This is a genomic window from Euzebya rosea (genome assembly GCF_003073135.1).
GTDB classification, from domain to species: Bacteria; Actinomycetota; Nitriliruptoria; order Euzebyales; family Euzebyaceae; genus Euzebya; species Euzebya rosea.
This window is the reverse complement of the sequence record NZ_PGDQ01000007.1, coordinates 114,714-230,056: the sequence shown is the minus strand read 5'-3', so window position 1 is coordinate 230,056 and position 115,343 is coordinate 114,714. Positions and strand designations below refer to the sequence as shown.

Annotated in this window: 105 protein-coding genes and 3 tRNA genes (2 of these 108 cut by a window edge); 62 read left to right on the top strand and 46 right to left on the bottom strand. The window is 71.3% G+C overall.

Going from position 1 to position 115,343, the window contains the following annotated elements:
* Positions 1-691, top strand: partial view of a response regulator gene (locus CUC05_RS12065; RefSeq protein WP_108666391.1) — the 3' portion only. 53 nt of this gene lie to the left of the window's left edge; only the last 691 of its 744 coding nucleotides appear in the window; its start codon lies beyond the left edge, outside the window; its stop codon occupies positions 689-691.
* Between the two features lies 1 nt (position 692).
* The gene (locus tag CUC05_RS12060) at positions 693-1,430 is read left to right on the top strand and encodes a glycosyltransferase family 2 protein (RefSeq protein ID WP_157965483.1); all 738 of its coding nucleotides are present in this window, start codon (positions 693-695) and stop codon (positions 1,428-1,430) included.
* Positions 1,431-1,440: 10 nt separating this feature from the next.
* Here the strand turns inward: CUC05_RS12060 and CUC05_RS12055 are convergent, their stop codons facing one another.
* The 4 genes from CUC05_RS12055 to CUC05_RS12045 form a co-directional block, all read right to left on the bottom strand.
* A complete protein-coding gene (locus CUC05_RS12055; protein ID WP_157965482.1) occupies positions 1,441-2,124 on the bottom strand; it encodes a TetR/AcrR family transcriptional regulator in 684 nt (227 codons plus the stop codon).
* A gap of 128 nt (positions 2,125-2,252) precedes the next feature.
* Positions 2,253-3,068, bottom strand: a complete 816-nt coding sequence (locus tag CUC05_RS12050; protein ID WP_108666351.1) for a sulfurtransferase — start codon at positions 3,066-3,068, stop codon at positions 2,253-2,255.
* A gap of 82 nt (positions 3,069-3,150) precedes the next feature.
* Positions 3,151-3,312: a hypothetical protein gene (locus CUC05_RS24705; protein ID WP_157965481.1), complete on the bottom strand. Its 162-nt coding sequence runs from the start codon at positions 3,310-3,312 to the stop codon at positions 3,151-3,153.
* Between the two features lie 132 nt (positions 3,313-3,444).
* Positions 3,445-4,128 carry a helix-turn-helix transcriptional regulator gene (locus tag CUC05_RS12045; protein ID WP_205712288.1) on the bottom strand — a complete coding sequence of 228 codons (684 nt, stop codon included), beginning with the start codon at positions 4,126-4,128 and terminating at the stop codon, positions 3,445-3,447.
* Between the two features lie 225 nt (positions 4,129-4,353).
* Here CUC05_RS12045 and CUC05_RS12040 point away from each other — a divergent pair, with 225 nt between their 5' ends.
* Positions 4,354-5,733, top strand: a complete 1,380-nt coding sequence (locus CUC05_RS12040; RefSeq protein WP_108666349.1) for a mycothione reductase — start codon at positions 4,354-4,356, stop codon at positions 5,731-5,733.
* A 15-nt stretch (positions 5,734-5,748) separates the two neighbouring features.
* Here the strand turns inward: CUC05_RS12040 and CUC05_RS12035 are convergent, their stop codons facing one another.
* Positions 5,749-6,474, bottom strand: coding sequence for an ArsR/SmtB family transcription factor (locus CUC05_RS12035; RefSeq protein WP_108666348.1), 726 nt, complete (start codon positions 6,472-6,474; stop codon positions 5,749-5,751).
* A gap of 186 nt (positions 6,475-6,660) precedes the next feature.
* On the opposite strand from CUC05_RS12035, the gene CUC05_RS12030 reads away from it, so the two are divergent.
* Together CUC05_RS12030 and CUC05_RS12025 are read left to right on the top strand one after the other, a co-directional pair.
* Positions 6,661-7,239: an MOSC domain-containing protein gene (locus CUC05_RS12030; protein WP_108666347.1), complete on the top strand. Its 579-nt coding sequence runs from the start codon at positions 6,661-6,663 to the stop codon at positions 7,237-7,239.
* A 479-nt stretch (positions 7,240-7,718) separates the two neighbouring features.
* The gene (locus tag CUC05_RS12025) at positions 7,719-8,972 is read left to right on the top strand and encodes a 13E12 repeat family protein (protein WP_170127997.1); all 1,254 of its coding nucleotides are present in this window, start codon (positions 7,719-7,721) and stop codon (positions 8,970-8,972) included.
* Positions 8,973-9,203: 231 nt separating this feature from the next.
* Here the strand turns inward: CUC05_RS12025 and CUC05_RS12020 are convergent.
* The 3 genes from CUC05_RS12020 to CUC05_RS12010 form a co-directional block, all read right to left on the bottom strand.
* A tRNA-Leu gene (locus CUC05_RS12020) sits at positions 9,204-9,286 on the bottom strand.
* A 54-nt stretch (positions 9,287-9,340) separates the two neighbouring features.
* Positions 9,341-10,714, bottom strand: a complete 1,374-nt coding sequence (locus CUC05_RS12015) for a M15 family metallopeptidase (RefSeq protein ID WP_108666345.1) — start codon at positions 10,712-10,714, stop codon at positions 9,341-9,343.
* An 83-nt stretch (positions 10,715-10,797) separates the two neighbouring features.
* Positions 10,798-11,391, bottom strand: a complete 594-nt coding sequence (locus tag CUC05_RS12010; RefSeq protein ID WP_108666344.1) for a DUF1802 family protein — start codon at positions 11,389-11,391, stop codon at positions 10,798-10,800.
* A gap of 56 nt (positions 11,392-11,447) precedes the next feature.
* On the opposite strand from CUC05_RS12010, the gene CUC05_RS12005 reads away from it, so the two are divergent.
* The 6 genes from CUC05_RS12005 to CUC05_RS11980 all read left to right on the top strand — a co-directional run bounded on the left by CUC05_RS12005 (position 11,448) and on the right by CUC05_RS11980 (position 18,917).
* Positions 11,448-11,651 (top strand): MoaD/ThiS family protein, encoded by a 204-nt coding sequence (locus CUC05_RS12005; RefSeq protein WP_108666343.1) that lies wholly within the window; start codon positions 11,448-11,450, stop codon positions 11,649-11,651.
* On the top strand, positions 11,644-12,687 hold the full coding sequence (locus CUC05_RS12000) for a PP-loop family protein (protein WP_157965480.1): 1,044 nt from the start codon (positions 11,644-11,646) through the stop codon (positions 12,685-12,687). Before CUC05_RS12005 ends, CUC05_RS12000 begins: the two co-directional genes overlap by 8 nt.
* Complete coding sequence (locus CUC05_RS11995) at positions 12,684-13,586, top strand: tRNA (adenine-N1)-methyltransferase (protein WP_240606250.1); 903 nt, start codon at positions 12,684-12,686, stop codon at positions 13,584-13,586. Before CUC05_RS12000 ends, CUC05_RS11995 begins: the two co-directional genes overlap by 4 nt.
* Positions 13,587-13,708: 122 nt before the next feature.
* Positions 13,709-16,198, top strand: coding sequence for a S8 family serine peptidase (locus tag CUC05_RS11990; protein ID WP_157965479.1), 2,490 nt, complete (start codon positions 13,709-13,711; stop codon positions 16,196-16,198).
* A gap of 84 nt (positions 16,199-16,282) precedes the next feature.
* Positions 16,283-18,028 carry a proteasome ATPase gene (gene arc / locus CUC05_RS11985; protein WP_108666340.1) on the top strand — a complete coding sequence of 582 codons (1,746 nt, stop codon included), beginning with the start codon at positions 16,283-16,285 and terminating at the stop codon, positions 18,026-18,028.
* Positions 18,012-18,917 (top strand): diacylglycerol/lipid kinase family protein, encoded by a 906-nt coding sequence (locus CUC05_RS11980; protein WP_108666339.1) that lies wholly within the window; start codon positions 18,012-18,014, stop codon positions 18,915-18,917. Before arc ends, CUC05_RS11980 begins: the two co-directional genes overlap by 17 nt.
* 13 nt (positions 18,918-18,930) lie before the next feature.
* On the opposite strand, the gene CUC05_RS11975 is transcribed toward CUC05_RS11980, so the two are convergent.
* A complete protein-coding gene (locus tag CUC05_RS11975) occupies positions 18,931-19,437 on the bottom strand; it encodes a hypothetical protein (protein ID WP_108666338.1) in 507 nt (168 codons plus the stop codon).
* A 153-nt stretch (positions 19,438-19,590) separates the two neighbouring features.
* Here CUC05_RS11975 and CUC05_RS11970 point away from each other — a divergent pair, with 153 nt between their 5' ends.
* From CUC05_RS11970 to CUC05_RS11930, 9 genes are all read left to right on the top strand, one after another.
* Complete coding sequence (locus CUC05_RS11970) at positions 19,591-20,322, top strand: hypothetical protein (RefSeq protein ID WP_157965478.1); 732 nt, start codon at positions 19,591-19,593, stop codon at positions 20,320-20,322.
* Between the two features lie 62 nt (positions 20,323-20,384).
* Entirely contained in the window at positions 20,385-21,884 is a 1,500-nt protein-coding gene (gene dop, locus CUC05_RS11965; RefSeq protein ID WP_108666336.1) for a depupylase/deamidase Dop, read from the top strand.
* A gap of 22 nt (positions 21,885-21,906) precedes the next feature.
* Positions 21,907-23,829, top strand: a complete 1,923-nt coding sequence (locus CUC05_RS11960; RefSeq protein ID WP_157965477.1) for an alpha-amylase family protein — start codon at positions 21,907-21,909, stop codon at positions 23,827-23,829.
* 52 nt (positions 23,830-23,881) lie between these two features.
* Complete coding sequence (locus CUC05_RS11955; RefSeq protein ID WP_108666334.1) at positions 23,882-24,070, top strand: ubiquitin-like protein Pup; 189 nt, start codon at positions 23,882-23,884, stop codon at positions 24,068-24,070.
* Positions 24,071-24,153: 83 nt separating this feature from the next.
* Positions 24,154-25,008 (top strand): proteasome subunit beta, encoded by an 855-nt coding sequence (gene prcB, locus CUC05_RS11950; protein WP_108666333.1) that lies wholly within the window; start codon positions 24,154-24,156, stop codon positions 25,006-25,008.
* 19 nt (positions 25,009-25,027) lie between these two features.
* Positions 25,028-25,702 carry a proteasome subunit alpha gene (gene prcA, locus CUC05_RS11945; RefSeq protein WP_205712287.1) on the top strand — a complete coding sequence of 225 codons (675 nt, stop codon included), beginning with the start codon at positions 25,028-25,030 and terminating at the stop codon, positions 25,700-25,702.
* A 68-nt stretch (positions 25,703-25,770) separates the two neighbouring features.
* A complete protein-coding gene (locus CUC05_RS11940; protein ID WP_108666332.1) occupies positions 25,771-27,633 on the top strand; it encodes a serine/threonine-protein kinase in 1,863 nt (620 codons plus the stop codon).
* Between the two features lie 90 nt (positions 27,634-27,723).
* Positions 27,724-29,079, top strand: coding sequence for a Pup--protein ligase (pafA, locus tag CUC05_RS11935; protein ID WP_108666331.1), 1,356 nt, complete (start codon positions 27,724-27,726; stop codon positions 29,077-29,079).
* A 33-nt stretch (positions 29,080-29,112) separates the two neighbouring features.
* The gene (locus CUC05_RS11930; RefSeq protein WP_108666330.1) at positions 29,113-29,976 is read left to right on the top strand and encodes an SCO6745 family protein; all 864 of its coding nucleotides are present in this window, start codon (positions 29,113-29,115) and stop codon (positions 29,974-29,976) included.
* Positions 29,977-29,996: 20 nt separating this feature from the next.
* Here CUC05_RS11930 and CUC05_RS11925 read toward each other — a convergent pair whose 3' ends face one another.
* The gene (locus CUC05_RS11925; protein ID WP_108666387.1) at positions 29,997-30,581 is read right to left on the bottom strand and encodes a helix-turn-helix domain-containing protein; all 585 of its coding nucleotides are present in this window, start codon (positions 30,579-30,581) and stop codon (positions 29,997-29,999) included.
* 47 nt (positions 30,582-30,628) lie between these two features.
* Here CUC05_RS11925 and CUC05_RS11920 point away from each other — a divergent pair, with 47 nt between their 5' ends.
* Positions 30,629-31,558: a class I SAM-dependent methyltransferase gene (locus CUC05_RS11920; RefSeq protein ID WP_108666329.1), complete on the top strand. Its 930-nt coding sequence runs from the start codon at positions 30,629-30,631 to the stop codon at positions 31,556-31,558.
* Between the two features lie 15 nt (positions 31,559-31,573).
* On the opposite strand, the gene CUC05_RS11915 is transcribed toward CUC05_RS11920, so the two are convergent.
* Entirely contained in the window at positions 31,574-34,117 is a 2,544-nt protein-coding gene (locus CUC05_RS11915; RefSeq protein ID WP_108666328.1) for a penicillin-binding protein, read from the bottom strand.
* A 142-nt stretch (positions 34,118-34,259) separates the two neighbouring features.
* Here CUC05_RS11915 and CUC05_RS11910 point away from each other — a divergent pair, with 142 nt between their 5' ends.
* The 8 genes from CUC05_RS11910 (at position 34,260) to CUC05_RS11875 (ending at position 42,553) form a co-directional block, all read left to right on the top strand.
* Complete coding sequence (locus CUC05_RS11910) at positions 34,260-35,210, top strand: helix-turn-helix transcriptional regulator (protein WP_108666327.1); 951 nt, start codon at positions 34,260-34,262, stop codon at positions 35,208-35,210.
* Positions 35,207-36,151, top strand: a complete 945-nt coding sequence (locus CUC05_RS11905) for a helix-turn-helix transcriptional regulator (protein WP_108666326.1) — start codon at positions 35,207-35,209, stop codon at positions 36,149-36,151. The genes CUC05_RS11910 and CUC05_RS11905 overlap by 4 nt, the downstream gene beginning before the upstream one ends.
* 144 nt (positions 36,152-36,295) lie before the next feature.
* The gene (locus CUC05_RS25330; RefSeq protein WP_205712286.1) at positions 36,296-36,634 is read left to right on the top strand and encodes a hypothetical protein; all 339 of its coding nucleotides are present in this window, start codon (positions 36,296-36,298) and stop codon (positions 36,632-36,634) included.
* Positions 36,635-36,870: 236 nt separating this feature from the next.
* The gene (locus tag CUC05_RS11895) at positions 36,871-37,074 is read left to right on the top strand and encodes a Sec-independent protein translocase subunit TatA/TatB (RefSeq protein ID WP_108666325.1); all 204 of its coding nucleotides are present in this window, start codon (positions 36,871-36,873) and stop codon (positions 37,072-37,074) included.
* A gap of 46 nt (positions 37,075-37,120) precedes the next feature.
* The gene (tatC, locus tag CUC05_RS25325) at positions 37,121-37,948 is read left to right on the top strand and encodes a twin-arginine translocase subunit TatC (RefSeq protein ID WP_108666324.1); all 828 of its coding nucleotides are present in this window, start codon (positions 37,121-37,123) and stop codon (positions 37,946-37,948) included.
* A complete protein-coding gene (locus CUC05_RS11885; protein WP_205712285.1) occupies positions 37,945-40,692 on the top strand; it encodes a DEAD/DEAH box helicase in 2,748 nt (915 codons plus the stop codon). The genes tatC and CUC05_RS11885 overlap by 4 nt, the downstream gene beginning before the upstream one ends.
* Positions 40,693-40,755: 63 nt before the next feature.
* A complete protein-coding gene (locus tag CUC05_RS11880; protein ID WP_108666322.1) occupies positions 40,756-41,877 on the top strand; it encodes a Na/Pi symporter in 1,122 nt (373 codons plus the stop codon).
* Between the two features lie 10 nt (positions 41,878-41,887).
* The gene (locus CUC05_RS11875; RefSeq protein WP_108666321.1) at positions 41,888-42,553 is read left to right on the top strand and encodes a PhoU domain-containing protein; all 666 of its coding nucleotides are present in this window, start codon (positions 41,888-41,890) and stop codon (positions 42,551-42,553) included.
* A 17-nt stretch (positions 42,554-42,570) separates the two neighbouring features.
* On the opposite strand, the gene CUC05_RS11870 is transcribed toward CUC05_RS11875, so the two are convergent.
* Entirely contained in the window at positions 42,571-44,469 is a 1,899-nt protein-coding gene (locus CUC05_RS11870; protein WP_157965476.1) for a bifunctional homocysteine S-methyltransferase/methylenetetrahydrofolate reductase, read from the bottom strand.
* 70 nt (positions 44,470-44,539) lie between these two features.
* Between CUC05_RS11870 and CUC05_RS11865 the strand changes: the two genes are divergently transcribed.
* A complete protein-coding gene (locus CUC05_RS11865) occupies positions 44,540-45,466 on the top strand; it encodes a diacylglycerol/lipid kinase family protein (RefSeq protein ID WP_108666319.1) in 927 nt (308 codons plus the stop codon).
* 2 nt (positions 45,467-45,468) lie between these two features.
* Positions 45,469-46,449: a cobalamin biosynthesis protein gene (locus CUC05_RS11860; protein WP_108666318.1), complete on the top strand. Its 981-nt coding sequence runs from the start codon at positions 45,469-45,471 to the stop codon at positions 46,447-46,449.
* Here CUC05_RS11860 and CUC05_RS11855 read toward each other — a convergent pair.
* From CUC05_RS11855 to CUC05_RS25870, 5 genes are all read right to left on the bottom strand, one after another.
* Positions 46,403-47,068: an isochorismatase family protein gene (locus CUC05_RS11855; protein WP_205712284.1), complete on the bottom strand. Its 666-nt coding sequence runs from the start codon at positions 47,066-47,068 to the stop codon at positions 46,403-46,405. The two genes, CUC05_RS11860 and CUC05_RS11855, sit on opposite strands and share 47 nt — an antisense overlap.
* The gene (locus tag CUC05_RS11850) at positions 47,065-48,939 is read right to left on the bottom strand and encodes a hydantoinase B/oxoprolinase family protein (protein WP_108666317.1); all 1,875 of its coding nucleotides are present in this window, start codon (positions 48,937-48,939) and stop codon (positions 47,065-47,067) included. Before CUC05_RS11850 ends, CUC05_RS11855 begins: the two co-directional genes overlap by 4 nt.
* A 2-nt stretch (positions 48,940-48,941) precedes the next feature.
* Entirely contained in the window at positions 48,942-51,011 is a 2,070-nt protein-coding gene (locus CUC05_RS11845; protein ID WP_108666316.1) for a hydantoinase/oxoprolinase family protein, read from the bottom strand.
* A gap of 71 nt (positions 51,012-51,082) precedes the next feature.
* The gene (locus CUC05_RS11840; protein WP_108666315.1) at positions 51,083-52,303 is read right to left on the bottom strand and encodes a CaiB/BaiF CoA transferase family protein; all 1,221 of its coding nucleotides are present in this window, start codon (positions 52,301-52,303) and stop codon (positions 51,083-51,085) included.
* On the bottom strand, positions 52,300-52,977 hold the full coding sequence (locus CUC05_RS25870) for a GntR family transcriptional regulator (protein ID WP_276308893.1): 678 nt from the start codon (positions 52,975-52,977) through the stop codon (positions 52,300-52,302). Before CUC05_RS25870 ends, CUC05_RS11840 begins: the two co-directional genes overlap by 4 nt.
* Before the next feature lie 79 nt (positions 52,978-53,056).
* Between CUC05_RS25870 and CUC05_RS11830 the strand changes: the two genes are divergently transcribed.
* On the top strand, positions 53,057-53,962 hold the full coding sequence (locus CUC05_RS11830; RefSeq protein WP_108666313.1) for a hydroxymethylglutaryl-CoA lyase: 906 nt from the start codon (positions 53,057-53,059) through the stop codon (positions 53,960-53,962).
* A 25-nt stretch (positions 53,963-53,987) separates the two neighbouring features.
* Here the strand turns inward: CUC05_RS11830 and CUC05_RS11825 are convergent, their stop codons facing one another.
* Entirely contained in the window at positions 53,988-55,481 is a 1,494-nt protein-coding gene (locus CUC05_RS11825; RefSeq protein ID WP_108666312.1) for an aminotransferase-like domain-containing protein, read from the bottom strand.
* A gap of 105 nt (positions 55,482-55,586) precedes the next feature.
* Here CUC05_RS11825 and CUC05_RS11820 point away from each other — a divergent pair, with 105 nt between their 5' ends.
* Both CUC05_RS11820 and CUC05_RS11815 read left to right on the top strand, forming a co-directional pair.
* Positions 55,587-56,204 carry a histidine phosphatase family protein gene (locus tag CUC05_RS11820; protein ID WP_157965475.1) on the top strand — a complete coding sequence of 206 codons (618 nt, stop codon included), beginning with the start codon at positions 55,587-55,589 and terminating at the stop codon, positions 56,202-56,204.
* On the top strand, positions 56,201-57,823 hold the full coding sequence (locus CUC05_RS11815) for a bifunctional adenosylcobinamide kinase/adenosylcobinamide-phosphate guanylyltransferase (protein ID WP_108666310.1): 1,623 nt from the start codon (positions 56,201-56,203) through the stop codon (positions 57,821-57,823). Before CUC05_RS11820 ends, CUC05_RS11815 begins: the two co-directional genes overlap by 4 nt.
* Before the next feature lie 12 nt (positions 57,824-57,835).
* On the opposite strand, the gene CUC05_RS11810 is transcribed toward CUC05_RS11815, so the two are convergent.
* The 3 genes from CUC05_RS11810 to rpsN form a co-directional block, all read right to left on the bottom strand.
* A complete protein-coding gene (locus CUC05_RS11810) occupies positions 57,836-61,270 on the bottom strand; it encodes a S41 family peptidase (protein ID WP_108666309.1) in 3,435 nt (1,144 codons plus the stop codon).
* A gap of 33 nt (positions 61,271-61,303) precedes the next feature.
* Positions 61,304-62,143: an SDR family NAD(P)-dependent oxidoreductase gene (locus CUC05_RS11805; RefSeq protein ID WP_108666308.1), complete on the bottom strand. Its 840-nt coding sequence runs from the start codon at positions 62,141-62,143 to the stop codon at positions 61,304-61,306.
* Between the two features lie 171 nt (positions 62,144-62,314).
* Positions 62,315-62,620 carry a 30S ribosomal protein S14 gene (gene rpsN, locus CUC05_RS11800; RefSeq protein ID WP_108666307.1) on the bottom strand — a complete coding sequence of 102 codons (306 nt, stop codon included), beginning with the start codon at positions 62,618-62,620 and terminating at the stop codon, positions 62,315-62,317.
* A gap of 157 nt (positions 62,621-62,777) precedes the next feature.
* Between rpsN and CUC05_RS11795 the strand changes: the two genes are divergently transcribed.
* From CUC05_RS11795 to lnt, 7 genes are all read left to right on the top strand, one after another.
* Positions 62,778-63,911: a M24 family metallopeptidase gene (locus CUC05_RS11795; protein ID WP_205712282.1), complete on the top strand. Its 1,134-nt coding sequence runs from the start codon at positions 62,778-62,780 to the stop codon at positions 63,909-63,911.
* Positions 63,908-64,303 carry a hypothetical protein gene (locus CUC05_RS11790; RefSeq protein ID WP_108666305.1) on the top strand — a complete coding sequence of 132 codons (396 nt, stop codon included), beginning with the start codon at positions 63,908-63,910 and terminating at the stop codon, positions 64,301-64,303. Before CUC05_RS11795 ends, CUC05_RS11790 begins: the two co-directional genes overlap by 4 nt.
* Positions 64,304-64,310: 7 nt before the next feature.
* Complete coding sequence (locus CUC05_RS11785) at positions 64,311-64,979, top strand: ribonuclease H family protein (RefSeq protein ID WP_108666304.1); 669 nt, start codon at positions 64,311-64,313, stop codon at positions 64,977-64,979.
* 64 nt (positions 64,980-65,043) lie between these two features.
* Complete coding sequence (locus CUC05_RS11780; protein WP_108666303.1) at positions 65,044-66,567, top strand: amidohydrolase; 1,524 nt, start codon at positions 65,044-65,046, stop codon at positions 66,565-66,567.
* Positions 66,560-67,117, top strand: a complete 558-nt coding sequence (locus CUC05_RS11775; RefSeq protein ID WP_108666302.1) for a hypothetical protein — start codon at positions 66,560-66,562, stop codon at positions 67,115-67,117. The genes CUC05_RS11780 and CUC05_RS11775 overlap by 8 nt, the downstream gene beginning before the upstream one ends.
* Positions 67,118-67,725: 608 nt before the next feature.
* Entirely contained in the window at positions 67,726-68,190 is a 465-nt protein-coding gene (locus CUC05_RS25320) for a hypothetical protein (RefSeq protein ID WP_157965474.1), read from the top strand.
* 37 nt (positions 68,191-68,227) lie between these two features.
* Positions 68,228-69,808, top strand: a complete 1,581-nt coding sequence (gene lnt / locus CUC05_RS11765) for an apolipoprotein N-acyltransferase (RefSeq protein ID WP_108666301.1) — start codon at positions 68,228-68,230, stop codon at positions 69,806-69,808.
* A gap of 96 nt (positions 69,809-69,904) precedes the next feature.
* Here the strand turns inward: lnt and CUC05_RS11760 are convergent, their stop codons facing one another.
* The 5 genes from CUC05_RS11760 to CUC05_RS11740 all read right to left on the bottom strand — a co-directional run bounded on the left by CUC05_RS11760 (position 69,905) and on the right by CUC05_RS11740 (position 71,773).
* Positions 69,905-70,150: a type B 50S ribosomal protein L31 gene (locus tag CUC05_RS11760; protein ID WP_108666300.1), complete on the bottom strand. Its 246-nt coding sequence runs from the start codon at positions 70,148-70,150 to the stop codon at positions 69,905-69,907.
* 2 nt (positions 70,151-70,152) lie between these two features.
* Positions 70,153-70,317, bottom strand: a complete 165-nt coding sequence (gene rpmG, locus CUC05_RS11755) for a 50S ribosomal protein L33 (protein ID WP_108666299.1) — start codon at positions 70,315-70,317, stop codon at positions 70,153-70,155.
* Entirely contained in the window at positions 70,317-70,553 is a 237-nt protein-coding gene (rpmB, locus tag CUC05_RS11750; protein WP_108666298.1) for a 50S ribosomal protein L28, read from the bottom strand. The genes rpmG and rpmB overlap by 1 nt, the downstream gene beginning before the upstream one ends.
* 225 nt (positions 70,554-70,778) lie before the next feature.
* The gene (locus tag CUC05_RS11745; RefSeq protein ID WP_108666297.1) at positions 70,779-71,471 is read right to left on the bottom strand and encodes a DUF4112 domain-containing protein; all 693 of its coding nucleotides are present in this window, start codon (positions 71,469-71,471) and stop codon (positions 70,779-70,781) included.
* A 23-nt stretch (positions 71,472-71,494) separates the two neighbouring features.
* Positions 71,495-71,773, bottom strand: a complete 279-nt coding sequence (locus CUC05_RS11740; RefSeq protein ID WP_108666296.1) for a hypothetical protein — start codon at positions 71,771-71,773, stop codon at positions 71,495-71,497.
* 151 nt (positions 71,774-71,924) lie between these two features.
* On the opposite strand from CUC05_RS11740, the gene CUC05_RS11735 reads away from it, so the two are divergent.
* Together CUC05_RS11735 and CUC05_RS11730 are read left to right on the top strand one after the other, a co-directional pair.
* A tRNA-Glu gene (locus CUC05_RS11735) sits at positions 71,925-72,001 on the top strand.
* A 183-nt stretch (positions 72,002-72,184) separates the two neighbouring features.
* A complete protein-coding gene (locus CUC05_RS11730; RefSeq protein WP_108666295.1) occupies positions 72,185-72,769 on the top strand; it encodes a hypothetical protein in 585 nt (194 codons plus the stop codon).
* Between the two features lie 841 nt (positions 72,770-73,610).
* Here CUC05_RS11730 and CUC05_RS11725 read toward each other — a convergent pair.
* The 8 genes from CUC05_RS11725 to CUC05_RS11685 form a co-directional block, all read right to left on the bottom strand.
* Entirely contained in the window at positions 73,611-74,879 is a 1,269-nt protein-coding gene (locus CUC05_RS11725) for a phage major capsid protein (protein WP_108666294.1), read from the bottom strand.
* Positions 74,880-75,053: 174 nt separating this feature from the next.
* Positions 75,054-75,302, bottom strand: coding sequence for a hypothetical protein (locus CUC05_RS11720; protein WP_108666293.1), 249 nt, complete (start codon positions 75,300-75,302; stop codon positions 75,054-75,056).
* 223 nt (positions 75,303-75,525) lie between these two features.
* Positions 75,526-76,731 carry a DUF3631 domain-containing protein gene (locus CUC05_RS11715; RefSeq protein ID WP_108666292.1) on the bottom strand — a complete coding sequence of 402 codons (1,206 nt, stop codon included), beginning with the start codon at positions 76,729-76,731 and terminating at the stop codon, positions 75,526-75,528.
* Complete coding sequence (locus tag CUC05_RS11710; protein ID WP_108666291.1) at positions 76,728-77,552, bottom strand: bifunctional DNA primase/polymerase; 825 nt, start codon at positions 77,550-77,552, stop codon at positions 76,728-76,730. The genes CUC05_RS11715 and CUC05_RS11710 overlap by 4 nt, the downstream gene beginning before the upstream one ends.
* A complete protein-coding gene (locus tag CUC05_RS11705; protein ID WP_108666290.1) occupies positions 77,549-77,935 on the bottom strand; it encodes a hypothetical protein in 387 nt (128 codons plus the stop codon). The genes CUC05_RS11710 and CUC05_RS11705 overlap by 4 nt, the downstream gene beginning before the upstream one ends.
* Positions 77,932-78,195: a hypothetical protein gene (locus tag CUC05_RS11700; protein ID WP_108666289.1), complete on the bottom strand. Its 264-nt coding sequence runs from the start codon at positions 78,193-78,195 to the stop codon at positions 77,932-77,934. The genes CUC05_RS11705 and CUC05_RS11700 overlap by 4 nt, the downstream gene beginning before the upstream one ends.
* A gap of 106 nt (positions 78,196-78,301) precedes the next feature.
* Positions 78,302-78,484, bottom strand: a complete 183-nt coding sequence (locus tag CUC05_RS11695) for a helix-turn-helix domain-containing protein (RefSeq protein ID WP_108666288.1) — start codon at positions 78,482-78,484, stop codon at positions 78,302-78,304.
* A 547-nt stretch (positions 78,485-79,031) separates the two neighbouring features.
* Positions 79,032-80,171: a tyrosine-type recombinase/integrase gene (locus CUC05_RS11685; RefSeq protein WP_108666286.1), complete on the bottom strand. Its 1,140-nt coding sequence runs from the start codon at positions 80,169-80,171 to the stop codon at positions 79,032-79,034.
* Positions 80,172-80,277: 106 nt separating this feature from the next.
* Here CUC05_RS11685 and CUC05_RS11680 point away from each other — a divergent pair.
* Positions 80,278-80,348: transfer RNA gene (locus CUC05_RS11680), tRNA-Glu, on the top strand.
* A gap of 91 nt (positions 80,349-80,439) precedes the next feature.
* Here CUC05_RS11680 and CUC05_RS11675 read toward each other — a convergent pair.
* Entirely contained in the window at positions 80,440-81,816 is a 1,377-nt protein-coding gene (locus tag CUC05_RS11675) for a DEAD/DEAH box helicase (RefSeq protein WP_108666285.1), read from the bottom strand.
* A gap of 361 nt (positions 81,817-82,177) precedes the next feature.
* On the opposite strand from CUC05_RS11675, the gene CUC05_RS24695 reads away from it, so the two are divergent.
* The gene (locus CUC05_RS24695) at positions 82,178-83,173 is read left to right on the top strand and encodes a CorA family divalent cation transporter (protein WP_157965473.1); all 996 of its coding nucleotides are present in this window, start codon (positions 82,178-82,180) and stop codon (positions 83,171-83,173) included.
* 53 nt (positions 83,174-83,226) lie between these two features.
* Positions 83,227-84,303 (top strand): quinone-dependent dihydroorotate dehydrogenase, encoded by a 1,077-nt coding sequence (locus CUC05_RS11665; RefSeq protein WP_420810904.1) that lies wholly within the window; start codon positions 83,227-83,229, stop codon positions 84,301-84,303.
* A gap of 6 nt (positions 84,304-84,309) precedes the next feature.
* Here CUC05_RS11665 and CUC05_RS11660 read toward each other — a convergent pair whose 3' ends face one another.
* Complete coding sequence (locus CUC05_RS11660; RefSeq protein ID WP_157965472.1) at positions 84,310-86,001, bottom strand: CocE/NonD family hydrolase; 1,692 nt, start codon at positions 85,999-86,001, stop codon at positions 84,310-84,312.
* Positions 86,002-86,182: 181 nt separating this feature from the next.
* On the opposite strand from CUC05_RS11660, the gene CUC05_RS11655 reads away from it, so the two are divergent.
* A complete protein-coding gene (locus CUC05_RS11655) occupies positions 86,183-87,652 on the top strand; it encodes an LVIVD repeat-containing protein (RefSeq protein WP_157965471.1) in 1,470 nt (489 codons plus the stop codon).
* Between the two features lie 45 nt (positions 87,653-87,697).
* Here CUC05_RS11655 and CUC05_RS11650 read toward each other — a convergent pair whose 3' ends face one another.
* The gene (locus CUC05_RS11650; RefSeq protein WP_157965470.1) at positions 87,698-88,627 is read right to left on the bottom strand and encodes a hypothetical protein; all 930 of its coding nucleotides are present in this window, start codon (positions 88,625-88,627) and stop codon (positions 87,698-87,700) included.
* Between the two features lie 218 nt (positions 88,628-88,845).
* On the opposite strand from CUC05_RS11650, the gene CUC05_RS11645 reads away from it, so the two are divergent.
* Together CUC05_RS11645 and CUC05_RS11640 are read left to right on the top strand one after the other, a co-directional pair.
* On the top strand, positions 88,846-89,283 hold the full coding sequence (locus CUC05_RS11645) for a hypothetical protein (protein ID WP_157965469.1): 438 nt from the start codon (positions 88,846-88,848) through the stop codon (positions 89,281-89,283).
* Positions 89,284-89,392: 109 nt separating this feature from the next.
* Positions 89,393-89,866: a hypothetical protein gene (locus CUC05_RS11640; protein WP_108666279.1), complete on the top strand. Its 474-nt coding sequence runs from the start codon at positions 89,393-89,395 to the stop codon at positions 89,864-89,866.
* 19 nt (positions 89,867-89,885) lie between these two features.
* Here CUC05_RS11640 and CUC05_RS11635 read toward each other — a convergent pair whose 3' ends face one another.
* Positions 89,886-90,212 (bottom strand): hypothetical protein, encoded by a 327-nt coding sequence (locus CUC05_RS11635; protein WP_108666278.1) that lies wholly within the window; start codon positions 90,210-90,212, stop codon positions 89,886-89,888.
* Between the two features lie 13 nt (positions 90,213-90,225).
* A complete protein-coding gene (locus tag CUC05_RS11630; protein WP_108666384.1) occupies positions 90,226-91,611 on the bottom strand; it encodes a M20/M25/M40 family metallo-hydrolase in 1,386 nt (461 codons plus the stop codon).
* A gap of 21 nt (positions 91,612-91,632) precedes the next feature.
* On the opposite strand from CUC05_RS11630, the gene CUC05_RS11625 reads away from it, so the two are divergent.
* The 10 genes from CUC05_RS11625 (at position 91,633) to aat (ending at position 99,862) form a co-directional block, all read left to right on the top strand.
* The gene (locus CUC05_RS11625) at positions 91,633-92,058 is read left to right on the top strand and encodes an acyl-CoA thioesterase (protein ID WP_205712281.1); all 426 of its coding nucleotides are present in this window, start codon (positions 91,633-91,635) and stop codon (positions 92,056-92,058) included.
* 90 nt (positions 92,059-92,148) lie between these two features.
* Positions 92,149-92,751 carry a thymidine kinase gene (locus tag CUC05_RS11620; RefSeq protein WP_205712280.1) on the top strand — a complete coding sequence of 201 codons (603 nt, stop codon included), beginning with the start codon at positions 92,149-92,151 and terminating at the stop codon, positions 92,749-92,751.
* A 240-nt stretch (positions 92,752-92,991) separates the two neighbouring features.
* On the top strand, positions 92,992-93,306 hold the full coding sequence (locus CUC05_RS11615; protein ID WP_108666277.1) for a hypothetical protein: 315 nt from the start codon (positions 92,992-92,994) through the stop codon (positions 93,304-93,306).
* 42 nt (positions 93,307-93,348) lie between these two features.
* Positions 93,349-94,365, top strand: a complete 1,017-nt coding sequence (locus CUC05_RS11610; protein ID WP_108666276.1) for a beta-ketoacyl-ACP synthase III — start codon at positions 93,349-93,351, stop codon at positions 94,363-94,365.
* A gap of 125 nt (positions 94,366-94,490) precedes the next feature.
* Positions 94,491-94,727 (top strand): acyl carrier protein, encoded by a 237-nt coding sequence (locus tag CUC05_RS11605; RefSeq protein ID WP_108666275.1) that lies wholly within the window; start codon positions 94,491-94,493, stop codon positions 94,725-94,727.
* Positions 94,728-94,797: 70 nt separating this feature from the next.
* Positions 94,798-96,012, top strand: a complete 1,215-nt coding sequence (gene fabF / locus CUC05_RS11600) for a beta-ketoacyl-ACP synthase II (protein WP_170127996.1) — start codon at positions 94,798-94,800, stop codon at positions 96,010-96,012.
* A gap of 46 nt (positions 96,013-96,058) precedes the next feature.
* Positions 96,059-97,504: an acyl-CoA carboxylase subunit beta gene (locus tag CUC05_RS11595; RefSeq protein ID WP_108666274.1), complete on the top strand. Its 1,446-nt coding sequence runs from the start codon at positions 96,059-96,061 to the stop codon at positions 97,502-97,504.
* A 60-nt stretch (positions 97,505-97,564) separates the two neighbouring features.
* Positions 97,565-98,341: an enoyl-ACP reductase FabI gene (gene fabI / locus CUC05_RS11590; protein ID WP_108666380.1), complete on the top strand. Its 777-nt coding sequence runs from the start codon at positions 97,565-97,567 to the stop codon at positions 98,339-98,341.
* A 40-nt stretch (positions 98,342-98,381) separates the two neighbouring features.
* Positions 98,382-99,227, top strand: a complete 846-nt coding sequence (locus CUC05_RS11585) for a patatin-like phospholipase family protein (RefSeq protein WP_108666273.1) — start codon at positions 98,382-98,384, stop codon at positions 99,225-99,227.
* A gap of 5 nt (positions 99,228-99,232) precedes the next feature.
* Entirely contained in the window at positions 99,233-99,862 is a 630-nt protein-coding gene (gene aat / locus CUC05_RS11580; protein ID WP_108666272.1) for a leucyl/phenylalanyl-tRNA--protein transferase, read from the top strand.
* Positions 99,863-99,873: 11 nt separating this feature from the next.
* Here the strand turns inward: aat and CUC05_RS11575 are convergent, their stop codons facing one another.
* From CUC05_RS11575 to CUC05_RS11555, 5 genes are all read right to left on the bottom strand, one after another.
* The gene (locus CUC05_RS11575; protein WP_108666271.1) at positions 99,874-101,232 is read right to left on the bottom strand and encodes an MXAN_6640 family putative metalloprotease; all 1,359 of its coding nucleotides are present in this window, start codon (positions 101,230-101,232) and stop codon (positions 99,874-99,876) included.
* Positions 101,233-101,329: 97 nt separating this feature from the next.
* Positions 101,330-102,868 carry a flavin-containing monooxygenase gene (locus tag CUC05_RS11570; RefSeq protein WP_157965468.1) on the bottom strand — a complete coding sequence of 513 codons (1,539 nt, stop codon included), beginning with the start codon at positions 102,866-102,868 and terminating at the stop codon, positions 101,330-101,332.
* A gap of 46 nt (positions 102,869-102,914) precedes the next feature.
* Positions 102,915-104,453 (bottom strand): amidohydrolase, encoded by a 1,539-nt coding sequence (locus CUC05_RS11565; RefSeq protein WP_157965467.1) that lies wholly within the window; start codon positions 104,451-104,453, stop codon positions 102,915-102,917.
* 7 nt (positions 104,454-104,460) lie between these two features.
* On the bottom strand, positions 104,461-106,104 hold the full coding sequence (locus CUC05_RS11560) for a peptide chain release factor 3 (RefSeq protein ID WP_108666268.1): 1,644 nt from the start codon (positions 106,102-106,104) through the stop codon (positions 104,461-104,463).
* Positions 106,105-106,386: 282 nt separating this feature from the next.
* Positions 106,387-107,757, bottom strand: coding sequence for an MFS transporter (locus tag CUC05_RS11555; RefSeq protein ID WP_157965466.1), 1,371 nt, complete (start codon positions 107,755-107,757; stop codon positions 106,387-106,389).
* Positions 107,758-107,822: 65 nt separating this feature from the next.
* Here CUC05_RS11555 and CUC05_RS11550 point away from each other — a divergent pair, with 65 nt between their 5' ends.
* Positions 107,823-108,728 (top strand): hypothetical protein, encoded by a 906-nt coding sequence (locus tag CUC05_RS11550; protein ID WP_157965465.1) that lies wholly within the window; start codon positions 107,823-107,825, stop codon positions 108,726-108,728.
* Positions 108,729-108,782: 54 nt separating this feature from the next.
* Here the strand turns inward: CUC05_RS11550 and CUC05_RS11545 are convergent, their stop codons facing one another.
* Both CUC05_RS11545 and hrpA read right to left on the bottom strand, forming a co-directional pair.
* The gene (locus tag CUC05_RS11545; RefSeq protein ID WP_170127995.1) at positions 108,783-109,280 is read right to left on the bottom strand and encodes an inorganic diphosphatase; all 498 of its coding nucleotides are present in this window, start codon (positions 109,278-109,280) and stop codon (positions 108,783-108,785) included.
* Positions 109,281-109,312: 32 nt separating this feature from the next.
* Positions 109,313-113,107 carry an ATP-dependent RNA helicase HrpA gene (gene hrpA / locus CUC05_RS11540; RefSeq protein WP_108666264.1) on the bottom strand — a complete coding sequence of 1,265 codons (3,795 nt, stop codon included), beginning with the start codon at positions 113,105-113,107 and terminating at the stop codon, positions 109,313-109,315.
* Between the two features lie 90 nt (positions 113,108-113,197).
* On the opposite strand from hrpA, the gene CUC05_RS11535 reads away from it, so the two are divergent.
* Positions 113,198-114,880 (top strand): EAL domain-containing protein, encoded by a 1,683-nt coding sequence (locus tag CUC05_RS11535; protein ID WP_108666263.1) that lies wholly within the window; start codon positions 113,198-113,200, stop codon positions 114,878-114,880.
* Positions 114,881-114,958: 78 nt separating this feature from the next.
* A protein-coding gene (locus tag CUC05_RS11530; protein WP_108666262.1) for a WS/DGAT/MGAT family O-acyltransferase crosses the window boundary here: on the top strand, positions 114,959-115,343 show its 5' portion. It continues 1,040 nt past the right edge of the window; only the first 385 of its 1,425 coding nucleotides appear in the window; the start codon lies at positions 114,959-114,961; its stop codon lies off the right edge, out of view.

The following is a 115,343-nucleotide window of genomic DNA, read 5'->3' as shown; positions in this document are numbered from 1 at the left end:
GCCCGCTGACGACGCCGTCCACGATGCGGCCGCTGACGGCCCCCTGCGGGTCTTCCTCGTCGACGACCACCGCCTGTTCCTCACCGGGGTCCGTACCGAGATCGGGGACCGGTTCGACGTCGTCGGCACCGCCGAGACCGTCGACACCGCCGTCGCCGACATCCTGGCCCTCCAGCCCGATGTGGTGCTGCTCGACGTGCACATGCCCGACGGTGGCGGCCTCGCGGTCATCACCCGAGTCCGCGACACAGCGCCCGACGTCCAGTTCCTCGCCCTCAGCGTGTCCGACGCCGCCGAGGACGTCATCGCCCTCGTGCGGGCAGGGGCACGTGGGTACCTGACCAAGACCGTGTCCGCCGACGAGCTGGCAGAGGGTGTCCGGCGCGTCCACGGCGGGGACGCGGTGTTCTCCCCGCGGCTGGCCGGGTTCGTCCTGGACGCCTTCTCCGGGGCACCGCCGACACGGCCGACGAACCCCTCGGCGGGCGAGGACGACCTGGACCAGCTGACACCCCGCGAACGGGAGGTGCTGCGCTACATCGCGCGTGGGTACGCCTACAAGCAGGTGGCCAGCCGGCTGCACATCTCCATCAAGACCGTGGAGTCCCACGTCTCGGCGGTCCTGCGCAAGCTCCAGCTGTCCAGCCGCTACGAGCTGACCCGCTGGGCGACTGACCGCAAGATCGTCTGACGTGCCGCTGCTGAGCATCATCACCCCCACACAGGTCCACAACGCCGATCACGTCGCCGCGGTCTGGGACGGACTGGTCGACCAGGACATGCCGGAGGGGTGGCAATGGGAATGGCTGGTCCAGGAGGACGGCACGAGCCCGGCCGTGGGGGAGCGGCTGCCGGACGACCCACGGGTTCGCTACGACGCGCTGGGGGTGCAGGTGGGCAGCGCCGCCACCCGCAACCACGCCCTGGCACGGGCCCGGGGTGACGTCGTCGCCGGCGTGGACCACGACGACTTCCACCTACCGGGTGCGTTGACGGCGTTGCTCGCCCCGCTGATCGACAGGCCCGACATCGCCTGGTCGTGCGGTCCCTGTCGGCTGGAGATGGCCGATGGCGGCACGTGGACCAAGCCGCCGGTGTTCTCGGCCGGGCGGGTTCCCGCGCGGGCCGTCACCGACCACTTCCTGGCCCACGACGACTTCCCGTTCCCGGCCGCGTTCACCGCGTTCAGGCGGGTGCCCCTGGTCGCCCACGGCGGCTGGCCGGCGGTCGCCCGGTCGACCGACGCGGTGCTGCTGGCGGCCTTCGGGGACGACCACGACGGGTGGTGGGTCGACCACCTCGTGGCGGTGTACCGCCGCTGGGACGCCCAGAAGACGGTCCAACCCGCCGACATCGCCATCCGCGACCTGCCTCACGTCCGCGGGATCATCCGTCAGCGGCGAGCAGCACGGGATGCGCTCGCACGGTAACCCTCGGGGTTCAGGACGTCGCAGGCCCCGGAAGGTCGGCGAGCGGGTCGGCGTCCCGATGGGGGCGCAGTCCGCTGCTGGTCGGGGTGTCCTCCCCGGCGGGTCCTGCCCCGCTCAGGAGGCCGAACGCCACGAGCAGCCCCGACGCGTCGTCGAGCGCGTCCAGCAGCCCCTCGGCGCGGCCGTACCGGTCGCCCAGGTGGGTCAGCAGCTCCAGGCCGAGGAACAGGCTGGTGATCCCCACGGCGAGGTCGGCGTTGGACAGCCCAGCGATTCCGTCCTTGCCGACGAGGCGATCGAGCGTCGTCTCGACCATGTCGATCCACGGGTCGAAGACCGACGCCAGCTCCTCGCGGATCTCGGGGTTGGTCGAGGTCAGCGCAAGCATCTGCACGAGGGCGGTCACGTGCCCGGCCTCGAGGTTCTCGCGATGCATCTGCCGTGAGAACGTCACCAACCCGGCAAGGTCGGTCAGGCCCTCGAGGTGCTCGCTGTACCGAGCGATCCGCGCATCGGTGTCGTGGTGGGCCGCGGCCAGCAGCGCACCCTCGACCGAACCGAAGTGGTAGAAGAGCAACGAGGTGTTGAAGCCCCCGGCCGTCGCGATCGCACGTGCTGACGTCCCGGCGGCGCCCTGCTCCCTGAGGGTCTGCAGCGTCGCCCGGATGATCCGTTGCTTGGTGTCCTCGCTCACGGGACCAGCATCGCAGCCCGCGGGCGGTCTGCCGTGGAGGCCGGCGGTGCGCGGTGGGTCAACGGCCGCATGCGCCCTCGCCGCAGTCCTCGAGGCCGAGGAGCGCCGATCGAATACGCCTTCTTCGGTCAGCCGTCCCCGGTCGCGACCGGCCGTTCGGCGTCCCGGCACCACTGGCTCCACGAGCCCACGTAGAGGCGGGGCAGCCCCAGTCCGGCGTGTTCGATCGCGAGCAGGTCGTGGCAGGCCGTGACTCCGGACCCGCAGTAGACGATGGTGTCCGGGCCGGCGCCCAGCGGGGCGTAGGTGTCGTGCAGCTTGGGCGGCGCACGGAACAGCCCAAGCCGATCGAGGTTGTTCTCGAACGGCGCGTTCACGGCCCCGGGGACGTGGCCGGCGACGGGGTCCAGCGGTTCGGTCACCCCGGCGTACCGTTCGGCGCTGCGGGCGTCGAGCACCAGCCCCCCCTCCCGGATGTGGCCGGCGACGTCGTCGGCCTCGACGAGGCGGTCGGTGGGCCACGGTCGCACGGGGACCGACACGGGGGTCACGTGCGGTGGTGGCCCGACCTCCAGCGGTTCGTCCCAGCCGTCCAACCCGCCGTCGAACAGGGCCGCGTCCTGGCCCAGGATGCGCAGGAGGTAGACCAGTCGCGCAGCCGACGCCCCTCCTTCACGGTCGTAGGCCACGATCGCGTCGTCCGGACCGATCCCGACCGCCCCGAGCTCGGCGGCGAACACCTCGGGGGTGGGCAGCGGGTGCCGGCCGTCGCCGGGTTCCATCGGGCGGGCCGTGACGCGATCGCGCATCACCAGGCGGGCACCCGGGAGGTGGCCCGAGGCGAAGGCTTCGGCTGCGGCGGCGACATCACCCGCTTCCACATGGACGAGGATGGCGTCACGAGGCAGGGCGGCAGCGGTGGCCGCGGTCACGATCGGTCCCATGGCCTCGCAGTATCACCCGTCACCGTCGCCCCGGCGACGTACGGCTGCGGTCAGCCGACGTCCGGAACGGGAACGGCCGTGGTCAGCCGAGGCCGGCGATGATGACCAGCGCGAGGACGGCGACGACCGTCATCACCATCGACGAGGGGTCGCTCGCGCGACGACGGCCCTGCCGCATGGACGACGACTGCCCGACCCAGTACATGGTGCTGCGGCGAGTACGGGGCGGGGTGCTGACGAGCATGGGGGCTCCTCCTGGTCACGTGTCGTCGTGTGGATGGTCGATCGGCAGGGAGGTCGTGGGCGTGACCCTTCGGTGACATTCGTCCGTTGGCCTGCGGTCGTGCCTCCGACCTCTACCCCCTTCCGGAGCGACTCATGCACCTCCTGATACCGCGTCGATGTAGTCGTCGAGGGTCACCGGCGGGTGGTGCTCGAACCCGTCCGGCAGCGAGACGGCGTTGACGATGCGGTCCACGCGGAACGTCCGGTGGTCCTCGCGCAGCTCGCACCACCCGGCCACCGTCCAGGTCCGACCCCAGAAGAACAGGCCGAGCGGCCGCACGACCCGTTCGGTGGTGGTCCCGGCCGCATCGGCGTAGGCCAGACGCAGCCGGCGACGGTTGTCGATGGCCCGGCGGACCTCGGGCATGTGGGCGGTCAGGTGGGCGGACTGGTCGACGCTGTGGGCGTAGAGGGGGGTCCCCTCGACGCGATGGCGCTCGCCCTCCGGCAGCACCGTCTCGACCTTGGCCATGGCCGACCGAGCGGCGGCCCGCAGGTCGTCGTCGGCGAAGGACTCGACCATCCGCATCCCGAGGACGATCGCCTGGACCTCCGACAGGGTGAACATCAGCGGGGGGAGGTCGAAGTTGCGGCCAAGGCGATAGCCGACGCCGGCCTCGCCCTCCACGGGGACGCCGGAGCCCACCAGGTCGGCGATGTCGCGGTAGATGGTGCGCTCGGACACGCCGAGGTGATCGGCGAGCTGGGCCGCGGTCGTGACCCCGCGTCGACGGAGCTCCAGGACGATCGAGAAGAGTCGATCAGCGCGTCGCACGGCACTGGGCCTTTCGGTCGGTCGGTCGTCCTGCGGGTGGGCGATGGGGGAATGCGGCGGCGGGTGGGCGTGTTCTGCGGCTGACCGCCGTCGTGCGGCCTGCCCGGTCCGACGGGTGCAACGTCCATCATGTGACACTGCCTCGTGGGTGGCGACCCGTCCGGGCGTCATGGCGCTGCTGGTGCCAGCATCCTGTCAGCAACCTTCGACCAGAGGAACCCCAACGTGTCGTCCCCCGAGCAGCCCCACTACGACCTGGCCATCCTGGGCACCGGTTCGGGCAACTCCATCCCCAACGAAGCGATGGAGGACTGGCGCATCGCGATCATCGAACCGGACGTGTTCGGCGGCACGTGCCTGAACCGGGGCTGCATCCCGTCGAAGATGTTCGTGCATGCCGCCGACGTGGGCCGCTCGATCCGGACGGCTGGCCGCTACGGCGTGCACGGCACGTTCGAGGGGGCGGACTGGCCGGCGATCCGCGACCGGGTGTTCGGTCGGATCGACCCGATCGCCGCTGGGGGAGAGGCGTACCGCCGTGGCCTGCCCAACGTCGACGTGTACGACGCGCCTGCGCGGTTCGTCGGCGAGCGGACGCTGCGGACGGGCGACACGACGCTCACCGCCGACCGGATCGTCCTGGCGGCGGGGACCCGGCCCTTCGTCCCGACCATCGACGGCATCGACGAGGTCGCGTTCCACACCTCCGACACGATCATGCGCCTCGACGCGCTCCCCGACCGTCTGGTGGTCATCGGCGGCGGGGCGGTCGCCGCGGAGATGGCCCACGTCTTCGACGGGCTCGGCTCGTCGGTGACGATGCTCGTCCGTGGTCCCAGGCTGCTGGGGGAGGAGGAGCCGGAGATCGGCGACGCCCTGACCGAGCGGTTCCGCGAACGGGGGATCGACGTGCGCACCGGGACGGTCGCCAAGGCGGCGTCGTCCTCCTCGGCGGGTGTGGTGTCCCTCGAGCTCGACACCGGGGAGTCCGTCGACACCGACGTCCTGCTCGTCGCGGCCGGCCGCCGCTCCAACGGCGATCGCATGGACCTCCCGGCCGGCGGCGTCACCGCCGACGCCCAGCACCGGCCGTTGGTCGACGAGTTCATGCGCACCGACGCCGAGGGGGTGTGGGCGCTGGGGGACCTCGCCGCGCCGCACCACGACCTGAAGCACGTCGCCAACGCCCACGCGAAGGCCATCCAGCACAACCTGCTGCACCCTGACGACCCGATCGCGCCGACGCTGCCGAACCAGCCTCGCGCGACGTTCACCGACCCGGAGGTTGCGTCGGTCGGGATGCTGGAGGAGGAGGCCCGACACACCGGCCGGCGCATCGTCGTGGGACGGCGTGACTACGCCGCCACCGCCTACGGGTGGGCCCTGGAGGACACCACGTCGTTCGCCAAGGTCGTCGCCGACGGGGACAGCCGCGAGATCCTCGGGGCACACATCATCGGCCCGATGGCCTCGATCCTCCTCCAGCCACTGGTGCAGGCCATGACGTTCGGGCAGACCGTCGAGCAGGTCGCCACCGGAGTGGTGTGGCCCCATCCTGCGCTGACCGAGGTCGTGGAGCAGGTGTTGCTGGAGGTCCCGGAGTAGGCGTGGCGGTGCGGATCAGGCGCTGACGCGTTCGCGAGCACCGTTGGTCGAGCCGAGCGCCGTGGCAAGCACGTGCATCCGGGTCGCCAGGTGCTGGACCATGTCCAGGTAGGCCTGCCGTTGCTCGTCTGCCGGTTCGGGTGTCGACCAGTGAAGCAGGGTCGTGTTCGGTCCCACCGGCAGGGTGGCGGTCTCCCTGACGACGTCGGAGAGGGTCACGAGCAGGTCGGGTGGGGTCCGCAGGTCCTGCCACGACGTCGGCGGCCGGTCGAGCGCGCCGAGGTTGGTCTCGGCAGCCACCCTCCGTGCCATGGGAGTCAGCGTCCGGTTCGCGGCCCGCCCTGCGGAGCTTGCCGGTATGTCGGAGATCGTGGCCCAGAGCCGCTCGGCGACCATGGAGCGCACGCCGTGGTCGGCGCAGACGAACATGACGTTGCGGGCGTGCAGCGGCGGCACGTGCACCGCTGGACGCGGGCTGTCGGTCCGCAGCCGGAGGTAGCGGCGGCGACCGTCCCCCGTGCTGCGGATGCGCTCGAGCAGGCCGGCGGACTGGAGGACGTTGAGGTGGTGGGCCAGCAGGTTGGAGCGGATGTCCATCGCCGTGACGATGTCCTGGGGGGTCAGGTCGCTGAGCAGCAGGGACTCGACGATGGCGAGGCGCACCGGCTCGCCGAGCGCGGCGAACACCGTGCTCCTGGCGTTGAGGGCCTCGTCCATCGGCGCGAGTTCAGGCTGGTTCATGCACCGGTCCCCGTCGGTCGTGTCCGCATCACGGCGCCATCCTGCCGGAGGTTCGTCACCGGGCGGTTACGGTCGACGCTGGTTGTGTTTCGCCCTCGTGAACATGTGCGCAGGGGTCCGCGCGGGGTTCCGTGCGGGGAACTGGCCTGCGGAGTGGCCGGTGCTCCGTCGGCAACACTCGGTGCCATGCTGCTGTACCCGACTGCACAGGACCTGGAGTCACGGCTGGCGCACATCGCCGGATCGCCGATTGACGAGGGGGTGCTGGAGATGATCGTCCGGCGCCCGGACGTGGACGAACGCGAGGTGCTCGAGGAGGGCGAGCTGGACCTGGCGCTCGGCCTCGTCGGGGACACCTGGCACGTCCGTGGCAGCCGCCGTACCGAGGACGGGTCGAGCCATCCCGACATGCAGCTCAACGTCATGAACGCCCGGGTCGTCGATGCGATCAGCGCCGGGGACCGGGAGCGGTGGCGGTGGGCAGGGGACCAGCTGCTGGTCGACCTGGACCTGAGCCCGGAGAACCTTCCTGTCGGGACGCGCCTGTCGCTGGGGACGGCGGTCATCGAGGTGACCGACCAGCCCCACACCGGCTGCGCCAAGTTCGCCGACCGCTACGGCGTGGATGCGCTGCGCTTCGTCAACACCGGCGAGGGCAAGCTGCGCCGGTTCCGCGGCGTGAACGCCAGGGTCGTGGTGCCGGGCACGATCCGTGCCGGTGACGTCGTGGCCAAGGTGCCGGCCGACGAGCCCGTGGCGGCGTAGCCGGCCCTGTCTCGATCCCGGGGCTGTTGGCCGGCCCCGGACGGGTGCCTTTGGTCGCACCTCACAGCGACAGGCATCCGGGCGAGGTCCGGACGGAGCGACGCCCCGAGCGGTGCTCGGGGCGTCGGATGGTCCGGGCCAAGAGGTGGCCGGTGATGTGGAGGTGTGTCCGCCGCCGAGCCTTGATCGGGCCGGTCGCGGCGTGATCCGAATCCTCACGACTCGTCGGCGCGCCCGCAAGGGGCATGTTGGTCATGCAGGAGACGAGTGTTGTCCGACGGCTGAGCAGGTGCATCGAACGTCGTGGGCCTTCCGTGTCGGATTCAGTCACCGCTTTCGAGGTGTTGAAAAGGGGCCTCCACCGATTGTGCACATCGCAGCCGACGGCCCCGACCGGGATGTCACACCCCGACCGTATGGTGAACACATCACGTCGATCGTGACGGTGTTGCAGAGGAGGGTGATCAATGGATCCGGGAGTGGATCAGATGCAGTTGGGTGGGCCGCCGAGCCTGGCCGAGGGGTCGGTGCTCGTGGCCGAGATGGTCGAGGCCATCGCCGTGCGCGAGAACGCGGTTCGTCGGCTGGTGTTCGTGCTGGCCGACGTGAACCGGGCGGGGGTGGTCGAGGCGCTCGAGGGACTGCCGCTGGACGTCCAGCTGGCCGTCCAGCACGGCTTCACCGGCGCCGAACAGGCGATGCTGCTGGACGCCGGGGACGTGCTGGCCTCGATGCCGGCCACGACCGCGCTCTGGCAGCAGGGTCGGTTGTCCTGGTCGATGGTGCGGGACGTGGTCGCTCGCTTGCGCCGGTTCGGCCGTGACCTCCGTGTGGCGGTCGACCAGCGCATCGGCGCATCCGAGGAGCTCGTCGGGGTCATGGACCCCGAGCGCTTCGCATGGGCGGTCGCCGAGGCCGTGGACGAGCTGCACGGCGCGACGGCCAAGGAACGAGCGGAGGATGCCGACGCCGCGTCGACGTTCCTCTGGGTCCAGATGGGCCTGGACGGCCGCTCCAGGCTGTACGGCGAGCTCGACGCCCCTGACACGGCGATCGTGCTCAACGGCCTGGACCGACAGGCAGCGCGTGACGACCGCACGGCTGATGACGACACACGGGTGAGGCAGCCGATGACGGCAAATGGGCGGCACGCGCGGCGGCGGACCCGTGCCAAGCGGCGTGGACGGGCGCTGGTGGGCCTGTGCGCGGATCGGCTGGCCGGCCGCACCGCCACCGGCCGGCGCGTCGACGCCAAACCGCTGATGGTCGTGCACGTCTCGCTGGACCGTGTCTCGACCACGGCGGCCGGTCGCCTCGAGGTCGCGGTCGACAACACCCTGCCGACGCTGTCGGCCAGGGCCGTCGAGGCGCTGGCCCGCGATGCCGACGTCCGGGCGGTGGTGATGGACGGGGCCCGACCCCTGACGGTCACCCGCCGGCTGCACGCCCGCGAGGTGCCCGAGGACACCCTGCTGGCGGTCCGGGCCCGAGACCTGGGTGCACGCGACCCGGCGGGCCGGACGAGCATCCCGCTGTCCGAGGTGCACCACCTGACCCCGGGACTGCACCACCCCGACCGCCTGGCGTGCGTCTCCCAGCGCGGTCACCTCCGGCTGATCCATCGCCACGGCTGGTCCGGCCACGTCGACACGACGAGCGGCTGGATGACCTGGACCCGCGGCAACCGCAGCATCGTCACCGTCCCGTGGGGGACGCAGCTGAACCGCACCTGAGACGGGAAGGACGGGCACCCGCGCCCGCACGCGGGCCTGTCGGCATGCCTCGGCCCTCGGTGGCCCGGCCAGATGACGTGGGCCCCCGTTCGACGGGCAACGTGTCGACGTCCTGTCGCTGCGAGGTGCGACCTCAGGCAGGTGTGGTGGAGTCGTTGCTGCCGATTCCGCAACGCCCGCAGGTCGAGGCGAAAACGACGAACGCCCCGGGAGTCCGGGGCGTTTCGTGAGTGTCGGCGAGAGGACTTGAACCTCCACGAGCAAAGCTCATACGGCCCTCAACCGTACGCGTCTACCAATTCCGCCACGCCGACGTGGGAGCGGGCAGTGTAGCGGCCGGATGGCCGCTCGGCCATTCACGGCAACGGTTACTGCTGTGTCCCGCCGGTCGGGCCCTGCAGGACCGCGCCCAGCTCGAAGTGCATGCCGTCCGGCCGGGACCAGCGCCCACCCCAGACGAAGCCCCAGCGGTCGAAGATCTCCACGATCCGCGGGTCCATGGTCGGCTGCGCGCCGAGCATGTTGGTCTGGACGTTGAAGTCGACGGCCAGGCCCCACCCGTGCATGGAGATGGGCCGGTCGGGACGCCAGTCGATGTGGCGTGCGACCCAGCAGCCGCCGTAGTCGCTGGTGTCGATCAGCGGCGCCAGCCCGGCGGCCTCGACCTCCGCCAGCGCCCCCTCCAGCTGGATCAGCATCTGGCGGTGGCAGGTCACGTTGCCGGTGAAGATCGGCAAGCGCCGGGTCTCGATGTTGCGGGCCACCCAGTCCGGGTCGATGGTGATCAGGCCGTCACCGTGGTCGATGTAGTTGAACGGCTCGAAGAAGTCGGCGGCGGCGCTCCCCGTCAGGAAGGCCTGCTGCTCGACCGGCTCCTCGATCTCCTCCACGACGCCACCGGCCGCGGCGACGGCCTCGCGCACCGCCGACCCGTCGGCCCCGGGGGCCAGCGCGACGTAGACGACCGGCTCGCCGGTGAATCCGAGCTGGCGGGCCCGGTCTGCCGACACGAGCGCGTCGGCCACGGGGGGAATGCCGTTGGAGGCGTAGGCGCCGATGCGCAGGGCACCGGCCGACGATCCCGTCTGCACGCTGCTGCCCAGCGGCACCGCAAGCCGGTTGCCGGCGTCGTGGTTGAACGCGGCGTCACCGGCGATGATCCGCTCCCACACCGCGGTCTCGTTGGCGGTGATCGGCGGGGTCAGCGGCCGGAACGTCTCCGGCTCGACCGCCGCGACGGTCACCGTTTGCTCGGCCCCCGGCACGGCCAGGGTCAGCTCACCGACCTCCACAACCGACGCGGCCTCCACACCCTCGAGTGCGGCGAGGGACGACGCGGTCGCCGGGTCGAGCCCGGTCACCGTCATCGTGGGGGCCACCGGTTGGACGGCCGCCAACGCGGGCGCGGCCGCGCCAGTGGCCACGGGCTGGGGCTGCGACTCGGGCTGGACCTCGGGGATGGACGGGGGAGCGGCCACCACCACGGTGCCCTGGCCCTCGCCGCCGACCTCGGGCGCGCGCATCTCGTCGAACAGCTGGGCGAACGTCTGGCCCCCCTGCCCGACGGCGCCGCTCTCCACCGTCATCGGGACCATCGGCGTCAACGCCAGGTCATCGCCGGCAGCGCTCGAGCCGGGCTGCGGTGCCGTGCCGAGGACCGTCAGGATCGCGAGGACGGCAACGCCCGCCGCGATGGCTCGGCGTGTGGCTGCGGGGAGGGGGGAGGAGGAGAGGTCAGTCACGTCGGTCGCACAGGCGTCACGGGCATCCGACCCGTCACCGCCGACTCCTGATCGTATCGCGGCTCACCCCGCCGCGAGGCCCATCAGCCGACCGTGGACCGCACCCGTTGCGACACCCGTTCGAGCTCGGCGTGGTCGCCGACGACCCGACCCGATCCGTCCCACTCCACGTGCACGTCGATCCAGGACCTGCAGCCGCCGTAGGCCTCCAGCCGCGGCAGGACGATGGCCTCGGGCAGCTCGACGGCCTGTACGACGAGGATCTGCAGCGGGTGCTTCGGCCGGAACTCCACCCGGTCGGTGCGGATCGACTCGGCCGTCCAGATGTGGAGGTCGTCGAGCTCGGGCAGCCGCTCGGGCCGGGTCACCTCGACGACATCGACGACGTGCACGCCGGCACGGACGACGAGGTGGTCGTCGGTGGCGTCGGCGTCGCCGGCGGGCAGCAGGTCGTGGTGCTCGGGACGGGTCCGCTCGGCGTGGGTGTGGGCCACGGTCGGGAACAGCAGGAACCCGCCGTCCTCCTCCGGCGTGGCGAAGGCCTTCTCGTGGATCCCGCCCTTGCGCAGCAGGATCTGCTGGCGGCCCTGCAGGAGGGCATGGATCGCGGCACCCCACTCCTTCAGCGACACGGTGGTCGTGGGGGCGGGCTCGGTCGGCGCGACGTCGGTGTCCACGAGTCCACGCTACGCCGTGACGATCCCGGCGCACCGCCGTTAGGATCGCGGGTCCGATGAAGGTACGACTGCGCAACCCCGACCGGACCGTCGAGGTCGACGGCCCAGCCCAGGTCAGCGAGATGCTGGCCCAGCTGGACATCAACCCCGAGACGGTCCTGGTGATCCACGACAACACCCTGGTGACGGCCAAGGCGGTGCTGCCCGCCGATGCCGAGGTCGAGATCCGGCCGGTCATCTCCGGCGGCTCGCATGGGTAGGCCCAGCGGCGGCCGCTGCCTCGGCTGCAAGGACGCCGACGCCGTCATCGACCTGGCGCGTCATCGCACCCGCTACTGCGGCGAGTGCTTCGTCGACCACATCCGCACCCAGGTCCGCGTCGCGATCGATGCCTACGGGATGCTGCGCTACGACGACGAGATCCTCGTCGCGGTCAGCGGCGGCAAGGACTCCCTCGCCCTGTGGGACATCCTCCTCGACATGGGCTACAACGCCTCGGGCCTGTACCTGGGCCTCGGGATCGGTGGGTACTCCACCCGGTCGGAGCGCATCGTGCGTGACTACGCCGAACGCCGCGGCGTGAAGCTGCACGTCGAGGACCTCGCCGAGGAGTACGGCTTCGACATCCCCGACTCGGTCAAGCACCCGCGCCGCAGCGACAAGAAGAAGAAGAACGGGGTCGGGCGTGCGGCCTGCGGCACCTGCGGCCTGTCCAAGCGCTACGTCTTCAACAAGACGGCCCTGCGGCACGGCTACGACGTCATGGCCACCGGGCACAACCTCGACGACGAGGCAGCGCAGCTGTTCGGCAACGTCCTGCGCTGGCAGACGGAGTTCATGGCGCGCCAGTCGCCGATGCTGCCGGCCAGCGAGGGGGGCCTGGCCCGCAAGGTCAAGCCGCTGTACCGCCTGACCGAACGCGAGATGGCCGCCTACTGCGTCATCAAGGGACTCGACTACGTCGTCGAGGAGTGCCCGCTGGTCGAGGGCAACACCGTCATGCGGTACAAGGACGCCCTCAACGAGCTCGAGCGCGCGGCCCCCGGGACCAAGGCCCACTTCCTCTTCGGCTTCCTCGACCGGGTCCGCGACGAACACTTCGACCAGGGCCAGCACTTCGACACCTCGCTGGTCCCGTGCGCCGACTGTGGTCTGCCCACACCGGCGCACCAACCCGGCCAGACGCCCGTCTGCGCCTTCTGCCGAACCCGTGGCCGGCTGCTGCAGCTGGTCGACCGCCCCGTCGGTGACGACGCGGCCGAGACATCACCCCCCGAACAGGACGTGAACGCGTGATCCGCCATGCAGGACATCCCGACCCCCTCTCGGTCGGGGACACCGTCATCCTGATGGACCGCAAGGGCCGCCGCTTCATGTTCGAGCTGGAGGAGGGCAAGGACTACCACTTCCATCGCGGCATCATCCGGCACGACCAGCTGATCGGGCAGCCGGAGGGCAGCACCGTCGTCTCCACGATGAGCGCCAAGCTCACGGCCGTCCGACCGACGACGGTGGACTGGACGCTGAAGGCCCCTCGTGGGGCGCAGGTCGTCTACCCCAAGGACCAGGCGATGATCGTCACGCTCGGCGATGTCGTGCCGGGCTCGACGGTCATCGAGGCCGGGGCGGGGTCGGGTGCGCTGACCTGCGCGTTGCTCCGTGCCGTCGGCCCCGAGGGTCGCGTCATCTCCTACGAGCTCCGCGAGGACCACGCCGAGGTCGCCCTCGCCAACGTCACCCGCCGCATGGGTGGGCATCCCGAGAACTGGTCGTTGACCGTGGCCGACCTCGCCGAGGCGTTGACCGAACACCGCTGTGACCGGCTCGTCCTGGACATGCTCGAGCCGTGGGCCCACGTCGACGCCGCGGCGAACGCGGTCCACCCCGGTGGGATGCTGATCGCCTACACCCCGACCGTCACGCAGGTCATGCGCCTTCGCGAGGTGCTGGATGCCGACCCCCGCTGGGGCCTGACCCAGACCAGCGAGACGATGCACCGCACCTGGCACGTCGACGGCCTCGCCGTCCGGCCGGACCACCGGATGGTCGCCCACACGGCGTTCCTGACGACGGCCCGCCGCATGGTGCCGCTGGAGGCACCCGAGGACACCACTGGCTCGCAGGGTGCTGCAGGGGCCGACGCCGAGCCGGCCGAAGATGCACCCGTGGGGCCCCGTCCGGGACAGCTCCCGTAGCACCCGTCACGGAGGGTGAGCCGCAACGTCGGTGACCGACCGACAACGTTTCGCGGCTCCCGGACGTCCCATGAGTACGGTGGCGGTCAGCCATCGTCCAGCCAGCCGAAAGCTCGCCCCCCTTGCCTCGCGTCAGCCGAACGCCGTCAGTCCTCCTCGTGGTCCTCGGGATGCTCGTCGCCACGCTCGGCGTCGTGCCCGTCGCGGCGGCCGAGGGCGCCCGTCCGGCACGATCCGACGACGTGGCCCTGCCCACCCAGCCGCTGACCCGCGACGCGTCGGTGCTCCCGGACCGCCTGCTGGTGACGCTGGACGAGGGGACCGCCAGGACGTCCTGGGCGGCGCCCCTACCCACCCGTGCCCTGGGGGCGCGCGACGCCGTTGCCCTCGCCGACCGGGTTCGGCTGGTCACCACCGCGCCGGGGACCGCCGACGTCGTGGCCGAGGCGCTCCGGTCCCGAGGTGACGTGCTCGCCGTGGAGCCCGACGTGCAGCGCGAGTTCCACGCGGTGCCCAACGACACCTCCTACGACCTGCAGTGGGCGCACCAGCAAACCAACATCGAGCAGGCGTGGGATCACGCCACCGGCGGCGGACGAGAGGGAGAGGGCCGCCCCTTGATCGCCGTCGTGGACTCCGGGGTCGACGCCACCCACCCGGAGCTCGCCGGCACCGTCGTGGCCAGCCTGCGGTCGGCCAGCGGCGTCATCGTGCAGGGGCAGCCCAACAACGACGAGTGCGGCATCGCCCACGGGACCGCGGTCGCCGGGGTCGTCGGCGCGGCCGGCAACAACGGCCAGGGCATCGCCGGGGTGCTGTGGAACCCCCGCATCATCGACATCTCCCTCACCTCGCCCCTCAACGACTGCCCGCGCGGACCGGCCGACTCCGACGCCATCACCGCCATGGCCTACCTGTCGCAGCTCGACGAGCCGCCCCTGGCCATGAACCTCAGCTTCGGCACCTCCGCCAACGAGTGCACGGCGGCCTACCAGGCGGCGATCGACCAGGCCCGTGCCGCCGGCATCGTGGTGGTGTCCTCGGCCGGCAACGCCCAGAGCAACGCCAACAGCATCCCCGCGTCCTGCAACGGGGCCATCTCCGTGGGGGCCACCGGACCCAGCGGCAGCCGAGCTGGGTACAGCCAGTTCAACCCCTACATCGACCTCAGCGCGCCCGGCGGCCAGGCCCGCAACTGCCCCAGCACCCTCGCGGACCTGGCCAGCGAGGCCGTCCTGACGACCAGCCTGGTCGAACCCAAGCAGTACGACCTCGGGACCGGCTGCACCCCCTCGCTGGCCGACCCCCACGGCGCCCGGCTGGAGGCCACCCAGGGCACGTCGTTCTCCACGCCCTACGTCGCGGCGGCCGCGGCGCTGCTGCGACAGCACGCCTCCGACACCGGACGGACCCTGTCAGTGGACGAGGTCGAGGCGTTGCTGGAGGGCACCGCCACCGATGCCGGCCCGACCGGCCGTGACGACGACTACGGCTGGGGGGTGCTCGACGTCGGTGCCGCCATGGCCCTCCTCGCCAGCGGCCAGCCGATCCCGCCGCTGGAGCCCGACCCCGACTTCGCCGTCGGCCCGCTGGCACCCGTCGCCGTCCGGGTGTCGGACCCGGGGGACCTCGACACGACCGACCCGATCAGCCAGGCGGTCGCCATCAGCCGCGGCAACCCGGCAGGCAGCCGGCCCTTCGCCGTGCTTGCCCGGGTCGACGACTTCGCCGACGCCCTGTCCGGTGCCGCGCTGGGCCTCGGGATCGGTTCGCTCCTCTACACCTCCCACACCGGTCCGCTGGACCCGCGCACCCGAGAGGAGCTGCTGCGCGTCCTCGACTTCGGGACCAGCCAGCCCGTCGTGTACGTCATGGGCGGCACCGCGGCCATCCCCGCCGTCGTCGACGACGAGCTGCGCAGCCTCGGCATCACCGTGCAGCGGATCGCCGGGATCGGCCGCGAGGACACCGCCGTGCGGGCGTCCGCCGTCGTCCAGCAGCTGAAGTCGCTGGCCGGGGACATCCCGACCCGCAGCTGGGCCTTCGTCACCTCGGGCCGGGACTACGCCGACGCCGTCACCGCCGGCCAGATGGCCGCGTACTACGGCATCCCCACGCTGGTGACCAACCCCGAGGCGCTGCACCCGACCACCGCCGAGGAGCTTCGCCGGCTCGATCCCGACCGGGTGGTCGTCGTGGGTGGAGAGGTCGCGGTCTCCGCCGCCACGATGCAGCAGATCGCCGATCTCGGGTTCCCGACGTCCCGTGCCGGCGGCGCCACACGGATCGACACCGCGCTCGCCGTCTTCGACCTCTACGCCGGCGAGATGGCCATCGACCGCGACGGGGCCATCGAGCGGGCCGCGACCGTCGCCGTGAACCTGCGCGACGGGTTCACCGATGTCCTCTCGGCATCCCTCATCGCCGGCCAGGGCAACTGGTACCTGCCGCTGGAGGGCATGGCCGGACAGCCCATCACCGCGGCGACCCGCAGCACCTTCTGCGACTTCGGCGGTCAGCTGTACGTCATCGGTGGCCGCGACCGGATCGACGACGACACCACCGAGGACCTGCTCGAGATCCTCGCCGGGCAGGGGTGCACACCCGGTTGATGCGGCTCGGCAGTCGTCACGACAGCGAGGCAGACCATGCCCGGCCTGCCATAATCCCCCTCACGATTGACAAGGAGGACCAGCATGTCCGAGGACCAGCCAGGTACCACCCCGACCGGTGAGTCGGAGGAGACCCTCCGCACCAGAGTGCAGTTCCTCGAGGAAGAGGCCACGATGCTCCGTCGTCGCCTCGACGACTCGCCGAGCCGGGTGCGCGCCCTGGAGGAACGGCTGCTGGAGTCCAAGTCGCAGCTGTCGGGGGCCATGGCCCAGAACGGCAAGCTGGCCGACACCCTGCGGGACGCGCGCGAGCAGATCATCGGGCTGAAGGAACAGGTCGAGAAGCTCGCCGCCCCGCCCAGCGGCTACGGCGTCTACCTCGGGCCGGGCCCGACGGAGGAAACCGTCGAGATCTTCACCCAGGGGCGCAAGCTGCGGGTGAACGTCAGCCCCGACGTCGAGGTCGGCGAGCTGCGGCAGGGCCAGGAGGTCGTCCTCAACGAGGCGCTCAACGTCGTGGAGGCCGCCGGCTACGAGATCATCGGTGAGGTCATGGCCGTCAAGGAGGTCATGGGCGACGGCCGGTTGCTCGTGATCGGCCACACCGACGACGAGCAGGTCGTGCGGATGTCCGACGCCCTGATGGACTCGCCGCTGCGCAGCGGCGACCACGTGATGGTCGAGTCGCGGTCGGGGTACGCCCTCGAGCGGTTGAACCGGCCCGAGGTCGAGGAGCTCGTCCTCGAGGAGGTGCCCGACATCGCCTACACCGACATCGGTGGGCTCGGACCCCAGATCGAGGCCATCCAGGACGCGGTCGAGCTGCCGTTCCTCCACGCCGACCTCTTCGTCGAGCACGAGCTGCGGCCGCCGAAGGGCATCCTGCTGTACGGCCCCCCCGGTTGCGGCAAGACGATGATCGCCAAGGCCGTCGCCAACTCCCTGGCCAAGCGGGTCGCGGAGAAGGAAGGCCGCGACGACGCCCGGTCGTACTTCCTCAACATCAAGGGCCCGGAGCTGCTGAACAAGTACGTCGGCGAGACCGAACGGCAGATCCGGCTGATCTTCCAGCGGGCCCGCGAGAAGGTCGCCGAGGGCCACCCCGTCATCGTGTTCTTCGACGAGATGGACTCGATCTTCCGCACCCGCGGGTCGGGCGTGTCCTCCGACGTGGAGACGACCATCGTCCCGCAGCTGCTCAGCGAGATCGACGGTGTGGAGACCCTCAAGGACGTCATCGTCATCGGTGCCTCCAACCGCGAGGACATGATCGACCCGGCGATCCTGCGTCCCGGACGCCTCGACGTGAAGATCAAGATCGAACGTCCCAACGCCGAGGCGGCCAAGGAGATCTTCGCGATCTACCTGCACGCGGGCCTGCCGCTGCACCCCGACCTGGTCAAGGAGTACGGATCGGAGGAGGACGCCTGCAGGGCGCTGGTCAGCCAGACCGTCGAGCGGATGTACGCCGACGACGACTCCAACCGGTTCCTCGAGGTCACCTACGCCAACGGGGACAAGGAGGTCCTGTACTTCAAGGACTTCAACTCCGGCGCCATGATCGAGAACGTGGTCGCACGGGCCAAGAAGCTGGCGATCAAGCGGTTCCTCGACGAGGGCCAGAAGGGCATCAAGGCCGAGGACCTGCAGATCGCCATCAGGGACGAGTTCAAGGAGAACGAGGACCTGCCCAACACCACCAACCCCGACGACTGGGCCCGCATCTCCGGCAAGAAGGGCGAGCGGATCGTGTACGTCCGCACGCTCATCGGGGACGGCAACGAGCCCGGCAAGTCGATCGAGAGCGTGCAGACTGGCCAGTACCTCTAGCAGCGGCGGGCGGGGGTACCTCCTCGTCCGCAACACCGCTGCCGGCACCGACGACCAGGCGTTCGTCGACGCGGTCTGCCGCGAGCTCGGCACCGCCGAGGTCGTTGCCACCGACGGTCCCGACGACGTCGACGACGCCCTGCGCGCCGCCGACGGCCGGACCGTCGTGGCCTGCGGCGGCGACGGATCACTGCACCTGCTGGTCGACCGCGCCCGGGCCCTCGGCCTGACCGACGAGCTGGAGCTCGGGCTGGTCCCGCTGGGCACCGGCAACGACTTCGCCGGGCACCTCGGCATCCCCACCGACCCCGACGGCGCCGCAGCGGTGCTGCGTGACGGGCCGGTCCGTCGCATGGACGTGCTCGTCGGCGACGACGACCAGGTCGTGGTCAACGCCGTGCACGTCGGCATCGGGGTCGAGGCCGCCCGTCGTGCCGACGACCTGAAGGCCTCCCTCGGCGCGTTGGCCTATCCCCTCGGTGCGATGGTCGCCGGCGTGGCCGCGGAGGGCCTGCAGGTGGAGGTGCGGGTCGACGGCGAGCGGATCGACCTGGGCGACCCGGCGCTGATGGTGATCGTCGGCAACGGCCCGACGATCGGCGGGGGAACCCCAGCCGTGCCGTCGGCACGCCCCGACGACGGCCTCCTCGACGTGGTGGTCAGCCATGCGGTCGGCCCGGCCGCCCGCACCGCCTTCGGCATGGCGCTGGCGCGTGGCACCCACGTCGACCGCGACGACGTCGTGTCTGCTCGCGGCAGCCGGGTGGAGATCCTCGGCCCCCGCCTGGCCCACAACGCCGACGGCGACCTCGCCGCCGCCACCGACACCCCTCGGAGCTACCGCATCGAACCGGCCAGCTACCGCCTCCGGATCCCGCCGCCCCAGTAGCCGCCCCGGCCGGTCAGTCGACAGTGCCGACCACGAGCAGGTCGGTCCAACCCTCGACGGCGACGTCGTCGATGGGGATCGCGTCCGGGATCGCGAGGGCGAGCAGGCGGGGCCGAGGCGCCGGCTGGCAGGACATCGGTTCGTCGGACCCGGCGCCGGTGACGACAACGGTCCCGTCGACCAGGTCAGCGGACTCGAACACGAACTCGCAACCGACCTCGTCGGCGAACCGGATCACGAGGACGTCGTCGGCGGCGTCGACGTCGGGGGGCGGGTCGGTGACCCCGAGGCCGTCCCAGGCCTCGACGAACGCGTCCCCACCGTCGAGCCGCAGGGCCGACGGGATGGGCCCCCGGTCGAGCATCGGGCCGTCGTGGACGACCGTTGCGACGAACGACTCCGGGCCGTCGGGGGCGGCTGTTGCCGGCGTCTCGGAGCCCGTGCAGCCAGCGATGGCGACTGCCCCCATCATCAGGCGGGCCAGCACCGACGGGATCCGCAGGCGAACGTCACTGGGCATGCCGTCGAGGTTGGCACGGCCAGTACCGGTTCGCCGAAGGTCAACGACCCGACCGGCAGCATGCCGAACACGATTCAGAACGGAACGAGGATTTCCGCAGGAGCATCGCGAACCGGGTCGACACGACCCGTTCATCCCTCCAGGAGGTTCACGATGCGTCCGTCCGCTGCAGTCCCCGCCCTTGCCCTCGTCCTTGCCGCAATGGTCCCGGGAGCGGTGGCCGCAGACGACGCCTGCAGGCTGCTGGAGGGCGGTGCGACCACCGACCCCAGCGACGACGTGGAGGTCTGCCGCACCCCCGTCTGGATCCACCAAGCCGACACCAAGGTCGGCAACCTCGCCGGCCAGGGCCACGGCGTGCCCGGCTGGGACGGCAACGCCCCGACCGCCTCGGTCACGAGCGGCGCAGGCGGCGGGTACGCGGGCACCAGCGCCTGGCAGGTCACCGACGCGTGGGACCCGACCTACACCCCCGCGTTCGAGGGCAGCCACGACGGCGCGATCGACAACCTGCTCATCGACCTCTACCTGTTCCCGCCGCAGGCCATGGTCGAGAACGCAGCCGGTCAGGGCGGCACCAGCTTCCGGGTGGACGCCAACCTGTACGTCGACGGTGACCTGGTCGCCCAGCACGGCGACCTGACCATGGATCTGGAGGACGCAGGCGACGCGGTCAAGAAGGTCCAGTTCGCCTTCGTCGACCTGTACGACGCCACGATCGGCGACGGGTCGCACGACCTTCGGCTGGAGGTCGTGGGGACGGGCCTGGCCTCCAACGGGGCCGTGTGGGTCTACGACACCACCGAGGTGCCGTCGGGGATCGTGTTCAACGCCACCGACGACGAGCTGGACGGCGTCGCCGGCAACCCCGACTGGCCGTTCTGATCCGCCACGACCGGCGGGACCGCCCCGAACCGGGGGCGTCCCGCCGGTAGGCTGGCGGCCACATGGCGATCACCAAGTACCTCGGCACCGAAACCGAGTTCGGCATCACCGTGGTGGGCCGACCCGAGTTCAACCCCGTGCTGGCCTCCTCGCTGGTGGTCAACGCCTACTCGGCGGACGGCCGCAACCGTGCCCGGTGGGACTACGAGGACGAGGATCCGCTGCGCGACGCCCGCGGGTTCGCCCAGCCGGGCGCCCACGAACCGGCGCCCGAGGACGACATCGGGCTGGCCAACTCGATCCTGACCAACGGCGCCCGCTTCTACGTCGACCACGCCCACCCCGAGTACTCCTCACCGGAGGTGTCCAACCCGCGTGACGCGGTGGTGTGGGACAAGGCGGGCGAACGGATCCTCGAGATCGCCGCCAGCCGTGCGGCGCCGCTGCTGCCCGGGCACGACGACCGCCAGCCGGGCCGCATCCTGATCACCAAGAACAACACCGACGGCAAGGGCGCCGCCTACGGCATGCACGAGAACTACATCGTCGACCGGGCCACCCCGTTCGGCGAGATCGTGCGCCAGCTGACGCCCTTCTTCGTCTCCCGCCAGCCGCTCGTCGGTGCCGGGCGCGTCGGCAGCGAGTTCCCCTCGGCCGAGGTGGACTACCAGGTCACCCAGCGCGCCGACTTCTTCGAGGTCGAGGTCGGCCTGGAGACCACGCTCAAGCGGCCGATCATCAACACCCGCGACGAACCGCACGCCGATCCCGACCGCTTCCGGCGCCTGCACGTCATCATCGGCGACGCCAACATGAGCGAGGTCTGCACCTACCTGAAGCTGGGGTCCACCGCGCTGGTCCTGTCGATGGTGGAGGACGGGTTCCTGCCCGATGCGCTCTCGGTCGCCAACCCGGTGAAGACCCTCCACGAGGTCAGCCACGACCTGACGTGCGCGAAGACCATCGCGCTCAAGGACGGCCGCCGGGTGCGCCCCATCGAGCTGCAGTGGCACTACCTCGAGTGGGCCCGGAAGTGGGCCGACCAGCGCGACGCCCCCGACTGGGCGGCCGACCTCATGGCCACGTGGGAGCGGCTCCTGACGCAGCTGGAGGCCGACCCCATGGGCCTCGACGGCGTCGTCGACTGGGTGACCAAGTACCGGATCATGCAGCGCTACGTCGACCGGGACGGCCTGGACTGGGACGACGAGAAGCTCAAGCTCATCGACATCCAGTACCACGACGTGCGTCGAGACAAGGGCCTGTACAACAAGCTCGTCGCCGGGGGCCGCATCGAGACGATGGTGGAGGAGCACGAGGTGCAGCGGGCGATGACGGCGCCGCCGTCGGACACCCGGGCGTACTTCCGCGGCCGCTGCCTGGAGAAGTTCCGCGACAGCGTCACGGCGGCCGGGTGGGACTCCATGATCTTCGACGTGGGCGGCGAGACCCTGCAGCGCGTGCCCATGATGGACCCCTCCCGCGGAACCGAAGCGGTCGTCGGCGCCCTGATCGATCGGTGCGACACCGCTCGGCAGCTGCTGGATGCCATCCGCAGCTGATCCACGAAGGACGATCACGGACATGGTTCGACCGTACCTCGCCCTCGCCCGCCGGCTGGAGCGGGACCCCCGCTTGCCCGACGCCGAACGCGCGGTCCTCGCCGCCCGGGCCGAACGGTGGCTCGAGCAGGTCCTGCCGGCGCTGGCCCTGGTGTATCCCGACAGCCCCGACCTGCCCGACCGCCTGCTCGACGTCCTCGTCGAGGGGGTCCTCGCCAGGTCCGACAGCCTGCGGATCCGCGACCGGGTGCGCGAGGCGGCGCCCGACTGGTTCCTGTCCGAACGCATGGTCGGCTACGTCACCTACGTCGACCGGTTCGACGGCACGATCGCGCGGCTGGGGGAGCGGCTGGAGCACCTCACCGACCTGGGGGTCACCTACCTGCACCTGATGCCCCTGCTGCATGCGCGTCCACGACCCAACGACGGCGGCTACGCCGTGCAGGACTTCCGGGCTGTCGACCCGGCCCTGGGGACGATGGACGACCTGCGCGCGCTGGCCGCGCGCCTCCACGGCGCCGGCATCAACCTGTGCGTCGACCTCGTGCTCAACCACACCGCCGCCGAGCACGAATGGGCCCAGCGGGCCAGGGCGGGGGAGCAGCGGTACCTCGACTACTACCGGACCTACCCCGACCGCACCGAGCCGGACCGATGGGAGCAGACCCTCCCCGAGGTGTTCCCCGACACCGCACCCGGCAACTTCACCTGGGACGAGGCGATGGGCCGGTGGGTCTGGACCACGTTCAACCAGTGGCAGTGGGACCTGAACTGGGCCAACCCCGACGTCTTCGTGGAGATGGTGCGGATCATCCTGGACCTCGCGGCCGTCGGCATCGACGTGCTGCGCCTGGACGCGGTGCCGTTCCTGTGGAAGCGCATGGGGACCGACAGCCAGAACCTGGCCGAGGTGCACTTGATCCTGCGGGCCATACGGGGGCTGGTCGGCATCGCCGCCCCGGCGACGATCCTCAAGGGCGAGGCCATCGTCGCCCCCCGCGACCTCGTGCCCTACCAGGGGGTCGGACCGCGACAGGCCGCCGAATGCGACCTGCTGTACCACAACCAGCTGATGGTCCAGGGCTGGTCGTCGCTGGCTGCACGCGACGGTCGGCTGGCCACCATCGCCCTGTCGACCATGGCCGAGACCCCTCCACACGCGTCATGGGTGACCTACGTCCGTTGCCACGACGACATCGGCTGGGCGATCGACGACGCCGACGCCGGGCAGCGGGGCTGGGACGGGTCCGCCCATCGTCGGTTCCTGTCCAGCTGGTACGCGGGCGAGCTGGAGGGCAGCCCCGCAGAGGGCGCCCACTTCCAGGAGGACTTCGTCTCCGGTGATCGGCGGACGTCGGGGACGACCGCGGCGCTGGTGGGCCTCAGCCGCGCCCGTGCCGACGGCGACCAGCACGCCATCGGCGAGGCGATCGACCGGTTCCTCCTGCTGTACGCGCTCGCCGCCAGCTACGGCGGCATCCCCTTGATCTGGATGGGCGACGAGGTCGCGCTGGACAACGACACCAGCTTCCTGGCCGATCCCGATCGTGCCCCGGACAACCGCTGGCTGCACCGTCCGTGCATGGACTGGTCGGTCGCCGCTCGGCGGGCCGATCGGTCGACGGTCGAGGGGAGGGTCCACTCGGGGCTCGTCCGCCTGATGCGTGCCCGTGCCGAGCTGCCCACGCTGCGGGCCGGTGGCAGCGTGACGCCGCTGTGGCACGACAACGACCACGTGCTGGCCTTCCGACGGCATCACCACCGTCACGGACGGCTGGTGGGTCTGGCCAACTTCCACCCCGATCCGCAGCGGATCGACCTGCGCGCGACCGAGGTGGCCGACCTGCACGAACCATTCGACGCGCTCGACGGCCACTGGACCCGCTCGGGGCCGGGCGCCGACGTCGTACCGGGCCTGTCGATGCGCTGGATCAGCGAGCCGTGACCCACGACCCCGGTAGACTCGGGACAACGACGAATCCCCCGAGGAGGCACCCATGAGCGACGGTGGACAGGTCCGCAAGCAGAAGGGCAAGCAGACCGAGGAGCAGGACGCCAAGGTCGAGACCGAGGCGACCGAGGTCGACACCTCCGACGTGGACGACCTGCTCGACGAGATCGACGGGGTGCTCGAGGAGAACGCCGAGGAGTTCGTCAAGAACTACGTCCAGAAGGGCGGCCAGTAGGGGAGGGCACCCCGGCCCGACGGCGTTGTCCCGGGCCGGGGTGCGCGGTCAGGCGACGGACCGTGGTGTAGCGTCGGCCGCCTATGACGGACCGCCATCCCCTGCGCCCCTTCATCGTGGACCCGTTCGACTACACCGCGCCGAGCTTCAGCGCACTGCTGCGCCAGGCCGTCCCGGAGGCGATGCCCCAGATGGGTGACGTGCACTCGATGCCCGCACATGTCGAGGGCACGACGATCGTGGCCACCACCTACGCCGGTGGGGTGATCATCGCCGGCGACCGGCGTGCCACCGCCGGCAACCTGATCTCCAAGCGCGACATGCGCAAGATCTTCCAGACCGACCGGCTGTCGGCCGTCGGCATCTCCGGCTCGGCAGGCCCCGCCATCGAGCTGGCGAAGATCTTCGCCACCGAGCTGGAGCACTACGAGAAGGTCGAGGGCAGCGAGCTCTCCCTGGAGGGCAAGGCCAACAAGCTGGCCAGCATGGTTCGCGGCAACCTGCCGCTGGCCATGCAGGGACTCGTCGTGGTTCCCCTGTTCGCCGGCTTCGACCCCCGGCAGGACGAGGGGCGGATCTTCGACTTCGACGTGGCCGGCGGCCGCTACGAGGAGAAGCGGTTCTCCGCGACCGGCTCCGGCAGCCTGCACGCCCGCGCGTCGCTGAAGGCGCGCTGGGAGGCCGGGTTGAGCGCCGACGCTGCGGTGGACCTGGCCGTCGCGTCGTTGTGGGACGCCGCGGACGAGGACTCGGCCACCGGGGGGCCCGACACCATCCGTGGGGTGTACCCCATCGTCGCCCAGATCGACGCCGCCGGGTACGTCGAGCGCGACGAGGACGACATCGCCGAGCGGGCCCGCGTGGTCGCGGAGTCGCGCAGCAGCCGGCTGTCCGGCGGCGGTGCCGAGACCAGCCCTCGCCCCAACGCCAACCCCTGATCCGCGGGAGCAACACCTCATGCCGATGATGCCCTACGTCTCGCCCGAGCAGGCGATGAAGGACAAGGCCGACTTCGCCCGCAAGGGCATCAGCCGCGGCCGGTCCGTCGTCGCCCTGACCACCGAGAACGGCCTGCTGTTCGTCGCCGAGAACCCTTCGGCCACCCTCCACAAGGTGTCGGAGATCTACGACCGCATCGCCTTCGCCGCGGTCGGCAAGTACAACGAGTTCGAGCAGCTCCGCGTCGCCGGCATTCGCCTGGCCGACGTCAAGGGCTACCAGTACAGCCGCGACGACGTCACCGGCCGTGCGCTGGCCAACGCCTACGCAAACGCCATGGGTGCGACGTTCACCGACTCGCCCAAGCCGCTGGAGGTCGAGCTGCTGGTCGCAGAGGTCGCCGAGGACGACGTCGAGCTGTACCACATCCTCTACGACGGCTCGATCACCGACGAGGAGAACTACGTCGCCATCGGGGGCAGCGCCGAGGCCATCAACGAGGCGCTCCGGACCCGCTTCGAGCCCGGCATGGACCGGGCCACGGCCCTGCGCACCACCGTCGCCGCGCTGCAGGAGGTCGAGGAGCGCGAGATGGTCGCCGACCGCCTGGAGGTGGCCGGCCTGGACCGCGCGCTCGGGCGCCGCAAGTTCTTCCGCCTCTCCGAGGACGACATCGCGGGGATGTTGTCCTGACGAGGGTCTGACGACTCGGGCGGGCACACCCCATCTCCGTCGTCTGCCCGCTACGCTGCGATCAACTCATGGCACCGGAACCCATCGACCTCGGAATCGAAGACCTCGCAGACGCCGTTGAGGTCGGCGCTGGCGGCTTCGGCACGGTCTACAAGGCACGGCAGGAATCCCTGCGTCGCGACGTCGCGGTCAAGATGGTCACCAGCACCGTCAAGGACCGCAAGGTACGGATCCGGTTCGAACGCGAGATCCAGGCCATGGGGATGCTCTCGGGCCACCCCAACATCGTCACCGTCTACGACTCGGGGTTCACCTCCAACGGGCAGCCCTACATCCTGATGGACTTCATGGACCAGGGGTCGCTGGCCGACCGCCTGGAGTCCGACACCACCCTGCCGTGGGCCGACGTGCTGGAGATCATGGTCAAGGTCTGCGGGGCGCTGGAGACCGCGCACCAGGCCGGCATCCTGCACCGGGACATCAAGCCCGAGAACGTTCTGGTCAGCGCCTACGGCGAGCCCAAGCTGGGTGACTTCGGCATCGCCCGGCTCAAGGGCGGGCCAGAGACGGGCACGTCCAGCCTGACCGCGTCGATCGAGCACGTGTCCCCCGAGCTGCTGGAGGCCAAGGCTCCGGGTGTCCCCAGCGACATCTACGCTCTCGGGTCGACGATGTACAAGCTGCTCGTCGGCCGGGCGGCGTTCCTCAAGCCGGAGGACGAGTCGATCGTCCCGGCCCTCACGCGCATCAGGGACGAACCCGTCCCCAACCTGCGCGAACGGGGTGTCCCCGACCCCGTGGCCGCCATCGTCGAGCGGTCCATGGCCAAGGACCCCGAGGCCCGCTTCGCCTCGGCAGCCGAGATGGGCCGCGCCCTGCGGACTGCCCAGCGTCAGCTCGGCCTGTCGGTGACCCCGTTGCCCATCCGGGAGGAGGAGGCCGCCGCTGCGCGTGACGCCACCCGGACGATCAACACCGATGACCTCGCGTCGTCCATCGACGACATCCGCGCGCAGGCAGCGCAGTCCTCGGGGCCGGTCACCCACAGCGGCCCCCAGGGTGTGCCGGGGCCCCCCACACAGTCCGGTCCGCACAACCTGCCGGTCGGGCCGCAGGGACCCCAGCCCGCCCCACCGCGTCAGCCGACCGGGCCCGTCGGCTACCCCCAGCAACCCCAGCACCCCACCGGCCCACAGCCCTTCCGTGGCCCCGGCCCGAGCCCCGCCTACCAGCAGCCCGCACCGCCCTCGTCGGGTGGCGGCCGCACCCTGGCGATCATCGGCGGCATCGTCGGGTTGGCCGTCGTCGTCGGCATCGTGGTCGCCGTGTCCGTGTCCGGTGGTGGCAGCCCCGATCCGGAGCCGACCCCTTCGGTCACCCCGACCGCACCGGTCACCGAACCCGAGCCCGGCCCGACCACGGAGGACGAACCGGCCGACTACGTCTTCGAGACGTTGATGGACGACACGGGCACGATCCAGATCAGCGCCCCCCGCCCGTGGACCGACATCGACGGCAGCGCGTGGGTGGAGGACGGCAGCCCGATCGGACGACAGATCGTCGCCGCGCCGGACCTTGCGGGCTTCCGTGGCAGCTGGAACGTGCCCGGGCTGATCTTCGGCGTCAGCGAGCAGCTGGCGACGTCGTTCACACCCGAGACGTTGCTGGACGCGTTCAGCTTCGCCACCCAGTGCGACTACCAGGGCCGGTCGCCCTACAGCGACCCGGCCTACACCGGGTTCCGGGACGACTACGTCGACTGCGGCGGCACCGACACCGACTACACCATCGTGGCGGCCTGGCCTCCGACCTCCGACGTGATGCTGCTGGTGCAGTTCCAGCACCTCGACGACCGCGACGAGGTGGCGCTGCAGATGGCGCTCGACACCTTCGTCATCATCCCGCCCCAGACGGAGAACCCCGGGCAGTAGCCGGCCGGGCTGACCCCGACGGCGAGTCGGCAGCACTACAGTGGGGACGATTCGGTCGGGACGGCCGGTACCGCGAGCCAGGAGGATCCCATGCATCGGCGCATCTTCGGACTGGAGGTCGAGTACGGGGTCACCTGCACCTTCCGCGGTCAGCGGCGGCTGTCACCGGACGAGGTCGCCCGCTACCTCTTCCGGCGTGTCGTCTCGTGGGGACGGTCCTCCAACGTGTTCTTGGAGAACGGCGCTCGCCTGTACCTCGACGTGGGCAGCCACCCCGAGTACGCCACCGCCGAGTGCGACTCGGTCAAGGCGGTCGTGGCGCACGACAAGTCGGGCGAGCGGATCCTCGAGGGGCTGGTCGAGCAGGCCGAGGAACGGCTGCACGAGGAGGGGATCGCCGGGACGATCTACCTGTTCAAGAACAACACCGACTCGGCCGGCAACTCCTACGGCAGCCACGAGAACTACCTGGTCGCCAGGTTCGGCGAGTTCCAGAAGCTCGCCGACACCCTGATCCCGTTCCTGGTGAGCCGGCAGATCTTCGCCGGGGCCGGGAAGGTGCTGCAGACCCCACGCGGGGCGGTCTACTCGATCTCCCAGCGAGCCGAGCACATCTGGGAGGGGCTGTCGTCGGCAACGACCCGGTCCCGGCCGATCATCAACTCGCGTGACGAACCGCACGCCGACGCCGAACGGTTCCGTCGGCTCCACGTGATCGTCGGCGACTCCAACATGGGGGAGTACACCACCTGGCTGAAGGTTGCGACCTGCGACCTGGTGCTGCGCATGATCGAGTCCGGGGCGGTCATGCGTGACCTGTCCCTGGACAACCCCATCCGCGCGATCCGCGAGATCAGCCACGACATGACCTGCACCCGGCGGGTCAAGCTGGTCGGCGGGCGCGAGCTGTCGGCGTTGGAGATCCAGCGGGAGTACCACGCCCGCGTCACCCAGTTCGTGCAGTCCACAGGGTCCGACCCGGACACCGACGAGGTGCTGGCGGAGTGGGGTCGTGTGCTCGACACCCTCGAGGACGACCCCCTCAAGCTGTCCCGCGAGATCGACTGGGTGACGAAGTACCAGCTGATCGACGACTACCGGCGCAAGCACGACCTGCCGCTGTCCCACCCACGCGTGGCGATGCTGGACCTGCAGTACCACGACGTGAACACCACGCGCGGCCTGTACTACGTCCTGCAGCGCAACGACAAGGTCGACCGGGTGACCGACGACCACACGATCCAGACCGCCATGTCGACGCCGCCCCAGACCACCCGGGCGAAGCTGCGCGGCGACTTCATCCGCGAGGCGAAGCGCAAGCGTCGTGACTTCACCGTCGACTGGGTCCACCTCAAGCTCAACGACCAGGCCCAGCGGACCGTGCTGTGCAAGGACCCGTTCACCCACGACGACGAACGAGTCGCCAAGCTCATCGCGTCCATGTGACCCCGGCACCTGCTGGGTTCTAGGATCGAACGCATGAGCCACCCTGCCTCCGCCATCCGGTCCGCCCACGCCCTCCACGGCGTCATCGAACCCCTGCACGCCATCATGTACTTCGCCAAGGAGGTGCACGACCGCCTCGAGGCGCTGGGCATGGAGCCGAGGGGGGAGGGGTACGTGGCCAGCAGGGCGGCGCCGATGGGTGCGGTCGGGCCGGGCGCGGCCACCGCGGCGTTCTACGGGTTCAACCCGGCGGTCCTGCACTACGCCCTTCCCGCCGCCTGGGACAAGGCCTCCCCGTCCGCGGTCCTGACCGCACGCGCAGAAGGGGTGCAGGAGGTCTTCGAGCGAGTCCAGGCCCCCTCCGACGGGGTCGCCGAGGCGATCGAGCTGGCCAGCCGTGCCACGACGGGCCTCGACTGCGCCGGCCGATCGCTCGCCGCGGCCAACGCCCAGGTCCCGCTCACCGGCATGCCGTTCGCCGACCTGTGGCAGGTCACCGCCGTCCTGCGGGAGCATCGGGGCGACGGCCACCTGGCGGTGCTGCTGACCCACGAGCTGGGGCCCGTGGACGCCATGGTGCTCTACGCGACGTGGCAGGACCGGGTTTCGCGACGGTTCCTCCAGCGAAGCCGCATGTGGGACGACGACGCCTGGGCGGCCGCCGAGACGCGCCTCCGGACGCGTGGGTGGATGGACACCGACGGCCAGCTGACCGAGGAGGGGATCGCCAACCGGGATGCGATCGAAGCGCACACCGACCGCTTGGCCGCCCCGCCGTACGCGGTCCTCGGCGAGGCGGACTCCAGACGACTGTTCGACCTGATCCGTCCGATCGCCGCGGCCCTCAACGACGGTGGCGCCTACCCCCGACCATGGGCGTTGCCCGAGACCTTCTAGGCGCCTTCGGCCGGCTGTCCCTACTCGTCCAGGTGGACTCGCTCCCCGTGCCGATCGAAGATCATGAGCATCTCCACCGGTCCACCTGCTCCGCCGAACGCATGTGGGGTCATCGTGTCGAAGGACGCCGCTTGACCCTCCCGCACGAGGATCTCGCGCTGCCCCAGGAGCAGCCGCGCCGTTCCCTCGAGCACCGTGAACCAGTCGTAGCCGGGGTGCACCCTCGGCTCCTGCGGACTGGTCACCTCGGGATAGCGGATCTTCACCACCTGCCGACCGCTGGGGTCGTCGGGGCGTGACAGGGGCCAGCGGATGATCCCGCGGTGCTCGTCCCGCTGGGGACGGATCACGACGTCCTCGAGGTCGGGGCCGGCGAGCAGGTCGTCGACGGAGGAGTCCAGGGCGTTGGCGAGCGCCACCAGATGGTCCAGGGCAAGCCGTCGGTGGCCCGTCTCGATGCGGCTGATCGTCGAGGCCCCCATGTGCGCGCGACGGCCGAGCTCGTCCAGCGACCACCCACGCGCCAGGCGCAGGCTGCGGAGTCGCTGACGGACCGCGTCCTCGACCCCGACGCCGCCGTTGTGGTGTCCCTCGTCTTGCGTCATCGGCAAGAGTCTATGCCGGTGGCGACTGGGATGCATACGGTCCATGCATGACCAACTCAACGCACCAGCACGCTGAGCACGCCCACGGGCACCACCACGACCACGAGGACATCGACTGGGACGCCATGGGCGAGACCCTGGAGGAGGAGGGGACCGTCGTCGCCCCGATGCTCGAGGACATCCTCGGCTGGGTCGACGGCCTGCTGCAGGACCGAGGGCGGCCCCCAGGACGGATCCTCGACGTCGGCTCGGGACCGGGGGTCGGCAGCATCGCCATGCTCCAGCGCTGGCCGGCGGCGTCAGCCGTGGCGGTTGATGCGGGCGCGGGCCTGCTCGCCCGAGCCGAACGGCGGGCAGCCGACCTCGGGCTGGCCGGTCGCCTGACCACCGTCGAACGACGCCTTCCAGCCGACCTGACGGACCTCGGCCGCTTCGACCTGGTGTGGGTCTCGATGGTGCTGCACCACCTGGGCGACGGCACCGAGGCCGTGCGAACCCTCGCCGACCTGCTGGAGCCCGGCGGATACCTCGTGGCGGTGGACTTCGGTGACCCGATGACGTTCCTGCCCGAGGACCTTCCCGAGGACCTTCAGGTGGGCCCTCCCGGGCTGGCCGAGCGGTTGGAGGCCGCCGTCACCGCGTGGCTGCGACACGGCCACGGGCACGAGGACGTTCCGGACGACGCCACGGTCAACGGTGACGTCGACGCCCTGGCCCGGGCTGCTGGGCTGGACGTCGTGGCGGTGCGTGACGTGCGCCTTCGCTTCGAGCGTCCGCTGGACGTCCCGTCCCGACGGCTGTTCGCCGGTCACCTGCGTCGGTTCCACGCCGTCCTCGGGGACCACCTCGACCCCGAGGACATGGCTGCCCTCGAGTCGTTGCTGGACGACGCGTCCGCCGAGGGGGTCACGCGCAGCGGCCTGCTGCACCTCGACACCTCCCGGCGGGTGCACGTCATCGCCGCGCCGACGAGCTGAGCGACCCGGACGCGGCTACCCGCCGCCGGGCCTGCCGACCGCGGGGTCCGGTGGTGGGGGAGGTTCCTCCTCCTCCGGCGGTGGCGCCGGTTCGGGCTCCGGTGCCGGCTCCGGCGGCGGAGGCGGTGGTGGTGGTGGTGGCGGCGGTGGTGGTGGCGGTGGCGGCGGTGGCGGGGCTGGATCCGTCGTCGGGCGCCCCTGGGGGTTGTCCGGAGGCAGCGGCTGCTGCGGGTTGGGGTTGTCCGTCGGACCGGTCGGCGGTTCGGGCTCGGGTTCGGGCTCGGGGACGGCGGTCGGCTGGTCGGTGGGTGCGGCCGGCGGCGGGGGCGGGGGGACCGACCCGGTGGAGATGCCGATGGTGATCTGCTCGCCCGCGGGCACGACGGTGCCGCCGCGCGGCTGCTGCCAGACCACCTGGCCGGCCGGACGTTCGCTGTCGACCTCGGTCGTGCGCGCGGACAGGCCGACGTCGGCCAGCTCGCGGTAGGCATCGAACTCCTGCAGGGTCCGCACGTCGGGGACCTCGACGTCGCCCTCCTCGACCTCGCGTTCGTACCCGCCCGGTGGTTCGGTCGGGAACTCGATCGGCTCGATGCCCTCCAGGGCCCGGGCCATGAAGTCGTGCCAGATCTGGGAGGGCTGGCGGCCGGACGACACGCCGGACATGGCGATCCGTCCCTCTGGATGACCGACCCAGACCGAGGTGGACAGCACGGGGGTGTAGCCGGTGAACCACGCATCGGCGTTGGACTGCGACGTTCCGGTCTTGCCACCCGCTCGCCAGCCCAGGTTGGCGATGTTGGCGCGGCCCGCGGTGCCACAGCAGACGACCTGCTGCATGGTGTCGACCATGATCTCGTTGACGACCGGGTCGAAGATCTGGGTCGGCACCGTCGGGCGGGCGTACAGGACGTTGCCCTGCTGGTCCTCGACGCGGTCGATGAGGCTCGGCTCGATCCATGCGCCGGCGTTGGCGAACGCGGCGAACGCGCCGGCCATCTCCAGCGTGGTCACCCCGTTGGTCAGACCGCCGAGCGCGATCGACGGGTTGATGATGACCTGGCCGGTGATCGGGTCCCGAAGCGCCGCGTTGGTGTCGATGCCCAGCTGGTTGGCCAGGTTCACGACGTTCTCCGGCCCGACGATGAGCATCAGCTGGGCGAACGCCGTGTTGACGGAGCTCACCAGCGCACGACGCATCGTGATCGGTCCGTAGCTGGCGTTGCCGAAGTTCTTGACGCCGCGGTCCTCCCACTCGTCGCCCGTCTCGAACCGGGTGGGGCTGGCACCCGGCAGCGTCATCGAGGGCGAGAACCCGATCTCCAGGGCCGTGGCCATGACCAGCGGCTTCCACCCCGACCCCGGCTGCCGCCGGCCCTGGGTCGCGAAGTTGTACTGCTCCCGGTCGAAGTCGCTGCCGCCGTAGATGGCCCGGATCTGCCCGGTGCGCGGGTCCACGCTGGACAGCGCTGCCGTGGGGGTCGGGTCGGGGAAGTAGGAGAGGACGACCTCCTCGGCGATCTGCTGCAGCCGCGGGTCGAAGGAGGTGTAGACGTTGAGGCCGCCGTTCAGCAGCACCTCGTTGCGCTCCAGGCGCGTGTCCCCGAACTCCTCGAGCGTGTAGAACTCCTGCTTGACCGCCTCGGCGATGAAGGGGTCCGAGGGCTGCTCGATCACGCGAGGGGCGATCTGCAGCGGGGCGTTCAGCTCGGTCTCGAGCTGCTCGGGGGCAAGCCATCCCTCCTCCACCATCGCGCGCAGCGTTGCGTCGCGGCGGCGGACGGCGATGTCGGGGAAGCGCCGCGGGTCGGTGGCGCCGGGGGAGCGGATCTGGCCGGCGAGCGTGGCGGCCTCACCGGGGGTCAGCTGGTCGACGGTCTTGTGGTAGTACTCCTCGGCCGCAGCGGCGATCCCGTAGGCGCCGCCACCGAAGTAGACCTGGTTGAGGTACCGCTCGAGGATCTCCTCCTTGGTCAGCTCGCGCTCGAGCGCCATGGCGAAGGCGACCTCCGTGAGCTTTCGCTGCAGGGAGATGTCGTCGCCGACCTCGGACTTGGCCAGCTGCTGGGTGATCGTCGAGCCACCCTGGGAGACGTCGCGGGTGCGCAGGTTCTCCAGCAGCGCACGGCCGAAGCCCTCCACGTCGAACCCGTCGTGCTCGTAGAACCGGCGGTCCTCGGCGGCCAGCACGGCGTTCTGCACGTGCGGTGGGATCTCGTCGAGGGTGACGATCGTGCGGTCCACCTCGTCGTGCAGGACCGCGATGACGCTGCCGTCGGCGGCGTAGACCGTCGAGGTCTGGTCCAGGCCGGCGAGCTCGACCTCGGCCGGGACCTGCACGCCGAAGCCGACGCTGTTCGCCAGGCCCTCACCTGCGGGGGCGAGCAGCATCGAGGCGATCCATCCGAGGATCAGGAAGCCCACCAGCAGCCCGGCGAACAGGCCGCCGGTGCGCAGGAGGATGAGGACGCCGCCCTTGGTGATCTGCAGGGCGCGGTCGGATGATTGAGTGTTTTCGGACATGACCGCTTGCCGGTGGACGACGGTGGACTCGGGCACAGTCTCGCACGGTGGACCACGGTTCTCCGCAGCTGTCACCGTCCGTTTGCATGGTTTGACCGCGCGTCCGAACGGGGACTGGCGCACACCGCGTGAAGGGGCAGCCGCGATCCCCCGCCGCGGCCGCTAGCCTGACCGCCCGGTGGTGGATCGACTCGAACGGCTGATCAACCTCGTCATCGCGCTGCGCGAGACGAGGCGTCCGCTGACGGTCGACGCCATCAACGAGCGCGTGGCCGGCTACGAAGGGGACCGGACCGACGCATGGCGTCGGATGTTCGAGCGCGACAAGGCCGACCTCCGCGACCTCGGGGTCCCCCTGCGGACCGAACGGGTCGACCGGTTCGACGAGACGCTCGGCTACCGGATCGACCCGGCGGACTACGACCTCCCCGACATCACCTTCGAACCCGCCGAGCTGACCGCCCTCGCGCTGGCCGTGCAGCTGACCGGCCTCGGTGACGAAGCCGCACCCGGCCTGGACAAGCTGGCCGTCGGCGCGGACCTGCCGGGCACGACCCGTGGGGTCGGGCGCCTGCCGCTGGAGCTGGGCCTGGACGCGCCCAACCGCGGCACCCTGACCGACGCCCTGCTGGAACGCCGGCGCGTCCGCTTCGCCTATCGACGGCCGGCGGACGTCGGCGAGGCCACGACCACCCGCAGGGTCGAACCCCACGCGCTGCTGCACCACCGTGGACGGTGGTACCTGCGGGGCCACGACCTGGACCGCGGGGCCCTCCGGACCTTCAGGCTCGACCGCATCGAGGGAACGGTGCGCCTGACCGGTGAGGCCGGGGCGTTCGTGATCCCCGACGAGGCCCCCGACCCCCGAGAGGTCGTGCCGGGCGCCGACCTCGACCCGGTGGACGCCGTCGTGCTGGCCGACGCCGAGATCGCCTGGACCGTCGCACGCCGTGCCCGCGGTGCCGGCGAGGCCGCGGACCGCCCGGGCTGGCGTCGCTTCACCATCCGGGTGACCGACCCCGAGAGCTTCGTGTCGTGGGTCCTCGACCAGGGGCCGGCCATCGAGGTGGTCCAGCCCACCGACCTGCGGGCACGGGTCATCACCCACCTCCAGGGATTGCTGGGATGAACCCCACGCTCGCCCGCCTGCAGCGGCTGCTGGTCATGGTGCCGTGGCTGCTGGACCACCCCGGCGTGCACGTCGAGGAGGTCGCCGAGCGGTTCGACGTCGCTCCCGGCGACGTCCTCGACGACCTGGACGTCCTGGGCTACTGCGGTCTGCCGGGGTACGGCGGCGGCGACCTCATCGAGGTGTCGATCAGCGGTGACCGCGTCGCCGTGCGCATGGCGGAGTTCTTCGCCCGGCCGCTGGCCCTCTCGGTGCGCGAGGGCCTGGCCCTGCTGATGGCGGCCCGGGCCACCCGCGACAGCGGGATCCTCGCCGAGGGCCACGGGCCGCTGGAGTCGGCGATCCTCAAGCTGACCGACCACCTCGGCGGTCAGGCCGGTGTGCCGGTGGTGCTCGACATCGACGCGGGCGGCTCGGACCTGCTGCGCCGCCTGATGCCCGCGGTCGCCGATCAGCGCGTGGTGCGGATCACCTACCGCTCGGCGTCCAAGGAGGAGACCACGGTCCGCGAGGTCGAGCCGTGGGCGCTGCGAAGCACGAGCGGTGCCTGGTACCTGCAGGGCCACTGCCGCCTCGCCGGGGACACCCGCGCGTTCCGTCTGGACCGGATCCGCGACCTGGTGGTCAGCGACGAGCGGGCCCCCGATCCGCCCGAGGAGCCGCCGCGCCCCCCGATCTACGAGCCGACCGACGCCGACCCCGTCGTCGTCATCGACGTCGGGCCCGAGTCGGCCTGGGTCACCGACCACGTCGTGCTGTCGGATCGCGAGCAGCTCGACGACGGCCGGCTGCGGCTGACCTTCCGTGCCGCGACGCTCGAATGGGCGGCGGGCCTGCTGGTCCGGCTCGGCGCCACGGCCACCGTGGTCACCCCGGATGCACTCCGCGACCTGGTCCGGTCCCGCGCAGCCGACGTACTAGTCAACTACGGCCAGGGTTGACCCCCTCGATGTGATGGTTTGGGCCTGCGACGGACTCCGGACGCTCAAGGTTCCGTGATCCCCCGCCGATGCTGTGGGTGTGCGAGCCGCCCACCGACGGGCCTCGGACGGATGGAACCCCTGACTCGAAGGACTCGAGACCCAATGACGACGATCAAGGCCACGTGCCCCACCTGCGGTGAAGTTGCGCTTACCCCCGACGACATCGAGCTGCGTGTGGACCAGGACCGTACCGAGGGCTCCTTCTACGGGTTCGAGTGCCCTCGCTGCACCGCCCAGGTCCGCAAGCCGGCCGACGAGCGTGTCGTCCGCCTGCTGGTCAGCGGCGGCGTCCCCGCCCTGCCGGTGGAGGACGAGGAGGTGCGTGTCCGGCTGAGCGAACGCTTCGACCACCCGCGCATCACCCACGACGACCTGCTGGACTTCCACCAGGTTCTTCAGGACGACTCATGGTTCGAGCAACTGCTGAGCGACGCCGCCTGATCGGCCCAGCGCCACACGACCCCACGACGCCCCGGCACCCGCCGCGGGCGTCGTTGCCTGTTCGGACTCGTGGCTGGTCGGACAGCAGGAACCGACGGGGTTGCCAGCGAACTCTCGGTGAACGTGGCGGTTCGCGTCACGCGTGCGGCGACGGGTCGTTGTGACCGTCGTACACTCGACTGACGTTGCGGTCACCCTGTGACGCCTTCGGCAACGCCCACCCTCAAGGACCTCCCATGAATCTCGGCCCCACTGAAATCATCGTCCTCGCCGTGCTGGTCATCGTGCTCTTCGGCGCCAAGAAGCTGCCGGAGCTCGGCAGCTCGGTCGGCAAGACCATCACGAACTTCCGCAAGGGCATGTCCGAGGCCGAGCTGGAGGCCCAGGAAGAGGCCAGGGCGCAGTCCCGCAGCGAGTCCAGCGACTCCACCGACGCCTGATCACGGCGGCGCCGGCTGACCCCAGCCGCCCCCGGTTCGACTGCTCGTGACCGCGACTGCTGACCCGCCCGTGTCCTCGGAGGACTACGAGGGCGAGGAGATGACCCTCTGGGAGCACCTGGAGGAGCTGCGGTCGCGCCTGTTCAAGGCCGCGCTGGCCCTGATGGTGACGTTCGTCATCGGGTTCGTCCTCAACGAGTTCGTCTTCGACATCCTCATCAAGCCGTACTGCTCGCTGGACCCGAGCCTGCGCGTGTCCAGCGCGATCTTCGACGACGAGTCCTGCCGGCTGGTCTTCTCCGACGTGCTGGGGGCGTTCAAGGTCCGCCTGAAGGCCGCGTCGGTGATCGCCATCACCTTCGGCGGTCCGGTCGTCTTCTACCAGCTTTGGGCGTTCATCGTCCCCGGGCTGAAGGCGCAGGAGAAGAAGTTCGCGGCCCCGTTCTTCTTCCTCAGCCAGTTCCTCTTCCTGCTGGGCGCGGCGTTCAGCTACTTCGTGATCCCCAAGGGCCTGGAGTTCCTCCTCAGCTTCGGCGGGTCGAACCTGATCAGCCTCATGGACGCCGACCGCTACATCAGCTTCCTGATCCGCACGATGATCGGGTTCGGCGTCTCGTTCGAGTACCCGCTGCTCGTCGCGATCCTCGTCCTGATGGGCGTCGTCAGCCATGCCTGGCTCAAGGAGTACCGCCGCCACGCGTTCTTCGGGGCGTTCGTGGCCGCTGCGGTCATCACACCGTCCCAGGACCCGGCCACGATGATCGTGATGGCCCTGCCGCTGGCGCTCTTCTACGAGATCTGCATCGTGTTCGCCAAGTTCGTCGAACGTGGGCGGGATGTCGACGCCGACCCCGAGGTCGACGCCGCGACGTGAGCGACCACGCCGCCGACACCGACGACGACCAGCCTCTGCTGACCAACGAACCCCTCGAGCGGTTCGCGGCCGGGCTGGACTTCCCGCTCGACCACTTCCAGCGGAAGGGCATCCTGGCCCTGTCCGAGGGCCGCTCGGTGCTCGTGGCCGCGCCCACCGGGGCCGGCAAGACCCTCGTGGGCGAGTTCGCCCTGTGGCACGCGCTGAAGCGGGGCCGCAAGGCCTTCTACACCACCCCCATCAAGGCGCTGTCCAACCAGAAGTTCAACGACCTGCGCGCACTCCACGGGGAGGAGAACGTCGGCCTGCTTACCGGCGACAACGTGATCAACGGTGAGGCGCCCCTCGTCGTGATGACCACCGAGGTGCTGCGCAACATGCTCTACGAGCAGTCCAGCACCCTCCACGGCCTCGACGCCGTCGTGCTTGACGAGGTGCACTACCTCGCCGACCGCGACCGTGGCGCGGTGTGGGAGGAGGTCATCATCCAGCTGCCGCTGCAGGTGACCATCGCCGCGCTGTCGGCCACCGTCAGCAACGCCGAGGAGTTCGGGGCCTGGCTCGCCGACGTCCGGCACGGCTGCGACGTGATCGTCTCCGAGCTGCGACCCGTCCCGCTGGAGCACCACTACGCCGTCAACGACAAGCTCTACCCGGTCTTCCGCTCCGGCGCCCGCGGTGCCGGCGGCAAGAAGGCCTCGGAGTCGGACAAGGAGAAGGCCGTCCAGGCACGCGGCGGACGGCCCAACCCCGAGGTCCTGATGCTCGAGCGCAAGGCCGGGCAGCGCAACCGGGTCACCCGCAAGGGCAACCGCGTCGGTGGAGGTGTCCGCCTCCGCTACCCCTCACGAGCCGACATCACGAGGATGCTCGCCCAGCGCAAGTGGCTGCCGGCCATCACCTTCATCTTCAGCCGTGCCGCCTGCGACGACGCCGTCGAGCAGGTCGTGTCCTCCGGGGTGCAGCTGACGACGGTGGAGGAGCGCGAACGCATCCGCGAGATCGTCCGGCGCCGCACCGACGTCCTGCCCACCGCGGACCTGACGATGCTGGGGTACGGGGCCTGGCTGCACAGCCTCGAACGTGGGGTCGCCGCCCACCACGCCGGCATGGTCCCGGTGTTCAAGGAAACGGTCGAGGAGCTGTTCTCCGCCGGGCTCGTGAAGATGGTGTTCGCCACCGAGACCCTTGCGCTCGGCATCAACATGCCGGCCCGTACGGTGGTCATCGAACGCCTCGAGAAGTGGAACGGCAAGCGCCACGAGCTGCTGACCCCCGGCCAGTTCACCCAGCTGACCGGCCGGGCCGGCCGACGCGGCAAGGACACCGTGGGGCACGCCGTCGTGTCCTACCAGCGCGACGTGGAGTTCGAGGTCGTCGCCGGCCTGGTCGGCCGCCGGACCGAACGGCTCGTCAGCCGCTTCGCCCCCTCCTACAACATGGCCGTCAACCTGCTGCGCCGACAGGGCGTGGAGGAGTCGATCGAGCTGCTCGGCCAGTCCTTCGCGCAGTTCCAGGCGGACGGGCAGTCCTCCGGCCGGGCCGACGAGATCGCGAAGAACCATCGTGCCCTCGAGGGATACGCCGCCCACCTGCAGTCCGACTACGGCGACTTCGAGGAGTACTGGGCGATCCGTCGCGAGCTGTCCCGCATCGAGGCCGACGGGGCCAAGACCCGGCGCGCCCGTCGGACGGCTGCGGTGGAGGAGGCCATCGAGACCCTCCGGCCCGGCGACGTGATCCAGGTCCCCGGGGGACGACGCGGGCAGACGATGCTCGCTGCCGTCGTGACCACCACCAGCGCCAAGTCCGGCACACCCCTGGCCACGGTCGTCACCGAGGACCGTCGCCAGACCCGCGTGGGACCCCGCGAGTTCGACCGCCCACCGGAGCCGGTCGGCTTCGTGCGGCTGCCCAACAAGGGCGGCCCCCGGCAGCCGGCCTACCGCAAGGAAGTCCAGCGGCTGCTGTTCGACGTCGATCCCGCCGGCTCGGGCCGTCGCGAGGACATCCCCGTCGACCAGCACCTGACGGAGCAGGTCAACGACCTGCGCACGCGCCTGCGCGAACACCCGGTGCACGCCGACCCCTCCTTGCACGAGATCGAGGTCTGGGCTCGCCGACACGACGAGCTGAAGGCGAAGACCGACCGCCTGGAGCGGACGATGCGCCATCGTACCCAGTCGCTCGTCACGGCGTTCACGTCGATCATCGACCTGCTCACGGGCCTCGGCTACCTCGACGAGACGCCTGCCCCGACCGAGGAGGGCCTACGGCTGGCCGGCCTGTACGCCGAGACCGACCTCGTCCTGGCGGAATGCCTGCGGTGGGGTGTCTTCGACGGCCTGAACGCCGCCGAGCTGGCGTCCATGGCCAGCGTCTTCACCTTCGAGGCCCGACGCGACGACGGGCCCCCAGTGCACATCCCGACCACGCGGCTGCACGACGCAGTCGATGCGGCCGAGCGGCACCTCCAGCGGATCGTGGACCTCGAGACGATGGCGGCCCTGCCCGCCACCAGGGACCTCGACGCCACCTTCATGGAGGTCGTGTACCGCTGGGCGCGGGGCTCGGACCTGGACCGCGCGCTCGGCACGACCGACATGACGCCCGGCGACTTCGTCCGCTCGACGAAGATGGTTGCCGACCTGGTCCGGCAGATCCGTGACTCCAGCGACGGTCCCCTGCGCGCCGTTGCCCGCGAGGCCAACGACCTGCTCGTCCGTGGCGTCGTGGCCTACTGATCGGCCTTTCGGCCCCGACGGGTCGTTAACCCAGCGTTCATCGGCAGGTACCTTCGTGCGGACATGAGCCGGCCGACCACGCTTCCCGCCCCGCTGCGCCTCACCGCCGTCGTGGGGCTGCTGTACGGATTCCTCGTCGGCGTCAGCCTGCTCGAGGGTGGGATCAAGGCCCTCGGGCCCGACATCCAGGAAGAGCTGTTCTCCAGCGTCGACAACCCGATCGCCGGTCTGCTGGTCGGTGTCCTCGCGACGGTGCTGGCGCAGTCCTCGTCGGTCACGACGTCCACCGTCGTCGGGCTCGTCGGCAGCGGGCTGCTCGGCGTCGGCGATGCGGTGCCGATGATCATGGGTGCCAACATCGGGACCACCGTCACCAACACCCTGGCCTCGCTGGGACACCTGCGCCGTCCCCACGAGTTCAAGCCGGCGTTCGCCGCGGCGACCGTCCACGACTTCTTCAACGTGCTCGCGGTGGCGCTGCTGCTGCCCCTGGAGCTCGCGACCGGCATCCTGCGTCGCGGCGCCGAGACGCTCAGCAGCCTGTTCGTCGGCTCCGCAGGGGCGACGTTCGACAGCCCCATCAAGAACGCCGTCAAGGCACCGGCCGGCTGGGTCGAGGACGGCGTGGCTGCCATGGGACCCTCCGGGACCTTCCTCGGACTGATCCTCCTCGCCCTGGGGCTGGCGGCGATCTTCGCCTGCCTGGCGCTGATCACCAAGAACATGCGGACCCTCGTCGCCGATCGGGTGGAGCGCTCCATCAACGAGGTACTCGGGCGTGGCGGCGGCCTCGCGGCGATGGCGATCGGCATCATCATCACCATCGCGGTGCAGTCCTCGTCGATCACCACGTCGATCCTGATCCCGCTGGCGGCCTCGGGGGTGCTGTCGCTGGCCAGCACCTACCCGGTGACGCTGGGGGCCAACGTCGGGACCACGGTCACGGCGCTCCTGGCGTCCCTCGCGACGGACCGTCCGGAGGCGCTGACCGTGGCGTTGGTGCACACCTTGTTCAACATCGCCGGTATCCTGCTGCTCTACCCGGTCCCTGCGCTCAGGCGGATCCCGCTTCGCCTCGCCGAGCGCATGGCCGAGACGGCAGCCACCAACCGTCAGGCCGTACTGCTGTACGTGGTCGGCCTGTTCATCGTCGTGCCCGCCCTGGGCGTGGCGCTCTTGAGATAGGGAGGCGCACATGGTCTTCAAGTTCCTGCGAGGCGGCGACACCGGCATGGAGTCGGTGGAGCGCATGGTGTCCACGATGCTCGGCGACTGTCGGCACAGCTTCGACGTGGCGCTGGCGTCCCTGACCGCCGGTGAGGACGTGCGTCAGGAGGGTGTGGACGTCCGCGAGACCGACCGACGAATCAACGCCATGGAGGAGCAGGTCCGGCGGGCCCTCGTCGTGCACGTCGCCGTGCAGGGCGGCGACGACGTCGGGCTGGTCATGACCTACCTGCTGCTGGTCAAGAAGCTCGAGCGGGTCGGGGACCAGAACAAGAACATCTTCGACCTCGCCGAGGACGGCCTGCGCCTGCACGGCGACGAACCCGACGTCGTCCTCGACCTGCGGGCCGAGGTGTCGGGCATGTTCGCCGAGGCCGGCCGGATCCTGCTCGAGCAGGACGAGGACGCCCTGGACCCCTTCGCCCTGCGCGCCGCGGAGATCCGCCACGAGCTGGACGATCACATCCGCGCCGCCAGCCGATCCGACGACCCGGCCCATGCCGTCGTGCCCCGCGTGCTGCTGTACCGCTACGTCAGCCGCATCGTCGCCAACCTCTCCAGCGTCGCCCAGGTGGGCATCGAGGGCATCGAACGCATCGAGCACGAACCCGACGGGTCGGACCTGGACGACTGACGTCGCCCGCGCCTGACCTACCGGGTCGCCGAGGCGACGACGCGGGCGGCCAGCTCGTACTTGCCCAGCGCCGGGATCACGTAGGCGCCGGCGACCAGCGGCCGGACCGCCTCCACCAGCTCCTCGGCGATGGCCACCCCCTCGTCGGGGGCTCGGTCACCCGCCGCGTCGAGGCGCTCGAAGATGGCCCGGGGGATCACGATCCCCGGAACCTCCTCGTGCAGGAACCGGGCCTGCTTGATGCCGAACAGCGGCATGATGCCCATGAGGACCGGCAGGTCGAACGGTCGGCCGTGGCGGGCCTCGAACGCCTCGAGGAACCGGTGGATGCGGGCGGGTTCGAACACCGCCTGCCCCAGCGCGAAGTGCGCGCCGGCCTCCATCTTGCGCTCGAGGACGTCGAGCTCGTGGTCCAGGTCGTCGGCGAACATGTTCAGGGCGCAGCCGACCGTGAACCCGGTCGGCCGACCGATGTCGTTGCCGCCCAGGTCCTCGCCGGCGTTCATGCGTCCGGCGATGGTCCCGATGAGGGCCGACGGGGCGATGTCGAAGGCATCCATCGCTTCGGGGAAGTCCCCGATGCGGGTGGGATCGCCCATGGTCACGAACAGGTTCCGCAGGCCGAGCGCATGGGCGGCCAGCAGGTCGCCCTGCACGCGCAGGAGGTTCCGCCCGCGGGTGGGGAAGTGGAGGATCGTCTCCAGGCCGACCTGTGACTGCAGCACCTGTGCGGCCGCCCACGGGCTCATCCGCATCCGCGCGGCGGGGCTGTCGGCCACGTCGATCAGGTGGGCGCCAGCATCGCGAAGCAGCTCGGCGGCACGCAGCAGGCGGCCGGTGTCGTGCCCCCGGGGTGGGCTGAGCTCGACGGTCACCGTGAACTGCTGCTGCGCCAGGCGGTAGCCGAGCTCGGTCGGTTCCACGGTCGGGGCGTCGCTGACCGGAGCCGCGGCAGGGGCGCTGAGGGCCACCGGCGCCGGCGGGGTCGGGTCGTCCAGGACCGCCCGCATGGCGGCGATGTGCTCCGGGGTGGTGCCACAGCACCCGCCGACGAGCTGCACGCCCACGGCCCGCAAGCGTTCGGTGGCCTGGGCGAAGTACTGCGGGGTTGCCGGGTAGAGGACCCGTCCACCGACCTGCTCGGCGAACCCGGCGTTGGGGTAGGCCGACAGGCGGGCGTCGGGGACCGACCGGCGCATCGCCTCGATGAGGCGCTGGATCTGGGCGGGACCGCCGGAGCAGTTCACGCCGATCACGTCGGCACCTGCGGCGTGCAGCTCGGTGGCCACCCGGCCCGGAAGCACCCCGAGCACGGTGCGGTCGTCCCGGGCGAACGTCGCGTGGGCGATGACGGGGACGTCGGGGTGGACCTCGTGGGCGGCGTCGAGCGCGGTCAGCAGCTCGCCGTGGTCGCCGAACGTCTCCAGCGCGATGACGTCGACGCCGTCGAGGGCCTGCAGCTGCTGGACGAAGGAGGCCTTCGCCTCGGCGGCAGACAGCCGGCCGTAGGGCGCCATGGGCACCCCCAGCGGGCCGACCGTGCCGGCCAGCAGCACGTCGGCGTCGCCGATGGCGGTTCGGGCAAGGTCCACCGCCGCCCGGTTGATCGCCTCGACGTCGTCGGCGTGCCCGTGGCGGCGCAGCTGCACCGCGTTGGCGGCGAAGGTGTTGGTGGACAGCAGGTCGACACCGGCAGCGACGTAGTCGCGGTGCAGGCGGAGGACCACCTCGGGGTCGGTCAGCACGAGCGCCTCGAAGCAGGCATCGCTGGGCAGGTCGGCGCGCAGGTGCAGCATCGTGCCGGTGGCGCCGTCGCCGAGGAGGGGCGTGCCGCTGTGCAACCGGTCCAGCAGGGGACGGTCGAGCGCGGCGGTGGTGGCCCGGGGGCCGGTGTCTGGGGCGGGTCGATCGGTCACGTGACCCGAAACGGTACGCGCGTGGCCCGCTTCGGGGAAACCCAACCTCCACGAGTACCATCCGGCGGCGATGAGCCACCCCTTCGGCACCCTCCACCTGATCGCCAACCCCAAGTCCGGCAGCGGCGCGGTCCGCAAGACCATGCCCGAGCTTCGGCGCCTGCTCGACGAGCACGAGCTGGACCACGAGGTCCACATGACGACGGGGCCCGGACACGCCAGCGAGCTGGCCCGGACGGTCGTGGAGGCGGGTGGGCGCTACATCGCCGCCGTCGGGGGCGACGGGACCGTGCACGAGGTCGTCAACGGCCTGCTGGACGCCGATGGCCAGCCGATCGCCGAGGGGATCGTCCTGGCGGTCATCCGGGCCGGGTCGGGAGGCGACTTCGCCCGCACCTTCGGGCTGGACCGTCCCGTCGAACGCCTCGTGCGACGGCACCTGACGGGGACCGCCACGATGCCGCTCGACGTCGGCCACGTGACCTACGAGAAGGACGGCCGCGAGCAGTCCTGCTTCTTCGTCAACATCGCCGAGGTCGGCTGGGGTGCCGACGTGGTGCGGCGTGCCGCGAGGTTGCCCCGCTTCGTGGGTCGGGTGCGGTACCTGATCTCGGCCCTGGCCGCGGTGCGGGCGGCCAACCCCCAGAAGGTCGCCCTCGTGCTGGACAAGACGACCGCCAACATCGGCATGGTCGAGCTCGTGGTGGCCAACGGGCAGTTCTTCGGGGGTGGCATGAAGGTGGCACCACGCGCGCTGCCCGACGACGGCCTGTTCAACGTCCTGGCGTTCACCGGGGGCAAGGCGCAGGTCTTCACGCTCACGCCGAAGCTGTACCAGGGCGAGCACCTGCCCAACCCCCGCATCGCGGAGTGGCAGTCGGCCACGGCGTCGGTCGCCCCCGACGAACCGATGCTGGTGGAGGCCGACGGCGAGGTCCTGGGGACGACGCCGGCGTCGTTCACCGTCGTGGACACGCCGCTCGTCCTCAAGATCTGAGGGTGCCACCGCATCGCGGGTGGGTGGCGGCCGGACTGGTCGCCGGTGTGCTCGCCGACGAGCTGCTCGGGGACCCCCAGCGATGGCACCCGGTCGCCGGGTACGGACGGGCCGCGGGGTGGCTGGAACGTCGGCTGTGGGCCGACGACGTGTCTCGCGGCACGGCGTTCGCGGCCGTCGCCGTCGCCCTGCCGGTGATCGCCGGGTCGGCGGCCGATCGCGCCGTCGACCGGCGGGTCGGCCCCGTCGGACGAGGGGTGCTGCTGGCCGTGGTGGTCTGGGCCAGCATCGGAGGACGACAGCTGCGCGAGGTGGGGGAGCGGATCGGCGGACTGCTGGAGGACGGTGACCTCGACGGTGCCCGGCGGTGGCTGCCGTGGCTGGTCGGTCGGGACCCCGCGGGCCTGGACGGCGACGGGATCGCCCGCGCGGTCGTGGAGTCGCTGGCGGAGAACACCGCCGACGCGGTCGTTGGCCCGCTCGTGTGGGGGGCGGTGTTCGGGACCCCGGGCGTGGTGGGATACCGGGCCGTCAACACGCTGGACGCCATGGTCGGCCATCGCAGCCCGCGGTACGCGCGGTTCGGCATGCCCTCGGCCCGTCTGGACGACGTCGCCAACCTGCTCCCGTCGCGGGTGACCGCCGCGGTGACGGCGGCCGTCTCCCCGCTGGTCGGCGGGTCCCCCGGCCGAGTGCTCGCCGTCGCCAGACGGGACGGCCGCCGTCATCCCTCGCCCAACGCCGGCCCGGTGGAGGCGGCCGCGGCAGGTGCGCTCGACCTGACCCTCGGTGGACCGCTCTCCTACGACGGGCGCGCCGAACGGCGTGGTCCCCTCGGCGACGGCCCACCACCGAGCCCACGCGACATCCCTCGCGCGGTCGCGTTGTCCCGGTGGATCACCGCCGCCGTCACCCTCCTGGCAGCGGGCGCCGGGTTCAGCCGACGGAGGCCAGGTAGTCCAGGCCCTGCTGGAGGTCGATGACCTCGGCGTACTTGGCGGCCAGGTCACCGAGGTTGGCGTCATGGACCGACTCCGACCGGTCGCCGCAGGCGTCGGCGACGACGAGCGGGACTAACCCGTGGGACATCGCGTCCACCACCGACGCCCGGACGCAGCCAGACGTCGACACCCCGCCGACGACCAGGGTGTCCACCCCACGGGCGACGAGCGTGCCGGCCAGCGACGTGCCGAAGAAGGCGCTCGGCATCTGCTTGACCACCACCACCTCGCCGTCGACGGGCGCAACCTCGGGACGGATGGCCCCCGGGCCGTCGGGGTCGGCCGGCGTGTCGGTGGCGAACACCCGGAGCCCCGCGACCTTGCGGAAGAACACACCCCCGTCGGCGCCGCCGGGCGCATAGCGGACGCAGGTGTGGACGACGGGCACGCCAGAGGACCGGGCCGCGTCGAGCAACCGGGCAGCCGCGTCGAGCGCACCGGTCGACGGGAGCTCGAACGCGCCGCCGACGTCGAAGTAGGCGCGGACCATGTCGACCAGCAGCAGCGCCGGTCGACGGCCGGGCCGAAGGGTTCCGCCCCAGCCCGACCGGTCGTGGCCGCTGGCGTGCCCCGGGTCCTCGGGGCCACCGGGTGGGCTCACAGTCGGGCCATCGGTGGCCTGGGCGCCGGCAGTCCCGTCTCCTCCTCGCAGCGGGCCAGGATCTCCTCCAGCGGCGGACCGGCGTCGATGACGGGGCGCTCGTCGGGTCGGGACCGGCGCAGCTCCTCGCGCAGGGCCGTCGTCGCCGCGTCGTCGACGATGCCGTCCTCGTCGCAGACCACGCCGTACCGGCGGGCACCGTCCACGCTGACCAGGCGACGCCGCACCTCCAGCGCGACCAACGACGGGTCGCGCTCCAGCGGGTCACCCCAGCCGCCACCGCCCCAGGTGACGAAGTGCAGCAGCTCGCCGGCCCGGACGGGCACGTCGTGGCACTTCGACGGGAGGACCTCGGTGGTCCCGTCGAGCCGCTCGATCCACTTGGTGCCACGTGCCCCCGGCTCGCCGCCGATGACGCCCCAGGGATAGGTCAGCCACCGGTCGTCGTGGATCGCGATCTCGCCGTCGGAGAGGAACCGGTAGGCCACCTCGACGCCGTTGCCGCCGCGATGCAGCCCGGCGCCGCCGGTGTCGGTCACGGTCGTCCACGTCTCGATCCGCAGCGGGTAGTACGACTCGAGGTACTCGCACGGGATGTTGGTGAACGACGGCCACAGGCTGTGGCCGTCCGGTCCGTCGCCCATGGGCCGGCCGGGGATCCCGCCGAACCCGATGGAGTACAGCTGGAACCACTCGCCCTTGCGTTCCCCCTCCGAGTACGTGCCCGAGTACATGAAGTGCGGCGAGGAGGAGAAGCCCGCCGCGTTCATCAGGTCGGGGTTGGTCTTGCCGAGGAGCCCACCCAGCAGGTCGAAGACGCGACCGATGCCGTGGTTGCGTCCGCTGAGCGCTGCGGGGAACCGTGGCTTCCAGAAGCTGTCCTCCGGGATGACCACGTCGATCAGCGGGTAGAACCCGTCGTTCCAGAGGATCTGGGGGTCGGCCACGGTGATCATGTAGATCCCGAAGAACATCCGGATGAGGTTCTCGTTGATGTAGTAGTTGATCGGGCCGGCGGCCTGGGGGGAGGAACCGGTGAAGTCCAGCGTCACCCGGTCGCCGTTGCGGGTCAGCGACAGCTTCAGCTCGTAGGGGCCGAAGCCGACCCCGTCGTCGCAGATGTAGTCGGTGAAGTCGATCGTCTCGCCGTCGGCGAACACCATGCCGAGCAAGGCCTTCATGGCGTCGTGGTTGCGCTGCAGCAACGCGTCGAGCGCCGACAGGTAGGTCTCGACCCCGAACCGGTCGCACAGCTCGGTTATCCGGCGTCCGGCGGTGCGGCAGGCCGCCACGATGCCGTTGAGGTCCGCCCGGTTCCAGTCGGGCTTGCGGACCTGCCGCAGGATGATCTCCAGCGCCTCCTCCGCCAGCTCGCCCTTCCGGTACAGCTTGAAGGGCGGGATGATCACACCCTCCTCGAAGATCGTCCTGGCGTCCGTCGGCATCGACGCCGGGGTCTTGCCACCCACGTCGGACATGTGCCCGAACATGCTGGCCCAGCCCACCACCCGTCCCGAGTGGAAGATCGGCATGACGACCAGCCAGTCGTTGGCGTGGGAGATCGCCGCACCACACGCGTACGGGTCGGACGTGAGCAGGACGTCACCCTCCTCGATCGTCCCCGAGTAGTTGTCGAGGAAGTCGGGGATCGACAGCCCGAACTGGCCAACGACCATCTTCCCCTCGGGATCACCGATGAGGGGGAACTCGTCGTGTTGTTCCCGGATGCCGGGGGACAGCGCCGTACGGAACAGGACCTCGTCCATCTCGTAGCGGGCGTTGCGCAACGCGTTCTCGACCAGGTCGAGGGTCACGACGTCGACGTCGACCGCCTCGACGGGCTCGGTGTTGGTCTCGATGATCGTCGCCATGGTCAAGCCTCCTCGGCGGGGGTGATGAGCAGTGATCCGGACGGGTGCACCATCGCGATGTGGTCGGGCAGGACCAAGGTCGTGGAGTCCATCTCGGTGATGACGGCGGGGCCGTCGACGACCGCCCCGGCGCCCAGCAGCGCCCTATCGATGACGACCGCCTCGTGATGGGCACCGTCGACCCAGATCCGGTGGCGGCCGACGGTGGCGTCGGCCACCGACCCGCCCTCCTCGACGGTGTCGGGGGTCACGTTGGGTCGTGGTCCGCTCGCCGTGGCTCGCAGCGTCACCACCTCGTGGGCGGTCGTGTCGAGGAGGAAGCCGAACAGCCGGTCGTGCTCGGTGTCGAACGCCGAGGCGATCGCGGACAGGCCGGCACCCTCCCCGTCGAAGGCCTCGCGGTCGACGGGAATCGGGATCTCGAAGCCCTGCCCGTGGTAGCGAACGTCGGCGGCGAACTCCACGACCATGTCGCCGTCGTCGATGCCCTCGGCCCGCAGCGTCGTGCGTGCGGCGGCAGCGAGCTCGTCGAACGCGGTGGCGATCTCGGAGTCGGAGGTGTCGGGAAGCTGGCGGATCCACGTCCGGGCGCTCTCGTCGCGCAGCGACGTGGTGGCGTCACCGTAGGCACACAGCACACCGGGTGACGGCGGGATGATGACCGGCCACGATCCCATCAGCTTGCCGAGGGCGTTGGCGTGGAGCGGCCCGGCGCCGCCGAAGGCGACCAGGGCGAAGTCCCGGGGGTCGAACCCCTGCTGGACGCTGACCAGCCGGAGCGCACCGAACATGTTCTCGTTGACGATGTCGACGATGCCGGCCGCTGCGGCTTCGACGCTGCCGAGGGCGGTCGCGTCGGCGATGCGGCCGACCGCCGTTCGTGCCGCCTCGACGTCGAGCTCGATCTCGCCGCCCGCGAGGGTGGACGGCAGGTAGCCGAGGACCAGGTTGGCGTCGGTGACGGTCGGATCGGCCCCGCCCTTGCCGTAGGCGGCCGGGCCCGGGTCCGCACCGGCGGACTGCGGTCCGACACGCAGGGCGCGGGTCAGCTCGGGCACGTGGGCGATCGAGCCGCCGCCGGCGCCGACGGTGCGGACATCGACCGACGCCGCCCGCACGTCGAGGTCACCGACCCGGGTCTGGCGGCCGATGCGCGGCACACCGTCCTGGACCAGCGCCACGTCGGTGGACGTGCCGCCCATGTCGAAGGTCAGGAAGTCACGGTGCCCGGCCTGCTCGGCGACCCAGGCCGCGCCGGTCACACCACCCGCCGGTCCGCTCAGCAGCATGTTCACCGGCGATGCCGTCGCGGCGCCGACGGAGGCGAGGCCGCCGTCGGACCGCAGGATCTTCAGGTCGCAGGCCACCCCACCGTCGGTGAGCTCGGCCTCGAGGGTGGTGATGTACCGCGCCACCTGCGGCTGGACGTAGCCGTTGGCGACGGTGGTGACGGTCCGCTCGTACTCCCGCAGCTCGGGGAGGACGCTGGAGGACAACGAGATGCCGATGTCGCTCCCGAGCACCTCCGTCGCGATGGCACCGATCGTCTTCTCGTGGTCGGCGTTGGCGAAGGAGTTGATCAACGAGACGCACAGGGCCTCGATCCCGGCGTTGCGCAGCCGTTCCAGGTCGGCCCTGATGGCGTCCTCGTCCAGACGGGTCACCACGGATCCGTCGGAGGCCACCCGTTCGACGGCGCCGACGGTGTGCTCGAGCGCCGCGAGCGGCTCGGGCTTGGGCCAGATGATCCAGCCGGCAAGGCCACCGGGGACGAACGAGCGGGCGATCTGGAGCACCTGCTCGAAGCCCTTGGTGGTCACGAGTCCGACGGTGGCGCCCTTCTGCTCCAGGATGGCGTTGGTCGCCACGGTGGTGCCGTGCAGGACCTCGCCGATGTCGGCCATCGCGATCCCGGCGTCGTCACACACCCGGCGGATGCCGTGCAGCACGCCGACCGACTGGTCGGCAGGGGTCGAGGCGGTCTTGACCCGCCATGTCCCACCCGTGTCGGTGTCGATGAGCAGGACGTCGGTGAACGTGCCACCGACGTCGACTCCGAGCCTGTAGGTCATGTCCTCGTCCTCCTGGATCGTCGGCTGGTTGCGTGCGTGGCTGGATCAGCGGGGGTGCGTGGCGTGCGTGGTCAGATGACGCCGTCGTCGCGGAGCGTTGCGATGGCGGCGTCGTCCATGCCGAGGAGGTTCCGGAGCACCTCGTCGGTGTGCTCCCCGAGCGCGGGTCCGGGCCGTCGGACACGGCCGGGGGACGCCGTCAGCCGGGGGGCCACGTTCTGCATCGGGATGTCGCCGAACTCGGGATGGGCGACGCGGACGACGGCCTCCCGGGCGGCGAAGTGCGGGTCGGCCAGCATGTCCTTGGCGCGGAAGATGCGGCCGGCCGGGACCGCGCCGTCGGCAAGCCGCCGGAGCAGGTCGTCGGCGTCGATGGTCGACGTCCACTCCGCGATCATGTCGTCCAGCAGGGCCGCGTTGGCGCCTCTGGCGGAGTGGGTGGCGAAGCGGTCGTCGGTCGCCAGCTCGGGCTGGTCCATGACCTTGGCCAGCCGCGTGAAGACCGTGTCCTGGTTGGCAGCCACGAGGACCATCTCGCCGTCCCGCGTCGGATAGGCGTTGGAGGGGGCGACGTTGGGCAGGACCGACCCGGTTCGTTCGCGCTGGTAGCCGGCGACCTCCCACTCGGGCAGCAGGGACTCCATCAGGGCCAGCACCGCTTCGTAGATCGCGGAGTCGACGACCTGGCCCCGCCCCGTCGTGTGCCGGTGGTGCAGCGCCACGAGCGTGCCGAGGCATGCGAACGTGGCCGCGAGGGAGTCGCCGAGGGAGATGCCAGCCCGGGCGGGTGGCTTGTCGGGGTCGCCGATGACGTGGCGGATGCCCCCCATCGCCTCGCCGATGGAGCCGTAGCCCGGACGGGGGGCGTAGGGGCCGGTCTGGCCGAACCCGGTGACGCGGGTCACGATCAGCCGCGGGTTGACGGTCCAGAGGTCCTCGGGCGCCAGCCCCCAGCGCTCCAGCGTCCCGGGCCGGAAGTTCTCGATCAGGATGTCGGCGTCGGCCACGAGCCTGCGGACCAGGTCCTGGCCGGCCTCGGTCCGCAGGTCACAGGTCACCGAGCGCTTGTTCCGGGCGACGACGGGCCACCACAGCGACTTGCCGTGCGGCTTCTCGCGGCCCCACTGGCGCATGGGGTCGCCGCGTCCGGGGTCCTCGACCTTGATGACGTCCGCGCCGAAGTCGCCGAGCAGCTGCCCGCAGAACGGGCCAGCGAGCAGCTGTCCGAGCTCGATGACCCGCAGGTCCTCCAGCGGCATCGGGGTGCCGTCGGTGTGCACATCGGTGGTCATGGGATGGTGTGGCTCCGGTCGGGGGCGGGGGTGGTCGTCCGCGGTCCGAGGACCGAGGCGCGGGCGTTGAGGAGGTGGCTGCGCATGACGCTCTCCGCCCACGCGCCGTCCCGGGCCCGCAGGGCGGCCACGATCTCCAGATGGTGGGCCACCGAACGGCGGACGGCGGCCTCGTCGAACCCGCTGAGGGTGCGCAGGACCGCGACGGTGTGGAACAACCCGTCGATCGTGGCGGCCACCGTCGAGGAGCGGGTGGCCACCGCCAGGCCCTGGTGGAACCGGGCGTTGAGCTCGTAGACGGCGTCGAGGTCCTGCGATGGCCCGGGCAGGGCGAAGAGGGCGATCTGCTCGGCGAGCGCCTCGAGGTGGTCGAGCTCGTCCTCGGTGATGCTGTCGGCGGCCCGGCGTGCGGCCATCCCCTCGACCCGGGCACGGAGCTCGAAGACGTGCTCCAGCTCGTCGGTGGTCAGCTCCACGACACGGGCACCTCGTCGTGGGACGATCTCCACCAGGCCGTCGGCGGCGAGTCGCTGCAAGGCCTCCCGAACCGGCGTGCGGGACACCCCGAGCCGGTCGGCGAGCTCGACCTCTCCCAGCCGGTCGCCCGGCCCGTAGACCCGCTGGACGATCAGGGCGCGTATCTGGTCGACGACATCCATCTTGCATACACGCAAGGGCCGAAACGGTCTCCTGTCAACCCCCATGTCGGGATCTGTGGGCCACATGTGCGTCGTTGTGCATACAATCCCGGCGATGGCTGAACTGCATGTCGTGGAAGTCGGGCCGCGCGACGGCCTGCAGAACGAGGCGGTCGTGCTCGACCCCGTCACCCGGTCGGCGTTCGTGTCACGGCTCGTCGCGGCCGGTCACCATCGGATCGAGACCGTCAGCTTCGTCCACCCCGAGCGGGTCCCGCAGATGGCCGGTGCCGAGGAGGTCATGGCGGCAGTCCCCAGGGTGGGCCCGGACGGCCGGGCGGTCAGCCACATCGGGCTGGTCCTCAACGAGCGGGGCCTGGAACGGGCCATCGCTGCGGGGGTCGACGAGGTCAACCTCGTGGCCGTCACGACCGAGACGTTCAACCAGCGGAACCAGGGTGCCGGGCTCGACGCCGTGCTCGACGCCACGGCCCGCATGGTGGAACGCGCGGGACAGGCGCGCGTGTCGTCGACCGTGACCGTGGCCGCCGCGTTCGGCTGCCCGTTCGAGGGCGAGGTCACCACCGAGCAGGTGCTCCGCGTCGTCGAGGCCGTCCTGCCCGCTGGCCCCGACGAGATCGCGCTGGCCGACACCATCGGCGTGGGCGTGCCCGCCGACGTCCGACGCCTCGTCGGCGCGGTCCGCGACATCACCGACGTGCCGCTACGGGTCCACCTGCACAACACCCGCAACACCGGATACGCCAACGCATGGGCTGCGGTCGAGGCCGGGGTCGTCGCCATCGACGCCAGCGCCGGTGGGTTCGGGGGCTGCCCGTTCGCACCGGCGGCGACCGGGAACATCGCGACCGAGGACCTCGTCTACCTGCTCGGCCGCTCCGGTCTGGACGTCGGCCTCGTGGTGGAGGATCTCGTCGACCCGGCCAGCTGGATCGCCGCGGCGCTCGGGGCGGATCGCACCCCTGCGCTGCTCGGGCGGGCCGGCACGTTCCCCAGCTGATGCGACGTCCGCGTCGTCGCGGCGGTCACACGACGACGCGGAGGTCCTCCAGCTCGCAGATCGGGGAGGGGTCGGCATGCTGCTCCCATGCCTCGGCCAGGCGGTCCACCGCACGGGTGAGCACCAGCTCGGAGTGGCTGTAGGGGATCCGCAGGTGGTCGGAGAAGTGGCCCTGCGGTGACTGGATGCTGCCGGCTGCAAGGGCCACTCCGTGCCGAGCGGCCCGCATGGTGAGGTCCCTTGCCGACCCGCCGGGGAGGCGGATCCACAGGCACAGGCCCCCCTCGGGGGTGTCGAAGCTCCACGACGGCAGCCGGTGGGCCAGCGCACGTTCCAGCGTGCGTCCGCGTTGGGTGATCATGGCCCGGCGTTCGTCGGCGAAGTCCTCGCCCTCCTCCATCAGGCGGATCGCCAGCAGCTGGGAGGGGATGCTGGAGCCGAGGTCGGTCAGCGCCTTGAGTCGGGCCAGGCGGCGGATCTCGGGGACCGGACCGCGAACCCATCCCACCCGCAGGCCTCCCCAGATCAGCTTCGACAGCGACCCGGTGTGCAGGACCCGGTGGGCACCGGGATAGCTGCCCAGCGGGGGCGGTGGCCGGCGGTCGCGGTAGGTGTCGGCCAGCGTGTCGTCGGCGATGACGACGAGGTCGGGGTGTTCCTCCAGCAGGGACGCCAGGCGGCGGCGCTCGCGGGCCGGCATGACGCTCCCGAGCGGGTTGTGGATGGAGGGGATCAGGTACAGCAGGCGCGGGCGCTCGGCCAGGACCCGTTCGATCGCGTCGACATCGGCGCCCTGCTGTCCGACCGGAACGGTCCGCAGGCGCGCCCCGGAGGCGATGAACAGGTCGATGGCGCCGGTGTGGGTCAGCGCCTCGGTGACGACTTCGTCGTCGGGCCGGACGTGCAGCATGGCGATCAGGGCCAGGGCCTGCTGGGCCCCCGAGGTGACCAGCACCTCGCCTGGTTCGGTCGGCAGGCCGAGGGCGGTGTAGCGGGCAGCGATGGCCGCACGCAGGGCTGGGAGCCCTGCGGGCACGTAGCCCTGAAGGCTGGACGCCTGGGCGACGTCGGCGGCCATGGCGTCCATCGCACGTTGGGGCAGGCCCGGCGAGTCGTGGATCACGGCGGAGCGCATGTCGAGCAGCTCGCGCGGTGGGTCGAGCAGCCCGTCGAAGATCTCGTTGCGCTCGAGGCTGCGCATGAGGACGGACTCGCGAGGCGGCGGGGTCTCGGTGCGAACGCTCTCGATGTAGGTGCCCGAGCCGTGGCGACGAGTCACGAGGCGGCGGTCGGCAAGCAGCTCGTAGGCGCCGGCGACCGTGGTCCGCGAGACCTTCAGCTCCGTGGACAGCAGCCGTTCGGCGGGGAGGCGGGCCCCGCCCTGGACCTCACCGGCCTGCACCAGGCGTTCGATGGCCTGCGCGAGCCGCTGGTACATCGGCCCGCTGCCGTCGGGCCAGTCGTGCAGCCGTTCGGCCAGCCAGACAGCATCCACCTGTGACACAAGGACCTTCGCCATGCTGATGGATGTTCGTGGAGTGGACCGAACCAATCAAGTGGCCACTGCGGATCGTGGCGGCCGGGGCACCGATGAGGGGTCCTGCGGGCGGTAGGGTGCGCGGCCGTGCCCACCCTCTACGTGCTGCGACACGCCACCACCGGAGAGACCCGGCGGGCGTTCCCGTCGTCGTGCGGCCGCGAGGGCGAGGACGGTGGTGTCGAGCTCGACCTCCCGGGTCATCGCGCCGCACGGTCGTTGGCCGATCACCTGCCCCACGCCGACGTCGTGTGGTCCTCCTGGGCGACCCGAGCGGTGCAGACCGCCACCCTCGCCGTCCGCGAGCCCGACGAACGGTCCGGGGACCTGGCCGAGGCGTCCTTCGGGGAGTGGGCCGGCCGCACGGTCGCCGACGTCGACGCGACCGCACCGGCGCAGCTGCGCAGCTGGATGGCCGACGTCGACGCCACGCCCCCGGGAGGCGAGTCCTTCGCGGCCGTGCGCACGCGGGCACGCCGGGTGCTGGAGGGCGCGGCCGCCGTCGACGGGACCGTCGTGGCCGTCTCCCACGGCGGCTTCGTCCGTGCGCTCGTCACCGAGGTGCTGGGCGCCCCGAGCAGCGCGGCCTGGGGTCTGCAGCTGGCCCCCGCCTCGGTGACCGTGCTGACCGGTGACGGCGACCCGGACCACTGGCAGCTCGTCATGGTCGGCTGGCGACCGACCCTCCCCGAGGCCATCTCGTGACCGGCGAGCTGATCCTCGTCGTCGGGGGGACGCGGTCGGGGAAGAGCGCGGTGGCCGAGCGGTTGGCCGCCGAGCCCGGCGACGCCGTCACGTACGTGGCGACCGGCACCGTCACGGACCCGGAGATGGATCGGCGGGTGGCAGCACACCGTGCCCGTCGGCCGTCCTCGTGGACAACGGTGGAGACCGCCGATGTGGCAGGTGTTGTCGCGGAGGCGGCCGGCACCGTGCTGGTGGACTCCGTCGGGACGTGGGTGCAGGCCGGGATGGACGCCGACGACCTGTGGGAGGCCGGTGACCTCGACGGGTTCGCCGAGGTGGCCGCTGCCTGGCGGGACGGGGCGTCCGGCCGTGTGGTCGTGGTGGCCGAGCAGGTCGGCGGGGGAGTGGTGGCGACGGGACGCGGCACCCGTCGCTGGATCGACACCGTCGGCGCGGTGTCGCAGGCCCTGTCGGCGGTCGCGGACCGCGTCGTGCTGGTGGTGGCGGGACGGATGGTCGACCTGCCGCCCGTGCCGGCGGTCGAGTCCGCACCCCGTGGCGGCGTGTCCCCACCCCCTTCGGTCGCACCTCTCAGCGACAACGAGGAGGGGCGCGACGCGGCGCCGTCCAACGGGGAACGGATCCTGGCGGCCCATGGCGACACGATGGTCCCCGACGGGGCGCTGGACTTCGCGGTCAACGTCTGGGGCGACCGTCCACCCGCGCACATCCGCCGCGCCCTCGGTGACGCGGCCGTCGGGCGCTACCCCAACCTGGACGAGACCCGCGATGTCGTCGCCGCGCACACCGGGCTGACCCGCGACCACGTGGTGCTGCTCGCGGGAGCGGCGGAGGCGTTCTGGTTGGTGCCCCATGCGCTGCGGCCCCGGCACGCGGCGATCGTGCATCCAACCTTCACCGCACCCGAGGCGGCGCTGCGGGCATGTGACGTACGGATCACCCGGGTCCCGCGCGACGCGGCCAACGGCTGGGCGCTGCGGCCCGACCGGGTGCCCGACGACGCCGACCTGGTCGTCGTGGGCAACCCCAACAACCCGACGGGAACCCTCGACGAACCCGGCCGGATCGTGGAGCTGTGCCGTCCCGGCAGGACCGTCCTGGTCGACGAGGCGTTCATGGACTTCGTCACCGACAACCGGTCGTCCCTGACCGGTCGGGTCGACATGCCGGGCCTGGTCGTCGTGCGGTCGGTCACCAAGCTGTGGGCGGTGCCGGGGGTACGGGCCGGTTGGCTGGTGGCCGCCCCGGCGATCGCCGAGCGCCTGCGGGCGCACCAGCAGCCGTGGCCGGTGTCGACCTCGGCGCTCGGGGTCATCAGCGCGTCCCTAGCGGAGGAGTCCTGGAGGCTGGACACGGCCGCCGGCATCGCTCGACGGCGAACCGCGATGGTGCGTCGGCTGGAACGCATCCACGGCGTGACCGTGCACGACGGCGCCGCGAACTTCGTCCTGATCGAGGTCGACGGCGGCCCTGCCGTGCATCGTGCCCTGCTGGCCCGGGGGATCGCCGTCCGCCCCTCCACCTTCCCGCTGCTGCCACCCCGCTGCCTGCGCATCGCCGTCCGCGACGCCGCAGCCACCGAGCAGCTCGCCCAGGCCCTGGAGGAGGTCCTGTGATCCCCGCCGCCGCTACCGGGGTGGCAGGTCGGGTCTGGTCAGCATCGGCGCCGTGCCCACGTCGGGCAGCTCGGGTGGGCCCTGGGCCTCCAGGGCCTCCAGGGCCAGGTCGATGGCCGTGTCCAGCTGGGGGTCCAGGCCGGCGGCTGCGTCGTGGGGGGCGATCTCGACGGGGTTGGTCGGGTCGGTGCCGTAGTTCTCCACGCCGAAGCCGACGTCGTCGAACCAGAAGGCGAAGCCCGGTTGGGTCGTCACGGTGCCGTCGACGCTGGGGTTGCGGGGCTGGATGCCGATCACGCCGCCCCACGTCCGGGTGCCCACGACGGGGCCGAGCTCCAGCCGCTTCCACGCGTGCGTGAAGATGTCGCCGTCGGATCCGCACCGCTCGTTGGTGACCGCGACCAGCGGGCCCGCCGGGGCGTGGTGCGGGTACGGCTCCAGCGCGCCGGTCCGCCGCAGCTGGTAGCCGATCCGCCGGCCGCTCAGCGTCTCGAGGATCAGCGACGAGACGTTCCCGCCACCGTTGAACCGCACGTCCACGACCAGCGACTCGCAGTGCATGGTCGACAGGTACTGGTCGGTGAACTCGGCGTACCCGCCGGCGCTCATGTCGGGGATGTGCACGTAGCCGATGCGCCCGCCGGACCGCTCGGCCACCCGGGCCCGGTTGCCGGCCACCCAGTCGGCGTAGCGAAGCGGCGTCTCCGAGGACAGCGGCCGCACGCGGACGGTCCGCTCCTCGGGGTCGGCCACGCGCAGCGTCACCTCCTTGCCGGCACGGTTGACCAGCAGGCTGGCCGGTGAGGTGGTCTCGTCCACCGGCACCCCGTCGACGGCCAGCAGCCGCGCACCCTCCGACACCCGCACACCGGGTGCCCGCAGCGGCATCCGACGGGACCTGTCGGTCGGGTCCCCGACGAGCACCCGCCCGACGGTCCACCCCTCCTCGCCGAACTCCACGTCCGCGCCCAGGTGGCCGAGCGGTGCCTGCGGCGCCGACGGATGGTCACCGCCGCGCTCGTAGGCGTGGCCGGTCCCGAGCTCGCCCAGCATCTCCCAGATCAGGTCCGACAGCTCTGCCCTGGTGGCGATCCGGTCGACCAGCGACAGGTACCGGTCACGGACGGCGTCCCAGTCCACCCCGGACATCTCGGCGTGCCAGAAGAGCTCCCGCTGCAGCCGCCAGGCCTCGGCCAGGATCTGCCGCCATTCCGCCGGCGGGGAGACCTCCACCGACAACCGACCCAGCTGCAGCCAGCCCGACACCCGCGGCGGACCGTCGGCCGCCGGCCCCTCCGGCGGCTTGACGCCGGCCCGGACCGCTCGCAGGCGACGCTTCACCGAGTACACGAGGGTCGACCGGTCCTCCGACACCGCGTAGGAGCTGACCGAGGGGATCTGCACCTCGTGCTTGCCGGTCAGCAGGTCCAGCACCTCGAGCTGCGCCATCGGCGGCCGGTCGTTGGGCGGCCGGGGCACCAGCGGCTGGGGACGCAGCGGCATGCCCATCGCCATGACCTTGCCGCGCAGCCCGGTGACCGCCCGGTAGCGACCGGTCGGGAACGGCAACGTCACGACACGCTCCGACAGCCCCTCGACGTCGAGCCGCATCGGCGGCGGCTCCTTCTTGTCGGCCTTCCCGACGCCGAGCGGGTCAGCGGCATCCGCGTCCAAGTCGGCGCCGTTGGGCGCGTCCCCGTCCGGCGCGCCGCCGTCATCGGTCGGACCGTCCGGATCGGTCGGGTCGACCGGGTCGCCGTCGGCATCCCCGCCGTTCGCGGGGTCACCGTCCAGCGGTGCCACGGGGGCCGGCTGGTCCTCGTCGGTGCCGCGGGCCGGGGAGGGGAGGGGCGGCGGCGTGGGCCGCTTCTTGCCGCCTGGTCGCTGTCCGGGTGCATGCGGGTCGTGGTCCATCGGGGCCCGACCGTCCTCGGTCAGCACCGCCGCGACGACCAGGTCGGGCATGGGGAACCCGTGGTCGAACCGGACCCCGTCCGGCACGGGCGACAGCCGCGAGCTGGCGATCCAGTACAGGAACTTCCCCTGTGGGTCCCACGCCGGTGCACGGTTGGCATGTCGGCCCTCGGCCACGACCGCCTCGGTGCCGTCCTCGCGATGCCAGATGCGGATGGACGCGGTGTACCAGTTGCTCTCGCGGTGCGACCACGCCAGCCAGCGGCCGTCGGGCGACCAGCGGGGATGGTCCACGCCGTACACCGACGACGCCACCTCAGTCACCGAGCCGTCCGTCAGGTCGACGACGCGCAGGCGGCCGCCCTGGTCGACGAGGGCCACCAGGTCCTCCAGGGGCGAGACGACCAGGTCCAGGGGCACCCCGACCTCGACGTCGTCGAACCGGGTCACCGTCCCGTCGGGCCCGTGGACCTCCAACCGCTCCTCGCCGTCGGTGTCGGCGAGCAGGACCAGCCGCTCGCCGTCGGGCAGCCAGTCGACCAGCCGGTGGTTGACCCCATCCCTCGCCCCGTGCTGCACGACCGGGCCGTCGTACAGCGGCATCGAGAACGGCCGGCCACGAACGCGCATGGCGACGTGGGTGCCCTTGGGATGCACCGCGTAGGACTGCAGCCATCGGGACGGGTCGACGAACCGTCGTGACCGCTCGGTCCGCGGCGACCCGAGGCGCAGCTCGACCCGTGCGGGTGCCGCGTCGGATGTGGGGTCCAGCCGCCAGACGTCCCCGCCGGCGGTGTAGACGATCGTCGTGCCGTCGGTGTGGGCGAAGCGGGCGTAGAAGTCGTGGTGGTCGGTGTGGCGGCGCAGGTCGCCGCCTTCCAGGTCGCAGGAGTGGACGTTGCCGACGCCGTCGTGGTCGGAGACGAACCAGACCCGGTTGCCGATCAGCATGGGGGAGGAGATGTCACCGGGCAGGTCCGGGAGCAGCCGCTCGAACGTGCCCGTCCCGTCGACGTCCAGCCACAGGTGACCGGCCGTCCCCCCGCGGTACCGCTTCCACCGCCCCTGGTTGGTCGTGTTGCGGCCGAGCAGCACCCGGCCGTCGTCCCCGAAGGCGACTTCGTGGGCGGTGCCCCAGCCCAGCGGCCGGGGTTCGGGACCGTCCCCACCGATCTCCATCAGCTGGCTGTCCCGCACGAACGGCAGCCGGGCGTTGGTGGCAAGGACCAGCCGATCCTCGCCCCGCCAGGCCCGCGGCACGCTGACGCTGGCCCCGAGGTGGGTCCACCGGTCGTGCGACCCGCCCTCCAGCGGCATCCGGTAGACCTCGGGGTGGCTCTCCTCCCTCGAGGTGAACGCCAGCCACGACCCGTCGGGTGACGGCAGCGGGTGGCTTGCGGCCGTGCGGCCGTCGGTCACCCGATGTGCACGGCCCCCGCCGAGGTCGGCGATCCAGATGTCGTCGTCGGCGACGACCAGGAGGGTGTCGCCGTGAACGGCCGGGTGACGGAGGTAGTCAGCGGGGGCAGCCATGTCGCAGGACAGTAGCCCCCCGACCCCAACCGGTCAGCGCCGCGCGTTCTGTCCCTGCAGCGCCTCGGCCTGGTAGGCGTCGCGGACGGCGTCGTCGGTGTTGGCCATCACGTCGTGACCCCCGAGCGCCCGGGTGAGGAAGTCACGGGCCACCGACGGCAGGCCGGCGGTGAGCATCCGGAGGGGCTCCAGGATCCATGGGACCATCGCTTCGTTCCTGCGACCCCGCACGACCCGCACGACCGCGGCTGCGACGTCCTCCGGCTCCACGGACGGGATCATGCTGGACCCCAACCCGGCGCCCAGCCGGGTGTTGACCACGTTCGGCATGATCGAGGACACCTGGATGCCGTGCGGACGCAGCTCGGCGCGCAGGGCGTCGCTGATCCCGACGACCGCGTGCTTGGTCCCGACGTAGGTGACCAGCCTGGCGATCGGGACCTTGCCAGCAGCAGAGGCGATGTTGACGATGTGGCCCTGCCCGCGGTCGGCCATCACCCGGCCGGCTGACTTGGCGCCGAGGAGCACGCCGCGGACGTTGACGTCGATCTGCAGGTCGGTCGCGCGGTCGTCCTCCTTGAGGAAGTCGCCGACGACCATGATCCCGGCGTTGTTGACCATCACGTCGAGCGGGCCGAACGCCTGCTCGGTGGAGCGCACGAAGGCATCCATCGAGGAGGGGACGGTCACGTCCAGCTCGAAGGCGACGACGCGGTCGCCCAGCTCCTCGGCGGTGGCCTGCGCCAGCTCGAGGTCGAGGTCGCCGATCGCGACCGACATGCCCTCGGCCACGAAGGCCTCGGCGATGGCCTTCCCGATCCCGCGGGCGCCACCGGTGATGGCGGCGACCTTGCCGTTCAGCTCGACGGTCATGCTGGAGTGCTCCTCGGCTCGACATGCAGCGTCGGGGCGACGCCGCCGGCCGGCAACCTATCGCTGTTAACCCAGCGGGGAAAGCCCGTTCGCTCCGGGAACGACGAAACCGCCGACCCGAGGTCGGCGGTCATCGGGGGCGAGGGGCGGGCGACGCCCCTCAGCCGCGTCCTACCAGGAGGACTTGGTGATGCCCGGGAGCTCGCCCTTGTGGGCCAGCTCGCGGAAGGTCACGCGGGAGAGGCCGGCGAAACCGATGTGGCCGCGCGGGCGACCGTTCAGGCGGTCACGGTTGCGCAGGCGCACCGGGCTGCCGTTCACCTTCATGGCGTTGAGGGTGTCACGGGCGACCAGCTTCTCCTCGAACGGCGTGTCCGGGTTGCTGATGATGGCCTTGAGCTCGGCGCGGCGCTCGGCCTGCTGAGCGACCATCTTCTGGCGCTGGATGTTCCTTGCGATCTTGCTCTTCTTGGCCACGACTGTGTCTTTCGACGAGGGTGTGCGGTGGTGAGGACTTTCCGATGATGCCGTACAGCGAGGACGCTGGGGCGCAGGCAGCACGATGGGCCGCGCAACGGCGGATGGAGAAGTGTACGCGCCGGCCGGAATCCGTGCCAGCCGTATCATCGGCCGCGTGTCAGCCACCACCACCCACACCGCCTCGACCACCAGCACGTCCCGCGTGGACCGTGCCGTCACCGCCATGGAGGACGCGGGCGTCCGCGCTCTGCTGATCGGCCCCGGCGCCGACCTGCGCCACCTGATCGGCTACGACACCCACCCGCTGGAGCGGATGACCCTCCTGGTCGTCGCCGCGGACGGCAACCACCTGCTGGTCGTCCCCGAGCTCGAGCGCGCACGTGCGGAAGCGGCCGGCGTCGGCGTGCCCGTGCACGGCTACGGGGAGACCGAGGACCCGTTCGCGCTGGTGGCCGGCCACCTCGACGGCGGCCGGGCGGACGAGGCGATCGGCGTCGGCGACCAGCTGTGGGCCCGCTTCGTCCTGGGACTGCAGGACGCCATGCCGGGCGCCACGTGGACACCGGCGTCGGCGGTGACCCGCCAGGTCCGCATGGCCAAGACCCCCGACGAGGTCGCCGGGCTCCGCGCCGCCGGACGGGCCATCGACGCCGTCCACGCCCGCGTGCCCGAGCTGCTGCGCCCCGGCCGGACCGAGGACGAGGTCGGCCGCGACATCGCCGAGGCCATGCTCGCCGCCGGCCACGATGCGATCGACTTCGTGATCGTCGCCAGCGGACCCAACGGCGCATCCCCGCACCACGAGACCTCCGATCGTGTCATCCGGGCCGGCGACGCGGTCGTGGTGGACATCGGGGGTCCCGTCGACGGGTGGTTCAGCGACTGCACTCGCTGCTACGTCGTGGGGGAGGAGCCCGAGGGGTACGCCGAGGCGTACGCAGTCCTGAGGGCTGCGCAGCAGGCCGCCGTCGACCACGTCCGGCCGGGTGTCACCGCCGAGTCCGTGGACCGTGCCGCCCGACAAATCATCACCGACGCCGGCTACGGCGAGGCGTTCATCCACCGCACGGGGCACGGCATCGGCCTGGAGGTCCACGAGGAGCCCTACATCGTGGAAGGCAACGACCTGGTCCTGGCAGAGGGCATGACCTTCTCCATCGAACCCGGCATCTACCTGGAGGGGCGCTTCGGGATGCGGCTGGAGGACATCGTCGCGGTCACCGCCGACGGGGTGGAGCGCCTGAACGTCGCCGACCACGACCGGATCCTGGTCCCCGTCACCCCGTGAGCACCCCCGACTCCGACACCACGCACGACGCCAGCCCGGAGACCCACCCGGACGTCGGGATCGACGACTCGCGACCCAGCGCCGACCAGCGTGTCCTCCGGCGGGCGGCGGTCGCCGGTGCCATCGCGTTCGCGGTCACGGCGATCATCGTCCTCGGGCTGAACGCCGCGTTCGGTGGCGACGGTCGGGGCGCCCTCGTGTGGTTCATGGCGGCCATCGTCGTCGGCCTGCTGGTCTGGTCCGGCTGGCTGGTCCTGGTCCTGCTGCTGGACGTCATCGCCGGTACGGTGCCCGGCCGACGACGACTGGTCTGGACCGCGGTTGCGTTCGTCCTGGCCTTCGTCAGCCCGATCCTGCCTGCAGCCGCCCTGCAGGCCGCCGCAGGGAGCTGATCGCCAGATGCCCAAGTGTTCGACGTGTGGAACGACCTTCGAGGTCGACACCGAGCTGACCGGCCGGTTCCCCGGCTGGACCCCCAAGGAGTGCTCGGCGTGCTGGAAGAAGGGCCGCAAGGGGTCGGGCAGCAAGCGAACCGGCGGCAAGGGGCGCGGCGGAGGAGGAGGCGGCCGACGGGGCACCCTCACCGAGGAGAACCTGACCACCGCAGAGGTGCTCGAGAAGTACACCGACGGCCCAACCGACGGGGTCTTCACCGACGGCAGCTCCAGTCCCAACCCCGGTCCGGGCGGATGGGGGGCGGTCTACGTCGTCGACGGCGAGGTCGTGGACCGGGCCTACGGGCACGACCCGGCCACCACCAACAACCGCATGGAGCTCGCCGCCATCGACGCCGGCATCAAGCTGGTCCCCACCGGCACGCCGGCGGTCCTCTACACCGACTCGCGACTCGCCGTGGACACCCTCACCAAGTGGGCCAAGGGGTGGGAGGCCAAGGGCTGGACGCGCAAGGGCGGCGAGATCAAGAACCTCGACCTCATCAAGCCGCTGTACCGGCTGGTCGCCGAACGACCCGAGGTGGAGATCCGCTGGATCGCCGCACACTCCGGCAACCGGTGGAACGAGTACGCCGACTCGCTCTCCACCGCCTGGATGCGGGACGAAGTGTGACGGAACACGGTCGACGCACCCGCCTCACGGGCACAACGCGTCACATCCCGTAGTCTTGGCCACGATGGTTGGCGACGAACCGTTGCTGCTGGTCGGTGCTGACGTCGTCACACTCGACGACGCGAGACCCCACGCCAGCGCCCTGCTCGTCAAGCGACGTCGGATCGCTTGGCTCGGCGCGGTGGAGGACACACCGACGGTCCCCGGCGTGCGGCGGATCGACCTGACCGGTGCAACGGTGATGCCGGCCTTCGTCAACGCCCACAGCCACCTCACCAACGTCGGCCTGGCCCTGAACGCCATGGACCTCTCGATCGCCGAGTCCCTGTCGGACTGCCTCGGCGCGGTCCAGGCCATCGCAACCGTGACACCCCACCGGGTGATCTGGGCCGGTGGCTGGGACGAGACCCGGTGGCCCGAGCACCGGGCCCCGTCCGCCGACGACCTCGCGCGGGCCGGTGACGACCGGCCCGTCATGCTCGTGCGAGCGGATGGCCACTGCGTCGTGGTGGACCGCACCTCGTTGTCGGCCCTGCCCATCGCGCGGTCCCGCGGCGTCGAACGCGGCCCCGACGGCCGCCCCACCGGCCTGCTGCGCCAGGAAGCCGCCCAGGTCGCCCAGCGCTGGTTCAGCGCCGAGATGCCCGATGGCGTCCTGTCCGAGGCACGCTCCTCCGCCGCGGAGCACCTCGTCACCCTCGGCGTGGCCAGCGTCCACGAGATGGGCGGCCCCCATCGCATGGGCCCCGCCGACTTCGACGCCTGGCTGCAGGGCAAGTGGCCCATCGAGGTCGTCCCCTACTGGGGCGACCTCGACCTGGAGTTCGTCGTCGAGCGGGGCCTGCGCCGGGTCGGCGGCTCCCTCCTGCTGGACGGGACGATCGGCAGCCACAGCGCCGCCCTGGTCGAGCCCTACGTCGACCGTGCGGGATCCGGACAGCTCTACCGCGACTCCGCCGAGCTCACCGAGTTCGCCCTGGAGGCGACGCGTCGGGGCATCCAGGTCGCGCTGCATGCCATCGGGGACCGTGCCGTCGCCCAGGCCATCGAGGTGCTGGAGAAGGTCGCGGCGGAGGTCGGTGTCGCCCAGCTGCGACGCCTGGCCCACCGGATCGAGTACGCCGCGCTCATCCAGCCCGAGCAGATGGTCCGCCTGGCGCGCCTCGGCGTCGTCGTCGTCATCCAGCCGGCGACCGACCTGAGCCTCGGCGTCGACGGCGGCGCCTACGAGCTGCGGCTCGGTGCCGAGCGTGCCCGGACCTCCAACCCGCTCAGCTCCCTGGCCGCCCACGGCATCCCGCTGGCCTTCGGATCCGACAGCGTGGTGAACCTCGATCCCTGGCGCTCCGTGGACGCGGCGGCCGAACCGCGTGTCGGGCTGCCGGCCCTCGAACGCCACCTCGGCATCCGTGCGGCAACCCTCGGCGGGCGGACCGCCGCACATCAGGCCAACGTCGGGGTGCTCCGGCCGGGCCAGCGGGCCGATCTCGCCGCCTTCGAGCACCCCGCCGACCCGGAGCAACGTCGCTGCGTGATGACGATGGTCGCCGGCCGCCCGGTGTTCGAGGACGGACGCGTGCATGCCTGATCCCACTCGGACCGACGCCGCCCTCGGCGTGCTCGTCGGCGCCACCGCGGAGGCGGCGGTGGCCGCCGCGGGTCGCGTGGCCGACGACTGGCCGGGGCTCGGCCTGCTCGTGGCCGGTGCGGTCGCCGCGGCGCGGTGGGGCGTCGACCTCGTCCCGGCGATCCAACGGCTGGCCGACGCCGAACCACTCCGTGGCAGCACGAGCGACTACGAGATCCGCTTCGCCGTCGAGGAGGCCAGCGACGACCTCGACCGCGCCCTCGACCTGCTGACCGCCCGCCTCTGGGACGTCGTGGACACCGGCGTCGTCCTGCTGCCGGCCGACGACGCCGAGATGGCCGCGGCCGTCGGGGCGGTGGAGGGCCGGAAGGCCTGGCGGCTCGACTCCGACACCGAGGACGTGACCCGCGTCCGTGTGGCCTCGCTGGCCCAGCGACTGGGCATCCACCTCGTGACCGAGGGTCACGGGCCTGTCGCCCAGGAGGCCGAGTCGGAGGACGATCGCGACACCGGCGTCCTCGTTGGGTGGGACCGGCTGCTCCGCACCTGACCGATCGACGCCCCGAAGGTGAACGGGAGAATTCGGACGAATCGCACGGATTTTCCGTCGAGGTTTCCCGGATCATCGAAACCGCAGGTCAGCGCCCATTCGGCCTCCGAAGGGAAGGGTTGACGACGACGGGTCGGAGTCCTAACGTCTGGCGAACGAGATCAAGGAGAAGGCGTCCGCTGGACACGTTGGGTGTGACGAGGTGGGGCGACGGGTGAAGGGGAACTTCACCCGGTTCTGTCCCGCCTCCCAAGGTGCCAACGACGGCACATGTGTACGGACCGCAACCGCACCGCCGGTTCGGTTCCCAGTACGGGCGGCCCGGATCGATTGATCGGAAGGGAAGAGCGACACAGTAGAGAACGGCGGATTGGAGTTCGTCACGACAATCCGGTGGTGCCACCTGTCGCCCATCCCTCAACCGCAGCCGGCCCCGAACGCCACCGTTCGGGGCCGGTGCGTGTTCGTGCCAAGACGTTGCACGGCGGCCTCCGAACCGCTACACATGCGCCCGCTTCGGTGACCCGCACGTGTGCGGGCGGCTCGACGGGCTACCCTGCCGGTCCCTCGCCACTGCGGCACCAATCCCCGACCCATGGAGGCCCGCGTTGACAGACCGCGAGCTCGAGTCCACAGCAGCCGACGACCTCGACGACGACCTCGAGGACGACGATGACCTCGACGGTGACGACGACCTCGACGGTGACGACGACCTCGACGACCTGGGTGACGACATCGCCGACGACGACGAGATCTACGACGACGACGCCGACGACGACACCGACGTCGTCGATGACGATGACGAAGACGACGACGACGTGGAGGACGTCGCCGAGGAGGACGACGACGACGCCGACGACCTCGACGACGAGCTCGACGAACTCCTGGAGGAGGACGAGGAGGTCCAGCCCCTCGACGTCGACGGCGACGAGGGCAGCAAGAAGGGCGCCAAGCCTCGCCGCAAGGTCGAGCTGATCAGCGAGGACGAGTTCACCTGCCGGTCCTGCTTCCTGGTCAAGAAGCCATCCCAGCTCGCCGACCGAGAGGAGATGCTGTGCTTCGACTGCGTGTGATCGTCCCCACGCAGCATCCGCACACATCCCCCTCCCGGTGAGACCCGTCCCGCCCGTCCTCCTGCGCCTGCTGATGGCGCTGACGGGCGGCACGATGCTGTTCGCCGCCCATCCCCCCATGGACGCGGGATGGCTCGGCTACGTCGCCCTGGTGCCGTTGGTGGCGCTGTCCCGGGATCTGGCTGCGACGGTCAGGCCGTTCCGTGCGGGCTTCGGCTGGGGAACCCTGGCGGGGCTCGTGGCGTTCGGGCCGCTGCTGTACTGGTTGTTGCCCTTCGGGGTCGCCGCCTTCGGCCTGCTCGTGGTGATCCAGGCCATGTGGCTTGGACTGTTCGTCGGGCTGGGCGCCGTGTACGGCGAACGGCTGTGGCGGCCCGCGGTCGTCGTGGCCCTGTGGGTGGGGATCGAGGCGGCCCGGGGCGTCTGGCCGCTCGGCGGCTTCGGCTGGGGTGGCCTCGGCTACACCCAGCACGCCGGGGGACCGCTGCTCGGGGTCGCTCGCACGCTCGGCGTGCACGGGGTGTCCCTCTGCCTGGCCACCATCGCCGTCGCGGCAGAGGCGGGCATCAGGACCGGCAGCCGGACGTGGCCGGCCGCACGCGAGGCCGAGATCCCGGCCGAACACCTCTTCGGCGCCATCCGCACCCCCCTCCTCGTGGTGCTCGGGACCCTCTCCCTGGCCGTCCTCCTGACCGGTGAGACCCCCACGTCGACCGGTCGTGCCATCGAGGTCGGCATCGCCCAGGGCGGCGACACACGCGCCACGGCGGCGGCAGGGGTGAACCGGCTGGACAGCGATCGCATCCAGCGCGTGGCCGAGCTCGCCCTGCTGGCGACCCGACCGTTCGCCGCGGACCCACCCGATCTGGTGATCTGGCCCGAGAACTCCCTCGACATCGACATCCGTACCCCTCGGGGCGCGCCGATCGCCGACCTGCTGGAGGAGGGGCTGGCGGCGGTTGCACCCACACCGATCCTGGCGGGTGAGTACATCGGCGGTCCACGATCGAACACCCTCTTCAACCGCATGACGGTGTTCACCGAGGATGGCGAGGGCGAGAGCTACGTCAAGCGCAAGCCCGTGCCCTTCGGGGAGTACGTCCCGGCGCGGGAGCTGCTGGACTGGTTCCCACCGCTGGAGCAGATCCCCAACGACACCCTGCCGGGGGACGAGGCGCAGGTCCTCGAGGTCGCGGGTGCGCACATCGGCGGGGTCATCTGCTTCGAGAACATCTTCCCGATGCTGGTCCGGGATCAGGTGCTGGCCGGCGCCGACCTGATCGTGGTCAGCACCAACAACTCCTCCTTCGGCGACACCCCCATGTCGGCCCAGCACCTGGCGTTCAGCACCCTCAGGGCCGTCGAGACGGGCCGATGGGTGGTGCACGCCGGCATATCGGGCATCAGCGCCTTCATCTCCCCGGAAGGGGAGGTGCTGGAGCGGACCGAGCTGTTCGAACCGGCGTCACCGCGCATGGAGGTCCCGCTCCTCGACGGCACGACCATGGCCATGCGCCTGGGCAGCCTGGTGCCCGGGCTGGCACAGCTGGTGGCGGTCGCCGCCCTTGCATCGGTGCTCGGCGAGCGCGTTCGTGGTCGCCGGGACGCCGACGACTGACGGCCGGGTGACCTGACCCCGCGGGGTCACGGTCCCCACAACGAACAACGGCACCCCGTCGGGGTGCCGTTGCGCGGTTCTTCGATCTGGCCGGCGCTAGCCCTTGGCGTAGCGGCGGTTGTAGCGGTCCACACGGCCCGCGGTGTCGACCATCTTCATCTTGCCCGTGTAGTACGGGTGGCTGGCGGCGGAGATGTCGACCTTCTTCAGGGGGTAGGTCGTGCCGTCCAGCTCGATGGTGTCGCTGGTCTCGATGGTGGACCGGGTGATGAAGGTCCAGCCGTTGGCGCCGGTGTCCTGGAAGACGACCGGCCGGTACTCGGGGTGGATGTCAGCCTTCATGCCTACTTCTCTTCCTTGAAGTCCACGTGCTTGCGGATCACCGGGTCGTACTTCTTCATGGTGATGCGCTCGCGCTGGGTGCTCTTGTTCTTGGTGGTCATGTAGGTGAAGCCGGTGCCCGCGGAGGAGCGCAGCTTGACCTTGATGCGGTTGTCGTTGCGTGCCATCAGACCTTCACCCCGTTGCGGCGCATGTCAGCGACCACGGTCTCGATCCCATTCTTGGTGATCGTCTTCATGGCCTTGGTCGACAGCGTCAGCGTGACCCACCGCTTCTCGGAAGGGAGGTAGTAGCGCTTCTTCTGAAGGTTCGGCTCGAAGCGACGCTTGGTCTTCTTGTTCGAGAACGACACGTTGTTACCGGAGGTCGGGCGCTTGCCCGTTACCTGGCAGACCTTGCTCACGGCAGGGCTCCTAAAGGTATTGGAGGACGAATGGCGCGGGCGGCGCGGGCACGGCTGACCGCACGCCCCATGCGCGGACGGACGAGTGTACGTCACGGGTGGGGGTGTCGGCAACCATCTGCTCCGACGGAACGGCTGCGCGTCCGTGCCAGCGTGCCATGCCATCGACGGTTCCACACGGACCCCTCGCAGGAGGACGCCTGCGCCGCTGGCCGTTCGTGATCCCTAGAAGACGGCCCGGAGGAGCAGGACCACGCCGACGACGGCCACGACGAGGACCAGCAGGACGAGCGCGACGGCACCGAGGACGGTCGTGGCGACCAGCCGCTGGCTGTCCTTGGTCGTCCGGTCCGGCTGAAGGGCCTGGCTTGCCAGGACCCGGGTGTTGCGCTCGTTGGCCTTGAACACGAAGTCGAACACCGTGCCGAGGACCGGGATGGTGCCGATCAGCGCATCGACTCCCGCGATGCCCATCATCCGGGCCACGGTGGCCGGGCGGGCACCGGCATGGATCGCCTGGACGACGAGGCCCACGGAGAGCACAAGCCCGGCGCTGCCACCGATCCCGGGCACGAGGCCCAGCACGGCGTCCACCCCGAAGGTGCGCGACGTGCCGGGCACCCGGAACTGGCTGTCGAGCAGCTTGGCGAGCCGCTGCACCCGCGCGAGGCGTTCCCGCCCGGCAGGATCCAGGCCCGCTCGAGTGGCCCACGGGTTGGCCGACGCCCCGGGTGCGTCGTCGGACACCGCAGGCACATCGCCCGCCGCCGCAGTCATCTCGACCCGGGGAGCAGGCACGACCGCAGGCCCGGGGTCCGGGAGGACGGTGTCGGCCCGCTCGTTCGACGGTGGCCCGTCGGGCTGCGGTGAGGTCTCGGCCATCTGGCGCAGCAGCGTAACGTAGCTGCGCTCGGTCACTGACGATGATCCCCCCACCGTGATCAGTCCCCTTCGTCCGCAGCGGGAAGGGCCGGCGCGTTGGGGTCCCACTCACCGGAGGTCCGGGTGACGGCGTCAGCCGTGGGCACCAGGTCGACCGGTCCGACGAGGTTGCTCAGGCCGTTGGCCACCATCACGCCGGAGACCGCGGCCACGGCGAGGACGGCCGCGATCGCGGCGAGCAGGCTGACCACGGCCCGCCGCCGTTCGGCAGGCAGCTGCAGCCAGGCGCGGGCGAGGCGGGAACCGAACGACGGAGTGGGTGACGCGGGACTGGTCATGCCCGTTGGACGCGAGTTCGTCGCCGAAGTTGCGTGGCTGGACCAGATTCCTCGAAACGCCGTTCGTGGTGCGCCCACCGGGGGTCCGTATCCGCCGGGGGACCGGATGGGCGTGGGAGCGGGGAGGAGCCGCTACACTGCCCTCTCTCCTGGCCCCGTCATCTAGCTGGCCTAGGATACCGGCCTTTCAAGCCGGCGACGCGGGTTCGAATCCCGTCGGGGCTACCAGCGAAAACGCAGGTCAGAGCCAGTTTCGTATCAACTGGCTCTGACCGTGACTTACCGCTACGTGCCATAGGAATCCGTTCCTTATGGCACGTACGTGGCACGGCAGAGCCTCCAACAGCAGGCGGCTCGGCAGGCGATTAGGACGCCTCCGAGCCCGGCCAGCACCATGAGGAGGCGCTGACAATGGGCAAGGTATCGAGCATCGAGGACGTGCGCGGCGGCCAGGACGGGGAGGTGTCTACCTCTGTTGACGGTCAGGACCTGCCGTACGAGCACCCGTGGGGGCGGAAGGTGACAGGTCAGGTTCTCAACGCCGTGTTGGAGGCGCGAGAGGAGGAGGGCAACACGCCGAACCACCCCGTTCTCGGGAATGTCTTTGCCCTACAGGACGGCCTCCGCTACATCGAGGGGTTCGCTCACCCCGAGCTCGGCGAGACAGACCGCCTGGTGAACGATCTCGATGTCGACTTCGCCGTGGCCGACCCGATCAGGTGCGCACACGCGGCCGAGATCAACGAGGCGATGGCGTGGGGGCTCGCAGCCGGGTACGCGGTATCAGAGATCGTGGGCCGGCGGGTCCTGCCGGGCGAACGCGTCGTCCCGAGGGACGACCTGGTCCTCATCGAGCGCCGCGTGAGCCAGGCCATGCACGCCCTCTACCGCTGGACACAGTGGCCGGACGAGAAGCTGACCGCGGATGATCTCGGTGACGCGATGGAGTGCCTGACGGACGCGTTCACGATCCTCCATCCCCATTCCGGGGACTGACTGTCCCCGCTACTCGGCAGGTGCGTAGTCCTACGCACCTCAGCCAAGTCGGTCCCCCACGTCCTGTCGTCGCTTGGGGTTCCACAGATGTGGAAATCACCTGGTCTGCCCGACGACCAACGACCGGACATCCGTCATGTCCTTGCGGCAGGTGTTCTCGTCTCGCCGAGGGCGACCAGCTCGGAGGACGTGGAGTTGGAGTCGGCGGCCGGTTCCACCGTGGTGGAACTCACCGAGCGCCAAGATGCGGTCGCGGACCTCGTCGGTCACGGAGCGGGCCAAGCAGGTTGTGCAGGCAGGTTGTGCAGGCCGGGTGCTGGAGCGGATGGAGGGACCGAGGGTCCGAACGCTTGTGCCCAACTGGTCACAAGCGTTCCGGCCCGGTGCCGTGTGGCCCGCGACATCAAGCCGCACTTGGTTTACCCGGGAGAAGGTTGCCGACGCGCTCGGCACCTCGGCCACCACCTAACGTCCACGCTACTCGGCAGGTGAACAGGACTGTTCACCTGCCGAGGTGGGGACCTCTCCCCAACTCGCTGGGGCAGCGCGTGTAGCCTCCCGCACCAGTCGCGTGAGCACCCACCCCGTTCATGCGGCTTCGACGGCCCGGAGCCTCGCTCCGGGCCGTTTCTCTGTTGGGGCCTACTCGCAGGCCTCGACGGGTCAACGTGTCGGTCGCGGTCAACGGGGCGAGTTGATGCCAGTGTGGGTGTTCTCCAAGAACGAGTGACGCCCCCGGTTGCTGCCGGGGGCGTCGGGGTCTCCGGCCGGGCCACCAACGAACCCGGTTGCGGAGCGGCCCGGGCCCCACGAAGGATGAGGGGGCCCGGCCGTGGCTTGGCTAGGCCGTGTTGCGGACGCCGGTGATGAGCTCGACGCCGCCGGCGTTGATCGGGGCGACGTCCCAGCGGGAGATGGTGCGGATTGCGGTCTGGTCGGCGTCGAAGGCGTAGTCGCGGCTGTACTCCAGCCGGACGCCGTCGCGCCGGCCGACGGCGATCTGGGACATGTCGACGACGGCGATCCACGAGGTGTCGGTGGAGGTGCCGGTGGTCTCGTCGACGGCGATCTGGGAGGAGGTGCGGACCGGCACGCCGAACAGCTGGCGGCGGGACTCCATCGTCGGGTCGGGGGCCAGCTGGTAGCGCTCGTCCACGTCGACGAGCTTGCGGAACGTCGCCCAGGTCCGCGGCGCCATGAAGATGGCGGTCGCGGTGGCGTCGTCGGTCTCCAGCCGCTCGATGGCGTCGGCGACGTCGTCGAGGGTGGGTATCGCCCCGTCGCCCGCGCCGAGCTCGGTGTCGGTGACGCCGGAGAAGTTGCGGACGCCGATCAGGCCGTTCCCGGTGCCGTCGCCCTGCAGCATCTGCAGGTCCAGCAGCAGCGCCACGGACCGGAGGTGGTCGTAGGCCAGAACCTCGCGCAGCTCGGGCCGGGAGTCGGCGAGGGACTCGTTTGACGCCAGGGTCAGCGCGGCGGCCTTCTTCGGGGTCAGCACGACCTGGGCGAAGGTCGGGTCCGACGCGGTGATCGCGGTGTTCTCGGCCACGAACTCCGCAGTGACGGAGCTGCCGATCTTGGGCACCTCCAGCCGGTCGGTGGACATGGTGAAGATCCGCGGGCCGGCGTTGAGGAACACCGATTGCGCGGCGAGACGGTCCACGAAGGTGTTGGCGTGCTCGGTGGGGACGAAGAACCCGCCGGCCGAGCCGGTGCCCTCGGCGACGGCTCGGGCCTCCAGGGTGCGGTACTCGTTCCAGCCGGGCAGCCAGCCGGGCGCCGGGCCGCCCCGGTCGTCGCGGACCTCGCCCTGGGGGCGGACGTCGACGCCGTGCTTGGCGATCGAGCGGTTCATGGCGTCGACGGTGCGGTTGCGCTGCTCCTGCCGGCTGCCGGCGAGAACCTCGGCCTCCGCGTGCAGCAGGGTCAGGCGGTCCATCTCCCTGGCCTCCGAGGCGAGCAGGTCGCGGTTCTCGGCCTTGGCGCCGTCGACAAGGGCGGTCATGGAGTCGAGCAGGCCGCGCTGGACGCCGCGGAGCGACTCGAGGGCGATCCCGTGGTCGCGCTGGCTGTTGGCCCGCTGGAGGGTCTCAGACGTGATCTGTGGCATGGCGTGGTTCCTTCCGAGGAATGGGCTTGGCGGTGCGTTCCCCGCGGTCCGGGCGGTGCCTCTGGCGACCTTCGTGGGGGCTTGCGGTGCGGTTGGCGCGGGGGACGGGGTCCCGGCCGGCCGGCCTCGGTTCCTCGGTGAGTAAACCTGTCACCAGCGTACGGGAGGAGCGCGTCATTGGCCAGCACCTGTTGCCAGGAGGCGGGCCCACTCGGCGACCAGGGCGTCGGGGGTGGTGCCGTCGGTGGCGGCCTTGGCCTCGGTCAGCCGGGCGGCCATGGCGACGAGCTGCAGCAGCAGCGCCTCGTGGTCGGCGTCGCGCATCAGCGCGACCTCGCCGGCCCGGTCGCCGGCGAGGCGGCAGCGGACCATGCCGACGGCGGTCCGGGAGGCGTCGATCAGGTCGGGGAGCTCGATGTTCACAGTGCATGTCCTTTTCGAATTTCTCGGGAGGGGGAAACGGAAGGAGCCGGGGTGTCCAGGGGCGCTTTACGTTCCAGTGATTCGACCCCGCCCCCTCTCCGGCCCGTGCGGGCAGCCGCGTCGGCGTGACCGGCGCAGCCTTGGGCGCGGAGCTGGCACAGGTGGGCGAGGCGGTCGCGGGCGGCTCGCACCTCGGTCCGGTGGTCGGGCTGTCCGGGGCGCGTCACAGCACGCCACCGGTCCACGTTGCGGGTGTTGCGGATGTTGCGGATTCAATGGGGGCCGGTCCCCGCACCGACTGGCTTCCCTCTGATCGTGTGTTAAGGGGATATGAGGGGAGGTAGCGTGACCACGGGTCGTGCAGGTCCTCGCGGCGGTAGCCCTTCGGCGTGGTGTCGCCGAACCGGATGGTGACCGGCCGGACGCCGTACTTGCGGAGCCGCTGGGCGAGCCCGCGGGCGTTAAGCGCCCGTCCCTTGAGGTCGCCCCAGGGCGCCTCCTCCAGCTGGTTGAGCCGGGCGAGCACGAGCTCGGTCGGCATCGCCTCGCTGTCGCCGAACACCTCGAGCAGGTCGGAGAGGAGCCGGACGCCGAGGCTGGGAGTGGCTGCCTTGGAATGCGCAACAAGCGCAACAGCCGCACCGCGGGCCCGTTCGGGCCAGTCGCCGCCGGCCGCGTCGGCGACCGACAGCAGGGGTTCCCAGACGTCGGCGGGACGGTCGGTGATGCCGTCGGGCATATCGGGTATTGCCCCGTCCACGACGGGCAGCACCATCGCCGCCCAGGCCTCGATGCGGGTCCGGAGGGCGTCGCCCTCGGGGGCGTGCAGCCGGCGCCGGTAGGGCTCGACCACCTCGCCGGCGGCACGGCGACGCATGGGGACCACGACGGAGCGGGTGATGATGGTGTCGGGCAGGTCGCCCAGCCCCGCCAGCGCGACGGCGCAGTAGGCGGGGATCTCCTCGGTGAACACCTGCTTGCCGCGCACGACGCAGCGGCCGGCGACGGCGCCCCGCCGGTGCCCGGCGTTCAGCAGTCCGCGGATCTCCTCGTTGTCGCGGGCCTTGGGCCCGAACACGGTGTCGATCTCGTCGAACAGGATGGTGGGCCGGCCGGCCTCCTCGTCGCCGACCTTGCGGAACAGGTAGGCCGGGGTGACGTTGACGGCCTCGACGGGGTTGGGGACCAGCAGCTCGGTGATCTCAAGGGCTCGGGTCTTGCCCGATCCCGGTTCGGGTGACAGCAGCGCCAGTCGGGGCGTGGACTCCCATGCCTCCATGAGGTGGCAGTGGAGGATCCACAGGGCGTGGGCGACGGCGGCGGGCGGGGACGGGTAGGCGACGAACCGCCGCAGGAAGGCGTGGACGTCGTCGAGGAGCTGGGCGCCGGTGGTGCCAGCGTCGTCGGGCACGAGGTCGGCGAGGTTCACAGCGCCTCCCCTGACGCGGGCGTCACGCCGTACTTGCCCATGCCGGACCGGATGGTGGCCTCGGCGCCGGGGCGCGGGTGCCCCTTGTCGATGGCTGCCGCCAGCAGGGCTCGGGCGGCTTCGTCGGCCGAGCCCGCGCCGTCCCGGACCATCTCGCCGGCCCGGCAGGCCGCCCAGTGGAGGCGATTGTTCAGGTCACCCTTGCCGCAGCCGGTCACGACGCGGACGAGCCCGTCGAGGCGCGACCCAACCGTGCCGATCCGGGCCGGTCTGGCGAACACCGGCGGTTTGGGGGTGAGCATGGCCACGAGCCAGCGGGGCGGGTCGGCAATCCGGGCCTCGGGGTCGTGCCAACGGTAGGCGCCGCCGTCGTCGCGGACGCTCGGCGGCAGGACGGCCTGCCCGCGGGTTCCGCGCACGTCGATGCCGGTCGTGTGGGTCGAGCCGATCCGTCCTGCCGTGGACTTCACGTACAGATCGGCGGGGGCTCGCCAGTACAGGTGGACGCCACCCTCGGGCCGGGGCGACACGACCATGCGCGTGACCGGGGCCCGCCCGTGCACGCGCTGGAGGTTGCGCCAGGAGGCGAAGCCCTCGGGCCCGTCGAGGTCGAGGACCATCGTGCCCGAGGCGCCCGTGCAGTGGGAGACGTTGGCGTCAGGCCAGCGCGTCCACCACGCGCGGACCTGGGCGGGGTCGGTCGTGGCCACGTCGGGCCACGACTTGATCAGTGGCAGCTTCGATCCAGCGGCCGAGGGGAACACGTTCCAGCCCCGGCGGGCGAGGTCGAGGGCGGCGTCGAGCATCGTGGAGCCGCTCATCCGACGCCCCCGGCGGTACCGCTGACGTGGAGACAGCACGCGGCGCACAGCCCGAGCCCGTCGAGTCGGACGTCGACGGGCAGCGGGTGGCCGGTCAGCAGCGCGGTCACGCCGGCGCACATGACGCTGGACAGCTGGTGGTCGACGGTCCCGCAGCGGTCGCAGGTGAACCGCCAGCCAAGCTCGTGGTCGTCGGCGTAGTGCAGCTTCGCGCACGGGGTGCAGCGCAGCCCGTCGGCGGGGCAGGCCACGCACGCCGACGCGGAGTCGGTGATGTGGCCGCAGGTGTCGAGGGACAGCACGAGCAGTGCCGCCCTGGCCCCGTCGAGGAGCTCGGCGACGCCGTCGACGGCGGGGTCGAGGATCTGGAGGTGGTGCGTCACAGCGCACCCTCCCACTGCCGGACGAACGCGCCCGGCCGGCGGCGCGACTCGGTGACGCCGACGCAGCGGATCAGCCCGGCGCGGGCCCAGGACGACAGGAGCCCGCCCCACGCGGCGTTGCCGCCGGACAGGGTGAGGGGCTCGACGCGGTCGCGCAGATCGTCGACGGTCCACGCGAACCCGTCGACGCTGAGCGCCTCCAGGGCGAGGGCGGCCCGGTCGCGGTCCGGCGCCGACATCGCCGCCACGGCATCGGCCATACCCTCTGTCCGCGGGTCGGGGCTGTTACCATTGGCAACAGTCGCTGTGGCGGTGACTGATCCGGACCGGGCCCCTTGGCGGGGGCCCGTTCTGTTGCGGGGCATCTCAGTGGACCGCCGCGACGGTGTGGTCCTCGGTGTACGCGTCGAGGTCGGCCGGGCGGAAGCGGACCAGACGTCCAAGCTTCACGAAGGGGATGCGGCGCTCGGCCACGGCCCGCCGGACCCAGCGCTCGGTCACGCCGAGGCGCTCCGCTGCGGACTTCACATCAACGAGCTGATCGCTCATCGGGCACGCTCCAATCGACGGCCCGTCGGTATCGTCTGAACGCGAATCCCTGGAACCTGTCGGGGCGGAGCCCACAGCTATGTAGTTACCGGAATGTACGATAGCACTCCATGAGTGCCACGACTATTGACTGGAACAACGAGCCACGCGTCCACGTCCGCTGCTCGCGGTGCGCGGACCGGCTTGGCGACCGCTCCCCGCTGCTGGCGATCCTCGTCCCCCAGTGGGAGTCCGCCCCGAGGTTCCGACCGGAGGGCGACGACTGGCGCCGGGGCATGCTGTGGGAACCCCTCGTCTTGCAGCGGAACGGGGCTACCGCTTTCGAACGAGCGCGGCACGGGGCGCTAAGCGAACGAGTGGCCAGGGGCGGCTACGGCACCGATGGCGCGGTGATCGGCGACAAGCGTCTGGCGTGGTTGGAGGTCCCCGGCCGCGCCGCGCACCTGAGGTGCCGCGGCTGTGGCCTCAAGACGTCGTTGAAGAAGGCCCGGTGCACCACTCTGGGCCGTGAAGCGGACGCGAGGGGTCGCGGCGTCGTGTTCGTCCCCTAACCGGACCGCCGGTCGTCGAGCTCGACGACCTTACCGCGTTCCATGGCCTCACCCAGGGCCCGGGCGATGGCCTGGTCGCGATCATCGGTGGCGTGCTGGTAGCGCAGCGCGGCCGCCATCGAGGAGTGGCCCATCCGCGTCATCAGTTCCTTCGTGGACGCGCCCGTGGCGGCGGCAAGGGTGTTGCCGGTGTGCCGTAGGTCGTGGAACCGCAGGTCGTCGCGCCCGATCGCGGCGCGGGCCCTGCGCCACCGTCGGTTCCAGTGCGAGCGGTCCAGCGGCGCACCCTTGGCGCCGACGAACAGGAGCCCGTCGGCCCCCTCCTGGGCGAAGGCGGCGAGGTGGTGCTCGATCTCGGGGACCAGCGGGGGAGGGATGGCGACGGTCCGGCGGCCGGCAGCACTCTTGGGCGGGACCACGACCGAGGTGCCGTCGTCCAGTCGCTGACGGCTCTTCGTGACGCGCACGACGCCACGCATCAGGTCGACGTCGGCCCGGGTCAGCGCGGCCAGTTCGCCGAAGCGCAGGGAGGTCCACGCGCCCATGAGCACGAGCAGGCGCCAACGCGGGTCAACGAGGTCGGCCAGCTCGTTGACCTCGGCCACGGTGGCAAGCGGACGTTCCTCGGCTCGCTCCTGGCCGGCCCCATCGAGGCGGCACGGGTTGCGCACGATCAGCTCGTCGGCAACGGCGGTGTTCAGGACGGCGCGGAGCATCCGGTACGCCTTGGCCGCGGTGTCGCTCGAAGCTGAGGCGGCGAGGTCGGTGTGCCAGCGACGGACCGAGGCGGGGGTGATCTTGCCGATGGCGGCCTGACCGATGGTCGGGCCGATGTGGAGACGCAGGAGGCCGTCGTACCGCTCGCGCGTCCTGGGGGACCGGATCCGAGGGTTGGAGTCGAGCCAATCGCGGGCGTAGTCCTCGAGCCGCACGCTGCCACGCTCGGGGGGCACCCAGGCGCCCCGGTCCTGATCGGCCCCGGCGTGCCGCAGGGCGGCGTTGGCATCGGCCTTGGTCGCGTAGGTGCCGAGCGCCACGAGCTTGGACGTGGCGCCGTCGCGCACCCGGACCTGCCACCGCCCCGAGGGGAGCTGGCGGATGGTGCCGCCGGAGTGTCGGCGAGAGCGCTTGGCCATGCCCTCAGCGTGCCACTTCCGGATTCTTATGGCACGTACGTGGCACGAACGGTCTGCAAGGGTGTACGATGCCGGCACGAACAGGCCGCTGACCTGCGGCGATGCTGGCCCAACGCGAGGGTGCGCTACCGGCCTTTCAAGCCGGCGACGCGGGTTCGAATCCCGTCGGGGCTACCACCACGGCCCACAGGCCGAGTGGGTACGACAGACGACAGCGCGGCCCGATCCGTCCGGATCGGGCCGCGTCGTTGGTTCGGTTCGGGACTGGTCAGCCGCGACGCGACTGGTTGCGGCCGGACCGCTGTCCGCCGCTGGCCTGGCCGTTGCCGTTGCGACGACGGCGGCTGCTGTTGCCGCCACCGTTGGTGTTCCCGCCCCCGTTGCCGCCGCCGTTGCGACCGCCGCCGTTGCGGCCGTTGCCACCCCGGCCACCGCCCCCGTTGCCGCCGTTGCCGGGCTGCTTGGGCGGTGCGGTGTTGGGGCCGTTCTTGTCGCCGACCCAGCCCAGGTCCACGGTCAGGTCCTTGGCGAGGGTCCGGGCATCGGCCCGCGAGTCGTCGCACACCACGGCGTGCACGGTCCCGTCGGCGCCGGCGCGGCCGGTACGACCCGACCGGTGGGTGTAGTCCTCGGCCGTCGCCGGCAGGTCGTAGTGCAGGACCACGTCCACGTCGTCGACGTGGATGCCGCGTGCGGCGATGTCGGTGGCGACCAGGACGCCGACGCGACCGTCGGTGAAGTCGTTGAGGGCCCGCTGACGCTGGCTCTGCGATCGGTCGCCGTGGATGGGGGCGGCCTTCAGGCCGCCGCGGGACAGCTGCTTGGCCAGTCGGTCGGCCCCGCGCTTGGTGCGGGTGAACACGATCGCCGACCGGCTGTCGGCCAGCAGCTTCTCGGTGATCGGGCGACGCTCCTGGCGGGGGACGACGTGCCAGGTGTGGCTGACGTTGCCGGTGGCCTTGACGGCAGCGCCCACGTCGACGCGGACGGGATCGGACTGGTAGCGACGCTCGAGCTTGGCGGTCGTGTCGTCGAGGGTCGCGGAGAACAGCAGCAGCTGCCCGTCGGCGCAGTCGGTGGCGTCCAGCAGGCGGGTGACGTCGGGGATGAAGCCCATGTCGGCCATGCGGTCGGCCTCGTCGAGCACCGCCATGCGCACGCGGGACAGGTCCAGGTTGCCCCGGTTCTTCAGGTCGATCATCCGGCCGGGGCAGCCGACGAGGATGTCGACGCCTCGCTTGAGGGCGTTGATGTCCTTGTTGATGCTGGTGCCACCGATGAGGACCCGGGTGCGCAGCCCACGACGATCCGCCAGCGGCGCCAGCACCTCGTCGATCTGCACGGCCAGCTCACGGGTGGGGGCCAGCACCAGGCCGACGGGACGACCGTTGCCGGGCTTCATGTGCGCCAGCGGCAGGACGAAGGCCAGGGTCTTGCCCGACCCGGTGGGCGCGCGGCCACAGACGTCGAGGCCGTCGAGGGCGGCCTCGATCGTGTCGGCCTGGATCGGTCGGGGGGTACGGATCTGCTGGCGTCCGAGGATGCGGACGAGCTCCTGGTCGACGCCGAGGGCCTCGAAGGAGGGCTGGTCGCCGTCGGTGCGGCGACGGGATCGCTCGCGGGTGGGGGTGGATGTCGGGGACATGGTGAAACCTTTCGGGGCGCGCCCGTGGGGCAGCGCGATCGGGCACGCGCACGTTGCGCAGTGCCGGTCCCGCTCGTGCGGGACGGCTGGCGCGCAGATGTACGCGCCGGCGGCGGGTCAGGGGGAGGTGCCGCGGGGTCGGTGGTGCTCGCGTGCCCCGGATCGTGTCCGTGGCCGGCGGCCGAGCGTCGTCGCAGCCACTGCGGCCGGGACGGCGTCGTGTCCGGCCAACATGTGGCGCAGCTCGACGCGTGAGCACCAACGGTACCCGTTTAGTGACGCAGCGGGGGGAGGCCGTGCGGACACCCCTGCACCGAACCCTCGCCACGACTCCCCGAACCTGCCGACGGACGGACTCGCCGTGCGCGATGATGCCCGGATGATCAACGGCTGTGCGACCTACCGGGCAGGGGTGGCGTTGCCCGACACCGACACGCCCGTCGGGGCGCTGGCCGCCCTGGCCGCGGGGCACGGACGGACGTGCTGGATCGCCCTCAGCGACCCGTCACGGGAGGAGGTCCACCGGCTGGCACAGGTCGCCCACCTGCCCCCGGCGCTCAGCATGGCCATGGAGCAGTCCTCCAGCCGTGCGTCGCTGAGCCAGCCCGACGGTGCACTCGTCCTGACCGTGGCCGCGGCCCGCTACGACCAGGGCCGCGACCTCGTGGAGATCGGCAACCTCGTCCTCATCGTGCACGGCGACCTCGTCATCTCGGTGTCCCGGCACGCGCCGACCGACGTCAGGGACCTGCGGTGGCAGCTGGAGCAGCAGGCGTCGGACCTGGCCCGTGGCCCGGCGGGCATCGTGCGTGCCCACCTCCAGGCGGTAATCGCCGGATACGCCGATGTGCTCGCCGACCTCCGCCAGGACGTCGAGGTCCTCGAGCGGGAGGTCTTCGACGACAACGGCTCGTCGGACGCGTCCAAGCGCATCTACCTGTTCAAGCGCGAGGCCATCGACTTCCAGCAGGGCACGGCGACCCTCATCGACCCCCTCGACGACCTCATGGACGGCGCGGTGCCCATGCTGTCCGAGGTCGGGCGAGGGGAGTGGGAGGTCCTTCGGGACCGCCTGGTCCGCCTGGTCGACCGTGCCGAGGCCGTCGACGGCCTGCTGAGCGGCATCCTGGCTGCCTACCAGACCGACGTTGCGCTCCGGCAGAACGAGGACATGCGCAAGATCTCCGCCTGGGTGGCCATCGCCGCGGTGCCGACGTTGCTGGCCGGCGTGTACGGCATGAACTTCGAGCACATGCCGGAGCTCAGCCACCCGCTGGGCTACCCCATCCTCCTCGGCGTCATGGTGGCGTGCTCGGTCGCCCTCTACATCGTCTTCCGCACCCGCAAGTGGTTGTGAGCCCCGTCCCGGCCGGGCAGCCGACCACGGGGCGGTTACCCTCCGGCGGCGTGCTGTACCGCTTGTTGTTCTCCCGTGTCCTCGTGCGCCTCGACGCCGAGCAGGCCCACCACGTCGCGATCCGGCTGCTCAGGCTCCTCCAGGGCATCCCGGGTGGCCTCTGGCTGACCCGTCGCCTGGTGGGCCGCCCCGACCCGATCCTGGCCACCGAGGTGTTCGGGGTGCGCTTCCCGAGCCCACTGGGGATGGCCGCCGGGTTCGACAAGGACGCGAAGGTGTACCGGGCCCTCGACGCGTTCGGGTTCGGCTTCGTGGAGATCGGCACCGTCACCGGGCAACCCCAGCCCGGCAACCCGCGCCCCCGCATGTTCCGCCTGCCCGCCGACCGGGCGCTGATCAACCGGATGGGCTTCAACAACGACGGGTCGGCGGCTGCCCGTCAGCGGCTGACCGAGCGGCTGTCGACCGGTGACAGCGGCGTGGTGGGCGTGAACATCGGCAAGACCAAGGTCGTCCCCGCCGAGGACGCGCCGTCGGACTACGTCGTGTCGACCCAGCGCCTCGCCCCGTTCGCCGACTACCTGGTCGTCAACGTCAGCTCGCCCAACACCCCCGGGCTTCGTGACCTGCAGGCCACCGAACAGCTCCGGCCGCTGCTGGATGCCGTCAGGGGCGCCGCACCGGACGACCTGCCGGTCCTCGTCAAGATCGCCCCCGACCTGGCCGACGAGGACGTCGACGCCGTCGCCGACCTGGCCGTCGACCTGGGGCTGGCCGGCATCATCGCCACCAACACCACCATCAGCCGGGAGGGCCTGCGCACCGGGGGTCGCCTGGCGGCGGAGGCGGGTGGTCTGTCCGGAGCACCCCTGCGCGACCGCGCGGTGGAGGTGCTCGCCCGGCTGCACGCCCGCGTCGGCGACCGGATCGCACTGGTGTCGGTCGGTGGGGTGGAGGACGTCGACGATGTCTGGGAGCGCCTCCGTGCCGGGGCGTCGCTGGTCCAGGCCTACACGGGGGTCGTGTACGGCGGGCCGGCCTGGCCGACCACGATCAGCCGCCAGCTGGCGGCTCGCCTCCGTGCCGGCGGTCACTCGTCGGTCACCGAGATCATCGGCGCCGACGCCTGATCCGGGTCAGCTGCCGTCGGGGGCGGTCTGCGCCGGCGGCAGGCTCACGTCGACCTCGGCCTGCACGATCCGATCGGCGGGAAGGACGAACGGGGAGACGTCGTCGGCACCGTCGGAGATGCCACCGTCGATCAGGTCGGTGCGGTCGACCGCGATGAGGGGGAGGGTCGCCTGCCCGGCCACGACGTCGACGTCCTGGCCGGTCACACCGGGGGAGTACCAGCTGTCGTCGCCGGGGGACAGCAGGACCCCGATGCGGTGGCCGGCGCGGAACTCCCAGTCCTGCGGGTACAGGTTGAAGGACAGGTCCTGCTCGCCGGTGCCGTCGATCAGCTGGGCGCCGCGCTGCACGAACCGGGCTCGACCGTTCGGGGCGATGTCGTAGAGCAGCCCGACCATGTGGGCCATCGGCAGGGTCGTGGAGACGGTCGCGTCGATCGTGACCTCGCCGCCGAGGTGGACGTCGTGCGGCAGCACCGGGCTGACGCTGAGGACGCCGGTGCCGGCAGAGCTGCCACCGGCGTTGTTGCCCTGCTCGTCGACGTAGGCGCCCTCGTTGAGCGGCATCGCCCAGTCGAACCCGTCGGCGGGCGGCCACTGCTCCTCGTGGCGCCATTCGCCGGTGTCACCCTGCTGCACGGTGACCGCCGCGTCGTCCGCGCCGGACGCGCGACCCAGGACGTGGCGGTCCAGGAAGCGGAAGACCTCGTCGAGGAAGTACTCGCTGCGGCCGACGCCAGCCTCGTGGCCACGGACGTGGGTGAACTGGCCGAACCAGGCCTGCGTCGGCCCGGTCAGGGACGAGTACACGTCCATGTGCCGCGGCTTGGTGTTGGCGTCGTGGAAGCCGTGCAGCCAGAAGGTCGGGACGTCCGAGCCGACGGCGTCGAGGTAGGGCTCCTTGTCGGCCCAGAACGCGTCCTCTCGATCCCAGACGGTGTTCATCATCACGATGCCGTCGGTGCGGCAGGTCGGGTAGTTCGCCGCCGTCGTCACCGGCGACAGCGTCGCCCGCCAGTAGTTCGGCTCGCCGAGGGTGGAGGTGTTGTGGGCCGGGAACAGGTCGTCGGCGGTGTAGACGCTGGTCGTGGCGTACCGACCGGTCGCGTAGTGGACCCCGTTGTCCCACAGCGCGGTGTAAGCCGACAGGCCGGGCGCCTGGATGACCGTGGCGGCCAGCCCCTCGACGTCCTCGCGACCCAGGGCCAGCACGTGCTGGGCGGCGTCGTAGGACTTGCCCCACAGGGCGACGTCGCCGGCCCAGTCCAGCCCGGCGATGTGCTCGACCGCGGTCTCGACGTCGGCGGCCTCGTTGGGCATGTAGTACTGGAAGCACCCCTCCGACCCGCCGAAGCCGCGGATGTCGAACTGCACGTACGCCCAGCGGTCCTCCCGGAAGGACTGGTGGGCGAACAGCTCGGGGAAGCGGATCTCCGGCCCGGACAGGTTCAACCCCGTCGCCCCGCCGTTGGGCGAGGTGTAGGGCGTGGGCACGAGGATGACCGGGTGCTCCTCACCCGTGACGTGGTCCGAGGGCAGGAACACCCCTGCGTGCAGCTGCAGCCCGTCGTGGCTCTCGAACCACTCGTGGGAGAAGGAGTAGCCGGCCGGGACGGTGTCGGCCCCGGCGCCGGACGGCGCGAGGGCCAGCACGGCCGCGGTCAGGGCGAGCACGACGAGGAGGAGGGCGGAGCGCATGCCCGTGCAGTTCGACACCGACCGCGCGAGTCCTGCCGGCTGCCGGCAACACCCCGTTCGAGCGGTCGTCCGCCGACGTCGACACCGCCAGGACGACGTGACCCGTTCGCACGATCCGGAAGGATTTCGGGCCGCGAGCGTCGAACACAGGGGCATCCCGCTTCCACGATGGAGTAGATCCTTGCGACGTGTGTTCCTCTCGGTCCTGACCGGTGCCCTGCTGATGGCGATGGGGGGCACGGCGATGGCGCATCCCGGCGTCTCGTTGGACCCGACGCTGCCCGCTGACGTCACCTACTCCGCGACCGACAACGTCGAGTACCTCGGGCGGTTCCCCGAGCACGCCGGGACGGCCGGTGGCATGCGGCTCGGTGACGTCTACTACGTCACCGACCCCCGTGGCGTGTTCACCTACGACGTGGCCGGCGACAAGGCCGAGGCCCCCGAGCTGCTCGGGTACGTCCCGCTCTACCAGACCGGTACCGGGGCGGCACTGGCCCAGGAGGACCCCAACACCAACGGCGAGATCCTCGTCGTCGACGGCGCCACCACGCCGTACGGCAACGCCCAGCTGAGCGTCATCGACGTGTCGGATCCGACCGACCTGTCGGTCCTGTCCACCCTGCCGGTCACCGACCACACCTGGACCTGCGTGACCGAGGGCACCAACGGCTGCGCGTACGCCTACGGCCGGACCGGGCACATCATCGACCTCCGTGACCCGGCGAACCCGGTCAAGCTGCCCCACACCTGGCGGACCGTCGTGGGCTACGGCACTGCGACCAACAGTCCCTACGCCCACGACCTGACCGAGATCCGTCCCGGCCTGGTCATGTCCGCGGGCTCCAGCAACATCCTGATGGACACGACCGACCCCGCGGTTCCCGTGGAGCTGAACCGCATCTCCGGCACCCACGCGTTCCGTGGCCTCGGCTACCACAGCGTCGAGTGGGCGCTGGAGGACGGCAACGGGCTCAGCGACCTGTTCGTCGCCGGGACCGAGATCTCCCCCGACCTCGGCGGGGTGGGTGTCCTCAGCGGTGCCTCGGCCGGCACCGACTGCCAGGGCGAGGAATCCGTCATCGAGACCTTCGACGCCAGCGCCGTCGTCGACGCCATCGAGCGCTACGACGCCGGTGAGGCCACGGCAGCCCAGGTGCGCGCTGCCCAGTTCGTCCTCGTCGACACCTTCGACGTGTCCGGTCGCGGGATCTACCTGGACGGCAACGCACCCGGCAACGTCCTGTACTGCGCGCACTGGATGGAGTTCAGCCCGAACAGCGACAGCGCCGGCGGGCAGATCGCCGTGTCCTACTACGACCGCGGCACTCGGTTCCTGTCGGTCGACGCCGACGGGACGATGAGCGAGGACGGCTGGATCGTCCCGCTGCAGGGCTACTCGGGCTCCGTCCAGTGGGTCACCGACGACATCCTCTACATCCACGACTACACCCGCGGGCTGGAGGTCGTTCGCCTCGACGGCGAGGCCACCGGCACCTACCGCAGCGCCACCTCCGCGCAGCTGCTGACCAGCAGCTTCACGCCGGCGTCGCCGCTGCACACCGACGGGGTCGCCCCCGCCGCGATGTTGCTGCTCGGGTTCGGTCTGATGGTCGCCGAGACCTCGCGCCGCCGCACCGTTCGCGACTGATCCGATCACCACGGGGGGACGGCCGGTCCGGTGATGGACCGGCCGTCACCATTCCCACCGAAAGCCCACGGTGGCGTGCTGCAGGGGGCTGACGACCCGGTGCACGTCGTGCGACCGGCCCAACGAGACCGCTTCCTCCACCACCACCCGGGCGTCCGGGCCGTACCCGTCCCAGTGGCACCAGCTCACGCGCGACGGCAGCCGTGCCGGGTGGAACTCCACGATGATCAGGACCTGGTCGATCCTGCGCCTGCTCGCCCGGCGGAACCGCGGCGGCGGCGGCGTCTCGAACGCGAAGCGAGTCCGGTACCGCAGCGTGGCGGTGTCGCCCTTCGACAGCGGCGTGGGGAAGCTGATCCGCACGCCGTGCAACCCGTCGTCCACGGGATGCACGGGCCCCGCCTGCCCGCCGTGGAGGGCGTCGACCACCACCTCCCTGCGGTCGAAGCGGTACAGGTAGGCCTCGAGCGACTCGGCGGTGGCCTGGATCGTCTGCACCGTCTCGTGGACGCTCGGGATGCCGTCCGGTCCGATGCGGTGCCATTCCTGCAGGTGCAGGGTCCGATGACCGTCGTCGTCCCCGGCATCCCCGACGCCACCTCCAGCTGCTGCGTCGGGTGCGGCTGGACGATTGGGGTTCCCGTCGGCGGCCTGCGGGCCGAGCCATCCCTGGAACAGCGCGGCCTCCTGGTCGGGGTCCAGCTCGAACGCCTCGATGAACCACCGCAGCGTCTCCGCGCTCAGGGACGAGCCGTTCAGGGCCCGGTTGACCCGGTCCTTCAGCTGCCGCGGCAGGTCCGGGGTGTCGGCGCGCTCGCCACGGTCGGCGAGGTAGCCGGCCAGCACCGCCGCCACCGCACGCTGGTTGATCCCGTCGGCCGGCCCGACGATGGCGTGGCGCAGCCACAGCCGGCGCGGTCCCGGCTGCAGCAGGACCTGCCGCAGCACTGCTGCGGCTGCCAGCGAATCAGTCACCCCTGATCTCCCTGTCGTTGGTTGGGGTTGATACTAGACAGGGGGTACCCGGAGGCCAAGGTGCGACGTCGGTGCGACGACCTCGTGATGACCTGTCGCCGCACGCAGCCACCCAGAGGGGGTGCTCCGCCGCTGCGGAGGGGGTCGACCGATCAGGGTGGGGACCGGTCGACCCCGGCTCGTGCCACCTGCGCCTCCGGACGGATAGCGTGCAGTCGGTGAGCAGCCACGAGGACCACGACCACGACCCCCACGCGGACTGGCCCCCGGAGGGCCTGACGCGACGGCCCGGCCTGCGGGCGGTGCTGCTGCTCGTGATCGGGGCGGTCTTCGGGGCGGTGGCAACGCTGACGTGGACCGTTGCCCCGTCGGGCCGAACCGTGACCGCGGTTGTCGCCGCCGTCGACCCGACCGGCAGCGCCATCGCCGTCTCCGAGCCCGTGGACCTGGCCGACACGGGGCTGGGCCTGGTGGGCGTCCTGTGGCGGGACGGTGAGGGGGAGTGGCAACGATCCCTGTCGGAGGAGGGCTACCCCACGTGCGTCGGGCCGGACGACGTCGACACGATGGTCCGGCTCGGGCTGGTCACCGAACCCGGCGGCCCGGACCGGCCGGCGGTCGAGGTCGTGGCCTGGCTGGAGTGCCTCGACCCCTGATCACCGACAGCGACAGTGATCGGCGGGACGGCGATTGGCCGCTAGGCTTCGTGGGAGGTGGCGCGACCGGCTGTCACCTGCGTCAACGGTTGAGGAAGAGGCATACAGCGTGGCGACCAAGCAGGTCTACGAGGTCGAGGTCGATCGGCAGAAGGCGGCACAGGCGGCGGGGAACTACGACCTGTCGGACCTGCCCGGCGGACTCGGCCAGCCGACCGCGGGGGCGCGCATCGGCAAGCAGCCGAAGCAGGACTCGATCATCGAGGGCAAGCTCAAGACCCTCGACGCCATCACCAAGCTGACCCCCGGGACGGCGCTGGCCATCTTCGGTCGCCCCGAGTCCCGCTGGGCCATGGCCTACTGGCGTCGCATGGGCGGCGAGGTGACGATGGAGGAGCTGCTCAGCTACGCCCGTCAGCTCATCGGCATGACCCCCGAGGGCGACCTCGTCGTCTGCCTCTGCGGCCACGCCGGCCAAGGGGACTGCATTCCCCTGTGGGCCCCCCGCGAGGAGCTGGGCCTGACCGTGCAGCCCAACGACCTGGTGCTGCGGTTCGAGGGCGTCGTGCCCTCCAACGTCTAGGTCCTTCCTCGGCGGATGGTCACGGCCGCAGGGCCGCGACCTCCTCCTCCATCTCCAGCACGAACGCCTCCTGGGCGGCGAGCCGCTCGGGGATCGCATCGCGTTCGGCGAGCACGACCGCCCGGCGCTTGCCGATGGCCTCCAGCGTCGGCTTGTCGGTGGAGTCGATCAGCCGGCGGAACTTGCGGGGCACCACGTTCGAGGCGTCGTGGATCTCACGCGCGAACCGCCCCAGCCTGGCCAGCTCCTCGCCGAGGTACTCCTGGTACCGCCGCAGGTGGTCCAGCTCCTCGTGGGCCCGCAGCAGCGTGAAGTACGCTGCGTCGTAGTCGGACTTCTGGCTCATCGACGACCGCCGGTCAGCCGGCCAGCTCGGCGAACAGCAGCGCGACGGAACGGCAGGCGGCCTTCCAGTCGCCGAGGTGCAGCGACTCGTCGATGCCGTGGGCCCGTGAGTCGGGGTCCTCGACGCCGAGCAGCAGCATGGTGGCGTCCGGGTTGGCCGTCTGCAGCGGCCCAAGCAGGGGGATGGATCCGCCGCTGCCCATGAGCACGGGGGCGGCTCCGTAGCCCTTCTCCAGGGCGGCCAGCATGGCGCGGACGGGTGCCCGGTCAAGCTCGGTCTCGAAGGGGTCGCCGGCGGCACCCGGCGTGGCGGTGACCTCCAGGCCCATGGGGGACTGGGCGTTGAGGTGGTCGACGAGGGCCTGCCGGGCGACCTTGGCGTCCTGACCGGGGCCCAGGCGCAGGCCCAGCTTGGCGCGGGCGCTCGGCTGGATGGCGTTGCTGGCCAGCTGCACCGACGGCGCGTCGATGCCGAGCACCGTCAGGTTCGGTTCCATCCAGATCTTCTGGAGGGCCGGCAGTCCCGGGTCGCCGCCCAGGCGCACGTCGGCGCCCAGGCTGGCCTCACCGCGGAACCTGCCCTCGTCGAAGTCCAGGGCCTCCAGGCGCCGCATCTCCTCCGCCGACGGGGACCGGAGCCCCTTGCGCAGCTCGGGGTTCACGAGGGCGCCCGTCTCGTCGGTCAGGTCGGCGATGAGCTTGGCCAGCGCCGTCAGCGGGTCGGGGACCGGGCCGCCGTACATGCCGCTGTGCACCGCGTGCTCCAGCACCCGGATCTCCACACCGACGTCGACCATGCCGCGCAGCAGGTAGGTGAGGGAGGGTGTGCCGACCTTCCAGTTCACGAGGTCGGCGACCACGACGGCGTCGGCGGCAAGGAGGGCGCCGTGCTCGGCGAGGAACTCCTCGAGGTGTGGCGAGCCGATCTCCTCCTCGCCCTCGATGATGACCTTCACGTTGACCGGCGGACCGCCCAGCTGGTTCCAGGCTGCGACCGCGGTGGCATGGGCGACCACGCCGGCCTTGTCGTCGGCGCAGCCCCGCCCGTACAGACGGCCGTCGCGTTCCGTCGGCTCGAACGGGGGCGAGGTCCACGCGTCGACATCACCGGTGGGCTGGACGTCGTGGTGGGCGTACAGCAGGACCGTGGGCCTGTCGTCGCCGACGTGGACCTCCCCGAACACCGCAGGGGGCGCCCCACCACCCTCCAGCAGGCGAACGTCCTGCAGGCCGGACCGCTCCAGCAGCTCGGCGGTCGCTCGGGCGCTCTCGTGCACCGGCGCCGGGTCGAAGCCGTCGAAGGCGATGGAGGGGATGCGGCACAACGCCTCGAGGTCGGCTCGGGCGGTCTCGTGCCCGGCGTCGACGGCGGCGATGATCTCGGATGTGGTCGGAGCCATGGTCAGGCATCCTACGGCGGCGTGCACCCCACCTTCACCCACCCGATCGACGTCCGCTACCTCGAGGTCGACCAGCAGGGGGTGGTCTTCAACATGTGGTACCTGGCTTACTTCGACGACGCCCTCACGGCCTTCCTCGCCCACCGTGGCGTGCCCTACCGGGAGATGATGGAGCGGGGGTTCGACGTCCAGCTGGTCAACACCGACATCACGTGGCGTCGTGGGGTCGGCTGGGGCGACGACGTCGGTGTGGCCGTGTCGACCGCCCGGATGGGGACCACGTCGTTCGTCCTCGACTTCTCGGTCCGGGTCGAGGCGCAGGAGTGCGTCACCGGCCGCACCGTCTACGTCGTGATCGCCACCGACGGGTCGGGGAAGCGGTCGATCCCCGACTTCCTCCGCGAGGCGCTGGACCCGGTCGAGCCGCTGCTCGGCCCCGTGGGCTGACGGGGGTCGACCGGCCGGTGGTGGTTGCGCCCGATGGGGGACCGGGCATGACACGATGGACGGACGTTCCGCGACCGACGAGGACGACCCGTGGCAACCCTCACCTTCTCCCACGCCCCCATGGGCGGTGGCAAGAGCCTGGCGGCGCTCGTCCGCCATCATCACGTCACCGCACGTGGGCTCAAGGGCATGCTCATCGTCATGCAGCCCCGGCAGGAGGGGGTCGTTGCGTCCCGTGTCGGGGTGTCCGCCCCGGCCAACGTCATCACGACCACGTCCGATGTCTTCGCCATGGTCGCCGAGGGGCTTCGTGAGGAGAACGTGCACCACGTCGTCGCCGACGAGGCGCACTTCTACGCACCGCAACAGATCGACCAGCTCGCCCGCGTGGCCGACCAGCTCGACATCCCCGTCGAGGCCTACGGCCTGCTCACGGACTTCCGGACCAAGCTGTTCCCGGCGTCTGCCCGCCTGATCGAGCTCGCCGACCGCCACGTCGCCCTGCCGACCCAGCCGCTGTGCGCGTGCGGGAACATCGCGACCCACAACGCCCGGCTGGTCGACGGCGTCATGGTGACCGACGGCGACCAGGTCCTGGTCGGCGACGTCACGGGCGATCGGGTCCGCTACGAGCCGGTGTGCCGCGGCTGCCACGCGGTCGTCAACGACCCGGCACGGATCACCCTGCCCTAGGCCACACCACGGGTCACATGGACACCACCGAGGGTGGTGTCCTCGTGTTGTCAAGGGGTCCGAAACGCCCACGAAACGGGAACTTCATCCCGTTGGTCATGCATCTCCGTCAGGGTTGTCCCATCGGGCGGGGAGAAGAAGTTGACATTGACGTCAATGTCAAGAATGGTGGTGACAAGAGCCGGAACCCGCACCCCCGGGACCCGTCCAACCGCAGAACACCCACAGGGAGACCCCCACATGTTCGACGTCGTCACCGACATCCCCGCAGCCAACGAGATCGAGATCTTCGCCGGCACCGTCGCCGACCGCATGTCCATCGCGGTCGCGCCCTCCACGGGCCGCTTCGCACCTGCGATCGACGCCCCGGCCACCGTCGCCCCCGGCGACATCATCGGTCACATCACCGGCGGGAACGGCCGCGCGGACGCGGTCATCGCCCCGATCGGCGCCACCCTCAAGGAGATGCTGGCCCGCCCCGGCCAGCTGGTCGGCCTCGGCCAGGGCCTGGCCTACATGGAGCGCGTCGCACCCACGGGCCTCGAGGGCGCGTAGGCACCTGGCCACATCGCAGCCGTCACGACCCACCCGAGTCGCATGACCCACCACCAGCACGTCCCCGCCATGGTCCTCGCCGGACTGGGTGCCCACCTGCCGGAGGACGTCGTGACCAACGACGACCTCTCCCGGGTCATGGACACCTCCGACGAGTGGATCTCCTCTCGCACGGGGATCAGCCAGCGGCGGCGTGCGGCGGAGGGACAGACCTCGCTGCACCTGGCCGTCGAGGCCGGACGCGAGGCCCTGAAGCACTACGGTGAGGGCACGGCGATCGACGCGGTGGTCCTCGCCACGTCCACTCCCCACCGGCTGTGCCCTGCCACGGCCCCGGACGTGGCCAGCGCGTTGGGTCTCGGCCCCATACCCGCCTTCGACGTTGCCGCGGTCTGCAGCGGGTTCGTGTACGCGGCGGCCACCGCCCAGGGCCTCATCGCGGCCGGCACTGCCCGGACCGTGCTGGTCATCGGCAGCGATGTCTTCTCCAGCTTCCTGTACCCCACCGACCGCAACACGCGGGTCATCTTCGGGGACGGGGCCGGCGCGGCCGTCGTGCGCGCCGGTGACCACGACGAGCCGGGGGCGTTCGGCAGCTTCGACCTGGGGTCCGACGGCGAGGGGTCGGACCTGATCACCATCGGCGGCGCCGGCAGCATGCCCCCCAGCGAGGACTCGCCCGCCAGCCGGGACCACTTCCTGGCCATGGAGGGCCGTGAGGTCTACCGCCGGTCCATCCCGGGCATGGCCGATTCCTGCCGCGTCGCCCTCGACCGGCGCGGCTGGACCGTCGACGACGTCGACGTGATGATCGGCCACCAGGCAAACATCCGCATCCTCGACGCCGTGGCCCGCAACCTCGAGCTCGAGCGCGAGAAGTGCTACGTCAACATCGACCGGGTGGGCAACACCGCGGGGGCCTCGATCCCCATCGCCATGGCCCACGCCCACGCCGACGGCGCCGTGCGTGCCGGCGACCGCGTGCTCCTGACGGCCTTCGGAGCCGGGCTGACGTGGGGATCCACCACGCTGACCTGGCCCGAGCTGCCCACCATCTGAGGCAGCCCACAGACCTGGCCCTCCGACATCGGAGGGTTCTGCATCCGATGCCGACCGGCATCGGTGGTGTGTGCCATCGTCGGCCGCACCGATCCCACAACCACCAACACACGAAGGAACCCGCAATGTCTGTCTACACCAAGATCGTCGCCCTGCTCGACGACAAGTTCGGCATCGCCGCCGACGAGGTCACCGAGACCACCACCTTCGAGGAGCTCGACCTGGACTCCCTCGACCTCGTCGAGTTCTCCATGGCCGCCGAGGACGAGCTGGGCGTCAAGATCGAGGACGAGGAGGCCGCCGAGCTCAAGACCGTCGGCGACGCCGTCAAGCTGCTGGAGTCCAAGGGCGCGTCGGTCTAGCACCGGCCGTCCCGGCCGGACGCCGTCCCGGCCGAACACCCTTCAACGACTCCCGAGGAGCACATACGCCATGAGCACACCCGTTGCGATCACCGGCATCGGCCTGGTCACCCCCGGCGGAATCGGCGCGGCCGCCTCCTGGGAGGCCGTCCTGCGTGGCGAGAGCACCGCCACGCCGGACCCCGTCCTGGAGGGGATGGACGTCGACTTCTCCTGCCGGATCCCCGACTTCGACGCCAACGCCCTGCTGGGCCGACGTGCTCGAAAGCTCGACCGGTTCGTGCAGCTCGCCCTGGTGGCGGCACGAGAGGCCATCGGCGACGCCGACCTTGACCACGAGACCTGGGACGGCCCCCGCGTGGGTGTCGTGCTCGGCTGTGGCATGGGCGGTGCGCCGACGTGGGAGGAGCAGCACAGCGTCCTGATGGAGCGGGGCCCCAACCGGGTCTCCCCGCACCTGATCCCACGGATGATCCCCAACATGGCGGCTGGACACATCGCCATGGACTTCGGGGCCCACGGTCCCAACCTGGCGACCGCCACGGCCTGCGCGTCAGGGGCCACGGCGATCGGCTACGCCCTGGACCTGCTGCGGGTCGGCCGCTGCGACATCGTCATCGCCGGCGGGACCGAGGCCGGCATCACCCCCCTGTCGATCGCCGGCTTCAACAACATGACCGCGCTGTCGACGAGGCGGGAGGACCCCACCGCCGCGTCGCGTCCGTTCGACGTCGGACGTGACGGCTTCGTCGCGGCCGAGGCCGCCGGCGTGCTCGTGCTCGAACGGGTGGCCGATGCCGATGCCCGTGGGGTGCGGACCTACGCCAAGCTGGCCGGCTACGGCGCCAGCGCCGACGGGCACCACGTGACCGCACCGGACCCGCAGGGTGCCGGGGGCGAGATGGCCGTCCGTGCCGCCCTGGCCGACGCCGGCCTCGAGCCCGGCGACATCGACCACGTGAACGCCCACGGGACCTCGACGCCCCTCAACGACGTGTCGGAGGCCCGCATGATCAGCCGTGTGCTCGGCGATCGTCCGGCCGTCACCTCGACCAAGGGCGTCACCGGCCATGCGCTCGGCGGCGCCGGCGCGATCGAAGCCGCCTTCAGCGCGCTGACCCTGCACCACCAGGTGATCCCGCCGACGGCCAACCTCGACAGCCAGGACCCCGAGATCGAGATCGACGTGGTGTCCAAGGCCCCGCGCGAGACGAAGGTCGAGGCCGTCATCTCCGACTCCTTCGGCTTCGGCGGCCAGAACGCCGTCCTGGCGTTCACCGCCTGACCGCCCCCGGCTCCGCCGACACCCCCACCAGCCAGCAGAGGAACGCATGACCGAGACCGCCGCGCCCGTCCAGCGGCCCGACGCCCGGGCCCGCATCGACACGCTCGCCGACGACGGCTCCTTCGTGGAGTTCGGATCGCAGGCACGCCATCACGTCACCGCCTTCGGCCTGGCCGACAAGCGCCCCGACGGCGACGGCGTCGTGACCGGAACCGTGACCGTCGACGGCCGTCCCGTGGCCCTGTTCGCCCAGGACCCGACCGCCCTCGGCGGGTCCCTCGGGGAGGTGCACGCCCAGAAGATCGCGATGGTCCAGGACAAGGCCAGCCGGGGTCGCATCCCCGTCGTCGGGCTGCTCGACAGCGGTGGGGCCAGGATCCAGGAAGGGGTTGCGGCCCTCGACGGCTACGCCCACATCTTCCACCGCAACGTCCGCTCCTCCGGCCGGGTGCCGCAGATCTCCGTGGTGCTCGGTCCGTGTGCCGGTGGCGCGGTGTACTCACCGGCGCTGACCGACATCGTCATCATGGCGCGGGACCGCGCCCACATGTTCGTCACCGGCCCCAAGGTCGTGAAGGCGGTCACGTTCGAGGACGTCTCGCTGGCCGACCTCGGCGGCGCCGACGTGCACTCCACCACCAGCGGTGTGGCGCACCTCGTGGCCGACGACGCCGAGGGGGCGCTCGAGCTGACCCGCCGGGTCCTGTCCTACCTGCCCTCCTCCGCCTGGGAGGAGCCGCCGCTCGCCGCGCCGGTCCCACCCGAGCCGATGCCGGAGATCCCGACGGACCACCGCCAGCCCTACGACGTGCGCGACGTGATCCGCGGCATCGTCGACGGCGGGTCGATGCTGGAGCTCTCCGAGGCCTTCGCCCGCAACATCGTCACCTCGTTCGCCCGCATGGACGGCCGCCCCGTCGGGGTCGTCGCGAACCAGCCGTCGGTACTGGCCGGCTGCCTCGACATCGCCGCCAGCGAGAAGGCCGCCCGCTTCGTGCGGCTGTGCGACGCCTTCGGCCTGCCCCTCGTGGTCCTCGTCGACGTGCCCGGGTTCCTGCCGGGCACGGGCCAGGAGTCCGCGGGGATCATCCGCAAGGGCGCCAAGCTGCTCTACGCCTTCTCCGAGGCGACGGTGCCCCGCGCGACCGTGATCCTGCGCAAGGCCTACGGCGGCGCCTACATCGTCATGAACTCCCGCAACATCGGTGCCGATGCGGTCTACTCGTGGCCGGGCGCAGAGGTTGCGGTCATGGGGGCCGAGGGTGCGGTGGACGTGCTGTACCGCCGTCCGATCGCCGAGGACCCTTCCAGCCGTCCGGAGTACCTGGCCAAGTACAGGGCCGAGGCACTGCGTCCCGACCTGCCCAACGAGATCCTGAGCGTCGACGAGACCATCGAGCCCGGCGACACCCGGCGGGTGCTGCTGGGGACGCTCAACGCGGTGCGTGGGTCCCTGGAGCCCGGCTACCGACACGACAACCTGCCGCAGTAGACCCGTCCCCGTCACGGGGCCGACCGGAGGAACCGCCCGATGACCAGCCAGACCACCGACCTGCCGCAGCTCCTGGCCGGCAAGCGCCTGCTCGTGACCGGTGTGCTGACCGAGGCGTCGATCGCCTTCGCCACGGCACGCATGGCCCAGCAGCTGGGCGCGGAGATCGTCCTGACCGGGTTCGGCAAGGGCATCCGCCTGACGACCCGTGTCGCCGAACGCCTGCCGTCCACCCCCGACGTGCTGGAGATGGACGTCACCGACACCGAGCAGATGGGTGCCGTCGTGGCCGAGCTAGGTGACCGCTGGGGTGCCGTCGACGGGGTCGTGCACGCCATCGGCTTCGCCCCGGCGAGCGCGATCGGCGGCAACTTCCTGGAGACCCCGTGGGAGGACGTCGCGACCGCGGTGCAGGTGTCCACCTACAGCTTCGCCTCGCTGGCACGGGTCATGGCCCCGCTGCTGAAGGCGGGCGGGGGCGGCTCGTACGTCGGCCTGGACTTCGACGCCACCGTCGCCTGGCCCAGCTACGACTGGATGGGGGTCGCCAAGGCCGGGCTGGAGAGCGCCTGCCGGTACACCGCCCGTGAGCTCGGCCCGCAGGGAACCCGGGTGAACCTCGTGGCCGCCGGCCCGCTGAAGACCATGGCCGCCCGGCAGATCGAGGGCTTCAAGTCCTTCGAGGACACGTGGGGCGAACGGGCGCCGCTGGGCTGGGACATCACCGACACCGAACCGGTGGCCCGCGTGGTCTGCAGCCTGCTCGGTGACTGGATGCCCGGTGTCACCGGTGAGATCGTCCACTGCGACGGGGGTGTGCACGCCATCGGCGCGTGACGCACGAGGACCGGATCGTCGGTCCTGCGATGATGGGGACATGACCACGCTCGGAATCGTCCTCGGTGGAGGCGGCGCCCGCGGGCTGGCCCATGTCGGGGTCCTCCGCGCGCTCGCCGACGTCGACGTGCATCCCGACGTCGTGGTGGGGGTGTCGATGGGGGCCGTCGTGGGCGCGACCTACGCCGCACGGCCCGACTGGCTGGCGGCGTTGCAGTCGCTGGACCGCAGCGCCCTGCCCGGTCACGAGAACCTCGTGGGTGCCGAGGGGATGGACCTGCTGATGGCGGTCGTCCGCAGCGCCGTCCGCATGGCACCGAAGGTCGTCAGCTTCGGCGTGAACGGCTACGAGGACTTCGGGCGGCGCACGATGGCCGAGCTGCTGGGGGGCACCCCCGCGTTCGCCGACCTTCGCATCCCGTTCGCGGCCGTCGCCACCGACCTCGCCGGCGGCCGGCGGGCGGTGCTCGACGCGGGTGACGTGACCGACGCCGTGATGGCAAGCGCTGCCCTGCCGGTGCTGACCAAGCCGCTGGAGCTCGAGCAGGGTCGCTACCTCGACGGCGGCTTCGCCGACCCGGCGCCCGTCGACGTGGCCCGTGCGATGGGTGCCGACGTCGTGGTGATGGTGCACGTCGGGTCGGCCCCGATCGGCCTGGGCGACGCGACGGTGGACGGGGCCCTCAAGGGCGTCCTGCGCGGCCTCGAGATCGGCGTCGCCGAGTTCGTCCAGTCACGCCTCGTTCAGGCCGACGTGGTCGTCGCCCCGCCGTTCGGCGCGGGGGTGTCGTGGCTGTCGTTCGACCGGGCCGACGACCTGGCCCAGCTCGGCTACGACGCCATGCGCGACCAGCTCGGCGCCGTGCTGGAGCTGCTGGACGGGTGAGCGCGATGTTCCCCGACCCGAGGCTCGCGCCGGCGGATGCGCCGCTGGCCATCGGTGAGGACTACCGTCCATCGACCCTGGTGGAGGCCTACCGCAACGGCATCTTCCCGTGGCCGGACGGCAGCGGTGAGGTCTTCTGGTGGTCGCCGGACCCCCGCGCGGTGTTCGTCGTCGGGTCGGTCAAGCGATCCCGGTCGTTGCGTCAGGTGATCCGCAGGGGCGACCTCCACGTCACCTTCGACACGGCCTTCCCGGCGGTGATGGCCGCCTGCGCCCAACGGGCGGAGGAGGGGACGTGGATCACCCGGCGCATGCGCGCGGCCTACGAGGCGCTGCACCGCATGGGCCACGCCCACTCCGTGGAGGTGTGGAGGGACGGCACCCTGGTGGGTGGCCTGTACGGCATCACCATCGGTGGGGTCTTCACCGGCGAGTCAATGTTCCATCGGGTCAGCAACGCCTCGAAGGTGGCGCTCGTCGCCCTGGACGACCACCTGCTCGAGCGGGGCTTCGCCCTCATCGACGCCCAGCTGCACACCGACCACCTCGAGTCGATGGGGGCCCGCATGGTGGGCCGGTCGTCCTTCCTCGACGTGCTGCACGCCGTCCGGGACGCGCCGATCACGTTCCTGTGACCCCGCGGCGCTCAGCGCTTCAGCGGCATTCCCGGGTCGGCGTCGACGCCGACGACCCACTCGATGTCGTCGTTGAGGTAGGACGCGCGGTCATCGCCCGGCCGCTTCGGGCGGGCCAGAGCGGTGTCGGCGTTGACCACGACAACCGACACCCGGCCGGCCTCGCCGATGCCGTCCAGCGTCACCGTTGCCTGCCCGTCGAACAGCGTCCCGTCGATGGCCTGGACCACGCGACCGGCACCCGACGCGACGAGGGCCACCCCGCCGGCCACGTGCCTGGGCCCGCGGACGGTGATCGTGACCGAGTCACCGACACCCTCGAGGTCGACGACGTGGGCCGCGGCGTGGTCGACGACGACCGTCACCACGTCACCGCTCGTGAGCGTGCCGGCGCGGGACACGGTGGGGTAGGCGAGGGGCTCGCCCGGGAACCCGGCGACCTCCCATGCGGCCGTGGCGGCGACGAACGCCACCATCTCCTCGTCGAGGGAGGTCCCTCGGTCGGCCAGGACGGTCGCGTACCCGCCGAGCAGGTGGGAGTCGGTGTCGGCAGCCGCCTGCCACACCTGGCGGATCATGTCGTCGCCGTAGCGCTCGGCCAGCCACAGGTTCCAGACGTAGGCGCCGTAGGCACGGTCGAAGCCACCTCCGCCCTGGGAGAAGTCCGACAACGACAGCTCCGGCAGGGCGGCGAAGTCCTGCAGGTAGGCGGTGCGGGCATCGGCGTCGGGGTAGACGGCCTGCTCCATCCACACGGCGGTGGCCTCGTAGGCCCAGGGTTCCCCGTCCCAGGCCATCCGCATGTGGATCAGGTGGGCGAACTCGTGGGCCGCGGTCGACCGCAGCGCATCCGACGGGTTGGGCGCGTAGCCGACGTAGTCGTTCTCCAGGACGAGGAAGCCGTGGACCGAGCGGCACAGGACGCACGGGTTCTCCTCGTCCGCCGCGACGTAGCCGTAGGGCCCGTCGTCGAGGTCGACCAGGTAGACGTCCACCAGGTCCCGCCCGGTGCGATCGGTCCCCCCGAGCCCCTGGTCGGGGAGGGGTTCGGGCCAACCGAGCCGCTCGATCTCGGCGTCCCACACCTCCTCCATGACCGTCGCGGCCTCCTTGACGAAGGCGATGCGGGCCGCGTCGGGTCCGGTGTCCGTGAAGTGGATGCGGAAGTGCGGGGTGTCGACGTGGTATCGCTGTCCCTCGGGTGCCTGGAACTCGTCGGACGCCCCCTCGGTGGTGGGCCGGAACCGGACGTGGTCGTCGAGGACGTGCCGGCTCGCTTCGGCATGGGTGGTGGGGACGGCCGTCGACACGCTGGTTCCGACCATCGTCCAGACGACGGCGATCAGCGTCAGGACGACCAGGTTCCGCACGACCCCAACGATAGGCCGGTGGCCCGTCGGGGGCCGGGCTCCGCCACGACCGTCAGGCGGTCGTCATCGTCCGGACCGGCCCACCGCGCGCCCGGGCTCAGGCGATGGCCGGTTCGGCCTCGGCGGGCGCCACCCGCCGGCGGCCGAAGGACCACGCCTCGGGGTCGAAGGTCGCAACCCGTCGCTGGTAGTGCCCGACGCGTCCCGGGTAGAGCGTGTCGTTGACGCCGTCGTCGTTGAGGTACCAGCTGCCGCAGCCCGACGCCCACACCAGGTCCGCGTGTCGTTCGGCCATCTCCTCGGCGTAGGCGTCGGCGGCCTCGCGGGTCGGCTCCAGCCAGTCGGCCCGGCCTGCCCGCAGGTGCTCGAGCGCCTGGACGATGTAGTCGGCCTGCGCCTCGGCCATCAGGACGACGGAGTTGTGCCCGGTGCCGCTGTTGGGCCCGAGGAGGAAGAAGGTGTTGGGGAAACCCGGGGCGGCCAGGGAGTTGTACGCCGCGCCGTGATCGGACCAGGCGTCGTGGAGGTCCTGCCCGTCACGGCCGATGACCTCCATCGGCGCCCAGAAGTGGTGGGCGTCGAAGCCGGTGCCCCAGATGATCACGTCGAGCTCGACCTCGGTGCCGTCGGCCAGCCGGACGCCCGACGGGGTGATCCGTTCGATGCCCTCCGTCGCGACCGTGACGTGATCCCGGGCGAGGGCCGGGTAGTAGGTGTTGGACAGCAGCAGGCGCTTGCAGCCCGGCTCGATGGTCGGGGTCAGCTTCTCCCGGAGCTCTGGGTCCCCCACCGCCCGGTGGATGTTCCAGGTGCCGGCCTTCCGCAGGCGTGCGGCTACACGCGGGTCCCGCTCGAGCATCCGCCAGACGCCGTGCTCGAGGATCAGGTTGGTGACCTCGCGCAGGAGGCGGTGGGCACCGGGAACACTGCGGAGCAGCAGTCGTTCGAGGCCGGAGAACTCTCGGTCGAGCTTGGGCAGCACCCACCCGGGTGTGCGCTGGAAGACCGTCATCTCCTCGACCTCGTCGACGATGCTCGGGACGATCTGCACCGCCGACGCACCGGTCCCGATGATGCCGACCCTGGCCCCGGCGAGCTGGACGTCGTCGCGCCAGTGGGCCGAGTGGAACGCGGGCCCGGCGAAGTCGTCGCGGCCGGGGATGTCGGGGATCACCGCCTTGGTGAGCGGGCCCACGCCGTTGACGACGACGTCGGCCTCGATCGTCTCGCCGTCGGCGGTCGTCAGGGTCCAGCAGGCGGTGGCCTCGTCCCACTCCTGGCGGACGATCTCGGTACCGAACCGGATGTGGCGACGCAGGTCGTGGTCGTCGGCGACCCGCTGCATGTAGCGGAGGATGTCGGGCTGCTCGGAGAAGAAGCGTGGCCAGTCGTTGGGTTCGTCCCGCAGGGAGTAGACCGGGGAGGGCACGTCGCAGGCACACCCGGGGTAGGTGTTGTCGCGCCAGGTGCCGCCCAGGTCGTCGGCGGCGTCGACGATCACCATCTCGTCGGCGTGTCCGTCCCGCGTCATCGCCAGGGCCATCGCGATGCCGCTGAACCCGGCACCGACGATCACCACGCGCAGGGACCGGGCTGGACGGGACGTGGGCACCTTGGCGAGGAGCAGGCTCAACATGACACGGATTGTGCACCATCGTTTGATGGCACGTGAAGGCGAGGGGTCAGGTCGCGCGTCCGGCGGCGAGCACGAGGGTGGGGGACCAGTCCCAGGGGTCGGCGTCCGTGACGGGGTCTCCGGGCCACGCGACGAGGTCGGCTCGGTGCCCCGGGAGCAGCGCACCGACCAGGTGGTCGCGGCCGACCGCGACATGGCCGCCGATGGTCGCGGCCGAAAGCGCGGTCCGCCGGTCGATGCCAAGGCCGCCGTGGTGCCGCTCGGCGGCCCGGATGCCGCCCCACGGGTCCATCGGGGTGACGGTGGAGTCGGAGGAGAAGCACATGTCGACGCCGTGGGCGGTCAGCCAGGAGAAGGGGTTGGTCACGTCGGCGCGTTCGCGGCCGAAGCGGTGCTCGTACAGGCCACCCGGTCCGTTCCAGGTGGCGTCGAACGCCGGTTGCACGCTGGCCACGACACCGAGGCGTCCCAGCGTCGCGACGTCCTCGCGGCTGACGAGCTCGAGGTGTTCGATGCGGTGCCGCGCCCGCCGGACTGCGTCGACCCCGCAGGCCTCGGCGGCCCGCGACAGGGCCCGCACGGCCTGGCCGGTGGCGTCGTCGCCGATGGCGTGCACGCCAGCACCCAGGCCGGCCCTGGTCGCCCGGACGAAGAAGTCGGTCACGGCGTCGTCGTCGTGGAACAGCGCGCCGTTGGTCCGGACCCCGTCGTTGGTCAGGTAGGGGGCGCTGGCGGCGGCGGTGCACGAGCCGATCGAGCCGTCGAGGAACAGGTCACCGCCGGGTCGCAGGGGGCCCCCGGGTTGCCACGCCATGTCGGCCCAGTAGGCGTGTACCTCCAGCGGCCAGTCGCCGTCGGCCCAGGCCAGGGCGTCCTCGATGTCGGACAGCTCGGGGATGCCCATCTCGTGGAGGGAGGTGATGCCGAGCGCCAGCGCCGCCCGGCAGGTCTCCCGGCGTGCTCGGCCGATCGCCTCGGGGCCCAGGAGCCCCACGAGCGCGGTCTGGGCGACAGCGACGGCATCCTCCAGCAGCCAGCCCGTCGGGAGGCCGTCGACGTCGCGGGTGACGTGCTGGTCGACGTGGCGCAGGTCGAGGCTGCCGAGCAGTCCACGGTCGACCACGCAGGAGTGCCCGTCCACGCGGAACAGCACCGTCGGCCGACCCCCAGCCGCCTCGAACAGCTCATCGGCGGTCGGCGGGCGTTGTTCGGGCCACGCCTGGTCGTCCCAGCCGGTGCCGTGGACGACCGCCGGATCGGTCCGCTCGACGTGGGCGCGGACGCGGGCGAGGGCCTCGCTGACCGATCCGGCGCCGGCGAGCGTGACGCCGACCCGTTCGAGCCCGGTCGCGGTGGCGTGGACGTGTGCGTCGACGAACCCGGGGGCGAACCACACCTCACCGAGGTCCTCGACCCTGTCGTGGGCGGGGGCGGCGGCCGGGTCGGGACCGGTCCAGGCGATGTGGTCGCCGTCGACCAGGACGGCGCGATGGCTCGGGTCGACCCCGCCGACGTCGGCAAGGCCCCGGCCGACCCAGAGGACGCGTTCGGGCATCCCCGCGGCGGTCACCCCTGCGGGGCTCACTCCTGCATCAGGCTGCGACGCGGCGGGCCAGGCCCGTCCCGAGCGGTTCGAAGGTGATGTCGGGGTGGTCGCGCTCGGCCTTGTCCAGGGCCACGGAGGACGCGAAGAGGGCCATGTGGTTGCCCTGGGAGTCCTCCACGACCATCGTCTTGAACTGCCCCCGCAGCGCATCGACGGCGCTGGAGTCGATGCGTCGCGCCACCTCCCACTGGAGAGGCTGCATGCGGACGGGGCACCCGAACTCGTGCTCGAAGCGATGCTCGGCGACCTCGAACTGCAGCTGCCCGACGCCGGCGAGGATTGGTTCCTGGTCACCGAACTCGGGACGGCGCAGCACGTGGATGACCCCCTCCTCGTCCAGCTGCACCAGCCCCTTGCGGAACTGCTTGTAGCGCTTGGTGTCGGTGGTCCGCACCGACACGAACTTCTCCGGGGCGAAGGTCGGGATGGGCGGGAACGTCACGGCGTCGTCGGTGTACAGCGTGTCGCCCGGCACGAGGTCGGCGGCGTTGACCAGACCCACGATGTCGCCGGCGACGGCCAGGTCCACGGTGTTGCGGTCCGCCGCGAACAGCTGGTGGGCGTACTTCAGCTGGTAGGTCCGGCCGGTCCTCGCAAGGGTGGCGCTCATGCCCCGCTCGAAGGTGCCCGAGTTGACGCGCAGGAAGGCCATGCGGTCACGATGGCGGGGGTTCATGTTGGCCTGGACCTTGAACACCTGGCCGGCGAAGGGTGCGGCGACCGGACGGGCACCGACGTCGGCGGGCTGGTCGACGGGCGAGGCAGACGGTGCGGGGGCGAGCTCGGCGAACCCCTCCAGCAGCAGGCGCACCCCGAAGTTCTGCAGGGCCGAGCCGAAGAACACCGGGGTCTGCGTGCCACCCAGGAAGGCGTCCTGGTCCAGCTCGCGCTCCTCCATGTCCAGCAGCTCCAGCTCCTCCTTGGCCGCGTCCCAGCGGTCGGGCGGGCACCCCTTCGGGTCGGCGGTCGCCCAGGGTTCGACGACCTCCTGGCCCTTGCGGGCGCCGTGGGCGGTGCGGTCGTAGCGCACGAGCTCGTCGGTGCGACGGTCGACGATCCCGGCGAAGTCCGACCCGTCGGCCACCGGCCAGGTGATCGGGACCGGCTGCAGGCCGATCTGCTCGGTGATCTCGTCGAGCAGCCCGAGCGGCGGCAGGCCGGGTCGGTCGCACTTGTTGACGAACGTCACGATCGGCAGGCCGCGGTCACGGCAGACCTGGAACAGCTTGAGCGTCTGCGGCTCGAGGCCCTTGGCGATGTCGAGCACCATCACCGCGGCGTCGGCGGCGCAGAGCGTTCGGTAGGTGTCCTCGGAGAAGTCGGCGTGTCCGGGGGTGTCCAGCAGGTTGAAGCGCCAGTCCCGGTAGGCGAAGTGCAGGACCGTGGAGGACACCGAGATGCCGCGCTCCTGCTCCAGCTTCATCCAGTCGCTTCGTGCGGCACGGGCGACCCGACGGGACTTGACGGCCCCCGCTTCGCCCACGGCCCCCGCGTACAGCAGGAACTTCTCCGTCAGCGTCGTCTTTCCCGCGTCGGGGTGGGAGATGATCGCGAACGTGCGCCGCCGGCCGACCGCGTCGGTGAACGCGGCGGTGCCGATGCTGGCGCTGGGGGCGGGGGTGGAGGACATGGACCCGCAAGGGTGCCACCGGCGACGGATCGGCGCAGGCCCGCCGTGGGTCGGGGCTGGTTGCCGTCCATCCCGAGAATGGTCGTGGGCGACGATTGTGGCGAGGGGTGCACGGGTGCACCGGATCCGACGATCGTGGCCGGACGCCATTCGCGGACGATTGGTCGTGGGCGACGATTGTGGCGAGGGGTGCACGGGTGCACCGGATCCGACGATCGTGGCCGGACGCCAATCGTGCAGACACCGGCGCACGGCCTTGGGAGGACCCCCGTCGTGGGTGGGTCAGGCGGCGATGGGGGAAGGGGAGGGGTCAGCGGCGTCGCGGCGGGCGGCGCGGACGAGGACGACCAGGCCGAGCGCCGGCAGGGCCGCAGCCAGGCCGAGGGCCGTGTGCAGCGCGACCAGGCCACTGAGCCCACCCAGGAGCGCCGTGCCGATCGCCCCACCGACGAACTGGACCATGTTGACCATGCCGAGCGCGACGCCGAGGAACGAGTCGTCGGCCGCCAGCGTGACCCGGTCGTTGAGGGCGACGCTGCCGCCGCTGAAGCCGATGGACGCCCCGGCCACGCCCAGCACGAGCAGCCACGGCGACCCGCCACCGAAACCGGCCAGCAGCAGGCAGGCGACCGACCCGGCCGCGACGCCGGATGCGATGCGGAAGTGGCCGCCCCGGGCCAGGAGGCGCCCGACGACACGGGACCCGACGGCCCCGGCGGCTGCGGCCGGCAGCATCGCCAGGCCGATGGCGAGGGAGGACCATCCCTGGGTCTCCGCGAGCAGGCTGGGCACGGCGAGCAGGGCGGCGAAGTAGCCGCCGAGCAGCACGAGGCCGCCGATGCTCGCGGCACGGATCGACGGGTTGCCGATCACGGCGTGGGGCAGGAAGCCGTCGGGGGCCCGGCGGGTGTGGCGCCACAACAACGGGAGTGACACCAGCAGCAGGCCGGCGCCGACCGTCCCGGCAGCCGCGCCTGCGGTGGGGGACTGCAGCAACAACATGACGCCCGAGACCAGCGTCGAGACCAGCGCGGCGCCGCGACCGTCGAAGCTGCCACCACGCACGGTGTTGGGTGCCATCGGGACGATCGGCCGGATCAGCAGGACCGCGACGACGGGGATGGCCACCACCCATCGCCACCCGAGTACCGTCTCCACGCCGCCACCGATGATCGGCCCGGCGCCGCTGACGGCCGACACGACGGCGAAGAGGCTGCCGAACACCGCCGAACGGGCGGCACCGGTCCAGCGCGCCGCCACGATGCCGTTGGCCAGCACGGGCACGGCGCCGCTGCCGATGCCCTGCAGCACCCGGCCCCCCAGCAGGATCGGCAACGACGGGGCCGACGCGGCGATCGCGGCACCGAGCGCCATGACCAGCACGCCCACGACCAACGGTCGCCGCAGGCCAAAGATGTCGGCCACCCGTCCGAACACCGCGGTGGCGACCGACATCGACAGGCTGAACACCGAGAAGATCCATGCGGCGTCGCTGACGGTGAGGTCGAGGTCCGAGCGCACGACGGGGATGGCCACGGCGACCGCGCTCGATCCGACGACGGTCAGGGCGATGAGCGCCCCGAGCAGCACCGCGGCCCGCCGGGCGGATGCGGGCGTCTCCTCCATCGGGGGTTCGGGGCGGGTCGACTGCACCCGCGACACCCTACCCATCGTCGGCAGCCTTCCCCGCGGCCGGGCCGTGGCGTAGCGTCTTCCGCATGGCGGTCGAGACAGCCACCCCGACTCCCGCGGCACGTCCGCTGCCCGCGCGCAGGGCGGTGCTGGCCGCGGCCGTCGCGATCGTCATTGTCCGCCTGCTGCTCCCGGGGGAGGGAGCGGACGTGATCGCCCTCCCGCCGGAGGACAGCGTGGAGGCCGCCGTCCTGGCCGACGGCACCCCGGTCTGGGTCGTCCGTGGCGCCGGTGAGGACCTCCGGGTGATCCAGGCGCTGGCGCCGGAAACGGTCAGCGGCGTCGGCGAGCTGGTCGCGTGGTGCGCGGCCGGGGACCGCTTCGTGGCCGGCCATCACGGTCGGAGCTTCGCACCGGACGGGCGGCGCTACACGGGCGCGTCACCGAGCGGGCTGCCGACCGACCACGATGTTGCCCCAGCGGACCTCATCACCCATCGATGGACGGTCGTGGAAGGCGAGACCGGGGCCGGCGACCCGCTGCGCGTGGGACGGGCAGATCCCGTCAACCATCCCGACGAGCTGCTCAGGCCCGCGCTGAGGGGCGCGCTGGACGGCCTCGGTCCGCCTGCGGGATGCCGCAAGGATCCCGTGGTCGACACCCCCATCCCGTCGGGCCCCGCCCCGCTGGACCACACGGGCTTCCTCACCGCCCTCGACCGGCACCGGGACGGCTGGCAGATCGTGGAGGGTCACGTGCTCGTGCAGCCCGACGGCGCCGCCGTCTGGTGTCGGGACACGCCGACGGGCTCGCCGCCCGGCTGCAGGCCGGACACCAGCGTCGTCATGGACCTCGGGGTCGACGAACGCGACACCGGTGGCGTCTCGACGATGCTGGACGGGCCGCTGGCCGTCAGGCTCGCGGACGGGACGATCGTGCAGGTCGCGGTCATGTACGGGGCGCGCTGGCGGGGTGGTCCGCTGCGCGCGTGACGCGACCGCGACGCCACTTCGCCAGTCACCACGGAACGCCCGGTCCCCGGACACTCAACCCTCGGACGTGCGCCCCAGGGACGCGAACCGCTCGCGGTCCTCGGCCAGCTGCTCCAGGGCGGCGGTACGGTCGCGGAACCCGTCGATGCGGACCGACTTGCCCTCCAGGTCCTTGTAGATGCTGAAGAAGTGCTGCACCTCGTCGAGGATGTGCGTGGGGACGTCGGCGAGATCCCGCACGTGCTGCCAGCGGGGGTCGGCCTCGGCGACGGTGATCAGCTTGGCGTCCTCACCCTTGTCGTCGGCCATGTCGAACACCCCGACGATCCGTGAGGTGATCGTGCAGCCCGGGAAGGTCGGCACGCCCAGCAGGACCAGGGCGTCGAGGGGGTCGCCGTCACCCGACAGGGTGTTCGGCACGAACCCGTAGTCGCCGGGGTAGTGCACGGCCGAGAACAGCATCCGGTCCAGCCGGAACCCTCCGATCTCGTGGTCCCACTCGTACTTGTTGCGGGATCCTGCGGGGATCTCTACGAACACATCGACGGTCATGGGCCGCATCATCGCAGCCTCGTCCGCTGACGTCAGGATCGGGGCCTGCCCGTCCGGAGGTCGAGGAGGCGTTGCCGGACCCGCGCGTCGCTGATCCGCTCCGCCGTGCCGACCTGCTGGGCGAAGAGGCTGATGCGCAGCTCCTCGAGCTGCCAGCGGACGGCCTGCACCGCCACGGGGTCCAACGACTGCCCGCGGACGTCGACCAGCAACCGGAGCTCCTCCTCGAGGTCCCGCACCAGCGCCATGCCGTCGGCGTCCCGGTCGGGGTTTCGGCCCATGGTCTCCAGCCGGACGACCATGCCCTGCAGGTACCTCGCGAGGTGCGGCAGTCGTGCACCGCCGGTGCGGGCCACGAACCCGGGGTAGACCATCCGTCCCAGCTGCTGGGCGACGTCGCGCTTGGCGTCGTCGAAGGACGGCGGGAGCGGCTGGCGGAGCCGTTCGCGGACGACCCCGGCGCGCTGGACGATGTGTGCGGTCGCCTTGGCGGTCACGACGACCAGCCTGGGCGCACGTTCTCGCACGTCCTGGCGGAGGGCCGCGAAGTCCTCTGCGGTCCAGGCCGGCCCGCCGGCGTCCTCGACGATCGCGTCGATGACGCAGTCCAGGCAGTCCTCGACCACCGCCGGGACGTCGGGGTGGGGCGCCATCGTCAGCTGCAGCTTCTCCTGCTGGTCCAGCTGGCCGGCGACGACCCGGACCATCGAGGGCAGGGCGAGGCGCAGCAGCCGTCGCGTCCCCGCGGCCATGGCGCGCGCCTGCTCGGCCTCGGTGGCGACGCTGCGGACGCCGACGGTGGTCCCTTCGTCGACCAGCGTCGGGTACGCCCGGACCTCGACGTCGCCCGCACGGTTGGCGACGACACGCGGCAGCTCACCGAAGGTCCAGTCCGTCAGCCCTCGGTGTTCGGGGAAGGGGGCAGCCTTGCGGACGGCGTTGCGCAGGTGGCTGGCCACCCCTTCCTTCAGCGCCGACAGGTCGGTCCCGCTGGCAAGGGTCCCCTTCTCCCCGACGATCCGGTACCGCATCCGCAGGTGCGGGGGAAGCCGCGCGCCGGCCCAGGCCTCCGGGGTGATGGTGACGCCCGACAACCGGGTCAGCTCACGGGCGAGCGCGGGCAGCAGGGGACCGTCGTCGGGGCCGATGTGCTGCAGCGCCCGCGTGGCGGTGTCCGGGGCGGGGACCAGCGCACGACGCAGCGACTTGGGAAGGGCCCGGATCAGCGCGACAACCAGCTCGTGGCGGAGTCCCGGTACCTGCCAGTCGAAGTGTCCCGGCTGGATGCGCGGGAGCATCTCCAGGGGGATGTCGACCGTGACCCCGTCGGCCTGCGGGTCGTCGGGGTCGTAGGCGTAGTCCAGCGTCAGGTCGTTGCCGCCCACCGCCCAGGTGTCGGGGTAGGCCGACAGGTCCACGAGGCTGTCCTGTCCACCGGCGAGCAGCTGGTCGACGGTGACGTCCAGGAGGTGCGGCCGATCCTTCGACACCCCCCGCCACCACTTGTCGAAGGAGGCGCCGTTGACGACGTCGGGTCCCACATGGGCGTCGTAGTGATCGGCGAGGACGTCCTCGGGCGCCAGCAGGCCGGGTCGCCGCAGCCGCGCCTCGAGCTCGTGCACTCGGGCGACCGTCTCGGCGTTGGCCGCCAGGAACCGGTGGCTGTGGTCCCAGTCCCCGTTGACGAGCGCGTGCTCGATGAACATGGCGCGGGCCCGTCCCCGGTCGACGCGTCCCAGGTTGATCCGTCGTGCCTGCACGATCGGCAACCCCCGGAACACCACCTTCTCCAGCGTCGTGGCGGCAGCCCGGTCCCTGCTCCACTCGGGATCGGAGTGGCTGCGGGTGACGAGGTCACCTGCCAGCTCCTCGATCCAGCGCGGCCTGATCGCCGCGGCCATGCTGGCCCACAGGCGGTTGGTCTCCACGAGCTCGGCGGCCACGACCCAGCCCGGGGGGTGGTCCGCCAGCGCCGACCGACGGCCGAGCACGAACCGCGTGGTGCGGGTGCCCAGGTACTCGCGGCTGTCCCCGTCGCGCACACCGACGTTGGACAGCAGGCCGGCCAGCATCGACCGGTGGATCCCGTCGTGGTTGTCGGGGTCCTTGCTGATGGCGATGCCCATGCCCTTGGCGATCCGCCTGAGCTGGCTGTAGACGTCCTGCCACTCGCGCACTCGCAGCCAGTGCAGGAACTCCTGGCGGCACCGCTTGCGGAACTGGTTGCCCGACAGCTGGTGCTGCTGGTCGCGCAGGTGATCCCAGAGGTTCAGCAGTGTCAGGAAGTCCGACCCCGGCTCGACGAAGCGCGCGTGGTACTGCTCGGCGGTGTGGGCCTTGTCCTGCGGGCGTTCGCGCGGGTCCTGGATGGACAGCCCCGACGCGATGACCATGACCTCGTGGACGCAGCCCTCCTCCTCGGCCGCCAGGACCATGCGGGCCAGCCGCGGGTCGACGGGCAACCGGGCCAGCCGGGTGCCGACCTGGGTCAGGGCCCGTCCGCCGGGGGCGGAGGGATCGGGCACGATCGCGCCGAGCTCCTCCAGCAGGGCAACACCGTCGGCCACCTGGCGCCGATCGGGCGCCTCGAGGAACGGGAAGGCGTCGACGTCGCCGAGCCCGATCGCGGTCATGCGAAGGATGACGGACGCCAGGTTGGTACGGAGGATCTCCGGTTCGGTGAACGCCGGGCGGGCCTCGAAGTCCTCCTCCGCGTACAGGCGGATGGCCACGCCCGGCCCCAGCCGGCCGCACCGACCCGACCGCTGGTTGGCCGACGCCCGGGAGATCTTCTCGATCGGCAGGCGCTGGACCTTCGTCCGCCGGCTGTACCTCGACATGCGTGCGAGTCCCGGATCCACGACGTAGCGGATGCCCGGCACGGTCAGCGAGGTCTCGGCGATGTTGGTCGCGATGACGATCCGCCGACCCTCGTGTCCGCTGAAGACCCGGTGCTGCTCCGCGGCGGACAGGCGGGCGTACAGCGGGAGGATCTCGGTGCCCTTCAGCTTGGCCTTGCCCAGCGCGTCGGCGGCGTCGCGGATGTCGCGTTCCCCGCTGGCGAACACCAGGATGTCCCCGGGGCCCTCCTCGACCAGCTCCTTGACCGCGTCGACGATGCCGTCGACGAGGTCGAGCTCGGCCACGTTGCCGTCGCTGTCGGCGTGCTCCAGCGGGCGGTATCGCACGTCCACCGGGTAGGTCCGGCCGGACACCTCGATGATGGGGGCCGGGACGCCGTCGGTGGCGAAGTGCGCCGCGAAGCGTTCGGTGTCGATGGTGGCCGACGTGATGATCAGCTTCAGGTCGGGGCGCGTGGGGAGCAGCTGCGCGAGGTAGCCGAGCACGAAGTCGATGTTGAGCCCGCGTTCGTGGGCCTCGTCGATGATGATCGTGTCGTAGGCACGGAGCTGGCGGTCCCGCTGCAGCTCGTTCAGGAGGATCCCGTCGGTCATGACCTTGATCACCGAGCGCTTCGACACCGTGTCGGTGAACCGAACGGCGTAGCCGACGAGGTCCCCGACCCGGCTGTCGAGCTCCTCCGCGACGCGTTCGGCCACGGCCCGTGCGGCGATGCGACGCGGCTGGGTGTGTCCGATGAGGCCGTTGGTGCCCCGTCCCGCCTCGATGCACAGCTTGGGAAGCTGGGTGCTCTTGCCCGACCCGGTCTCACCGGCGAGCACGACGACCTGGTGGTCACGGATGGCTGCGACGATCTCGTCGGCCCGGTCGGTGATGGGCAGCTCGGGTGGCCGCGACGGCGTCGGGATGGACGTCGTGCGGTCCTGCACGGGCACCCCTCCGGCCCCGGTCGCTGCGCTGGTCATGGCGCTGGAACGGTACGTGGCCCGAACGCCTGTGGCAGCACGCACTAGTCGGATCAGACCGGACGTGGCTACGCTGCGTGTTCCGCCTGCGTGCGTACAGTCGAGAACAGCCAGTTCCGCCGGACCGGCCCGGGGCCGACGCACGAGGCCGTCGACAAGGAGGATGCCATCCACGCTCGCGTGCTCGTCGTCGACGACGACGTCGCCGTGCGGACGCTCCTTTCGGTGGTCCTGGCCGACGACTCGTGGGACGTCGTCGTGGCCGGCACCATCGAGGAGGCGCTGGCGATCGTCCACGACGGGGGAATCACCGTCGTGGTCCTCGACCGCCACCTGGTGGACGCCGACGGGATCGAGCTGCTGGAGGACCTCGGCCGGGCCACCGAAACCGGGACGATCCCCGTGATCCTGATCAGCGCACGTGCCGATCACGACTCGCGTGTCGCCGGACTGGACGCCGGCGCCCTCGACTTCGTGGACAAGGACATGACCCCGGTCGAGCTGAAGGCGCGTGTTCGGTCACATGTCAACCATGCCGGGCGCCTGGCGGCACTCGTGGCCGACCGGGCTCGTGACCAGGACCTGCTGATCGACGCCTCGGCGGCGATGGTGCGGGCCACGACGTCGGTCGACGTGGCGCGGACGGCGACCAGCCGTGCGCTCGGCCTGCCCGACGTCGACCTCGCGGTCGTCGTGGGGTTCGTCGGGCCCGGCAGCGGCCGGGTGATCGCCCTGTCGGGGTCGACGGTCGGCGTCTCCCTGAGCTCCGGAGCCCCGGTCCCACCGGAGGCCGATCGTGCGCTTCGCGCACAGGCGGGGGAGGGCCCCTGGGTGGAGCCGGCCAGCGGGATGGCCCTGTCGTCGGTCATCGGAGGGGCTCCGTCCCTCGTGTGCGCGGCACCCCTCGTCCAGGACGGACGGACGATCGGGATCCTCGGGACGGCCAGCCTGCGGGGGACTCGTGAGCGGTCGAGGATCCTGTCCGGCACAGCCGGCCTGGCCCGCGCGGCCGCGTCCCGGTTCGGCGAGCTGCTGTCCGCCGAGGCCCGGACCCGTCACGACCTGGACGCGCTGGAGGCGGCGGTGGCCGGCAACGGCGTCGCCTCGGTGTTCCAGCCGGTCGTGCGCACCGAGACGCGTACGGTCGAGGGCTTCGAGGCGCTGACCCGATTCCGGGACGGACAACCGCCCGAGCCGCGCTTCCGGTCCGCCGGCCTGCTCGGGGTCGGCGTCGAGCTGCAGCTCGCCGCGATCACCCAGCAGCTCCGGGCGGCCGAAGCCCTTCCGACGACGGCGTGGGTGGCCCTGAACCTCTCGCCCTCGGTGATCCTCGACCATCGGTTGCCTGCCGTCCTCGGTCGAACCGACCGCCAGGTCGTGCTGGAGCTGACCGAACACGACCCCATCGACGACTACGACCGCCTGCTGACGGCGTTCAGGGACCTGCCGTCGAGCCCACGGCTGTCCATCGACGATGCCGGCTCGGGATACGCCTGCCTGGCCCACGTGCTGGCGCTGGAACCCGACTTCGTCAAGCTCGACAAGGCATGGATCCGGGAGGTCGACACCGACGGGGCACGCCAGGCCCTGATCTCCGGCGTGCGCGGGTTCGCCGAGGAGCTGGGTGCGCAGGTCATCGCAGAAGGTGTGGAGCGAGTCGAGGAGCTGGCCGTGCTGGAGGACCTCGGGGTGTCGCTGGCGCAGGGCCACCTGCTGGGCGAACCGAGGTCCGCAGCGGAGGCCGAGCCGACCAAGGGGCCCGGGCGACCCTGAAGGCGTCGATCCACCCGCCTGTCCGGGGTGTGGGGGATAGTGTGCGGTGATCCGCCCGTCTCGACGAAGGACCACTCCATGCGGCAGCTCAGCGGACTCGACGCGATGTTCCTCAACCTCGAGCGTCCCAACACCCCGCTCCACGTTGGATCGGTCGTCTTCGTGGATCCGTCCACGGCCGAGGGTGGGTTCACCCACGAGACCGTGATGGACGTGTACCGCAACCGGCTGCACCTGCTCCCGCCTTTTCGCTGGCGGCTCGTGACCACGCCGATGGGGCTCGACCACCCGTACTGGATCGACGATCCCGAGTTCGACCTGGAGTACCACGTCCGGCGGATCGCGGTGCCGCCGCCCGGTGACGCCCGCACGCTGGCCGACATCGTCGCGCGGATCCACGCCCGCCCGCTGGACCGGTCGCGGCCGCTGTGGGAGACCTACGTCATCGAGGGCATGGCCGACG

Bases quoted from the DNA above. Each gene is read 5' to 3' on its own strand.
- CUC05_RS12050 (WP_108666351.1), bottom strand. From the start codon at position 3,068: ATGGGACCGATCGTGACCGCGGCCACCGCTGCCGCCCTGCCTCGTGAC.
- CUC05_RS24705 (WP_157965481.1), bottom strand. From the start codon at position 3,312: ATGCTCGTCAGCACCCCGCCCCGTACTCGCCGCAGCACCATGTACTGG.
- CUC05_RS12035 (WP_108666348.1), bottom strand. From the start codon at position 6,474: ATGAACCAGCCTGAACTCGCGCCGATGGACGAGGCCCTCAACGCCAGG.
- CUC05_RS12030 (WP_108666347.1), top strand. From the start codon at position 6,661: ATGCTGCTGTACCCGACTGCACAGGACCTGGAGTCACGGCTGGCGCAC.
- CUC05_RS12005 (WP_108666343.1), top strand. From the start codon at position 11,448: ATGAAGGTACGACTGCGCAACCCCGACCGGACCGTCGAGGTCGACGGC.
- CUC05_RS12000 (WP_157965480.1), top strand. From the start codon at position 11,644: ATGGGTAGGCCCAGCGGCGGCCGCTGCCTCGGCTGCAAGGACGCCGAC.
- arc (WP_108666340.1), top strand. From the start codon at position 16,283: ATGTCCGAGGACCAGCCAGGTACCACCCCGACCGGTGAGTCGGAGGAG.
- CUC05_RS11975 (WP_108666338.1), bottom strand. From the start codon at position 19,437: ATGCCCAGTGACGTTCGCCTGCGGATCCCGTCGGTGCTGGCCCGCCTG.
- CUC05_RS11970 (WP_157965478.1), top strand. From the start codon at position 19,591: ATGCGTCCGTCCGCTGCAGTCCCCGCCCTTGCCCTCGTCCTTGCCGCA.
- dop (WP_108666336.1), top strand. From the start codon at position 20,385: ATGGCGATCACCAAGTACCTCGGCACCGAAACCGAGTTCGGCATCACC.
- CUC05_RS11960 (WP_157965477.1), top strand. From the start codon at position 21,907: ATGGTTCGACCGTACCTCGCCCTCGCCCGCCGGCTGGAGCGGGACCCC.
- CUC05_RS11955 (WP_108666334.1), top strand. From the start codon at position 23,882: ATGAGCGACGGTGGACAGGTCCGCAAGCAGAAGGGCAAGCAGACCGAG.
- prcB (WP_108666333.1), top strand. From the start codon at position 24,154: ATGACGGACCGCCATCCCCTGCGCCCCTTCATCGTGGACCCGTTCGAC.
- prcA (WP_205712287.1), top strand. From the start codon at position 25,028: ATGCCGATGATGCCCTACGTCTCGCCCGAGCAGGCGATGAAGGACAAG.
- CUC05_RS11940 (WP_108666332.1), top strand. From the start codon at position 25,771: ATGGCACCGGAACCCATCGACCTCGGAATCGAAGACCTCGCAGACGCC.
- pafA (WP_108666331.1), top strand. From the start codon at position 27,724: ATGCATCGGCGCATCTTCGGACTGGAGGTCGAGTACGGGGTCACCTGC.
- CUC05_RS11930 (WP_108666330.1), top strand. From the start codon at position 29,113: ATGAGCCACCCTGCCTCCGCCATCCGGTCCGCCCACGCCCTCCACGGC.
- CUC05_RS11925 (WP_108666387.1), bottom strand. From the start codon at position 30,581: ATGACGCAAGACGAGGGACACCACAACGGCGGCGTCGGGGTCGAGGAC.
- CUC05_RS11920 (WP_108666329.1), top strand. From the start codon at position 30,629: ATGACCAACTCAACGCACCAGCACGCTGAGCACGCCCACGGGCACCAC.
- CUC05_RS11905 (WP_108666326.1), top strand. From the start codon at position 35,207: ATGAACCCCACGCTCGCCCGCCTGCAGCGGCTGCTGGTCATGGTGCCG.
- CUC05_RS25330 (WP_205712286.1), top strand. From the start codon at position 36,296: ATGACGACGATCAAGGCCACGTGCCCCACCTGCGGTGAAGTTGCGCTT.
- CUC05_RS11895 (WP_108666325.1), top strand. From the start codon at position 36,871: ATGAATCTCGGCCCCACTGAAATCATCGTCCTCGCCGTGCTGGTCATC.
- CUC05_RS11880 (WP_108666322.1), top strand. From the start codon at position 40,756: ATGAGCCGGCCGACCACGCTTCCCGCCCCGCTGCGCCTCACCGCCGTC.
- CUC05_RS11875 (WP_108666321.1), top strand. From the start codon at position 41,888: ATGGTCTTCAAGTTCCTGCGAGGCGGCGACACCGGCATGGAGTCGGTG.
- CUC05_RS11865 (WP_108666319.1), top strand. From the start codon at position 44,540: ATGAGCCACCCCTTCGGCACCCTCCACCTGATCGCCAACCCCAAGTCC.
- CUC05_RS11850 (WP_108666317.1), bottom strand. From the start codon at position 48,939: ATGGCGACGATCATCGAGACCAACACCGAGCCCGTCGAGGCGGTCGAC.
- CUC05_RS11845 (WP_108666316.1), bottom strand. From the start codon at position 51,011: ATGACCTACAGGCTCGGAGTCGACGTCGGTGGCACGTTCACCGACGTC.
- CUC05_RS11840 (WP_108666315.1), bottom strand. From the start codon at position 52,303: ATGACCACCGATGTGCACACCGACGGCACCCCGATGCCGCTGGAGGAC.
- CUC05_RS11830 (WP_108666313.1), top strand. From the start codon at position 53,057: ATGGCTGAACTGCATGTCGTGGAAGTCGGGCCGCGCGACGGCCTGCAG.
- CUC05_RS11825 (WP_108666312.1), bottom strand. From the start codon at position 55,481: ATGGCGAAGGTCCTTGTGTCACAGGTGGATGCTGTCTGGCTGGCCGAA.
- CUC05_RS11810 (WP_108666309.1), bottom strand. From the start codon at position 61,270: ATGGCTGCCCCCGCTGACTACCTCCGTCACCCGGCCGTTCACGGCGAC.
- CUC05_RS11805 (WP_108666308.1), bottom strand. From the start codon at position 62,143: ATGACCGTCGAGCTGAACGGCAAGGTCGCCGCCATCACCGGTGGCGCC.
- CUC05_RS11785 (WP_108666304.1), top strand. From the start codon at position 64,311: ATGCCCAAGTGTTCGACGTGTGGAACGACCTTCGAGGTCGACACCGAG.
- CUC05_RS11780 (WP_108666303.1), top strand. From the start codon at position 65,044: ATGGTTGGCGACGAACCGTTGCTGCTGGTCGGTGCTGACGTCGTCACA.
- CUC05_RS11775 (WP_108666302.1), top strand. From the start codon at position 66,560: ATGCCTGATCCCACTCGGACCGACGCCGCCCTCGGCGTGCTCGTCGGC.
- CUC05_RS11760 (WP_108666300.1), bottom strand. From the start codon at position 70,150: ATGAAGGCTGACATCCACCCCGAGTACCGGCCGGTCGTCTTCCAGGAC.
- rpmG (WP_108666299.1), bottom strand. From the start codon at position 70,317: ATGGCACGCAACGACAACCGCATCAAGGTCAAGCTGCGCTCCTCCGCG.
- CUC05_RS11740 (WP_108666296.1), bottom strand. From the start codon at position 71,773: ATGACCAGTCCCGCGTCACCCACTCCGTCGTTCGGTTCCCGCCTCGCC.
- CUC05_RS11730 (WP_108666295.1), top strand. From the start codon at position 72,185: ATGGGCAAGGTATCGAGCATCGAGGACGTGCGCGGCGGCCAGGACGGG.
- CUC05_RS11725 (WP_108666294.1), bottom strand. From the start codon at position 74,879: ATGCCACAGATCACGTCTGAGACCCTCCAGCGGGCCAACAGCCAGCGC.
- CUC05_RS11710 (WP_108666291.1), bottom strand. From the start codon at position 77,552: ATGAGCGGCTCCACGATGCTCGACGCCGCCCTCGACCTCGCCCGCCGG.
- CUC05_RS11700 (WP_108666289.1), bottom strand. From the start codon at position 78,195: ATGGCCGATGCCGTGGCGGCGATGTCGGCGCCGGACCGCGACCGGGCC.
- CUC05_RS11695 (WP_108666288.1), bottom strand. From the start codon at position 78,484: ATGAGCGATCAGCTCGTTGATGTGAAGTCCGCAGCGGAGCGCCTCGGC.
- CUC05_RS11685 (WP_108666286.1), bottom strand. From the start codon at position 80,171: ATGGCCAAGCGCTCTCGCCGACACTCCGGCGGCACCATCCGCCAGCTC.
- CUC05_RS11675 (WP_108666285.1), bottom strand. From the start codon at position 81,816: ATGTCCCCGACATCCACCCCCACCCGCGAGCGATCCCGTCGCCGCACC.
- CUC05_RS11660 (WP_157965472.1), bottom strand. From the start codon at position 86,001: ATGCGCTCCGCCCTCCTCCTCGTCGTGCTCGCCCTGACCGCGGCCGTG.
- CUC05_RS11635 (WP_108666278.1), bottom strand. From the start codon at position 90,212: ATGAGCCAGAAGTCCGACTACGACGCAGCGTACTTCACGCTGCTGCGG.
- CUC05_RS11630 (WP_108666384.1), bottom strand. From the start codon at position 91,611: ATGGCTCCGACCACATCCGAGATCATCGCCGCCGTCGACGCCGGGCAC.
- CUC05_RS11615 (WP_108666277.1), top strand. From the start codon at position 92,992: ATGTTCGACGTCGTCACCGACATCCCCGCAGCCAACGAGATCGAGATC.
- CUC05_RS11610 (WP_108666276.1), top strand. From the start codon at position 93,349: ATGACCCACCACCAGCACGTCCCCGCCATGGTCCTCGCCGGACTGGGT.
- CUC05_RS11605 (WP_108666275.1), top strand. From the start codon at position 94,491: ATGTCTGTCTACACCAAGATCGTCGCCCTGCTCGACGACAAGTTCGGC.
- fabF (WP_170127996.1), top strand. From the start codon at position 94,798: ATGAGCACACCCGTTGCGATCACCGGCATCGGCCTGGTCACCCCCGGC.
- CUC05_RS11595 (WP_108666274.1), top strand. From the start codon at position 96,059: ATGACCGAGACCGCCGCGCCCGTCCAGCGGCCCGACGCCCGGGCCCGC.
- CUC05_RS11585 (WP_108666273.1), top strand. From the start codon at position 98,382: ATGACCACGCTCGGAATCGTCCTCGGTGGAGGCGGCGCCCGCGGGCTG.
- aat (WP_108666272.1), top strand. From the start codon at position 99,233: ATGTTCCCCGACCCGAGGCTCGCGCCGGCGGATGCGCCGCTGGCCATC.
- CUC05_RS11570 (WP_157965468.1), bottom strand. From the start codon at position 102,868: ATGTTGAGCCTGCTCCTCGCCAAGGTGCCCACGTCCCGTCCAGCCCGG.
- CUC05_RS11560 (WP_108666268.1), bottom strand. From the start codon at position 106,104: ATGTCCTCCACCCCCGCCCCCAGCGCCAGCATCGGCACCGCCGCGTTC.
- CUC05_RS11550 (WP_157965465.1), top strand. From the start codon at position 107,823: ATGGCGGTCGAGACAGCCACCCCGACTCCCGCGGCACGTCCGCTGCCC.
- CUC05_RS11545 (WP_170127995.1), bottom strand. From the start codon at position 109,280: ATGACCGTCGATGTGTTCGTAGAGATCCCCGCAGGATCCCGCAACAAG.
- hrpA (WP_108666264.1), bottom strand. From the start codon at position 113,107: ATGACCAGCGCAGCGACCGGGGCCGGAGGGGTGCCCGTGCAGGACCGC.